The sequence below is a fragment of the Bacteroidota bacterium genome, assembly GCA_020402865.1.
In the GTDB taxonomy this organism is placed as follows: domain Bacteria; phylum Bacteroidota; class Bacteroidia; order Palsa-965; family Palsa-965.
This window is the reverse complement of the sequence record JADBYT010000017.1, coordinates 1-115343: the sequence shown is the minus strand read 5'-3', so window position 1 is coordinate 115343 and position 115343 is coordinate 1. Positions and strand designations below refer to the sequence as shown.

Sequence of the window (115343 nt, the reverse complement as noted above, 5' to 3'; positions counted from 1 at the left end):
GTCTGGCTGTATTTGGTCTTGGTTCGCTGTTTATTGTGTTCTATGCCATGTTTGTGGATGAGAACCGCAATCCCGACGATCTCAAACGTGCGATTGAAGTACTCACCGGTTTCTCGCTCGGCGCGGAGTCAATTGCCCTTTTTGCCCGTGTAGGCGGTGGTATTTACACCAAAGCGGCCGACGTGGGTGCTGACCTTGTAGGTAAAGTAGAAGCTGGTATTCCGGAAGACGATGTACGCAACCCTGCCACCATTGCCGATAACGTAGGTGATAACGTAGGTGACGTAGCCGGTATGGGTGCCGACCTTTTCGGTTCGTATGTGGCAACCATTCTTGCCACGATGGTACTTGGTCAGGAAATTAAAGTGGAAGACAATTTCAATGGTCTTTCGCCCATTCTCGTACCGATGCTGATTGCCGGTCTTGGTCTTGTATTTTCTATTATCGGTACGCTGTTTGTGCGTATCAGCTCAGAAACTGCCAGTGTACAGAAAGCCCTTAACATGGGCAACTGGTCGTCTATTATTCTTACCATCATTGCTTCTTATTTCCTTGTTGACATGATGCTGCCGGCCGAAATGGCAATCCGCGGTTTTGCCTTCACTAAAATGGATGTATTCTGGGCAATCCTCATCGGTCTTATTGTAGGTGCATTAATGTCAATTGTAACCGAGTATTACACCGCAATGGGCAAACGTCCGGTAAACTCGATTATTCAGAAATCGGCTACCGGTCATGCCACCAACATTATCGGCGGTCTTTCAATCGGTATGGAATCAACCGTAATTCCGATTATCGTGCTTGCGGCCGGTATTATGGCTTCTTATGCGTTTGCCGGTCTGTACGGTGTGGCTATTGCCGCTGCCGGTATGATGGCTACTACTGCGATGCAGCTTGCTATTGATGCGTTTGGTCCGATTGCCGACAATGCCGGCGGTATTGCCGAAATGAGCCAGCTTCCTCCCGAAGTGCGTGAGCGTACCGATAATCTGGATGCCGTAGGTAACACCACTGCCGCTACCGGTAAAGGATTTGCCATTGCCTCTGCTGCACTTACCTCGCTTGCACTGTTTGCCGCTTTCGTAGGTGTTGCAGGTATTGACTCGATCGACATTTTCAAAGCGCCTGTACTGGCTATGCTTTTCGTGGGTGCAATGATTCCGTTTATCTTCTCGGCGCTTGCTATTGCCGCTGTGGGCCGTGCTGCTATGGACATGGTGAATGAGGTTCGCCGCCAGTTCCGCGAAATTCCGGGCATTATGGAATACAAGGCCCAGCCTGAGTATGAGAAATGCGTGGAAATTTCTACCAAAGCCTCTATCCGCGAAATGCTTGCACCCGGTGCAATTGCACTGATTGTGCCCATTCTCATCGGCTTTGGTTTCAAAGGTATGTTCGACAATGCTTCTTCGGTAGAAATGCTGGGTGGTTTGCTGGCCGGTGTAACCGTGTCTGGTGTACTCATGGGTATTTTCCAGAACAACGCCGGCGGTGCGTGGGACAATGCCAAGAAATCATTTGAGAAAGGTGTAATGATTAACGGCGAGAAATTCTTCAAGAAATCAGAGCCGCATAAAGCCTCTGTTACCGGCGACACCGTGGGCGATCCGTTCAAAGATACCTCTGGTCCTTCGATGAACATCCTCATCAAGCTCATGTCAATTGTATCGCTTGTAATTGCACCGTTCATTGCAGTTACTCCCGAAATAAAAGCGCCCGAAGGCGCTGCTGCACTTCCGGTTGTGGCTGCCCCCGGCAATTACAACTTTGTGGGCGACAGCTGCGTACTTGTGTGGACGGGTAAAAAAGCCATTGGTTCGCACACCGGCGCTATCAAACTTACCGGCGGCAACCTCGTGCTCGACTCAGCTTCCATTAGCGGTGAATTTGTAATTGACATGAAGTCGATTACCTGCACCGATATTAAAGACAGCACCTACAATGCTGATCTGGTTGGTCACCTCAAGAGCAAGGATTTCTTCGGTGCCGATGAAAATCCTACTGCAAAACTTTCACTCAAGAAAATTGCAGCTGCCGACGACAAGAACAACTATGTAATTACTGCTGATCTCACCATCAAAGGAATTACAAACGAAATCAGCTTCCCCGCTCACGTAGTGACCAATGAAAAAGGAGAGATGAGCGTAGGTGCCGATATTACTGTTGACCGCACACGCTGGGGCATCATCTACAATTCGCCCACAGCCGGCACACTCGGCGACAAGTTTATCTACGACAATTTCAACCTTGCCATCAATCTCAAAGGCAAGAAAGGTTAAGACTTTGCCCTGATATCCTGCACATTTCCGGAAAGGCGCTTACAGCAATGTAGGCGCCTTTCCTGTTTTATGGAAGTACAGGAAATCATCACGCATAAAAAAAGCGTCTGAAAATAATTCAGACGCTTTGGTATTCTGAGGCAGACAAAGCTAGAACAGACCGTTGATTTCGGCGTTGATTTTATTCATGATTTCGCCGAGATGTTCGGGATTATCCATGAATTTATTTTCATCCACATCTACAATCAGCAGCTTGCCAAGTTCGTATTGTGAAATCCAGGCTTCATAGCGTTCGTTGAGACGTTTGAGATAGTCGATGCGGATTGCATTTTCGTACTCGCGGCCGCGTTTCTGAATCTGGTTAACCAGCGTGGGGACAGAAGCACGGAGATAGATAATCAGATCGGGCGGCTGAATGAGTTCTTCCATGAGACGATACAGCGCGAAATAGTTTTCGAAATCGCGTGTTGTCATCAACCCCATTGCATGCAGGTTGGGCGCAAAAATATGCGCATCCTCGTATATGGTACGATCCTGAATTACGTTGATGCCCGACTTGCGTATATCAAGCATTTGTGCAAAGCGGCTGTTCAGAAAGTAAATCTGCAGGTTAAACGACCAGCGTTGCATGTCTTCGTAAAAATCGCTGAGGTAGGGATTTTCATCCGCGTCTTCGTAATGAGCCTGCCAACCGTATTGCTTGCTGAGCAATGTGGTGAGTGTGGTTTTTCCGGAGCCGATATTTCCAGCTATTGCAAGATGCATGTGTGTGTATTCGTATGTGAAAATTTACTGGGCTGCGCTAAAGTAACAAAAACCTGCCGCATCTGCGTAGCTTGTTGATTTCTTCCTGAAACGAAATCAGGTCATAATTTTATCCTGTTCGCCCATTTTGGTATCAATGGCATCGCGCAATCCGTTTCCGAGAAACATAAAGGCCATTACGAGCAGCATAATTGCCAATCCGGGAATGAGTGCCAGAAAATAATCACCCACCAGAATATAACCTCTGTAATCGCTGATCATAATTCCCCACGAGGGCGTAGGTCGTTGCGCACCGATGCCCAGAAAACTCAACCCGGCTTCGATGAGAATGGCGCTGGCGAAATTATGCGCTGTAATTACAATTACCGGCCCAAGCACATTGGGCAATACATGATGAATGATGATACGCATGTTGCGGAAACCCAGTGCACGTCCGGCTTCTACAAATTCCTTTTCCCGGATACTGAGTATTTGCCCACGCACTATGCGGGCCGTATCTACCCACATGGTTAAACCAACGGCAATAAACACCGGAAACATTCCTTTACCAAGCACAAGCGTAATTGCAATCACGAGCAGCAAGGTGGGAATAGACCACACCACATTGATAAACCACATGATCAGGTCATCAAGCCATCCTCTGAAAAAACCCGCAAGCGCCCCCATCAGCATACCAATGATAAACGAAATGGTTACTGAAATCAGTCCTACAAAAAGCGAAATGCGGGTTCCGATTAACACACGGCTAAGCAAATCGCGTCCATGCTGATCAGTACCCAGCCAGAACGTTTGCTGGTGAATATTGGCAAGTACTTCGTGGCGAAGTTGCGACCAGGTTCGCGTTTGCGGGGCCGCGTTACCTATTTCGTAAAACACTTCGGTTTGACGGATGGTATCGGAGTTTTGCGGACGTGATTCGTTAACGGCATAAATAACCTCAGTAAGCAGGTCGCGGTGTTCTTTTCCTCCTGAGCCGCCCTCTGCCCACTCATGCCACACAATCGCATTGTCTTCGAACGAATAATCAGAAATTGCGTGATACTGATAATCGTTTGGTTCGCCGAAAATCATTTTGCGAAAGAAACCGGTGACGTTGGGCTCATCATGTTTGCGGAAACGCAGAATCTGGCATGAGAAACCGGGCTTGCAAATACTGAGTTCGTCAATGTGTGTATCCGCATCGGGGCTCCCGTCGGGTGTAATGGTATAGCCAAGAATGGCAATAAAAATCATTGCCACAATTACCCAGAGCCCCACTAAGGCAAGTTTGTTTTTTCGCATCCTTCGCCATGCGTTGGCCATCATAGACAACGACCTCCCGCTTCCTGTTTCAGAGGAAATGGTCTGGGCGAATTCGTGTAGCGAATTATCCGGCGATGCCTGCATGCGTTTTTCCTGTCGGGTTCAGGTGGTGTATGTTCTTTCTTTCCAGCTGAATTTTTTGCGAAGTGCACCTGCGGCAATTACAGGTGTGAGAAGCTGATAAAGCGGCCACACAACTGCAAACCAGCGCAAAAGATCAGGCTTTCGGAAGAACGACTGCGATAAAGATAATAACAAAAAGTCGCCTGCAAATTTTAACGCAAGAAACCCGGCCAGCGGCACAAAAAAGTCAGGCACATACAACGCCGCCAGCGCCAGCAGCCAGGGCCAAACCGCCGCCGCCGCAAGGCTTAAGCCCAGCATACGCACTGGCCGGGAAGTATAGCTGCCATATTTGGAAGCCCAACGAATACGCTGACTAATGAACTCAGGCAATGTGGCGGCGGCGGCGGCGGGTACAATGGCTTCGGGGTTATGCAGCCAAACTACTGAAGCCGGATTACGCCTGTGTGTGCGCAACAACAGCAACACATCATCGCCCGAAGGAGTTTGATCCTGTGCATAGCCCCCCGCAGCCGCGGGCACATGGCGGTAATAGCCCAAACTGGCTCCACTGGCCGTAAACGCCACACCCTGGCTCAGCATTCCGGCCGATACACTCTGCACGGCAATGCTTTCGATGTTTTGCATGGCCGTAAGCCAGCTTTTCCCACCCTGCAACAGAATCGGACCGATGCAAAGTTCTGTTTGCCCCTGCAGGGCGGCCGAAAGGCTTGCACACCACAGGGGCGGCGGCGTGCAGTCGGCATCGGTGGTAAGTATCAATGTGCCGCCTGCTGCTGCAATACCTTTTTCAAGCGCCGCTTTTTTGCCGGCCTTTCCCGGTTCCAGATCCAGCACACGCACACCCGGTACCGAAGCCGCCAGCGCAGCGGTGTGGTCGGCAGAATGATCGTTTACCACGATTATTTCCGCTCCGCATGTTTGACGCTGAAGTGCAGCAAGGCATTGGAGAATATGCATCTCCTCGTTGCGCGCAGGTACAATAATACTTACAGACAAAGGCAATGGCGGCAATAACTTTTGCGCCGGCAACCGCCTAAAACGCCACACCGGCGGCAACAGCACAAACAGATATGCCGCAGCAAGAAGCAGTGACACAATGTAAACCGCTTCAATCATGTGCATCGTTTTTGAACAACCGGAAAGTGAGCACAGGCACAATACCCGCCAGTGCGGGAAGTCCTACGTTAATGCTCCACAACACCACCGCCGCGCTCAGTGCAGCCTCCGCATTGCCGCACATGCCGCCAATAACAGCCGCCGCCGCCGAGCCACGCACTACAATTTCGGTAAAGGCAAATGTGGGTACAAGTGTAACAATGCCATACGTAACCGCCACTGCAGCCGCCAGCATATCAACCGGAAGCGCAATACCAGCAGCGCGCAGCAGCAGCACAAACTGAAACATGTAAACCAAATAGCGCAACGCCGAGAGTGTAAGCACCGCAATAGCTGCAGACCGGCGGATTTGAGCGAATGAATGAAGGAACTGTTTGCCTTGCGGATAGTTACGCAGCACGAAATAAAGCCACACACACAGCAACGCAATGCCCAGTCCAAACCCAAACACCGGCCCCGGTTCTATGGCAGGAAGCTGCAGCTCCTTTCGGGCATAAAACATACCGGCCACGGCAGCAAGCGATGTAACCAGTAACTGGGCGGCACTTCCGGCAGCAGCCAGCCCAAGTGCAGCCACCCGTTTTTCGGGAGGAAGAATGCACACACGCGCTACACTTTCGCCCACGCGGTTGGGTGTAGCCGTGCCCACAGTAACACCAGCCAGCACAGCCTGCAGCGCCTGCCCGAAACGTACCGGCTGAAGTTGCCGCACAAGGAGTTTCCATTTCAACGCTTCAAGCCCCCAGTTCAGCGGCCACAGCAACCACACGGCCAGCCAAAGTGAAAATGATGCTCCGGCAAGCTGCGTGAAATGCTGCGTGAGCTGGTTGCTGCGCATATACAGCCACAGGTACCACACCGCAGCCGAAACTATTGCTACCTTTAGCAGCCACGAAAGCCATCGCAATAATGCCCTGCGGTGTTTCTTCACAGCGCCAAAATAAGCAAAACCACGTGTCAGCAACCACTCCTGCCAAACCACTTGTTGATAAAGTTGTGCTCGGCATCGATCCCGGTACAACCATCATGGGCTTTGGCGCCATCCGCATTACCGGCCGGCAAATGACGCTGCTTGAAATGGGGGTTATCCGTCTCGAAAAAATCGACGACCCGCACCTCAAGCTTAAACGTATTTTCGAAGAAACCCTGGCCCTGGCCGATCTTCATAAGCCTGATGAATTTGCCATTGAAGCACCATTCTTTGGTAAAAACGTACAGTCCATGCTCAAGCTCGGACGCGCACAGGGTGTGGCTATTGCTGCGGCGCTCAACCGCGATATTCCCATTTTCGAATACAGCCCCAAGAAAATAAAAATGTCCATTACCGGCAATGGCAATGCTTCGAAAGAACAGGTGGCCGCCATGCTGCAACAATTGCTGAAAATAAAAGAGCTTCCCAAATACCTTGATGCCACCGACGGACTGGCGGCTGCGGTTTGTCACTATTTTCAGAATTCGGGTGCGGGCGGTAAGGTGGAGAAGAAATTTGGGAGCTGGGAGGCGTTTTTGAGTAATAATCCGGGGAGGAAGGTGAAGTAAGAATTGATGTGATACAAGACAATTTATCTGAAACAGGAAATAGAAAATAGAAAAGAGGAAACAGGAAATACAATACTGAAATGGATATATTTTTCATTAGATTTATGCAAATTTTAGCTATTAATTTATGGAAGAATTACTCACTGAGACGGTACATATCACAAATGTTAATGATCCTGTAAGAAATTTATTATCAGAACGCTACTCAATTAGTGACATTGAATTGGCTAAAAGTTTAGACCAATTAAATAACTTTTTGAGCTTCCTAAAAGATGACCTGTATATCATCGTAGAGCATCCTTATGTAGATAAAATATACAGAGACTCTTACTACCATTATTATGCATCAAAAGGAGAGGAGTTCTCTCGTAATTGCATACGTTTATCTTTCTTTAGTAGTCCCGTTTTAGAATCAGACTTTTTCAATTCTGAAAAATCACCATTTTTAAGAGAAATTTATCTTGGTTTCTTAGTAATAAGACCAACATTTCCATTTATTATCGGAAGAAATGTTATTTCTCCTAAAGCCTTTAAGAATTCCGAATTTGCTATATGTAATGTAGCTTATAATATTACAGTTAATGGCTTAAAGATGAGTGTAAACGGGTTTCCTCACTGCTCACAAGACAGCGAAACTATCTCTTGCGCAGAAACAACTATTTGGTCTGTTCTGGAATATTTCGGAAATCGTTATCCTGAATATACACCTACGCTTCCATCAAAAATAAATAAAACTTTAAGCTCATATTCATTCCAACGACTTACACCTACGAACGGACTAACAGCAAGCCAAATTTCATATTTACTAAAAGAATTTGGCTTTGGCGTGAAAATATATTCCAGAGATGCGCATGAAGGCGACTTTATCCGATTGTTAAAAATGTATATCGAATCAGGAATACCGGTTATTGGTATGATTAGAAATAGTAAAATTGGGCATGCCCTAACAATAGTAGGCCGCGAACTGAACTACAAAAAATCTCTCGAAAATATCTCCCCAATTATTGATATTGAACAACAACAATTAAGAGTTTACGACTACTATGACTTATTCGATCAGTATGTATTCATTGACGATAATTATCCACCGTATCAATTAGCAGAATTAACTGATCCTACTTCATATTATGAAAATGAATTATGGGAAAAATGTGCAATTCATAGCATAGCAGTTCCCCTTTATCATAAAATCTATATGGTAGCAGAAGAAGCACGGATGAATGCTATTTCAATATTAAAAAAGCACGAACTTATTTCAAATAAACAGATCATTATTCGAACGTTACTTGCATCAAGCCGATCATACAAACATTACATCACGCAAAATACTCTCCTAGCGGTAGAATTCAAGAAACTTATTCTTAGCAGCTCAATGCCTAAATTTATCTGGATTGCTGAAATTATTGATAAAGAAATGGTTAATACAGGACTTTGTAGTGGTATTATGATTTTTGATGCTACTGAACCTAAAAGAATAAATATACTTGCGGCTCTGGTTGGAAATTATTATATTCGTGCAAATTTTTCAGGGTTTATAAAAACCAAAATTAATAAATCAATTACTCCATTTACAGGTTTCTACAATAATCTGTTAAGATTATGACAAAACTGAAAAGCAACTTCGAGAGAACTCTTCAAGAACTTCAGGAAAAAGGGATAATTGGAGAAATTATTCGCGAGGATAAAGATCAGATTATGAAAAGAATTGAAGAAGAAATGCATGAGTTCAGACTTGAAAACCAAAAAAGAATTCATCAGTCTGAAAAGGACATGGCTTCAATTATTCTTAATGCGTAAGCTAATGCTGAAATTTAACTGACCGGGGCTGATTCTTAACGAATCAGCCCCGACTGTTTAAAGCAATACACTAACCATTTTTACGATCATCAACTACTCCGTCCCCGCCAAAAAATCCGTAAATTCGCACGTTTGCCGGAAACAGTGTTCCGGTTTCACATTGCACTATGTCATCATCCGTTTACGATCTCTACGAACCGGTAATTGGTCTTGAAGTTCACGCCCAGTTGCTTACCCGTACCAAAGCCTATGCGGCCGACGAAGCCGCTTACGGCGCCATGCCAAACTCACTGGTGAGCCCGGTTACACTGGGTTTGCCGGGTACACTTCCCAAAGCCAACAAGCAGGTTATCGACTTTGCCATACGTCTCGGGCTGGCGCTCGAATGCGAAATACGCGAGCGGAACGAATACGCCCGCAAGAATTATTTCTATGCCGATTTGCCCAAAGGCTACCAGATTACGCAGGACAAAACACCGATCTGTACCAATGGCAAAGTGCGTATCAAAGACGACAACGGCAACGAAAAGATTATCCGCATCCAGCGCATTCACATGGAAGAAGACGCGGGCAAAAGCATGCACGATGCCGATCCGCTGGATACGCTGGTGGATCTGAACCGCGCCGGTGTACCGCTGGTGGAAATTGTTACCGAACCCGATATTGCCAGCGCCGACGAGGCCTACCGCTACCTCACCGAAATACGCCGCTTAGTGCGCTACCTCGACATTTGCGACGGCAACATGGAAGAAGGCAGCCTGCGCTGTGACGCCAACATTTCGGTACGCAAAAAAGGCGACCCGAAATTCGGCCGACGCGTGGAAGTGAAAAACATGAACTCCATCAGCAATGTGAAGCGTGCCATTGAACACGAAGTGATCAGGCAGATTGACATTATTGAAGCGGGTGGAATAATTGATCAGGACACACGCAGCTTTGAGGCATTAACCGGCACCACGTTTTCGCTGCGCAGCAAGGAAGCAGCCAACGACTACCGCTATTTTCCGGAGCCAGATTTGCTGCCGGTAATGGTTACTCAAACACACATTGCCCGCGTACAAAGCGAACTTCCGCCCCTGCCGGCTGCACTCTTCCGCAAGTACACCGCTGAACTCGGCCTCACCGCTTACGATGCAGGCGTACTTACCGATGCAAAGGAAATTGCACTTTTCTACGAAGAGGTTTTACGCCACACCGCTGCCCTGCCCGACCGCAAAGCAGCGGCCAAAGCGGCTGCCAACTGGGTAATGGGCCCGGTAAAATCATACCTCAACGAAAACGCCATACACATCAGTCAGCTCACCGTTTCGGCACAGCGGCTGGCTCAACTCATTGAGCTTATCGACAGCGGAAAGGTAAGTTTTGCCGTAGCCAACCAGCGCATTTTCCCGCTCATGGCGCAACACACCGATAAAACTCCGCTCGAACTGGCCGAAGCGCACAACCTGATTCAGGAAAGCGACGAAGGTGCGCTGCTTGAATTAGTGAAGGAAGCCGTAGCAAAATATCCCGCCAAAGTGACCGAATATAAGAACGGCAAAACCAATCTGGTAGGCATGTTTATGGGTGAGGTAATGAAACTCTCCAAAGGCAAGGCCGATCCGAAAGTAGCCAGCGAATTAGTGAAAAAAGTACTCGACGAACAACCCTGAGCCAGCTCATGCAAAAATTTCTCTATCTGACTTTAGTCATCGCTGCATTCACACTGCATGTAAACTGCGGCAGCAACGGCAGAAGCAAACCCGGCGACAGCAACATCACCGTTAACGGTGAACTCAAAAACTGCAGTGGTGACACCATCTACTTCGTGGATGTATCGTCGAAGGAATTCAAAACCATCGACTCTACCATTGCCGACGAGGAAGGCCGTTTTACGCTTTACGCAGAAATAGCACACAAAGGTTTTTACAATGTGGTGGTAGGGCGAGACGGCAGCCAGAATGCCGTGCTCATACTTGGTCCCGGCGATGAGGTGAAACTTACCGGCGATGCAAAAAACCTCGGCTATTCATGGCAGGCAGAAGGTTCGGAAGATACCAAACACTTCAAGCAGCTGAATGAATACATGATCGGGTATGAAAAAAAGCGCGAGCCCGTGTTGCGCTACCGTGATTCGTTGCTGCAGATTTATCAGTATGAAGTGAGCTTGAGCAACAATAATAAAAATCGCATCGACTCACTCGACAAGGCCATTGAACAGCCATTTACACAAGCACAGGAAAAGTTAGACGCACTGATGGATGAAGGCGTGGTATTTGTGCGCGCTTTTATTGATAAACATCCCGCCTCGTTTGCCAACATTCCCGCATTGCAACTGCTCGATCAGGCCGAAGATCTTGCCTACTTTGATAAAACGGTGGCTGCGCTCAAGGTAAAATATCCCACATCGCCCAACGTAACCATGCTCGAAGAAATGGTTACACGCATTCACAAAGCACTTGAACCACGGCCCAGTCCGTTTGCCGAAGGACAGGTGCCCGACGACATTGTATTGCAAAACACCGAAGGCAAAACCATGCGCCTTTCCGAACTTCGCGGTAAAGTGGTGCTGATTGATTTCTGGGCCTCGTGGTGCCAGCCCTGCAGGCAGGAATCGCCAAATGTAGTAGCTAACTACAAAAAGTACCACGATAAAGGCTTCGAGGTTTTCAGCGTTTCGCTCGACAAAGACAAGGAAGCCTGGAAGAAAGCCATAGCCGACGACGGGTTAATCTGGAAATGGCATGTGCTCGACAATACTCAGGATCCGGCCGGTTCGTTTGCCACAAAATATGGTGCATCCTCCATTCCCCGCGCCTTCCTGCTCAACCGCGAAGGAAAAATCATTCATACCGACGTACGGGGCAAAATGCTTGGTAACCTGCTTGAAAAAGAACTGGGCAACCAATAACTAAACATCCTGTAACATTAGATATACTGTAATCGTCACAGCACAATAATCTATCCCTCTATCGCATGAAAAAACTGCTCCTGTTGCTTTCTGCCGCTGCGCTTTCCGGTAGTCTCAACGCCCAGTCGAAGGCCTACTTCCAGCAGGATGTGGCCTACACCATCCATGTAAAACTGGACGATGAAAAACATTTTTTGTACGGCGATGAAAAGCTGGTTTACAAAAACAACTCGCCTGATGCGCTGCCGTTTATCTGGATGCACATCTGGCCCAATGCCTATAAAAATAACCAGACCGCACTTGGCAAACAGCTTACCGAAAACGGCGAGCTGAAATTTCATTACGCCAAAGACGAAGATCGGGGCTATATCGACAGTCTGAACTTTACCGTTGACGGGCAGCCGGTGAAAACCGAAGCCCATCCGCAGCACATCGACATTATAAAAATTGTGCTCAACCAGCCGTTGCAACCCGGCGGCGAAATTACCATTGCTACTCCATTCCGCGTGAAAATTCCGAGCGGCGAATTTTCCCGTCTCGGCCATATCAAACAACAGTACCAGATTACCCAGTGGTATCCCAAACCGGCAGTGTACGACCGTAACGGATGGAACGAAATTCCCTATCTTGATCAGGGTGAATTTTACTCAGAGTTCGGCAAGTTTGATGTATTTATTTCGGTTCCGAAAAATTACGTGGTAGGTGCCACCGGCGATCTTACCGATTGCCCGGATGAAGTAAAATGGCTGGATGAAAAAGCAGCAGCTACCGCCAAAAAAGATTACGACTATTCAGACATTGAATTCCCCGCCTCATCGCCCGAATTTAAAACCTTGCATTATCATCAGGAAAAAGTACACGACTTTGCGTGGTTCTGCGACAAACGCTACAATGTGCTGAAGGGTGATGTAAACATGCCCCACAGCAAACGCAAAGTAACCACCTGGGTAATGTTTACCAACGACCATGCCCGCCTCTGGAAAAACTCAATCCCGTATGTGAATGATGCGCTCAATTACTACTCACTCTGGAACGGCGATTATCCTTACAACCACTGCACTGCTGTTGACGGTGCGCTGAGCGCAGGCGGCGGAATGGAATATCCGAACATTACCGTAATTGGCGGTGTTAACAGTGCGGCCACACTCGAAACGGTAATTATGCACGAAGTAGGCCACAACTGGTTCTACGGCATACTCGGCAGCAACGAACGTGTAAACGGCTGGCTCGATGAAGGCATCAACTCAGCAAACGAGCTTCGCTACCACGAAACAAAATACCCCAACTGGTCGCTCGTAGGCGGACAAAGCGGGCCCAATGGGTTGGCTAATCTGGCCGGTCTGGAAAAACTCAAGCAGAAAGCACAGTATTATCTGCTCTTCAACATCTCAGCCAGCCAGCATACCGATCAGCCCTGCCAGTTTCATTCGGCTGATTTCACAAGCACCAACTACGGCACCATCATGTATTCCAAAACAGCCGTAGTATTCGATTACCTGCGCGGCTACCTTGGCGATACACTTTACGACAAAGCCATGAGCACCTACTTCGAACGCTGGAAATTCAAGCATCCCCAGCCCGAAGACCTGTTCTCTACGCTTGAAGAAGTAACCGGCCGCAAACTCGACTGGCTGCGTCAGCTCATCAACACCACCGATCACCTCGATTATAAAATTGTATCGGCCAAACGCAACAGCGACAACACCTGGGCCGTAACACTCCGCAACACCGGCGATATTGCCGGCCCCGTGGCACTGCATGGCATACGCATCGGCGCATTGCCCAAAACCGTGTGGTACGAAGGCTTTACCGGCGAAAAAACACTGACACTCCCTGCAGGCGATTACGACCGCATCCGCATCGACTTCGAGGAAGATATGCCCGAAATCGAACGCAAAAACAATACTTACCACACACATGGTCTGCTGCGCAAAGCAGAGCCTTTTAAACTGCAGCTTGGCGGCAGTTATGAAGATCCGGCACGCACACAACTGTTCTGGTCGCCGGTAGTTGGCCTCAATCACTACGACAAATTCATGGCCGGTGCTGCAATCTACAACCAGACTATCTTCCCGAAAAAATTCCAGTTTGCCATTATGCCCATGTACGCATTCGGCAGCAAGGATATTGTCGGGCACGGCGAAGCATTCTTCAATATCATGCCGAAGAAAGCATTCCGCCTGATCAAAGTTGGTGCAGTTGGAAATTCCTATCACATGCTCAATGTGGACGAAATGAATATTCCCGGTGCCAATGAAGATTTTAATGCACGCAAACTGCGCTTCATTAAAGTGGCCCCCGGAATTTCTTTTGAGTTTAAGAAGAAACGCCTCCGCAATCCCACTACACATACACTTTCTTTCCGATCGGTATGGGTGCGCGAAGACCGCGTAACCTACATCATGGATCCCAACACAACCTCACTGGTTATTCGTCCTTACGACCGCACCTTCTTCGAAGCAAACTACCTCATCAATAACGCCAACAAGAAAAATCCATGGAACATCCTTACCCAGTTCCAGACCGGCGACAACATGAGTAAAGTACAGGTAACAGCCAACTACAAACTCCGCTACAAGCGTAACCGCTCTATCGACTTCCGTTTCTTTGCCGGAGGCTTCCTGAGCGATGCCGCCAACAATGGCTTGTACCGTTTCCGCCTCAGCGGCTGGGGCCCGCAAGGCATCGGCAACCACGATTACCTCTACGACCATGTGTTTGCTGCACGCAACCAGCTTACCGGTTTCTTCTCGCGGCAGATGGTAAATACCGACGGTGCATTTAAAATCTACTCGCCGCTCGGTCAAACATCAAACTGGCTTACCGCACTCAATGCTGATATTCAGTTGCCCTTTAAACCGCGCGTATTCAGCTGGCTGCGTTTGTATGCCGATGCCGGTTTATACAGCATTGATGGCACCGGTGGCGAAACGGCATTCCAGTACAACGCCGGTTTACACATACAGGTTGGCATTACCGACGTGTATCTGCCCCTGCTCTACTCTGCTGATATCAAAGATTACCTCGATGTAAACGATATCAACATGCTTGAAACCGTTCGCTTCACAATTCGTTTCGACGACCTTCGTCCGGCAAAAATTCTGAGCAACGCCTTCTAACAGAATATGACTGAAACACGATCCGGTAAAATTTATTTCGCCTCCGACTTCCACCTCGGAATACCGGATCGTGTTTCCAGTCTTGAACGCGAGAAACGTATTATCCGCTGGCTCAACAGTATTGAGCATGATGCGGAACAAATTTTTCTGGTTGGCGATTTATTTGATGCCTGGTTCGAATACAAGCGTGTAGTACCCAAAGGCTTTGTTCGTCTGCTTGCGCGTATTGCCGATTTTACCGACAAAGGCATTCCCGTACACGTATTTACCGGTAACCACGATATGTGGATGTTTGGTTACCTCGAAGAAGAATGCGGCGTAAAACTCTACCGCGAGCCGCTTCATATAACACTGAAAGGGAAAACGTTTATTATCGGTCACGGCGATGGCTTAGGTCCCGGCGATCATAAATACAAATTCATCAAACGTATTTTCCGTAGCCCGTTGCTCCAATGGTGTTACGCACGCATACACCCCAACACTGGTATCGGACTTGCCGACTTCTTCTCGCGCCGGGGATATGATAAAAAAGAAGATGAACGCCAGTGGCTCGGCGATGAGAAAGAATACCTGATGCAATACTGCCGCAGCGAATTGCAAAAAGCGCACACCGACTATTTTGTATTCGGGCACCGGCATTTGCCTGTGGATAAGGAAGCAGGCCCAAACAGCCGCTACATCAATCTTGGCGACTGGCTGCGCTACAATACCTACGCCGTGTTCGACGGAAACGGGCTTGAACTGAAAACATTTGAAGGCTGAGCAAACGCTTACAGCCAGCTTCCTACTTTTTGTGTAAGATCGGCCAGACGGCTTGAGTAGCCGTACTCGTTATCGTACCAGCCAAGCACTTTTACCATATTGCCTACCACCGAAGTAAATTCAGCATCGTAAAGGCATGAGTGCGGATTGCCCACCACATCTATTGATACCAGCGGCTCTTCGGTGTATTCAAGAATACCTTTGAGTTCGCCGAGGGCCGCAGCTTTAAATGCTGCGTTTATTTCTGCAGCGGTAGGCAGTTTTTTAAGCTGGCAGGTAATATCGGTAAGCGAACCATCGGGCACGGGCACACGAATGCCGCAGCCTCCCAGACGGCCATCAAGATGCGGGAAAATTTTGGTTATGGCTTTGGCCGCTCCGGTTGAGGTGGGCACCATAGACACTGCTGCCGCACGCGCGCGACGCAAATCCTTGTGCGGTGCATCATGCAAACGCTGATCGCCGGTGTACGAATGTACGGTGGTGATGTAGCCATCGTCGATACCCCAGTTATCATCAAGCACCTTAATCATGGGTGCGGCACAGTTGGTGGTGCATGAGGCGTTTGAAATAATCACATCATCGGGCGAAAGAATTGAATCGTTTACACCCAGCACCACGGCTTTGATATCGCCATCAGGCGGAGCCGAAAGCAATACTTTTTTTGCGCCCGCATTCAAATGCAGCTGTGCCGTTTCGCGGCTGAGAAATTTGCCGGTGCATTCCAGCACAATATCCGTATTGAAAGCCCCCCAGTTCAACGCTGCGGGATCTTTATGCGAAAGTACCGGAATGCTGTGGCCATTAATTACAAGAGCATCGTCAGTTGCCGAAACTTCGCCGGCAAAACGGCGATGCACTGAATCGTATTTAAATAAGTGTGCCAGTGTACGGCTGTCGGTAATATCATTTATGGCTACCACCTCAATATCCTTACGCTCAAGCAAAATGCGGAGCGTAACGCGGCCAATGCGGCCAAATCCGTTAATGGCAACTCGAATGGGTTTCATAGGCTTTGTAATCTGTTTGTAATAGTAAAGGTAATGAGTTGGCCGGTGTATGGATGTTAAGAATGGATAAAATACAAACGGCGCTCACTTTAAAGCGAGCGCCGTTTGCGGGAACGTATTAATCAATTACTGATCAAGCTTGATGAAGCGGCCTGTACCAATGCGGTTGTTGTTTTGAGAAACCACAATCAGGTAAGTGCCACGGGCCAGATCGCCTGCGTTGAAGCGAACGGTTTGCTGACCGGCAGCAAGATTGCTCTGCTGCTCACTCATAACCACACGACCGTTGAGGTCATACAGGTCAATGGTTACATCGCCCTGCTGGGTAAGACGGAAAGCTACGCTGGCATTGTCAACCACCGGGTTCGGGAATACGCGGAGATCTTTGTTTGCAGTAGCTCCTGCACTTCCGCCGGCACCCGGTTCGTTGATGCTGGTGGGCTGCTGCCAAGAGCTGTCGTCGCGCCAGATACCACGGCCGTGTGTACCGATGTAGAAACAGCCGGCATTTTTCACATGCCAGGGATCCCAGCGCTGCTGACGAATCATGTCAACACCTACGTTTTCATTCAGACCGGTGAGCGCCCAAGCCCATGAAACAGTACCGGCAGTAATGTTTTGTGTTTCAATAATACCACGCTCGGTGCCTACCAGCACACGGTTGGGATTGTATTTATCAAACGAAATTGAATACGCGGGAGCTGCACCGAGACCGGTGCCCGGCGTAATCATGTTGCCGGTTTTGCTTACAAACGAACCAGCATTGCTTACCGCAGGATCTGTATCGGCTGTTGACGAATAATATACATACTGTGTTTGTGCATAGTTACCCAATGCCACAACCACACGACCATTATCGGCCGGATCCACATCAATAGCCGTTACGTTACGTCCGGTGAATGCGGCAATGCGGGTACATGTAACCACTGCATTGGGGTTGGTGGTGTTTCCATTCTCAATATCACCATTTGATGAATCAACCACATTATTGATGTTTGACACACGGAATACGCTTCCGGCAGCAGTACCTACGTAAAGAATATCGCCGTCGTTGCTCCAGGTCATGGTAGCAATTTCGCCGGTGAGTGAAGACGGTGTGGACAGGCGGCCTGCAATTTTCATCCACTCGGGATTTGAAGCAAACTGCAGCGGACCTTTGGTCATATACACACCACCATCAAACGACGGGTTGGAAACGGTTGTACCCACCACCAGACGGGCGTTGATCGGATCCTGAATGCGAACGGTATCATGCGGGAAAATGGCTGCATTTGATACCCACTCATACGAGCGGCCGGGAACCTGTTGGCTTGAAATATTGAGTGTTGAACCCGCATTGTAACGGACACCGTAGAATACGCGGATAACAGCGTTATTGGCAGGTGCGTTATTGAAGCGCAGCGTAATGTAACCATTCGTGCTTACAGAACCTGTACCGTCGCCGCTGAATACACCGGCATTGTTTGAGAACACCGTATCCGTTGCACCGGCTGTAACCATGATTGATCCGAGATCAAAAGAGGGTGCGGGAACTGAGGTGGGCGAAACAGCAGCAAGTGAAAGCTGGAACAACAAACTGTCTTCAACACCATTGCCGGCACCAACAAGTACCTGACGAATCGGGTTGATGAAGGTCACAGAGTCTTTGCTTTGGGGGTTGTTAAGTGTTTCCCAAAGACGAATCGGTGTTACGAAAGAGGCAAAGAAAGGATTGCCGAAACCAGGCTCATTGGTTACACGCTCGGTGTAGAAATCGGCAAAGCCGCCACCATTATTGTTAGAGCGTGAAAGCGCACCGTAATAAACAGTTGCAAAAATAGCCTGGGGGTTGAGGAATGACATCTCGGTGTGACCACCGTCGCCACCACCAATCGGTTCAGCATCCATTGCGGTGTTGCCAAGTCCGTTGATGTAAAGCGTTCCGTTATCCTGCAAACCACCTGCAGCAAGATCACGATTTTCGGAGAAGTGATCGTGTGCTACGGAGTAGAACTGGGTGGTTACGTAACCACGGTTCATCGGCTGGTAGAAGTTACCATCATCCACTGTGCGGAATACACCTCCGTCGGTACCAACGTAGAATGTGCCGGGAGTGGTGGGGTGGAAAACTACAGCATGCTTGTCGGAATGCACGTAGTAGGGATTCTGAATCACGTTCGGGAATTCGAGTGCAATACGATCCCACTGACCGGCAGGAGGATTTTGTGTGGAGGGATTGGGGGTAACGTTTTCCCAACGCCAGATTTGCACACCACCGAATACGCAGCGGTTTTTGTTGTTCGGATCAACCTCACACACGTTGTCATAATCGCCCTGACCTGTACCGAAGGGATCAAAAGCCGCTGAGCTGGCACCGGCAATGGTTGTCCAGTTCTGACCACCGTCTATGGTGAGCAGTGCACCTGCAAGCGTACCGTTTGAAGCCGCGCAGAAAGCATAAATCCAGTTCGGATCAGACGGAGCGATACCAATTTCCACACGCACAAGTGAGCCGGTTAAGAAACCTACGCTGGGTGTGGTGCCAATATTGGTAAAGGTAGCACCACCATCGGTAGAACGATGCGGACGACCAACTACACAAACAACCAGTGAGCCATCAGAACCAAAGTCCACATCCGTAGCACCAGCTGTGCCCAGTGTACCGGCAGGAGCGGTCCAGTTCTGGCCACCGTCGTTTGAAATGCGGATACCTTTATTGGTAGCGGCCACTACGCGCTGTGCGTTAGTCGGATCCACACCAATTTTATTAATAGCCGCCCACACAGAAGTGCTTGAGTTTGATGTGGCAGGCTCGGTGTTGGTAAGCAGTGTCCAGGTTGCACCACGGTCGGTTGACTTATACATGCCACCGCCGAGGAAACCACCAGCACCTGAACCGGATACGTTGAACTGATTCTGTCCGTAAAGACCTTCACCGGTTCCTACGTAAATGGCGCCATCAGAGCCTTGTGCAATGCTGGCCACGTTAAGATTTACTTCAGGAAGGCTGAAGAAACCTGGATTGCGCGACCAGTTGTTGCCACCATCGGTTGATTCCCAGAGACCGCCGCTCACACCACCGGCAAACATGTGCTGGTAGTTGTTGGCAGCGTCCTGATTGTCGATAAGCAGCGCACGGGTACGGCCACCAATATTATCGGGACCAAGGTTGGTCCAGTTTGCAGAAGTAACAGAAGTGGCGCTGTTGTTGCGTTGCGCATTCAACGACTGTGAAGAGAGGCGGTTAATTCGCAGCATCTCCGCCACATCGAGGTTTCCGTTTGCATCTTTCAAACGGTCGAAGCGCCACTGAGCAGCACCGGCGGCTCCATGCGATTCGAGATCATGTTCGCTTTTGAGTTTTACCGAAGCCGAAGGACGGTACTTGGCACCGTTTCCATCGATCAGGGTAAAGGAGGCAAACAGTGCCAGACCTGCCGCAGCAAGGCCGGTTCCGGCAACCATGAGTCTGTTTCGTTTCATTGACTTTTGATTAATTTTTGTTCCCTTTTTTTTCTTTGGTCAGATAGATTTACAGCAAGTTTCCAAAAGTATGTTTTTTCACCTGCTTTACCAAACCGTTCTACTAATTGCCTGCTAACATAGGCCATAATTAAACACGGGGATGTGTCCGGGGGATGCAAGAACGAACGCGAACAAACTGATTTACAGCACTTAAAAGAAGTAATGTAAATCAGATTAAAGATGCTTTTCTGCGTGGTACGACGAACGTACCAGCGGGCCGCTTTCTACATACCGGAAGCCTTTTTCGAGGGCCGCCTGCTTGTAGAAGGCAAATGTATCGGGATGAACAAATTCCTGCACGGGGAGATGTTTTTTGGTGGGCTGCAGGTATTGGCCGATTGTAATGATTTCAACACCCACACGGCGCAGATCATCGAGTGTTTCGAGTACTTCTTCGCGTGTTTCGCCAAGCCCTACCATAATGCCCGATTTGGTGCGGCATCCGCCTTCATGCAGTATGCGCAATACTTCGAGACTGCGGTCGTAACGGGCCTGAATGCGCACCTGACGGGTAAGGCGGCGCACCGTTTCCATGTTGTGTGAAACGATTTCAGGCATCACGTCGATGAGGCGCTGAATATTTTCGCGCTCACCTTTGAAATCAGGGATAAGTGTTTCAATGGTGGTATCCGGGCTGGCTTTACGGATTGCCGTAATGGTGCGTGCCCAGATTATTGAACCCCCATCCTTGAGTTCGTCGCGGTCAACCGAAGTGATTACACAATGTTTCACGCCCATCAGCTTCACTGATTCGGCCACACGTTCAGGCTCGCCCTCATCAACCGGCAGCGGACGGCCGGTTGCCACGGCACAAAATCCGCACGAACGGGTACAGATGTTGCCAAGAATCATAAACGTGGCTGTGCCTGCTCCCCAGCATTCGCCCATATTCGGGCAATTGCCGCTTTCGCAGATCGTGTGCAGTTTATGTTTGTCAACCAGCGAGCGCACCTTGAGGTAATTCTCTCCGGTGGGCAGTTTCACGCGAAGCCATTCAGGCTTTTTCATACGTGGTTCGGCGGTTGTTTCCAATGTTGTTGTACTCATACTTCAGCGCTTGTCAGGTCTTCAAATCCATTTTCGCCCGTAAGAAAGCGATAAATAAACCGTGAGCAGTACAGGTTTGTTTTGCTCGTTGGCCATTACAGGCATTTTTTTGGGGTATGCATCAATACATATTCCGGTTTCCAGCGATCGTACCTTTTCCTGTCCCCGCTGTTCGTCGGCCGGCACACGGTTATAAAAATCAAAGTTCAGGCCCAACCTGCCGTATGCGCCGGGTACAATGCTTAGTTCGCCAAGTCCGCGCGCAAACGGAGCCCTGCCGATGATGTTATCGGTAAAATGCTCGGCCGGGTCATAACGTTCGGTTACCGACTGGTAATTTACCTGATTGGGCACATCGCGTGCAATAATGAGGTACACGGGCTTGAGCAAACCCAAACTCACACCGCCAAATGCGACAAAACTTACTTCTACACCGCGCTGCCGGGGTTTGGTATAAATGACTTTCTGATAACCAATGCCAGGGCGCAGCATAAAAAGGCTGTTCAGTTTACCGTAAAAATAGCCTTTGCTGTTGTCGAAGCCCGGGTTTTCCACTTTCACTTCTTTCGGGTGGCGGAAATTGGCCAGCTGGATTTCAAAATAAGCTTTTGAATAGCCGGTCAGGAATTTACCACGCTGATACTGTACACCAAAACCGTTTGAATGCACAAGTACACCGCCGCTTTCCTGAAACCGGTAAAGTGCGCCGATTTCATCATAGATATTGGCATTGGTTGTAACCACCTGCTGTTCGGCAGGTACCTGTGCCTGCATCACGCATGCACAAAAAAGGAAGACGGTTACAAACAGCAGACGCATAAATAAGGTGTACTTTTGCCTGATAACAAAAATACAAAGAAAGTAGCAGCGCCGTGCTTTTATTATGCAACCGGTAAACACAAACGCATAAATGGCAGCCTGTTAGGATATACAACACAATTATGGCTACATCATCTATTACATACAACGGCAACCTGCGCACCACTGCCGTTCACGCACTTTCGGGCAACACCATCATTACGGATGCGCCACCGGATAACAATGGCCGTGGCGAAGCCTTCTCTCCTACTGATCTGCTGGCTACCTCACTGGGCAATTGCATGCTCACCATTATGGGCATTCTGGCCAACCGCATTGAAGTAAATATAGACGGGACAAAAGCCGAAATTGTAAAAGTAATGGCATCTGACCCGCGCCGGGTGGCTGAGGTACACGTAACCTTTACCATGCCCGAGCGCAACTACAGCAGTAAGGAAAAACAAATGCTGGTGAATGCCGCACATACCTGCCCGGTGGCGCTGAGTTTGCACCCCGACATAAAGCAGGTGGTAAATTTTGTGTGGGCTTCCTGAGCGGAAAACGCTGCGGCTTACACAGCTTTAAGTGCTTCTTCAAGTGCTTCTGCCGTAATGGCATTGTGTGAGGCATGCCACACGCAGCGGCCGTTGCTGATGAGCAGGGCCTGAGGCGATTCATGCTCCACATTAAAATTTTCGGCAATTTGTGCCGAAATGGGGCGATGGTTCAGCAAATCGAGGTAATAAACCGGTAAGGATTCCAGACTGGAATTCCATTGGCGCTGAAGGCGGGTCCAGGCCATTACGCTTATTGAGCAGCGCGTACTGTGCTTAAAAATAAGCACGGGCTTATCAGAAATAGCCAGACTGCTTAGCTGTGCAGGATCATGAAGTGCAATCTGCCACATTACAGAAAAATTATGCAGCCGGTGGCAAAGTGATTACCACCGGCTGTAATTTATTGATTAATAGCGCGAACGGCTTTTTGAGGGAGATGTGCTGCTTTTGTACGCGTCGCACTTTTCTTTTGACTTGCAGGAAACCATAGATACGCTGCCAAGAAGAGCGAGTGCGAGGATGAGGGTGAACTGTTTCATTTTTGTAGGTCTCGTTTTTTGATTTTGCACTTTTTACGGCAAATAACATGCAAAGTTAGGTTTTGACGGCCCCGTAAAAAGATTTTTTATTAACAATATGAAAACGTTACATTTGCTACTTCATTGTACAGGAACCTTCATTATTCATCTTATCATACTCATCTATTAACCATTTAGATTACGCTGCACAATTATGAGCAACACTGCTGCGCAGACCGCATCACCTCAGATTGGTGAAAGTTGGAAAGAAATGCTGTTTGAGGAGTTTCACCAACAGTATTTTCAGGATTTAAAACAGTTTCTCACTGATGAGAAACAAAATAATGTGGTTTATCCTCCCGGGCCGCTTATTTTCAGCGCATTCAACCAAACACCCTTTGAAGAAGTTAAAGTGGTTATTCTGGGGCAGGATCCTTATCATGGACCCGGACAGGCCAACGGGCTTTGCTTTTCGGTGTCAAATGGGATCAAGCATCCGCCTTCACTGGTGAATATTTTTAAAGAAATGCAGAAAGACCTGAATGTGCCTTACCCGAAAACAGGCGATCTGTCGGGCTGGGCCAAACAGGGTGTACTGCTTTTAAATACTACGCTTACCGTGCGTGCCCACTCACCGGCTTCGCATCAGGGGCAGGGCTGGGAGTTTTTTACCGATGCTGTAATCCGCGCCCTTTCCGAGCACCGCGAAGGCATTGTGTTTATCCTCTGGGGCCGCCACGCGCAAAACAAAAAACCGCTTATCGACATGACCAAGCACCATGTGCTTGAAGCGGCTCACCCTTCGCCTTACTCGGCCAACGGGTTTTTCGGCTGCCGTCATTTCTCCAAAACCAATTACCTGCTGCTTAATCAGAGCAAAATGCCCATTAACTGGGTGGCGCTGTAATTGTACGTTTTTAATTCATAAAAGCCGTATTCCATGCAGGAATGCGGCTTTTTTGTTTGCACTAACACTTAAATATATTGCTGGAAAATTAAAAATAAGTTGTCATTGTTTATTGGGATTTAATTTTGAATGCTTAGTTTAGTTGTAACCATAAACCCTGCACAATGTCTAAAACAGATGAAACCTATTTTGATAGGATTTTTAACCGATTAAAAAACAACAAACTTTTTGCCTGGACAATGATACTTGGAATAATTTCAGGTACTTGCTGGGCTGTTTTACCCAAATCTCTTAAAGACAGAATAAATACCCAAATAGAAAATTTTGAGTTTACGAATACAAGCACGCAAAAGAAAAATTTACTTCAACAGGTAAAAAGCTATTATGTGGCGGTCATGCAACAGCGAATAAATAGCTCTGATTTTTTTGCACCTCAGGTTAATCAATTTATTTCGGTTACCAATCCCACCAACCAACAACTACAATCTTTATTTAGCCAGAGTTATCTCGAATTTATTACTCCTCAAATTACTGTTCACGATTCCACTTTTACAGTTGCAGAAGGTGCCAATAACGAGCAAATAACCGATTATTGGATTAATTTTCAGTGTTTCCGAAAGTCGAAACTTCGCTACCAAACCTGTAATGTGCATGTTGAAATGCTGTTGGACAAAGCGGGTAAAATAACGTCCTACAAAGAACTTGAAGTAAAAGATCTTGCATACTTTAACAAAGAAACCCATTTTACCGGCAACGTGGGAAAGCTTGTGGCTGAGTTTAATCTCACTGTTGATTATCAGATAAAACAGGTAAGCGGAACGTATTATTATCCCTCACGTAAAAGTGTTGTGTATTCGCTTACAGGTACAGTGGAAAATGAAGAAATGCTTCTTACCGAATACACAAACGGTGAAAAATCGGCTGTATGTAAATTAACTACTTCCGACAATTACTGTTATACAGGAACCATGCAAAACACGAATGGTAAAGTTTTTGCGATGAAAATATGCAGGGAATTTTCTTCGCCTGCTGCACTAAGAACACAAACAGCTTCGGCAGCTTATTGATTTCATGCAGCCTTTAACAACTAAAAAACGGCCGAACTTTAACAGTATAGGCCGTTTTTAAGCAGAGGGGAAGGAAAAATTACTCGTGCATTAAGCGAGATACCAGTTGATCGCCTGCGGGTGTTTGCAAAATAAGTAAGTAGGCACCGGCGGGTAATGTGTGCAAATCGAGTACGGTGCGGCGGAGCTGACCGGCAACCATTGTGGTTTGTGTGCGCTGCACACACTGGCCGGTAAGTGTAACGAGGCTGATTTGCAAGGCCTCGTCGCGCAGGCCGGTGTATTCAATGGTGCAGCTTTCGGCAGCAGGATTGGGATATACATTTACCAGCCCGGCATTGAGCGCGGCAGGCAATGCGGTGGAAAGCCAGGTGAGGGTGTTTGAATTAACCGGGCAATTATTGCCATATGTGGTTTGCACATAATACTGTCCGTTTTGTGTGGGCGTGTAATTCTGTGCTGTGGCACCGGCAAGGGGCTGGCCGTTCAGGTACCACTGGTAAGTAGTGGCCGATGTAGATGAAAGCTGATTGCCGTTTTGGGTAATCACGGGCGTTGGCATGGGGCAACTCATCTGGCCGGTAAGGCGGCCCGACTGTGCCAGCGAATCAGAAAAACGTGTCCACGCCTGGCAGTCGTCTTTGAGGTAATAAGCCAGCCAGAGAATGGCCATGTCCTGCGTGGCATCCTGTTGCTGAATGCGGCTGATGGTAGGATTGGGCGTGCAGGTGCCTTCGCCGAACGAGCAGTTGAAATTGCTTTCGGCAAAATAGCAGTGTCCGCCGCCATCAATTTGTACAAAAGCTTTGCAGGCAGAAGCCAGTGAATCGTACATCGGCACCTGATGCTGAACCGGAGGTGCCACACAATCAAACTCACCGGCAAATACGAGCGAAGGCACGGTAACCTGCGCGGCAGCCGTAATTGAAGAAGGATTGGTATTGGCCGCTGCCAGTGTAATCATTGTAGTGATTGACGTATTGCCCGCCGCAGCCAGAAACGAACTTCCGCCACCCATAGAATGGCCCATGATGGCCGAACGGCTGTTTACATGTCCGTAAAAAAGCGACGAGGTATTTGTGGCCGATTCACTCTGGAGCTTGGCGGTGAGAAAAGCCAGATCGGCTCCAAACTCGGCATGATTGGGGTTAATATTGCCCTCCGTGCGCGGGAAAGCCACAATGTAGCCTTCGGGCACCAGCGCCTCCCAGATGTTCTGATAGGCGCTCCAAACCATTACAAAACCATGCCCGAACACAATTACCGGATACGTACCTGCCGAAACAGGCACATCATCGCCGGCGGTGGCCGCAGGATAATATATTTCGGTCTGGATAGCCCGGTTTGAGCGGAGCGGATCCGAATATGTGATCTGCGTATGGCCGATGGCGCCGTTCATAATGACGGGAAAAGCCGAAAAACAGAGTATTAATTTGATGGTTTTGAACATGGCTGAAATGTTGGTGTGCAAAAATGATGGGGTAAGTCGTTGAAAAAAAATCTCTCATTCCTCAAAAATCAGACAATAACACTTATTTTCGGGGAGGAGATAAAGCTATGCTGAGCATACAGAAAGTGATTGTGCTTCTTGACGAATTCCATTTACAGGAATTTCGCAAATACCTTGAAGAAAGCAAGGCCGAGCTGCCCCTGCGTCTTGTTGACTCGGCCGTGCAGATTGGCTGGGAAGAAAAAGACTCTGATGAACTTTGTAAAGCTATCTACAAAAAGGCCGATACGCAGTCGAAAAAGAAATTTTTTCAGTTAGCCCATCATACCTTTAAACTTACGGGCTACCTCAGCCGCAACTACCCTACTTATCTTGCACACAACGTATCGTCCATTGAGCGTTATGTGAATCAGGGCAAGCTCCGCGAAGCCAATAAACTGGCAGAGATACTGCTCGATGTAGCTGAAAAAATTGAAGACTTTGCCACTGCCCGTGCCGTACTTCAGTTTTTTGCGCAGCAGGTATATATCCGCGAAAAGAAAACCGAAGCCATCCGTTACCTCGAACGTAATGCCGAAGTAATTGATGCCGAAATGGCACTCAATGATATTTATCTCTACATGCGGCGCAATCTGCATTTTAAAGATAAATCAAACCTCGGGCCTTCTGAATCAGACAAACACATTGCTCATTTTGCCCGGTATCACAACCACTGGTCGTTTGCGGTGCGTATCATGAGCCGTTATGCGGCCTGCTATACACTTCACTTTTTTAACGACGAGCGTTATTACGAAAAGCACCAGCTTGATGAGTTAAACAACCTTTCTGATGAACTGGAAAAATCGCCTTATGTGATTTTCTCTTTTTCTGATGATGTGGAAATGAATATTGATTATCTGAAGCTGAAATCCATGATGAGCATTATGGATGCGGACTCGCTTCAGAAAGAAGCTGCCGTGCTGCTTAAAAAACGCGAAACCCCGCGTTTCTGGCGCAACTACCTCAACACGGCACAAATTGCATTCCTCAGCATTCAGGGCAGTGCACTGGTGAGCCGCTACGGGTTTGGCTACCGGAAAGGCTGGAACGAATCGCTGCCGCAGGATATCAAAGATCAGCTTGCCTTTTACCGCAAAACAGCCGAAGATATTCTCGCCAATGTAAACTGGGATGAAGAGAGCCTTCATGTTCGTTACATTAACTCGGTTGTAATTTATTGCTGCTTCCTGCTCATGGGCACACGCGAAGATATTCGCAAGGTAATTGACACGATTGAAAATATGCTGTTCAATTATCAGCAGGTAGCCTTTCACCGCATGTACGATCAGATTTTTGCGACACTCATTATGGCCTACTTCATGTTCGAAGATTACATCAAAGTACAGGAGTGCTATAAACGCTACGAAAAACTCACCGCCAACAGTACAAAACTGCAGGAAAACGATATTACCATTAAAGCCTACTACTATGTGGCACAATGGCTGCAGTCGGGCCGCAAGCAGTATAAAGACAAGCTTGAAGGACTCATAACCCGTACCGAAGGAGTGCCCAACCTTGAAACCACAAGGTATCTGCTTAACGACCTGAAAGCATATTACAAGATTTAAGCGGCTACCTTTCTCCGAACTCTCAAAGTTCGGCAAGGGCAATCATTACCCGTTCAAGTTTCTTTTTCATTTCGGTGGCTGTGCAGGTGTAGTTATTTGCCAGCAATGAGAAGCACACCAGTTTGCCGCTTCGTGTGGTTACATAACCTGCATAGCCTCGTGCACGGGTAATATAGCCGCTTTTGGCAGCAAGGTTGTTTTCGGCGGCAGAGCCTTTACAGAGGCTTGCCAGCGAGCCGCTTTTTCCGGCCACCGGCAACGAGTTCCGGAAAGCGTCGTACTGCTTTTTCGGCCAGCGCGAAATGATGCGCAATGCCTGTGCCTGCTGCATGGCCGTAACTGCATTGGAGCGCGAGAGGCCGCTGCCGTCGGTCATAAACATGCCTTTTGTATCAACGCCCTGCTGTTTCCAGAACTGCACCACTTGTGCGGCACCATCTTCGGTGCTGCCTTTTTTTGTTTTGATGTAACTGATGGTGCGCAGCAGTTGCTCGGCATAGAGGTTATCACTTTTGAGGTTGGTGCGATTTACAATTTCGTTGAGGTATGGCGAAAACGTGGTGAGTATTTTTGTACGATCTTCATTCTGCACCCGGTTTATCAGGTATGGTGTGCCGGCTACCTGTATTCCCTGCGTCTGCAATGTGCGTGTAAATTCTACCGCGCACTGTAGTGCCGGATTGGGCAGCGCGGCTTCCACTTCAAAGTCTTTGGTATTGGCAGGAATGCGGCCACGTATGCTGTGCAGATTTCCGTAGGGCGCGCCATATACATACGCATCGTCTTTGGTGCCGCCTGTTTTGAGGTCGCACAAAATGTTCAGACCATCGGGCACAGGTATGGTGTGTGTGAGACTCACAGTGCTGGCAGTGGAGGTAAAAAACAAGGAGTAACTGTTATCGTGCCAGCACAGTGCCGATGACGGTGCACCATAGTATTGTCCCATATCGCCCCAGGTCCAGCCATCGGGCAACGGATTATCACCAAATGCCGATACGTTGGCCACCACGGCTCCTGTAATCTGTCGAACGCCTTTTTTGTAGAGTGCCGCAGCCCAGCGCTGAAGCTGTGTACTGTCGCCATCTTTTCGGAAATGCTTTGAGTCGAGTGTCGGATCGCCGCTGCCTGTTATATATAAACTGCCGTTTATTGTGCCACTAACCGTATCAAACGTACCGGTGTATTCAAGCACGGTTTCGTAGCGGTAGTTGGCGCCGAGTATACTGATTGCAGCGGCAGTAGTAAAGATTTTAAGCGTGCTTGCCGGCGTGTGAACTTTGGCGGCGTTTACATCGGCCAGCACATTGCCGCTGTCGGCCGTAATGGCGCAGAGTGTCCACGAACCGGTGCTCAGGTCAGCATCGGTGTTCAGCGCATTGATTTCGGTTTGCAGCTTTGCGGCGGGCGGGGCAAAAAACAGAAGCATAGCCACCACTGGCAAAAGCAACAAAAGTTTAAGCGGTGTGTGCTTCATAAATCTTATCTATAGCCGCAGCCAGTGCATGGTCGCGCGGGGTGATGCTGTTGCCCTGATCATGTGTGCAAAGTGTAATTTCTACCTTATTCCACACATTGCGCCACTCGGGATGATGCTGCTGCGCTTCCGCTTCAGCAGCTACGCTTGTCATAAATGCAAATGCTCCGTTAAAATCACGAAACAGAAAGGTGCGCGAAAGTCCGCCTGGGGTAATGCTCCACATGCTGCAAATGTAGCGAGACAAAGCCAGTAATAACAACTGTGGGAAAGCGGTGAACCGGAAAATTATTTCTTCCAGTTAATCTTAAACTCGGTGCGCCGGTTGGCAGCGTGCTCTTCTTCTGCACACTCCGTTCCGTCGGCACATTTGTTCAGTAAACGGGTTTCTCCGTAACCAACTGCTTTAAGGCGTTTCTTATCAATGCCGCCTGCCACCAGATAATCGGCCACAGACTGAGCACGTTTCTGAGAGAGTTTAAGGTTGTAATTATCATCTGCCCGGGAATCAGTATGCGAATTAATTTCAATAATTACCTGCGGATTGGCTTTCATTACCTGAATAATTTTATTGAGTACCGGTTCGGCATCAGGCAAAATTTTCCAGTCATTCAGATCATAATAAATATTTTCGATAATCATCAGACTATCTTTCGATTCACGGGCTTTGGCAATAATAACATCCAGCCAGGGATCATCCACATACACTTTCCCAAGCGTGGTACGGTCGTTGGGCAGAATTTTAAATTCAAATTTTCCGTTATAAGCCAGTTCTTTTACAATATTACCATTATTGTCTTTCACATACATTTTACCCACATTCACTACATAGTTATCCTCCACATTCTCAATCCGCACCATGTATGATTTATCATTAGGCAGGTTGGTAAATTTAAAATTACCGTTCGCATCAGTAGTTACAGTTTGCAGAATGTTTCCGTTTTCATCCACCACTACCACTCTGGCGTTGGCCACCGGTTTGGCAAGTGAATCGCCGCTGGCAAGAGAACCTTGCAAATCAATTCGTAATTCATCTTCATCAACCTGCATGGCTTTTATTGTGCTGCGGTCGTTTTTGAGCAGCTGATAGTTGTAGCTTCCGGTACTGTCGGCCACAAGTGTGGCTATTTGTTTGCCTGCTTTATCTGTAAGAATCACTTTTGTATTGGGCGCAAGCACCAATTCATCCGCTGCATCAATGGCTACAATAAACGACTTATCGGGCGGAATGCGTGTAAATGCAAAACCACCCAGTGCATTGGTGGTAGTGGTTTGTACCACATTGCCGTTTTCATCAATCAGTTTTACGCGGGCATTGGCAACGGCAGCAGGCTGACTCCCATCTGTAACAAGGCTTCCGGCAATGGTAATGTATTCATCATCGGCAAGCAGTTCGGGTTCAGAGCCTGGCTTTACAGGGAGATTCTGGAAGGTATATTTTCCTCCTACCTGATCGTACACCGTTACGCGCATGGCCTTGTTGTTCTCGTCGGTGAGGTAATATTTTGAGCGGCTGCTGATACCGGGATCATCTTCAAGCAGGCGCACGAGATAAGATTTATCGGCATCAATATTACTGAACACAAATGCCCCCTTTGCATCGGTTGTTGCCTGTTTCAGCACATTTCCATCCGTATCGAGCAGCTGCACGCGTGTGTCGGGCATGCCGTCGGTAAGTTCTTTTGAAGCAAGAATTCGTCCGCGTATAACAGTTGTTTTCTTGAGTACTTTGAAACTGTAAATATCATCTTTACCCTTGCCCCCGCTTCGGTCAGAAGCAAAATAACCGGTCTTTCCGTCGGCATCAAAAATAATCGAAAAGTCATCGGTACTGCTGTTCATCGGCGCCCCCTGATTGGAGGGTTCCTGCCAGATACCATCAACCATTTTTGTGGCGAAAATATCAAGTCCGCCCAAACCGGGATGCCCGGAAGAGCTGAAAAAAAGCGTACCATCATTTCGCTGGTAGGGAAACACTTCGTCGGCCAGTGTATTCACAACCGGGCCGGGATTAATCGGTTTGCTCCATGAGTCACCATCGCGGCGGCAAAACCAGATGTCCATACCGCCAATGCTGCCGGGCATGTCGGAAGCAAAGAAAAGCGTTTGCCCGTCGGCCGAAAGTGAAGGGTGTGCGCAGGAATAGAGATCACTATTCCACAAAAACGGTTCCGGGTTCGACCAGCCGAAAAACTGGTTGTTTGTGAAATAAATTTTATTCCGGTTCACAAATTTTTTCGAGCGGAGTTTTACGGTTCGGCCCACACGGTTGAACGCCATGAGCTTTCCGTCGGCCGTAAGTGAAGCGGGGCCATTGTGATTATCGGGGCAAATGCGTCGGGGAAGTTTTTCGGGCACACCGTAATTTACCGAATCACCGCTGCGCGAAAACTTCAGCGAATAAATTGCAAAGTAGGCAGCATCTGTAGCGGAGGCATTTTCGGCATTGAGCAGATCTTTCTCGCCACGGTCAGACACGATGAGCATTCCCCTGCCGCCCCATGCCACACCGAAATCAGAGTACGGCGTGTTTAACTGCGGCACAGCTTTCACTTCATAAAGCCGTGTTTCTTCCATCCATACCTTCAACTGACTCAATGCTTTTACTTCGGCCTTACCGCGTTCATCATCGGGTTTGATGGATGTAAAGCGTTCGAACTGTTTGCGGGCTTCTTCGGGCTTGCCATTCATTTTCAGCACGGAGCCGTACCAGAAATAAAGCATCGGATTGGGTGCCGGGTTTATTTCGAGTGTGCGTGCGTACCAGTATTCGGCTTTAGGATAGTTGCGTACAATGCGGTAGCAGTTGGCCACATTTTCCATTGCCTGCGGATCAGCCTGTTTACGTAAACCACGCTCATAGGCATTTATCGCACGCACATACTCGCCCGAAGCCAGCAAGCGATTGGCGCGCTTAAACTGCGCATGCAGCATGCCCGCCGGCAAAACCAGCAACAACACGAAAAGCAAACGCAATGAAAATAACTTCATATCGCAAACTAGAAATAACGTGGGGAAAGTGTTTCGGATTTAAACAGGTCGAGATTAAATCCTACCATAAGTTCATGTGAGCCCGACTGTGCCGAACGCAAACGCCCCAATGCAAAATCATACGAATAACCGATCCGAAGAAACTGCCCCGCATTGTATTGCACAAGCCCTACAATACTTTGTGAAGAGCGAAGCGAAGCACCCACCCAGATCATTTTCCTGAGTTCAAAATTCAAATTAATATCAACCGCCGTAAGCGTGGTGCCCGGGTAATTGCGGATCATTACCGATGGACTGAAAAGCACATTGTCGGAAATTACAAATGCGCGGCCAATGGTAAAAAATAAATGTCTTCTAAGCGTAGAAGCATACGTCACCGAATCGTTTGCAGCCACTACCGAATAGGATGGCCTGTTGAGGTGTGTGGATGAGAAGCCCCAGTAAAAACGTTTGTTGTTGAAGAACACGCCAAACTTAAAATCAGGAATTGTGCGTTTATCACTGCTGAGTGTGGCAAACACATCATTCTCATCACGATACTCAATCTGATTCCAGTTTACACGGTAGCTGATAATGCCTGCACCAAGCCCGAACCCAAGTTTACCTTTCCCCATGCGTATGCGGTAGGCATAACTGAGATAAGCAGCGGTGCTTCGCTTGGGCCCAATCTGATCTGTATTTATTTCGAGTCCCCAGCCCACTTTGCCTTTTCGTGTGGGGGCACTTATTGCAAGCACATTGGTTGACGGTGCACCGGGAAAACCAACCCATTGTCTGCGCATCAGCAAAGCCGCGTTCATCATTTCACGGCTGCCGGCCCATGCCGGATTAATGGCCAGCGGGTTAAACATGTACTGACTGAACAACGGATCCTGCTGAGCAAAAAGCTCGGCAGGCACGGCGCTTACTAACAGTATGAAGAATGTAATTATTCTTTTCATGTATGGTTTGGTCAGCGTGTAAGTTCAATCCAGCCTTTAAATGACTTACCGTTAACTTCCACAAGATAGAAATAAGTTGCGGGTGGTAAAACACTTCCCGATGCATCATTCCCTTCCCAGCGCCTGTCGGCGTTGTTGTAGTTTGCGGTTTCGAACACTTTCTCGCCCCAGCGGTTGAAGATGGTGACGTTATTTTCGGGGTACTGATCGATAAATTCAATTGCCCAGAAATCATTCTTCCCGTCGCCGTTGGGCGTAATGCCTGAATAAAAAACCAATTCACAAGGTCCCGGCAAAGCGTCAACCACTGCCGAATCAGTATATACAAGCCCAATGACATCAGTAATTGTGACATAGTATGTGGCGGGAGCAAGTGATAAAATCTGTTGGGTAGTTGCTCCGTTTGACCACGCATAAGTGTAAGGCGGGTTTCCGCCCTGCGGCACGGCACGGGCACTTCCATTGTTAATCCCTGCACAGGATGTATTTGTAGAAGCTACGGAGCCGCTCAGCGCCACAAGACTTCCTGTTGGCTGCTGAAAGCCTTGCGTAAGGATATATCCGGAGGCCGAAGAAGTGGAAATAATTACCTCACCGGAAGAGGCCGAAAGAGAATAGTTCCCGGATGTACTCCATGCACCTGTGCTACCAATAAGTTGCGGACTCAGCATATACTGCGCCTGTACCGAACCGTGAAGGATCAGCAAAAAAAATACACATACATATGCGGCAGCCTTCATGCTATTCTAACCGGTAAACAGTATAATCTATAAACGAACTCACAAAACGCAAATTGGTATTCTGCCGGTAGGTATTAAAACGCAAAAAATAGCTGTATTGCGAATTGTTAACAACTTCGTTTAAGGCCATTGTAGCCTGCACCACCGATGAATTGTTAATCCCAGAAGGCAACGATGTGGCAAAGGCTGTAGGTGTTCCGTTAGTATGTGCCACTTTGTAAAGTGTGACCGATAAATCAAGCGAGGCGTCACTGTCCACAAAGGAAGTTGTGATGGAATTAAGCTTGGCACTATCGGGCAAGTGCAGCGGGAAAATAATATATCCCACAGTGGATGCAGAACCGTTAACTATGTAGGCGTAGGTAAATGGGGTAAACACCGTAGCAATATCATAAACGGTAGGAGCCGCACTTTGGGCATCAGCTACAGAAATGCTGTATTTTCTGTTGAGTCCGTTCATAGCGGCATTTGTTATTGTGCCCACCGGGCCTGTTGCTCCTGTGGCACCGGTTGCGCCGGTTAAACCAATGCCTGTGGGGCCGGTGGCACCGGTGGCACCATTAGCTCCTGTAGCGCCGGCGGGGCCGGTTGCGCCGGTTAAACCAATGCCTGTGGGGCCGGTGGCACCATTAGCGCCTGTAGCGCCGGCGGGGCCGGTGGCACCGGTTAAACCAATGCCTGTGGGGCCGGTGGCACCGGTTGCGCCATTAGCTCCTGTAGCTCCGGCGGGGCCGGTGGCACCGGTTAAACCAATGCCTGTGGGGCCCGTAGCGCCGGCGGGACCTGTTGCGCCGGATGGCCCGGCGGGACCCGCAGCACCGGTTGCTCCGGCAGGACCCGTAGCGCCGGAAGGGCCGGTAGCGCCTGAGGGGCCTGCTACTCCTGTACTTCCAGTTACTCCTGTAGGACCGGCAGGGCCGGTAAGTCCGATTGATCCGGTAGCGCCTGATGGGCCTGCAATACCGGTAGCGCCGGTGGGACCAGCAGGGCCTGTATCACCAGAAGGGCCGGTGGCACCAGTAGCGCCTGCAATACCTGTGGGGCCTGTGGGGCCGGGGTCACCCTGAAGGCCGGAGGGACCTGTATCGCCGGAAGGGCCGGTGGCGCCGGCAATACCCGTGGGACCAACAGGGCCCGGATCGCCTGAGGGGCCGGTAGGACCTGTATCGCCGGAAGGGCCGGTGGCGCCGGTAGCGCCGGCAAGTCCCGTGGGACCAGTGGGGCCTGGATCGCCTGAGGGGCCTGTAGCTCCTGTTGCTCCGGCCACACCCGTTGGGCCAGTGGGCCCCGGGTCGCCTGAGGGGCCGGTTGGACCTGCAGGGCCGGTGGCGCCGGTAACACCTGCAGGGCCGGTTTGACCTGTGGGGCCGGCCGGACCATTTTGTGCATAGAGGGCATAAGGCACAGACTGAATGACGGTAGTGCCCATATTGAGCCAGCCCTGACTTTGTACATTTATTTCAACCTGCAGGGTGAAGTTCGGATTTGCCCCCCACGGAATGGCCGAGAAAGCCAGCGTGGATGAGGCTGTGGGCGTACCACTGCCTACCACCGCATTGATTAAACCAAATGAATTGGTGGTGATTGAAAGATGTTCTTCCTGATAAAAAAAACTGAGTGCAGGGTCAGTAAGTGTAAAACGTACAGCTACAGGCTGGCTTACCAGCACCTGTCCGTTTGCATCGCGCGCCACAGCCTGGTAATTGAATCCCTGCGGTGCCTGAGCATAAAGTGTGCCTGCCATAAACAGCATAGCAAACAGTACACAAGATTTTTGTATGATCTTTTTCAAGGGGCCAATGTTTGGTTCACAGTTGAATTATCCAGATTAGCAGGGGGTCATCTGTTTAATTCAATCCAGCCTTTTTTAATGATGGTGCTTTTACGAATGATATAAAAATAAGTTCCTTCGGGAAGCAGCTGACCGGAGCTGTCGGTTCCTTTCCAGACGTTTGTGGTGTTGTCGTATTGCGAATTTTGCCAGATAAGCATGCCCCAACGGTTGTAAATCTCCACCTCAACTCCTTGAATACCAGTAATCCCATCAATCACCCAGGTGTCGTTTTTTCCATCGCCATTAGGTGTTATACCAGAATATGTTTCCACTTCATTTTGATTCACACCACCTCCATTTCCCGAACTACAGCCAGCAGTATCAGCCGTTATCAGAAACCCTTCACTGGTACTGCAAGTACCTGAAGCGTCAGTTACAGTAACCGACACAGCGGTATTTCCCGGAAATTGCGGGGCAATGTAAAATACAGATGCATCGGAGGCGGCACCGATGGCAGGCACCGGACTCCACAACACCGAACCGGCTGAGGGGGTAGCAGTAACCACGGCATTTATTGTATCGCCCGGGCATACTTCCACGTCTGCATTAACCTGAAGCGTGGGCGCCTCATACACATTTACATTGAAAAATGCAGCAAGGCCGATACATCCCCCTTGTGTAACATAGGCCACACCATACGTTGTGCTTCCTGAGGTGTTTACCGGGGGAATAAATGACGGTGCATAGGTAACGTTGGTAAAGGTGGAATTAGCCCAGCCTACCTGCAGGTTTCCGGCCGGCTGCACGGAAAGCTGGGGGGCGGGATCGCCCAGACAAAGGTTTTGCGGCGACGTAAACTGAAGCGGCGGAATACCCGGCTGCTGCACAACAACCACCGTGTCTGACTTGCTGGTTGAACAGCCTGTGCTGGCATCCGTGTAGGTATAAAGTACAGGAACCGAATACGGAAATGCCGTGCCGTTGAGCGAAAGTACACCTGTACTGCTGTTGATACTCACACCGGCCACGGTATTGACCAAACTGAATACGCCGCCGGATGTGGTGGTGGTATCAGGTGCAAGCGTGGTGGTGGATGAACATATATCGCTGTTGCTGTAACTCAGCACAATGGCCGGGGGCGAAAGGCTGGTAATAAATATCGAATCGGTAATGGTGCAGAGGTTGGTAATGTCGGTTACTGTGCAGGTGATCCAGCCATTGGGCAAATTCACCGCTGAATCGACCTGACTTACTATGGTGGAGCCAATTGTCCAAGAGTATGTGAAAGTGGCGTTTCCGGTTACCTGCACATGCGCCACACCAGCCCCTGATGTACATCCGGCTGAGGTCTGGCTTAAACTCATTTGCAATGTGGAAGGCAGAAAAATGCTTACAAAACTTGTGCACGTGGGATTGCCGGCCTGGTATTGAATTGTGCGGATGATATAATGACCATTCGAAAGATTGGTGAAAATATGTTGCCCCGCAACCGAAAATGCAGAATCATATGCCGTGGTAAGCAGATTATCAAAAAGCATAAACGCTACCGAATCTTTACCCAAATCCAACGCGTTGTTCAATGTAATTTGTCCGCTGTTGGGGGTGGCACAATTTACCTGTGTAAAAAATGCTTCAGGCGCTTTGCAGCATTGGTTGTGCAGATCAATTACATGTTGCAGTCCGTCATCGCACTCATTGGTTTGGTTTCCGGTTCCAAAAACTTCATCGCTGTAAATTTTTATAGTGGCGGAAAGATCATTCTGATTACAGTTACTGTTAACCTGTACCTGCCAGCAGGCTCTGAGATCGACAAAAGGAGAAATGCTGTTGTCGCCGGCGTTGTCTGTGGGGTCATTATTGCCGTCGGGATCAAAATAATAGCCGGGTAATGTTACCGCAGGTGCTGTAAACCAGCTCCAGCCTGCTCCCGGCGATTGCATGGGCTGAAGTGAGCCCGCATCCCAGTCGCCACCAAGCTGAGCCGGCCCTATGTAGTGTGGATAATTGGTTGCCGAATAATCCCACTCGGTGAGAGTGGCACACATTTTTACTTTTTGGCTAAGCCCGTAAATACCATAGACAGGTGCAGGAAATAAATTCACATTGGCACGTCGTACACAATCCTCACATTCTCTTTCGGCTTCAAGCTGCAAAACAAACGAACCGGTATCATCCCATTGCTGCCCGCCTATTTCAATATAATATTCATCGCCCGAAGTGGTAAGCAAATTTTCGGCATGCTGCCCGTTGTCAATACGAATACAATTGAGCGGGATAAGCTGATAGGGTGAATGATTAAGGCCGTTTGTCTTCCATACACGGATGTAGCAACTGTCGAAACCGGGTGAAGTAAGCGACTGAAAGCTGAGGTGTGTGTAGTTGGAAACTGCGTTGAATTTATACCATACATCAGGACTTCCGCCGGAGTAACAGCCAAAAGATGCGTAATAGTTTGAATTGTAGGTAGCAAAAGCAGTGGTGCCGTTTACCGATACCATTGTGCCGTCTCCTCCAACCGGGCAAGGCAGCGGAGCGGGCAGCGCGCCAAAGTCAGCGGCGTTAGCGGCATCGTCGTTTGCCGGAGGCGGGCCAAGTACAGCCTGAGCAGGTAAATAACCCGAAAAGCCCGATAAAATCAGAAAAACAAGACTGAATCGCAGGAGGTAGGAGTGCATGTGCTGAACTGATTATCCGAAAGATAATAAAAAACAGATAATCTGTTACTGAATCCGGAACCCGATTACCAGCACATCATCCACCTGTTCCAGATTTCCACGCCAGTTTTCGAGGGTCTCATCAAGCATTTTGCGCTGTACTTCCATTGATTTCTGGTGGATGGAAGTGAGAAAACTGCGGAATTGACCTACCATAAATTTCTTGCCTTTGGGACCGCCAAACTGATCGGCATATCCATCGGAAGAAAGGTAAATCATATCGCCTTTTTCAAGCTGGATGGTTGTATTTGAAAAGCTGTGCGGCCCGCCGTATTCAGTATAACCAATAGCCACTTTATCGGCCTTGAACTCCTTTAACTCCCCATTACGGAAGAGATAAAGCGGGTTGTTGGCTCCGGCCATTTCCATTGTACGTGTTTCAGGGTCGATAATGCAGATGGTCATGTCCATCCCGTCACGCACGGCCGAATCATCGACCTGCTGGTTAATGGTTTTTGCGGCCAGTTTATTTAGTTGATCAAGTACCTGACCAGCCGTTTGCACTTCTTTGAGGCGGATTACCTGATTGAGCATATTGTGCGCCACAATACTCATAAAAGCACCCGGCACACCGTGGCCTGTACAGTCGATGGCGGCCACAATAATTTTACCGTTTTTCTCGTGCAGCCAGTAAAAATCGCCGCTAACAATGTCTTTGGGCTTGAACAGGATAAACGACTCTGGCAGCAGGCGGTTTACAGTTACCGGAGCGGGCAAAATAGCATCCTGCAAACGTTTGGCGTAACGGATACTGTCGGTAACGTGTTTGTAAAGGATTTCGAGTTTACGGTTCTGTACTTCGATTTCTTCTTTCTGCCGCACAACCTCTTCGGTGCGTTCAATTACTTTGGCTTCGAGTACACGTTCGTTCTCCCGCAAATCAGCACGCATTCGCAGCAGGGCATAACCAAGGGTATCTTCTTCAGAAAGCGGCTGGTAATGCGAGTTAAAGTTGCCCGAACCTACTTCGTGCGCAAACTCAGTGGTACTTTTGAGCGACGATACAAGGCTGTTGAGGGCCATTGACATATCGCCGATTTCATCGTGGCGGTTTTTTATCGGTTCCTGAGGCAGCACACCACGGGCCATTTTAGAAAGTATGTTGCGCAGTGAATTTACAGGCCGCGTAATACTTCGCGTGGTAAACATGGCAATGATAATACCGCCGGCGGGCAACACAATAAGCAGAAGCAGTACTACAAACTGCAAAAGCTGAAATGAATCAATAATTTCCTTTCGTTTTTGTGAGGCGGCTTTGTACTGGGCTTCAATAAGCCTGTCGAGCTTAATGGTAATACGACGCGTGTACTGCTGCACATCCTCATCATCATCAAGCACCATTGGCTCAATAAAAAACATAATATTCGCATCACTGTAATCCGACGGCTGGCTCAAACTGCTCATTACTTTGCGGTGCGCATCCCAAAGGCTGCGGCAATCCACAAAAATTGAATCAATTAACAGCCTGTCCGACTCACTCCAGTTAACCGAAAGCGCATCCAGCTCTTTTTCCAGTTTAGGATAATCGGTATTGATAAGGATACGCAAACGCTCTTTATCATACGAAAACAACTCAACCTTAATCCAGCTGGTAATGTAGTTGCGCGAGCGGGCCACCAGCAAACGCATTTCCTGAAGCGCGTCAATAGACGGGGTGTAGATATTGGCCACCTCATCGTTGTTCTTGCGGCTCTTGCTTATGGTCATAAGCGTAAGCGCGAAGGCCACGAGTGTCAAAAAAATTAACACACCGAAGCCCAGGCTGATCTTTCTGCTTATTGTAAAACGAAATGCCATGAGGTTTGACTACAAAGTTGCAGTATTTTTTTGAATGACGAATCGTCAAACCTGCTTTAAATGCTGCCAAACCAAATTACTACATAAATTTAATTGTGACAACCCGGCAGAGGTGTTTTAACAACAAAGCCGCTTTCCTTGCTGAAAAGCGGCTTAATTTTTTGTGCGTATGCTTTATTTTCCTCCTCCCTGAGGCTTCTGCTGCTGTTCACGCTCCAGCTCCAGTCGCAACTGATCGAAGAATTTCGACTTTTCGAAATCATTCATGGAGTAATAAATTCCCGACAATACGATCAGTGTTTCCACGCGTTTCGGATTAATTTCATAAGCTTTCTCGGCATGGGGAAGCGCCTTTTGGAACCACATGAGTGCTTCGTCCTGCTTCTGCTCCGCTTCCGGAATGGAGGCATCAAGCGGAATGCTGAGGATAATATCCACTCCTTTATTCCAATACAACAAGCTGAGGCGGTAATGTGCCGCATAATTGTTGGGATCAAGCACCAGAATTTTATTCAGCAGTTCTTCGGCCAGTTTAAAGAATGGGTCAGCCTTCTCGTTTCCACGGTTTCGGGTGTAAATATCCTCGTAAAGTGTTTCCAGCGCCAGATAAAACTCGATATCCGTTTGCGTAAGATTGGTTTTCGGATCGGCCTGAAGCGTAATGATGCGGTATTTATCGTAGCACTTGCGCGCCTTATCCACATTGGCCGAATCAAGCCGGTCGGCGGCGCTGTTGTAGTAACGGCTGGCAATAAACAGCAGTGTCCGGCGAATATTTACCTGCTGGGCCGAATCTGTGGAATATTTCTGAGCCTGCTTTAATACGGCAAAAGACGAATCGAGATACCAGCTAAGCGGTTCGGTGGGACTGTATTTTTTGTAGAGTTCCTTGTAAATCTGCCCTTTCACAAAGTAGCCAAGTGCATCAGAAGCGGTTCCGGGCTGCGCGAAATGTTTGTTAATCTGTACAAGCGCACTGTCGGGGTTTCCCTGTTGCATGAGCAGCTGGGCGGCGTTTATATGCACCGGGCTCTGCGCGTACACTCCTGCCGCTCCCGGCAAAAATGCCGCAAACAGTAAGATGATACGTATGTATAAAAGCGTCTTCATGCTTTATTCTACAGGTATGCCCAGCTGGACAAGGGTTGTACTTACTTTCAGGTTGTATTTCTCGGCGTTGGCCTTGTTGAGTTCGAATTTTTGTTTGTTCTGTACTACTACGAAATTAATGGCTGAGCCCAGGCGTGCATAGCCGGGCTTTTCGGTAACCAGCAAAACATTCTTCCCTTTAATTTTCGTGAGGATTTCGGAGAGAGGAGTCGGATTATCGCCGCATACAAAAAGAATATGAGAATTGCCTATGGCATCTAAACTGGTAGTATTACGTATTTCTATCTTTTGGGTTCCAACTGTTTTTGTTTTTGCAAGATTATTTAACTCTGCCACCAAAGGAGTATTGGAACCAAATACGTTAATTACGAAGTTGCCGCTGGCTGCCGTTTCGGGCCATTCAATGTAGCGGGTGAAATTGTACATGAACACCGCTTTAATACGGGCATTGGTGTCGCCGCGCGATACGGTTTGCATCCCCATAAGCACGGGAAGGCATAAAACCAGTATTGACAGCAGCAAACGATTCATGGAGCGGTGAAAGACAAAAAGCAGGCCAAACTGATTACCGGCCGGGGTCAAAAATAACGATTTAAGTATATCCCGCAAGCCCTTCCCGTTTTCAACACCACGCCGCTCACAAATTACCGCGCTTTACATCCGGCACGGGCTTTGCCACAGGTAAATTTGAGTATGAACCGGCTTTGTGTGTTGCTTTTTGCCTTGCTGCTTGTGGCCGCCTGCCGCCATGGCCGCGATGGTGCCTCTTCTGAATCAGCTGCCGATAAAGCACTGAAACAGAAGTATGCCGAAAAGCTGCAGGTACCCGCCGCATCCGTGACCAATCTGGTACTTTACCGCTTTGTCGATGACTGGTACGGCGTACCCTACCAATATGGCGGCAAAACAAAAGCCGGGGTCGATTGCTCGGGATTTTCGGCAGCCCTGTATCAGGCGGTGTACAAGAAAACCATTAGCGGCTCGGCAGCCACACTCTGGAGTAAATGCGAAAGCGTGGGCGAAAAAAACCTTCAGGAAGGCGATCTGGTTTTCTTTAAAATAGGCGGCGATAAGGTTTCGCACGTAGGCGTGTATCTCCAGAACCGGCGCTTTGTGCATGCATCCACCAAAAAAGGCGTCATCATCAGTTCGCTCGATGAGGCGTATTATACCAAATACTTTTTTAAAGGCGGGCGGTTGAAGTAGGTATTTACGAAGCTGATTTAACTTTTTTCCTGTACAGCCAATATTCGATTGCAATAAATAAAAGTGCTGTACCGTAAGAAGGGACGTAAAATTCAAACGGTTGTTCGAAATCCTTAAACAGCTTGTAGTGAAACACTGTAAGCGCAATCATCCAGACAACATAAAAAAGAATGTTATTATTTTTCTTTTTGAATAAAGCAATATATCCGGAAATAACAAACGAGGCTGTAAACAGAAATATCAGGTAAATCAATACATATACACCTATGAGTCCTCCTGTGTGACCACCACCGGATCTGAACATTACGACAAGAAGATAATTGAGAATTATTGCACACAATGGCAACAAAAAAGCTCTCCACCAAAAGTTCATCGCAAAAAAATTGAGCACCTTTTTACAAAGATGCTCAATTCTTATGTTGTGTCGTTTACAAATTATCGCGGACGAATCAGATGCACAAAGCCGGTGAGGTTTTTGGCGGTGCCCTGCAAATCAACCGCATCAATTACATAATAATATACACCGTCTGAGGCTTCCTTCCCGTTCATGGAGCGCCCGTCCCACGATCCGGTTAAGCCATCCCACTCATACATTTTCATGCCCCAGCGGTCGTAAATAGTGCATTTGATGCTGGCCATGAGTTGCCAGGTCGGTAAAAACACATCGTTGTTTCCATCGCCGTTGGGTGTAAATACGTTGGGCGCCCAGATAGAACCTTCGCCGAGTACGCGCACGCATTGCACTACTGTATCCAGACAACCATTTGCATCAGTCACAATAAGCTGTACGCAGATGTTGCCGGTGTCGGTTAACGTGTAGCAGGCCGATGAAGTTACAAACGTGGCTGAATCCACCTGCCACAGCCAGGCTGCGCCGGCAGGTGTCTGATCGTTAAAGCAAAGCTGACCGGGATAGCTGGCCGTGGGTGAAGGCGATAAAGCAAACTGGCCGATGGGTGCCGGATAGTTGGTTACCGTTACCGTATCAGTGCCCGCACTGCAGCCGGTGCCGTCTGTTACAGTTACTGTGTAGGTGCCGGCTGCAAGGTTGTTAATGGTTTGCGTAGTCTGCCCGCCCGGCTGCCAGAGGTACGAATAAGGTGGATTGCCGCTGGTGGGCGTGGTAGTGGCCGACATGGTGCCGCCCGGACAGGCCGATGTACCGGTAGTTTGCAGCGACAATGTGCCCGGCGGTTGCGGCACACATACATTGCAATTAGCCGTTTGATAATAGATGCCGGTCATTACAACGTTGTAGCAATCGCCGGTGGAAGCAACGGTAAAAATAGACTGCGTTTGCGAAGGCCAGAACGGCGAGGTAGGCCCGTCGAAGAAATCCCACCAGTCTTCAGTGTAAGTTACCAGCGGGCCATTATTAAACAGGTATGCACTGCCCACGTTCTGCAAATCGCCAATGGCCATAAATGCACGCTCGTTGGCTACCGATGTATCACATACATTGAGATTGAAAATGGTATCAGATGCGTTGCTGCCGATTTGCACAATGGCTCCGTCTTTAATCACCATGTGCCCTTCCCAGGTAGCAGACGGATCACGGTAAATAATCATAAATGTAAATCCGTCCACATCATCAGTGCTGCCTGTGGGAAAACCGCTGAACACATAGTTGCCGTTTCCGGCAATGGCCGAAGCCGGAATATCGGCACGGTAAGAATGTGTGCCGGGATATCCCCAGCATTTATCCTGCCCGGAGCCAATCAGCGTCATCGGGAATGTTCCTGTATTACCAGCCGGATTGGTAATGTTGATATTAATGGCCACACCTGTACCCGATGCATTAGCCCACACAAATGCCCGCTCAATTACAGCACATGAGGGCATGCCGCTTATGGCTACTGTGATAGGTTGCACCGGCCCCGGAGGAGACACCCGCTGGCTGACTTTTTCGGAAGCGGTTACATAATTTAAGCCGCAGGTATCACGCCGGTAAATTTCGCCCAGCACACCTGATCCGTTCTGAACCTGCACACAATTCAAACAGGCTCCGCCCGACATGCCTCCAGACACCGGCCCTACGGACTGCTGTGCAGAAAGTGAAAGAGAAAAAAGGAAAGCAGGGAGTGCAAGAATGCCTAGTAACTGTGTTTTCATGAGCATATAGGATGCGTGTATAATGTTGTAGCGTTCGGAAAGATACAAAAGAACCCGAACAGCTTGTACTGTCCGGGTTCAAAAAAGAAATTGAACTTCTGATCTAAAGTTTAGAAATGTTTATCGGATCAATTGCACATATCCGCTTCGCTCTTCAACCTTGTTGTTGAAATCAGTTACCTCTGCTGTGTAATAATAAACTCCGTCAACAACCTGCTGCCCGCTGCTGGTGCGTCCGTCCCAGCCACCGTTGGCGGCATCCCACTCTCCTACTTTCACGCCCCAGCGATCAAAAATGTAGCAGCGCACATTTTTTATTCCGGTGCCGGTAATGGTAAATACATCGTTATTCCCATCGGCGTTGGGTGTAAATACGTTGGGAATTGTGAATACTGCTTCTGATACTACACGCAGGCAATACTGTGTTGTATCATCACAACCACTTGATGTGCTTACAACAAGATCAGCGCAATAGTTCCCGGTATCGGTTACTGTAAAACACGGCGCTTCGAGCGATGAGTTGGAATTGTTGAAATTCCAGTTCCAGGTGCCAGCTCCCGGTGTATTGTCGTCGAAACAAATTTGCAACGGCGTAGAGGGCGTAAGTACCAGCACCGGATCTGCAGGTGTAACGGTGTACACAGCCACGGGCTCGGCTGCAACTGTAATCATGTTTACAATAGTATCGGAACCAATGCAGCCGTTGTTGTCGGTGCAGGTATAAATAACGGTGTAGCTGCCGGTTTGTGTGTAACAGTTTACCGGGCCGCTGGCGGTTGAAGTATTCCCATCGCCAAAATCCCAGTTCGAGCTGATGCAGTTTGCTGTGGTTTGTCCGCTAAACGTTACGCACAAAGGTGCACAGCCTGAAACCGTATTGGCTGAAATAGTTACAGCAGGTGCTGGCGCAACCGTAATGGTTACAGAGGCTGTTTGCGCCGGTGTGCCGCAGGCGTCAGTAAGTGTTACGGTGTACACAGTGGTGGCTGTGGGTTGTACGGTTATGGAAGCCGTGTTCTGGTTGCCCGGCTGCCAGTTGTAAGAATAGGTTCCGTCGCCACCAAGTCCACTTGCCGTAAGCGTTGCCGAAGCTCCGCTGCAAATGGTGCTGTTGCCGGTTACCGACAGGTTGAGCGGCGGATTCACCGTAACTGTAATGGTTTGCTGCGCCGATGCACAACCGGTAGAATCAGTAACACTTACTGAATACGTGGTGGTTACACCCGGAGAAACACTGTGCGGACCAGCCCCGTTGAGGCTGTTGCTCCACGTGTAGGTATAAGGCCCGCTGCCACCCGAAGGGGTTGCTGAAATGGTAGCCGTTTGACCAATGCAAATTGTTTGTGCTCCGGCCACGGCCAGCGTTACCGGACTGCTTACGTTTACAGTAACCGTATCGGTTCCCTGACAGCCGTTTGCATCCGTTACCTGCACCACATACGTAGTGGTTGCGGCCGGTGTAGCCACAGGGTTGGCAATGTTCGGGTTATTCAATCCGGCCGAAGGTGTCCAGGTATAACTCACGCCGCCCGATGTAGAAAGCTGTGTGCTGCCTCCCGAACAAATAGTTACATCATTACCAGCCGAAACGGTGAGCACGGTGGTGAGTGTAACGGTTACACTGTCGGTATTGCTGCAGCCGTTGGCATCGGTGCCGGTAACGGCGTAGGTAGTGGTTACAGCGGGTGTAGCCGTGGGCGAAGCCGAAGTGGTGCTCGACAAACCGGCCGCGGGTGTCCACACATACGTTTGTGCTCCTGAAGCGTTAAGCTGGGTTGAACTATTGGCACAAATAGTGACATCGTTACCTGCCTGTACGTTGGGCAATGCATTTACAATAACCTGCACAGTATCGGTATCGGTACAGTTGGCGGCATTGGTTACCTGCACCACATAGCTTGTAGTGGTAGCAGGCGATACGTTTTGTACAGCGCCGGAAGCATTTACAAGTGCACCGCCGTTCCACACATACGTGCCGCCGCCACCGCCGCTAAGGGTAGTTTGTGCGCCTGCACAAATGGTTACATCATTACCAGCCGCAGCTGCCGGATTGGCATTAACTGTTACACGCACAGTATCATTAGCCGTGCAACCGTTGCCCAGTGATACGGTAACCACATAATCAGTAGTGGCCGAAGGTATGACGGTTTGCGAAGCACCGGACGCATTTACCAGCGAACCGCCGTTCCATATATAGGTTCCGCCGCCGCTGGCATTGAGCGTAGCCTGACTGCCTTCGCACACACTTTGGTCGGTGCCGGCTGCAGCAACAGGAGCCGCATTTACGGTTACCGTAATTTCATCGGTATCGGTACAACCGTTTGAGCCGGTAACGGTAACGGTATAGGTAGTTGTTGTTGCGGGTGTAACCGTTTGCGAAGCTCCGGACGCATTGACCAGCGCGCCGCCATTCCACACATACGTGCCGCCGCCGGTGGCAACAAGGTTAGTATCATTGCCCACACAAATGGTAATGTCGTTGCCGGCATTGGCTACCGGGGCAGGATTTACAATAACCGTTACCTGATCGTTTGCGGTGCAACCGTTTGCGCCGGTAACAGTAACGGTATAAGTTGTGCTGGTGGCGGGCGTTACAGACTGAGATGCGCCGGAGGCATTAACCAGCGTGCCGCCATTCCATACATACGTGCCGCCGCCGGTGGCGGTAATAGTCGTGCTGGTTCCCTCGCAAATTGAAGTGTTTGCCCCGGCATCGGCATTCGGCACAGGGTTCACCGTAACGGTAACCTGGTCGTTGGCTGTACAGCCGTTGAGCGTTACGGCCACAGTGTAGGTGGTGGTAACGGTGGGGCTTACTGTTTGCGAAGCACCGGCAGCATTTACCAGCGTGCCGCCGTTCCATACATACGTGCCGCCGCCGGTGGCGGTAAGTGTGGTGCTGCCTCCGTTGCAAATGCTGGTGTTCAAACCGGCATCAGCTGGCGGCGACGGGTTAACGGTAACGGTAACCGGAATGCGGTAAGTGCCCGGACAAGTGCCTACCCAGTAGGTGGTGGTGGCGGTAAGCACGGGAGTGGTAAATGAGCTGCCGGTAAATATCGGATTTCCGCCGGCAGAAGCCGTGTACCAGAGTATGGACTGCGGCGAAGGCGGTGTACCGTTTACGGTAGCGGTAAGCGTGGCCGTTTGTCCGGAACAGATGCTTGTGCCGGTAGCTGCCAGACTGAAATTGGTGATGGATGCGTTTGTAGTGCCCAGACCGCCGCGCATGGCGCCGTTGGGCGGAAATTCGCTTAGCGCGCCTGAGTTTGTGGTGCCGTTGTTGCCGCCATTTGCCGTGCGGGTAATGGCACCGGTAGAAATGGCAATGTGTCCGCCGCCGCCGCCGCCGCCGGGGCCTTCGGCTTCATTAATGGCGCCCACACCTCCGGGGTAAAAGGCACCGGCAGACATAACCTGGTTGCCACCTGTTCCGCCGTTGGCGGTGGCTGTAACGCCGGTAAGTGTGCCCACGGTATTGATTATGATGGTGCCGCCAGCTCCGCCCCCGCCGGCCGCATCGCGTCCGGCATACGAATTGAATGGTGCTGCACCTTGCGAGTTTGCGCCGTTATTTCCGTTTGACACTACTGTACCGGTACCGCTCAGGTTGCCGTAACACATAATGTAAATGAGTCCGCCCCCATCGCCACCGGCACCGCCCTGGCTTTGGTTCTGATCGCCGGCACCGCCGCCACCGCCCAGAAAGAGGCGGCCGGTTGAGTAATTAAGCGGTCTTCCGCCCAAACCAGCCGACTGCCAGCGGCGGCCATCGCCGCCCCAGCCTACGGGAGCTGCACTGTAGTTGCTTGGCCCTGCGGTAAGGGCATTTGAATTCTGGTCGGAAAAGCAATAGCCGCCACGCCCGCCACCGGCAGAGTTTGCGGTGGTGAGTGTAGTAAGGTAGTTGAGGCCATATTGCGGATCGAGGTTCCAGGCTGCGGTGTAGGCTGCATTGGGATCGGCTATGCCCATGCCGCGCCAGTTTGCGGTTACTCCGCCGTTTGCGCCGCCGCCACCGCCGCCATTGTGGCCGCATCCGCCGCCGCCGCCATTGGCAGCTGCTCCACGGCCATAACGGCCACCCATGGGATCATAATCAGCCTGATAGCCTGCTATGCCTTCGCCTTTTTCGGCTCCGTAGGTAGGATCAGTGGAACCCATATTGTCCACACCAAAGGCTGTAACGTTTTCGAGCAGTGCGCCGCCACGGAAGCCGCGGCCGGTAGCATCAATAGTACCATTGAGGGTAATATTGCCCTGTGTTTCCACAGCCACAATGCCGCCCACGGCTCCGTTCCAGTCGTCGGCAGTAATACCCGCGCCGGCGTTTACGGTGAGTGTGGTCCAGCGCGGCACACGCACCACCTGTGCGCGGTTGGTGCCGCCAGTGGAATAGGAATACTGCAATCCGCAGTCGAGTTCAATACTTGTGGCCGAGGGCACTGATTTTACCTGCGCAAATTCATAACGCCCGCAGTTGTTGTAGTTGAGCACCTGCCCCCACGACGTATCTACCGGGTTGGCAATGGTGCCATTGAGGGTGCCGTTTAACGAAATGCCCTGAATCTGAATAATCATAATCAGATCGCCGGGGGCAAGGTTGGCGGTAAAGCGGCCATTGCCGTTAAGCGTGCTGTTGGTTACGGAAATAAAGGTGGCATTGGCGGCCACGCTGGCTGTAAGCGGCGTGTATTCATTGACCACCGTGTTGGCCGCCGTAATGGTGCGGGGGCCGTGCACACCTTGCTGGGCAAGCAAAGGAGAAAAAGCAAAACAAGAAAAAAGGGCAATTGCGGAAATCCTGCAAATGAGCTTCATCACGAGATTGTTCGGTTTGGTTGAGAACGTTCACAAGATAAGCAAAAACCCGTTGTTTAGGTGTTTGTAAGCGGAAGTTGGTAGTATGTAAAAAATCAGTTACCGGGAGGTATGTATTGATATGCCGGTTGAACCCTTATTGCGGCAAATGCGTGCAGGGCAAGCGGAGTAGGCGGCGGCTTCGACAGGCTCAGCCACCGCGACAGGCTCAGCCACCGCGACAGGCTCAGCCACCGCGACAGGGTCATCCAACGCGACAGAATCAGTAACCGCGAAAGGATCAGCTACCTGTAACAAGCGCAAGTGCTGGCGGCAGGCCGCGTTGAGCAGGATAATTGCTCTTTTTTTGGAACACAGGTGGTTTGAATTTATAGCCCAGACCGAACGTAAAGCCCGCACCTGCGGCTATGCAATTTTACGTTTGAGCCGGGCGGACTTGCAGTGAGGGCTGGAGCCGAACGGTATTTTATTGCTCCATCCGTTTCGCTCCCCCTCTATTTTCGGGAAAACACACTTTACACTGTTTCGCCGAACGGATTGCGGGGCACCCACGACGAGGGTTTGAGGTAGTCGATAAACGGGCGGATAATCTGGTTTGAAAACCCGTTGCGGTGACGGATGCAACAGGTTAACTCATAGGCCTGTGCGCCCACGGTTGATTTAATTTCGGGTGCTGTGCGGCCGAGGAAAATTTGCCGGGCACCGGCATCAATACCTTCACGCACAAAATCGTAGAGTAAACGCTGATAGAGGTGCAGCTCGTTATTCACCGCATAATCAAGTCCGATAAAATGTGCTTCGAGCGCGGGTTTTTGCCCCTGAGCGCCGGGCAGCAGAAAAGAGGTGCGGAACGCCACCGGTTTGCCGTGCAGGCGGTACACGTGAATTCGGAAAAAGTCGGGGAATGCGGTTTTCATTTGCACAAAATAACCGGCTGTGAGTTTGGTAAGCCTAAAGCGTGCGCGGCTGTTTACCTGTGTGTACAGCGCATAGAGCTGATCTATTTCGGCCGTAAGGTTTGTGCTGTTCAGTTCTTCCACTTGCAGTGCCGCTGTTTTTGACAACACACTGCGGGTGCGGGTGCGGTACTTTTTGACCATAGCGCCCATGTAGTCGTCGAAATTTTTCCACTCACTGCGCAGCGGCACAATCATTTCGGGCTCTACACTGAATTTATGGTAGCGGTAACGGCTCAGGTGGCGCAGGTCTTTGGCGGCACCGTGCTGGTAATAGTCTTTCACAAGCACTGCCGAAATTTTTACCGGACTGGTAAATGTTTTTGTAATGTGTTTTACGGTTTCTGCCAGCGCGGTAAATGCAAGCGGCTTGTCTGTGTCGTTTTGAAAAGCAATGCCGTATTCGCCGCTCACAAAATTGTTGCCCGAAATGAGCAGGCGCAGTCCATTTTCCTCGCGACAACGGCGCAGCCATTCGCTCCAGTTGCTTCCAATGCCCGGCAGGGGTTTGGCCACAGCCAGCGGCGCCAGAATACCGGCCATGTGATCGGCGCTGAGGTGCACTACCTGAAAATACAACGCCGTAAAAGGCACATCGTCTTTGTAAATGAGCGCATAAATGAACGAAAGTCCGGGCGAGGCCGTTTCTTCCGTAACCTGCAAAAACGAACGGGTCAGAAAAAACTGGTCGGGCTTTATCAGGCTGTCCCAGTGCGACGCCGGTACACGCGCTATGTGCAAAAACAAATCAGCCCTGAGACCCGATGGCAGGGGCGCTGTATAAGTGTCTGTATCAGAATCGGGCGCTGTGCGTTTCATTCTCACCGCATCTAATGTACGCACAACAAATCCTTGCGCAGCAAGCACAAGTCCTGTAACCGGACATTTCTGCGCCGCGTAACCCGAAGAAGCTGATAGTTTCTGAAACATAATTAAATGCCCGTAAAGCCCGGCTGTTTGCTAAACAGTCGGAACCGGTGCATGGTTTATTGTATTTGCACAAAAATAGTTTGGTTCAGCTATGTTCGGTAAAATGGCTGCCAAGTACTTCGTGCGCATCGAGCAGTGCAAACAGGCGCTGATCCATATAACCAAACTCATCGGGAATATGAAGTACCGTAATTTTCGCCAGCCATTTTTGTCCGGTATATTCTTCAATGCGGCTGTAGTGGCGGGGTTCCATCACGTAAATACGATCAGCCCACTGCAGCATTGCTTCGGTGGCAGGTGTGCCGTTGGCGGCCGATGTAAGTTTATGGTTGAGGCCTGCGCTGCGAACGATGCAGTGGGTACAGCGTTTTTCAATCCAGGCGGCTACCGCCGGCGAGCGGCTGTGGTTGGCTGTGCAGAGGACAAGGATGTTCATGGGATAAATCTGTACCTCGGTCAATTTTGACTTTTTTATATGCTGTGTTAAAGTTAGTTGTTTTGGGCGTGGCGTTTTTTGGGGGGGAAGGCTTCAATCAATGCATCGTAGTTTGCCAAATGAAAGAAAGGATATTTTGAAGCGAACCTTTAGGTGCAATAAAATTCCGTCCGCTCCCGCTTTACGCTGCAACTCCTCGGGTGTTTTGTACAATACTAAAGCATAGTTTCCCCTGCGGGGTTTACTCCCGCAATTTCTGCGGGAGTAATCGGGGCTGGTGATTCAGGTGGTTTGGTGTTTCAAAAGAAAATTCCCCACAAAACTATATACTATATTTTCAATAGATCCTATCTATATTTTTCAAATATTTCGAGGGCAGCAGGATAATATTTCTGTGCATATTCTAATGGAGTCACGTCATTATAATTTTTTCGATAAATATCAGCACCACTTTTTAGTAATAACTCCAATATATTTACACAATTTTCTATGTCTGAATCGCCATAATCGATCGTATTCATAGCATTTTCAAGGGCTTCGATAAGAGGTAATGGGAATCCCGGTTTAGTGAAATTAACATCAGCTCCATTATTAAGAATGACATCCACAACAATAGGATTATTTGTACCTATTGCACTACTTAACGCATTTGTATTTAGCTTCTCATCGACAAAGCTAAATTCATCAGGCGTTATTTTTTCCAATATATCATTTATCAAATTAATATCTTCAACAAAAATAGCTTCTTTTAATTTATTAAAATTTATATTTTCCATTATAGCGGATTGTAATATGGTTTAACATAGACTAGTTCGATTTCAATATTCGGCCTTAATTTAGAAAATTGTTTTACTACATCATTACACGAACCACATAAATTTCTTTCTGAGATTAACCTAATTTTCCCTTTTGAGTCTGGATTTGTTCTGCTAAGAAGGTTTTCCAAACCTTTTGCTTCCGAATCATAGGCTCTTCTATCTAACGCATCAGGGCTTTGCAATTTATCTGACTTTGTTGGTTGAGTAGTTAATTTTTGATCCTCAAAAGGTATGGCATCAACAGTACCTTCAATTTGTTTTTCCCCACTGACGCTTACAAGATCTATATTATTACCATCTATCTCACCTTCAAATTTAGCTATATTCTTTTTCTTTGAAACATTATATAATTTTCTATCATTATTAATTTTATCTACCTCCTCCTCATTTGCTTCTCTAGCGCCACTTTCATTAGGCTTTTCAGGTTTCTTATCTTCCTCCCCGTCCGTATAACCATCCTTAACCGGAGGGTTCATCCAAATATCATAAACCCCATCCCCCTTCGCCTCCGCCTTAAACGGCGGCACACCCTTCATCGCACTCAACGGAGCCAACTCCGCCAACAAACCAGCCACCGGCGTATCAATCTTATCATTCGCCTCCGTAATCACCTTCGCCATAAACAACGCCCGGCGCTTATTCGCACTATCCGGCCCGTCAGGCACATCCTTATCCGCATCCTCCTTCAGCTTCTTCTTCTGCGCATCATCCACATCACCCTCACGCTTCTCAAAATTATCATCCGCCTTCTGCTCATCCGCTGTACGATCTGTTTTCTGCTTGTTGTCTTCAGTCTCATTCTTATCATTCTTCACCTTCTCATTCTTCTTATTAGTCCCCGTCTTCTTATCCTCCACATTCTCCCGCACCGGATCTCGCCGCAAATCACGATCAGACTTATTCTCCGTCAACTCATCCGTTTGCCGCGACAAATACTTCCGCAAACTTGCATACAAACTCTTCCAGGTGTCCTTCTTAAACATAGCCGCCACCGTGCGCGGCGCCCACGTCAGTTTGCGCATAAAGCTTTTCTTCATCTCCAAAAACATCCGCTTACCAAACGTCTTCGGATATTTCTGAATCATCTCCAGCATCTGCTTCGCACCGCTCACCTGACCTTTACCGCCTATTATTGCAAGTATCGCTATCGATGTATTACCCGCATCCTGCTTCAACTCAGCCGTGTTCTGGAACAACACCTCAGCCGTTTTAGCCGTGTGCATCTCGTAGGCATTCTTTATACCGGAAAGTACGCTAAGCGCGGCCGTTACCACGCCCACCCAGAAAGTAACCGTACCCATAGTGGCTGTGGCGCTCCAAAGCCAGCCTGCCAAACCAATCATCGCTCCTCCGGTAAAGAATGTGCCTATTGATGCCGCTATACTCAACACAAAAAGCAAACCAGTTATCACCCCGCAAATCGTAAGCAGCTGCACGCCCACCGCCGAGCCCTTTTTCAAAATCATGCCCACCGGATCCTTCTCAAAACCACCCCAGTCGCTCAACTCCGTCCATATCGCTTTCACCGAACCCGATACCGTATTGAAAAACTCCACCGGATTCACCATCGCCAGCGCAAAATTGCCCACATCGGCCCAGGTGATGTTGGTGATTGATTTCCAGATGGCATCTAAGCCCTGCGTAAGCGAACTCCAGAACAAACCAATCTTGTCAACCTTACTCAGGTTGTCGGTTACACGTTGCAGCGGCTTCTTCAGCGCATTTGTGCGGTTCGTATTGTGTGCATCTATTTGTGTAAGGCGTTTTTCTTCGGCCTTGAGCATGAGTTGCTCCTGATTGGCTGCTACCCACGCATCGTAGTTTGCCATAAACGCCTCCAATGCGGTTTGCAATTCCACACGCTGGGTCGGACTCAGGCTGTCCACAAACGCATTGCGCTCGTCTTCGCTTTCCAGTTTTACATAGTTAAAAAGTAAACCATCCGTACCGCCCTGATTGAGCAGCGAGGCTTCAAATGCCTGAGCTTCCTCATTCAGCAAATTCTCGCGCGAGGAAACTTTGGCCATATTCTTATAGTAAAAGTATTGTGCCCGCTGCGTCTCGTTTTCAATATCAAACGAGGTTTTCATCAGATCCATGCCCTCTTTGGTGAGCTTTTGTTCATCTTTTTTGCTCTTCTCCAATTTGGCACGCACCTCTTTCACATTCTTCTTCGCCTGCTGGTTGCGGTTCTTTTCTTCATTCAGCTTTTGCTTCGACTGCTGCAACTTCTGCTGCGTGTCCTGTATTTGTTTTGCCGAATCAGCATTTTTCTTTTTGGCAGCTTCTGCTTCAGCTTTCAGGCGTTTGGCGGTATCACCGCCTCCGCTTATACCATCGGCCATGGTGGCGCTTCCTGAACTGAGTTCTTCATACTTTTCACTCAGCATGCCCGAATCTTCATCTTCAGGATCTTCGTGTTTCTTCGACCCGCCAAGCATATCAGCCGATTCATGACGCATATCTTCGGCTTCGTCTTTGTTTTCGTTGTATGTATTGATATGTACGCCAACTTCTCCCGCTACTTTTTGCTCACGATTTTTCGATTCTTTGAGCGGCGCATCCATCGTTTTCAGATTCTTCTCACGCTGGTTTGTATTGGTTTCAGCCGTGGTTAAGCTCTTATCCGATGCCGCTATTTTGCCTTCCAGTTTCTTCACATCCTGTTCAACACTCAGGCGCTGCTTGGTCTGCTCTTTCGCATGATCAACAGCCGCTTTACCCTGATCGCGGAATTGCTGGGCGGTAATGGTTAAACCGGTAAGGTTGTTATTCGTAAATTCATCGCCTTCTATCACTTCACCGGCTTCATCCTGTGCATCCTTCATTTCAAGTTCTGCCACCGGTGGCGGATTTTCATAATCTTCCTTCACACCTTCCGGACCCGGATCAGTATCTTCTGCATTTTCTACACCCTCCGGTTTCTTTTCCGTTTCCTTCGGCTTACTATTTTCTGAAACAGGTTTTACTTCTGGTGTTTTATTCTCCTTTTCAACTTCTTTTTTCGATGCTTCAACCTGCTCTTTTGTTTCTTCTTTCTGCTCCTGCTCTTTCTTTACCTCTGCATTATTTTCATCGGGTAAAAATTCTTTCTCGTGTGCTTCGTGCTTTTCAGCCGCTACTTTAATGCTCTCTTTCTCCTTCCTCCTCTTCTCCTCCTCCGTCTCCTCCGCCTTCGGCTGCACCACACCCGCAACCGGCTGCTCCACCGCATTCTTCGTCGCATCCAGCGGCGTTACCTGTCCGTTCTCCTTCTGCGCCTCTGTGCGCTGCTCAGGTGTTAAGGGCTTTTCCTCTTTCACTTCCTGCAACGGCGAAGCCGTTGCCAAAGCTGCTGTTTGCTGAGCCTGCGAAGAATTCACGTTCTGCTCCGTCGCTTTAAATTCCGACAACGGCGAAGCCGTTAAACGCTGAGCCTGCGAAGAATCATTCTTCTCCCCGCTTAAATTTCCACCAACACCCTCACTTTGCTTCTCACGCTGCAAACCCGCTTCCTCCTGCATCCGCATACGCGTATTATGCACACCCGCACGCTGATGAAAATAAAAACCGCCATGCGCAAACGCCCAATGCATCTCCTGGTTCGTCAGCTTCTTGCCCTGCTGCATGCGCTGCTGCACACGCTGCACCAACTGCTGCGGAATCTTTCCGGCAGGTGTAAATTCTTCACCGCCCAACTCCTGTTCATTCAACTCTGGCTGATACTGCGGCTGAAAACTACCGGGCAACGGCTGCGACAAAGGCTCAAACTTGGGATGCATAACTACAGACTAAATACACGAACTGAGCTGACTGAAAATTCATTCGTAAAAACGCCGGCCGGAAGCCCTTTTCCCGTTCGAAGCAAGTGCTCCGCTGCTTCCGGCCGTGCGTTTTTGTTTGGGGTTATTCTTTTTTACTGCACCGGATTATTCTGATTCACCTGCAGATTATTCAACGGAAGCGGAAACTTCTCCGTCACCGAAATCACCACACGCGCACGGTTTGAACGCGCTTTGGTTACCTGCGCACCATCAACCGTTTCAAACACATAATCAAAATAATCGCTGATGATGAGTTGCGCGGGGGCCGTGTAGCGGAATACTTCCTCGCCGTTTACGGTGGTTATTTGTACCGTGCCGCCCATAGCCGTGGCAAACGTGTTGCGCGTGGCCTGGCCCTGACTGTTGATGCCGTACACACGCAGCGCATACGTCTCGTCATAGTTCACCGAGCGGCGAACACTGATGTTGATCGGCTGTGTGGCCTGATTCGCACCCGGAAGCACAGGAACCGCGTAGGCATTATCCGCAAAGGCAAAGTCGCCGGGGCGGAAATCGTTGAACTGCGTCATGGCATACGTGGGCAGCAGCAGGTCGGCATCAGAAGGCGTGGGAATGTCCTCGCAGAAGCAGTCGCAGTTTACGCTGTATGGCAGGCAGAAATCGGCAATGGTCTGGTTGGCGGTAATGGTTACCAGACTTACGCTTGGTGAGTTGGTGTTGCTCGACTGGCGCAGCTGCGGATCAAACACATTGTTGTTGTTGTTCTGCACATTCTGGCTCAGCAACGATACATCCTGACCGGCATACACCACCACAAACGTACCGCCCGGCTGCACACCTGCCTTGTGATCAATGCCGGGGTGACGCGCCACAAAATTGCTCAGCAGCGTAGGATCGTTGGCCATTACATAGCTTACGCGGTACAGATAGTTGTAATACACCCGCTCAAGGGCGCGGTACGTCTGATCGCTGATGATGCTGTTTAAAAACCAAAGCTGCTCACTCACCCACTGACCAAAACTGAAGTAAAACTCCTGCGGCAAACGGGCGGAAAGGGTGTGCGTTACTTCATCGAGCAACAGCATGAGGTTGGCTTTGGCATTCACGGCCTGCGCCACAAGTGCCTGATACGAGAGCTGAAAGCTGGTATCAACCGTTACGGGTGTGTTGGGTGCAGCAATAAGTACATTTTCACCCACAGCAGAGGGACGATAACCAAAATCGAAATCGCTGAGCAGTTCGGTGAATACCGATGTATTGAGCAGGTTGTTGAGGTAACGGATCATTCCCACACCCGATCCGAGCACCGTGCGCAAGTCGTTGATTACTGTGCCAATGCTGCGCGGGGCAACCAATGCAGGTGAAGGCAGCGAAGCGATTACATAATCCACAGCGGCACTGCTGCTCGTGAGCACATCATTCTGACTGGAAGGAACAGATATGTTTGTGAAGTTGGCGGGTGCCGGTGAAACGGTTCGCAGGGCACTGTTGTTTTGTGTAACACTTGCATTGTCGAGCGCCGAACTGATGGACTGAACACCAAACGATACCGAAGCGCGGTTTGAGGTGCTGGTGGTTTCGAGGAACAACTGATCAAAGAAATCGCCGCCGCTTTGTGCATAATTAAGCAGATTTGTAGCGCGTGAAATCCAGTGTGTAAATTTCGCCAGCATTTCCGCACGCAAACTGCGGTACTGCACATCCAGATCGTTGTAACGGCAAAGACTCTTTGCTTCGGCTGTGCTGAGATACCCCTGCAAACGCACGGCAACCACATTGAACGGAAGGTTAAAAGAGGTGCGAATTGTTTCAATATCCGAAACCACCTGCGAGTATGATTTTTTGAGATAGCCTTCTACGCGCAGGAAATTATACGGATCAAGATCAAAATTGAGCGGCTTGGTAATGTAAGTGCCATTGCCCGGCGATGCGCTGTAATTGTTGTAACTCAGCACCGGATAATCTGTACCCGAGCCAATACCGCGGCGGAGATTTTCGTAATTCCAGTGCGATTCGAGCGTTACACCCTGTGTGGAAGATACAGGCACTGCATCATTGATGTAGTAATACGGAATGGCACGCGCAGTAAGGTTGCTTTGCTTCTCCACACTCGGCGTAACGAGAATAGTTTCGTTTCCGCGCGGGTTGTGGATAAGGTTGGCGTTAAACGCATCCATGAGCAGAATCATACGTTTGTGCAGCACAATTAAACGCTGCTCAAGCTCATGCTGGCCGGGCGAAGTTTGCGATGCAATGAAATTGGTACGGTAATCCATTACCGAATACGCACCATCATTTTCGGCATAACCCAGTACAAGGTGTTTCGGAAAATAACCGGTAGCCACGCAGCAGCGCGACATCAGATCGGCAGAGGCTTCGCGGAATTCATTGTAGGCCAACAGCAGATCTTTCATAAAATCATAGAAATACTGCGCTCCCATGTAATTCGGACCGGTAACATTGGTGTTGGTAATGATATTGTCCCACACCGTTTTGTAAGCGGCAATACTGCCTGCAGTTACCGGATTGCTTCCGTACACCGGCTGAAGAACAGGCTGAAATACGTTGTACGAATCGCGGATAAGATCAAAAATACTGGGCGAATTTCCGGTAGTATCATACACACTGCGCAAGGCGTTGATGTACTTTTCCTGAAACCTGAAATAATTACTTACTTCCGGCCCGGTTGCACTGAACAACGGACGAAGCATGCGCACATCGGGCATGGCAAAACGCGCCGGATAGGTTACGTTATCGGCCAGCATTTCAGCCTGAATAATGTTGGCTACATCCGCTTCATTGGCAAGCAATGCACGAAGTGTAAATACACGATCCATACCCAGATCATCACATGCGCGGCCAAGACACGAACGCAAATCCACATCGCTGCATTCGAGATACAGCAATACCACTTTGCGGCCACCGTTGTTCGGACCAGTGCCATCCACAAAAGCCTGCGAAAGCAGTGATGTGCCACTCACCGTTGAACTGGCTTCATACATCTCCCACAAATCAACCTGTGCAAGTGAAGCGTTGGTAAATGGCGAATAACTTACACCTGCCGGAAGTGTATAGGGTTTGTATTTGGTAAATGATTTAGCAGTAATCGAAATCAGAAAACCTTCGGTAGTTACGCCTTTACCTTCTGTGATGTTTACCACCACATCACTGCCTGCCGGCGAAACCGATTGTTCGAGGCCGCATACAATACCAACCCCGATCAGCCGGGTACGTGTAATTCGTGTTTGCTCGTCGAGATAACCAGCCAGAAGATTGAGCTGTGCGCTGGTAAGTACCTGGTTGTTTTCAAAAACAGGATACCGTGAAAGAAGATTGTTACTCATGGTTGATCGGAATTAAAGCGTGCCTAAGTTGGAGTTATTAAGAATGATGGAGTTTTGAAGTGTATCGTCGGTATCGCAATCGTGCAGTGTGCCTGCAGGATAGCCCGAACGTATTTTTTTGAGAACGGTAACCAGACCGATCTGAGCATCTGTTTTTTCGGCCACTGTGGCAATGGGCGAATTGATAACCCGCAACCACCATTTCCAGGCTGTTTCAAACAAAGCCATATCCTCGTACCCCACCCAGCAGATGTTGAGCACAATATGTGCAGGTGCTTCGGTACGAAGCAAACGCTCGTAATAATTACGGAAGGCAATATTGGTGAAACGCCCTTGCCACACCGGAAGAATTACCGATGCCACAAATGAATACGGATCAGTGTAACGGCATTCTTCACAGTCAGCCGTGGTGTTGATGTCGAGAAATGCATCACGCACAAGTTTGATGCGGTTGAGAAACTGAATCTCAAACTCACCGCCCGCCGTTTGCGTTTGTGTGGTGGCAATGGTATAACGACCGTTGTTCGTAAGCGGCATTGATAACTCCACCACTGCTTCAGGAAGCAGCGTGAATGATGCCGGCAAACCCGTTCCGCTGAACTTCATTACGTTTGCAGGCGTGGCATTGGCATCATTAAGTGCAGTAACCGGTTTTGTAATCCAGAACTGCAACGAACCCAGCGGAGCCACATCAACCAGCGATTCATTGACGGTAATTTCCGTGTTCCCTGCATTTACAGTTACCGAAGCAACCGTATAAAATGCATCGTTCACTGCCGAACCGGTAATGCGTATTCTTGAGCCGGAAACCAGCACCGAAAGAAAATTACCGGCCACCGTAAAACGACGTGCAGCCTGATCGGCATCAGTTACCGCAAGATCAGCACACACTGAAATTTGTCCCAGACTGCCGTTTGAAGGTGGTTGCAGCAAACCATTACCCGAAAGCGACTCGGTAGTGGTATAGCGATTTTTCGGACGCACCAGAATATGTTCCACCAGGTGCATACCTTCGTGCGAGAAAAAACTGTCTGTCACTTCAGCAGTCATCCGCTCAATTACTTTTGCCCATTGCGGCATTTCAACCACTATGGCATTAATGGCAGGATCAAAACCCACAACTGGTGCGGTGAAATAAAGTTCGCCCGCAAGACCCGAAGTAAGTGTGGCCGAGGCAAGAAGCTCATTCAGATACACGCGGCAGTCGGTGGCACTGAGACGCAATACACGGTTAACGGAATAAGTTCCCGCATTGGCCGATGGAAAGGCCACTGGTGCTGTAATGACAAACTTATCGCCGCTGCCAAACAGAATTGAATCCGCACCGGTAAGCTCCACATAATTTTCGGTGAGCGAAATGGCTGTGATTGCAAAGCTGAAGGCGCTTTCAAATCGGCCATCCACATACGAATCATTCAACAGCGGATTGGGTGGCACCGTGGTAACCGGTGCGGCAATAGTAAACAATCGCGAGTCGGAACCCGGTGCCGTAGTTACCCGAAACGCATCCGAAGCCTGAAGCATCAGGTAATTGCCGTCATTATGCAAGGAATCAGAAATACTGAATTTGAGCCGCGACTGAATGCCTGCCAGATAGCTGCTAAGGATGTCGGTATTCACTACCGTTCCCACTTTTACACCGCAAAGATCAAACAGCGCCACCCCTTCATCGGTTTGATCATATTGATAATTAGCCGGATTTTTTGCCAGACGCAGCAGCCAGAAAAGTGTCCGGTCGATGAGATTGGGCGTGGGCGTATCGTTCAGATCAAGCTTTAAGAAAGGCACCAGTCCCGACATAAGTACATTTCCTTCTCCATCGGTAAGGGTGTACTGAATATCCCATGCCGGCTGACATTCGGCCGGAACCGTGGTGTTGGCAATGGCCGAAACGTTAATGAAATAACGATCGAAGTTGATGGAGAAATTGCGGCGGTTAGCACCGATGTTGTTCATGTACTCTGCATTGATATGCGCAAAGAGTGTATTCACAAACAACAGCCTGATCTGCTCCATGGCGTAGGCGTAAGTTCCGGAAGTGAAACCGGCGCCCGGCACAGGCAGGGCAAGTGCCGCATCAACAAGCGCAAGCACCTGCTCACCTTCACACACGGCAATGCTGTATGTGCCAAGCGGGTTGTAATGGTCGCTGTCGGTTACAATGAGTGATGCACTATCAACTAATTTGTAGTTTGAAAGTACAATCGCTGAGGTGATCAGCTTTTCCATCCGCAGCACCGCCTCGTTGCGGGTAGCCGTATTAAGTACAGCCGGCGATTCGAGCAGCAATAGGGTGGCGTTGAAAATACGCACACCAAAGCCGCCCGAAACAGCGCCTACAATTTTATAGTCGCTGCTGAAATACATGTCTTCAGGCGCCCACGCGTCGATGCCGGCCAGCAACGAGGTGCGTTGCTCAAAGCCTGCGGCATTGGCGGTGTGATAATACAAATTGCTGTCGGCGTAGTTGAATGCGTTGAAACGTTCGCTGCTGAGTTTCGGATAGGCATTAATGAAATCAAACTTATCCTCAATAAGTTCATCGGCGGCACGGGCACCGTCAATACGATACATCAGCAAGGCATAATCGCTGAACGATTCGGCAAAGCGGGCCATGAGGTGATCGGCAATGCGGTTGCGGCGTTCTTCAAACTGTGCGCGGCTTTCGGTAAAACGCTGAAGATCGAGCGCATGCTGTGCCTGTGCAGTGGGCGTACCTCCGTCGAAATAAAGTTCGGCTGCATTCGGCACCAGATTAATGAGCGGCTGGCTGTAAAGCGTTTTATTGATTGTGAAATCGCCCGAAGCTGTCCGTGTATTATCGTGCGAGAAAAACTGCCAGAGATTGGCTACCTGCGCCAGATAATTCGCCAGCAGCTGATCGAAAAACAGCAAGAACTCTTTAAGCTGTTTGGCCTGCAGCTTACGCACATCGCTTGCCGTACCGGGCAATCCTGCTTCGCCGATACCATACAACCGCGGAAAATCATTTTGTATGGTTACATACTCGCCCGCGTTGGCCCATGTACCCTGCGGCACAGGCAAATCAAGCGGTGTATTCCACAAACGGCGCGGACGATCAGACACATTCAAATTATCGAGAAGCTGCTCCACATCTTCCAGACGCGCCTTGTAGGGCAGCTGGTTTTTGTAAAATGTAAATTGCGACGATGGCACACTCAGGCGCGGTACATAGAAACGATCAAAAGCCAGTTCAAGACACCAGCGTACAATCTGCTGCGGAATCTGATCGTCGTTATCAAGCGGAATATTTGCCATCTGTAAATTGCGAACAGCAATCACACCCGGCACATCCATAATAATATTAATAAGGTCAGATGCGCGAAGTACTTTACGCAATTCCGCTTTATCCAGTTCGGCATTATCAATAAACCCCGAACTCAGCAGCGGCCCTTCAAAAATCTGGTCGGTGGTGTAACCACGTTCATACATTTCGGCCAGTGAGTGAAAATACAGTGTGGGCGAAATGAATTGCTGAATTTGGTAACAAAGCTGTGCCTGAATAGCTTCCACATCGGCACCGGCTTCAATGTCCACATCGGCACAAAGTGCCACTTCTTCTACTTTCAGCGCACGAATCGCCAGAAAATCCTCGCAGAGATTCCGGTTGGTCATCAGACGGCTTCGAGCAGCGTCCACCAGTTTATGTATAGCTGTTATCTTTCGCTGATACTCAAACAGCATCGACGACGGAGTGACCGAATCATAAATATAGAACTCCAGCATATCGCACACCGCATTGCGTGTAGCCGAAGGAAACGGGTTTGTGGGATTGGATGTATCGGTAACCGAAAGCACCACATCGCCAGCCGCATTGAGCCCGGAAAAGCTCACCTCATACGGCGAAGGCACACGCGAAAAACTCATGCGCGCATTACCCATGCGCGAACGTATTGACGCCACGCTGTTCCAGTCGATGCCGGGTGTATCCCAGCGTGGAAACTCCGCTTCAATGCTCACCGTCATGCCTTGAAGCACACCCGAATTCACAACCTGTGCCGGAGCCGAAGGTGCTGCAATATTGAGTGAAGCAGGCAACGTAATGACACGCGAAATGGTATTGGCATTCAGATCGCCAAGCACTTCGTTATCGTCAAATTCAAGAAGTACATCGTACAAAGCCATTGGTACAAGTCGTGCAGCATTTGCCGAAGGCGGCTCATACGTGAGTGTTTGCGCAACAGCATCGGCATACCAGGCCTGCTCACAGTTACGTGCTTTCAGCAGCCATGCATTGCGAATGCCCACCACAGTTGATGTGTTTGACGTGACCTGCACATCAGTAGTCACATCCATCAGCAGTTTACGGTAATCGCGAAGGGTTACCGGCGCATTGGGCATAATCTCTGCCGCTGTGAAAAAATTCTTTATATCGTTCACCGCAGGCGGGGCTGCCAGCAAATCGCGAATATCAAAATTGGTACGATAGCCCAGGTCGGTAATGGCATAACTCAATACTTCGAGAATGGTCACGCCCGGATCATGCGCGTTGTAATCGGTCCAGATTTTACCCGAAAGCCGCTGCAGATGCGCAAGCCCTTTACCGCGCAACAAGTCGTAATTCATACTGTCGAGCGGTGGCGACGATGCGGAAATGGTGATCGGTTCTGACATAATAAAAGAGAATAAGCAGTAAATAAATGTGCGTGTAACAGAAATTTGAGCTTATGCCTGAGGCATGAGTAAACCAAGTGTAACCAGACGCGCTTCGAGATCGGCAATGCGTGCAACCATATTGGCGATATACGCATTGAGCTCGGGATTACCAGTATCCACAGGCTCAGGAGCAGCGGCCGTGAGTTTGGGCGCGGCATAGAGTTTTACCGGACGGCCGGTCTGCCCGGGATTCAGCAGATGCAATGCCACCTGTCCGCCATTACTTGTTTCTTTGGCATACACCTGTACGGCTGTATTTTTTGCTTCAGCAGGTGCAGTGCCTTCCGTAGAAATGGCAAGTACATTACTTCCGCCAGCCCCGATGTGTGTGCCCGTGCCGAGGTGCGTGCCAATCACTACGTTGCCGTCGAAAATAGCGGCTGCACGGTTTTCGGGGCGTGGCACAGTGCCATCATACGTGCGCACCCAGAGACCGATGTCTCGGCTGGCGCTGCTTGTATTGGCAACTGCAGCCGGCATATTCAGCGCCAGACCAAAACGAGATGTGGTAATATTGGCCTGTGCATGTGTACGGTTGTGATTGATTACTGCGGCGGCAATGGCTGCTGATGCTTCTGTACCTGTAGTGTAAACACTGAATGAACCCAATGCCTGTGCAGCCTGCGGACCATTGCCCACAATAACGTTTACATTTCCTGTATCCGGATCGCCTGCAAAACGAATTTTGGTTTCAACGGCATCTACAGTCTGCCAGTAATTCTGCGCAGCTGTCGTGGTGTTGAACGTAACCCATTCGCTGCCGTTGTGACCTTCGAAAAGATTATTGCGGAAACGGAATGTACCGGGGCGATCAGTGCCGGTCTCGTCGAGGTCTTCATGCAAACGAATGGAGCCTTTCAATTCGAGACGGCTGTTGGCTGTTGCCGCCACGCCCATGGCTGTGCGCCCATTGGCAGCAATGATAATCTTTTGGCTTTCCGTGCCCTGTGCATGCACTTCAATATCGCCGCCGAGCGGCTGCAAATTGAGCTTTGCACCGGTTGTAGTACCGTTTGCCGTTACACGCACCTGAATGGCCGACGGATCGAGCGCAAGGTTTTGCGTGGTATTACCCACCAGCACTGCACCTGACACATTGTCGAGCGCCACCGGCACACCGGGATGCTGCGGGTTGGCTTCCACCGAAAATTTCACCATCGGTAAAGAAGTACCAATACCCACATTTCCGTTTTCACGAATTGTGAAACGCTCGTTCTGCGCACCCTGAGTGTTTACACTGTTAATCGAAAAACGTTCGTTCAGTGTATCGGTATCGCTCGAAGTATGCGCAAGCATCCACGAATTATTACACTCCGCATTTTTAATCCGGATGGAAATACTGCCGTTCAGTTCAGAGGCCGTAACGCTTAGCACGCTTTGCGGTGTTTGTGTGCCAATACCCACAAAACCACGCTCATCAATGTGCATACGCGGAACCATTCCGCTGGTTTCCTCACGGGCAATGGTGAGGCCTGTGGCGGTTACGCCCGTTGACTGATTCACCAGAAAACGCCAATGATTAGTGTCGGTTACTGCCGATTTAAGCGTAAGTGCAATACCTCCCGGCTGTGCCTTAACACTCAGCGGTGTATCAGGCGTGCCATCATTAATCCCAACCCGCGTGTTGGTAATATTGCCATCAACAATTACAGGCGAAATGGTAAGCTTATCGTCTGTCTTGCTCAGCGTATCATCAATCAGTGCTGCAAATTGTTCCTGATTCGGAATTTTACCATTCAGGAAATAGTTCTTCAGTTCATTACGTTTGGTTGCCATGATATAAGCGGGTTATGATTATTGAACGTTAAAATTGTTTTCGATTGACCAGTATCCGATTCCTTCCGAACCGCTCTGACCAACAATGAAATCGGTATTGATGATATCGGCGCCAATGCCATCGCGGGTTTGTAAATCTTCGTCGCCGCAATGTGCCATCGTTGTTCCGGATTCGGGGAAGGGATTACGCACATCGTTTTCGGGGCAATCGCAGGTTTCCTCTTCAAGCACATTGATCAGGTGCAGGGCTGCCGAAGTAAGCACGGATGCTGCGCGTGTGGGTTCGGCAGTTTCAATATCGCGCAGTATTACCGGTGTGCTGCCGGGAATAATCTGCTCCATGCTCATGCAGGAGATATAATCAACATAGGGCAGCTCATCAATCATGTCAATAACCGCCGATTTATGAATACGGCCGCCGAAATTGATTTCGGCATTACCATTGAGCCACGGTGCAAAGAAATTGCGGATGTCATTCTGCAACTGATCGCTGTAATAGCTGATATCGAAGCCGGCACGGAATTTCACATCAAACGCAAGGCGTACTTCTTCAAAATAGGGATTGCGCACATGGATCTCGGCCAGCGGCGGCATAATGCTGCGCAGATAGCTTTTCACATTTTCAAGTGTGAGCAGCGGCAAACGCGGCTGCAGCGGGTTCACTGCATTTTTGTTGCGCAAATCGGCCACAAGCACCATTCCTACATGGCCGGGTGCAAGTTCGGTGTAAATAGCCGGCGTTTGCGTGGTGGCCGGTTCCATGCGTGTGTGGTTAATGGCTTTCGCGCGAAACACCTGCGGAAAAGCTTCGAGTACAAGATGCTCGTAATCCCAAAGCGTAATTGCACGCTGCTTGTGGCGCAAACGTTCGCTCACACGTATGCGGAATGCTTCGGCTGTTTCGGCGGCATGACCGCCGAATGAAGCGTAAGGCTGTTCTACCGTACGCAAACCATCGTCATCATTCAGCAAACTTTTTATGGTTTGCGCAGGCAATGCCTTTTCAAGATGCGCCGGATCATTATCGCGGTTGCTGAATGTGGCGGAAACTGCCTGCGCTTTCACATCAATCAGATCACATAGCGAAGCTGAGTTTTGAGCAGCTGAAATACGTATCCATCCCAAACCTTCGGTAAAAAGAGTATTATCGGTATTCATTGCACGTGGCAACGAAAGTGTGACAATGCCGGAGTCAAGCAGGTTGTTGGTGGTATTACCAAGAATTTGTGCCGGTGTAAATTTCACCCAGCGGTTGTGTGAGAGATAATGAAAGGTAAGCGGCTCCAGCATCACGTCAGGATCGGCGCTGCCTTCTGATACCTTGAACAGCAACGTAAGCACCTGCGGCGATTTCAAATTGCGCAAACCAATGAAGAGATTGCCTTCGTGACCGTAATACGGCATGGCATCCACGCCGGCTACATTACCACTACGCTCCTGCGGGGCTACGCCAAAGGGTTCCACATGATAAAATACCGAAGCCTGCGTAGCATTTGCCTGGGTTGTAAAATCAACCGAATCGCTTGCGGTGTAATCCATCTGTATCGACTTGATGAGCGGCGTATAGGGTTCGCGCGGCATCGACTTGTCGGTTACAGTACTCGTTGCAGGTAAGGTCGCTAAGTACAGTGCGCGCTCGGCATAAATCATCTGAAAGTCATTATGCCCGAAATCCTTTCCTTTAAGCGTGAGCCGCAAAAAACCACGGCGCGTAAGCGAAGTATATTCTTCCACACTTCGCGTATCACTGTCGAATGGCAGCGAAGGCAGCGTATTATCAAAATTGAACCGGCGCGTGGTTAATTCACCGGCAAAAAGATCCATACTGTCGGCAATGTTGCGCCATGAACGATCGATGAGCAGATCGGCCTGCACTTTAAACGAATCGTTGTTGCGGTACTGCGAATTGATGGGGGAATAATGACTGTAGTAATCCGCAAAATTATCGGGCCGGCCATGCCAAACCAGACTAAGGTTAAGCTGGCTGATATGCTTACTCATTACTTCAGGGCTTCCCACATAAAAGGTAGAACCGATTTGCGGGCGGCTGCCGAATGGGGCAAAAGGTTTATCAGGTGTAAGTGTGGCTTCATCGCTTTGCAGAATGAGGTTACGCACACCACTTACGTTAACGCGCAAATCGGCACGGTAAAGTGTTTTTCCGTTCAGGTAAGAGAAGAACAGCGGATAGCCCGGCGAGTTTTGCCGGAAAGTAAGTTTCACCACCGGCTCCGAAGTACGGAAAGGCTGGCTGAGTACTTCTTCGTTGTAACCGGTAACCGCTTTTACGCCTTCCGGCAAATACACCGTGATAATTAGTTTTTGTTGCGTCTGATTATACACCACATTGGTCACCAATGCCTGCAGCCATTCTTTTTCGCCGCTGAATTTTACATCAAGAGCATTGATGAGCAGTTGCTGTGTGCTTTGTATCTGCGCATCAGGATCCTGCTGCGGTGCAAGCACAAGGCTGCTCAGCGTGGTATCGGTAGCCGCCGTAACAGGTATATTCACTTGCGGAGCCGTAGGGCGCGACATAACCTGCAAAAGCTCGGGGCGCGTGGCCGCTACGGGTGTGGGGGTAATTACCGGGAAGTGCGTGGGTGAACCAAGTAACTGAGAAACGATTGAAGGATTGCCGATGTAGGTTTGATTCAAGCTCAGGGTAATGGTTACGCGGCGTCTGCCTTCGGCCATCCATAATACAGGTGAGGCGAATGCGAAACCCAGTTCGCCAAACGGCCGGTAATCGGCAGGTGTGAAAATGGTAGCGGCTGTGGGACGGCCGAATGTTTTCCATCGTTTCTCTTCTGTATCAAACTCCGCACCCTGTCCGTTTGCCGAATCAGCCACGGGCGAAGCATATAACTGATTGGGCAGCGCATTGGGCAAACCGGTGGTGTTGAAACGGTCGATGAAAACCGATTTCAGTTCGGCTACTTCGGCCTGATTGAACACCACATCATTGTTGGTTGTATAAACCAGATCGTTGCCCAGCGCATCTTTTTTCGCATCGGCTTCGGCCGATTTACGCACCAGCAGCTGCGCCGTTTCGCCAGCAAGTTTGAATACCAGAAAAACCTGATCGGCGGCGGCGGGCTTTTCGTTGAGCTGAAGCACATCGCGATAGTAAAAATCGAGATGGCGTTCGGTGAATCCGTTCAGATCGTTTTGCGCCACACTGAACAATTCGAGAAAAGCCGAGAACAAAGCAAAATGCGGAGCTGTACGCTGATCATCGCTAAGCGACTGATCGAAAAAGCTCACCCAGTTTGCGGAAGGCACCTGACTGAGCGGCAGGTTTACATCGTGAAAACGGATTTCGGTGGCAAACTGCTTGGTAAAGTCAAGCAGTTCATCCATGCTGCGCTCGTCCACACCGATATAATCGGGAAGTAACTCGCGGAGCTTTCGCTGCGGCTGGCTTGTTCCGTTGCGCAGCAGGGTGTTTTTGGTGTTGCAGTCGGTACTCATTGCGCTACGTTTGTGCCTTCGTTCAGATAAAAGGGATAAATAATATTGGAACGTGTGTTGGTAGATGAAATAGTATAATTCACAGTAATCTCTACACGCCCTTCATTGGGTTCTGTATAAATTTCGATCGCATCGAAACTGATTCGGGGTTCGTATTTAACAATCGCCTGCCGGATGATTTCGGTGAGCAGAGTTTGAAAGCCCGACTCAAGCGGATCAAAAATGTTGTTCTCCAGGTTGCAACCGAAATCGGCACGCAATACACGTTCGCCAAGCGCAGTACCCAGCAGAATGAGTAAACTCTGTTTAATGTCTTCGGCACCTTTTACCATTTCGGCTGTGCCTGATGTTGACTGGAAAGTAACCGGAAAAGCCCAGCCCTGACCCAGAAAGCCGGCTGTTTCAAGTTGTTCTCTGATTTGCTGTTCGTCCATAATAAAATACCTCCGAATGATTGAATTATCCACCAATGTTTACTGTAAACTCTCCGGTTACAATTTGCGCACCGCAGGCACACACCGCATTTACACGGAGTGCCGGTTTGTTGCCAATGAACACCGTTGCGCTTCCCACGGTAAATGGTGTGGAAGAAGGATGCGGCGGATTGGTTACAATCGGACAAACGTGTGTATCCATAAGTACAGCGGCAGGTTTCTTACCGATGAGTACGGTAGCATCACCCGGGCCGGTAACTGTACCGCCGTGAGAAGTTGTATCGCCAATGCGGGCTGCTGCAGGCATCTTGTTTCGTATTACAGGGTTAATTAATATTTACAACTCCGCCTTTGATAACAGTTTGTCCCGGGCTTTTCAGCTCGGCCGTACTGCTGCCTTCGGCGGCATATTTTGTTTTTGCTTTCTGCTCAATGTTGGTGGCTTCGGCTTTGATATTGCCTTTTGCTTTCACAATGAAATCCTTACTGCTTTCCATTGTGATGCCGTTTTTATCCATCACAATTTTGTTGCCGTGCTGATCTTTCAGCGTAATGCTTTTCTGATCATCACTGATTTCAATACTGTTTTTGCCAGGCGTGGAAACGGTTACGGTTTTCTTTTCATCGTCGAAAAGCAATTTGATTTTGCTTTTTGTGACAATGCCTTTCAGTTTGTTTTGCGCATCGCTGTGGCTGAAATCGGCCGGCGGATTGAGTTTACTGCTGTGCAGCATGCCGAGTACAACAGGATCGCGGGGATCATCGTTTATGAATCCCACAATCACTTCGTCGTTTACTTCGGGGCGGAAAATCATTCCGCGGCCGTTTCCTGCATCGGCGCGTGCAATACGTGCCCAGATGCCTTCGCCGCTGCTGCTGATTACCGGAATGCGAAGCTGCACACGGTATTCGCCTTCAGGATCGTTTTCAATTTTGGTTACAATGCCCGTGAGCAAACCATTTACTGATGGAAGCAAACCCGCCGAGGGTTTGTCGTTTATCGTGGCATAACGCACGGCAAATGCTTCCTGCGAATAGCCAAACGAAATATCCGTAACCCAGGTGCTGCCGGCCGTAAAACTATGCACCACACCCGACACAAAAGCCGGGCCGTTGAAACGTTTGCCCAGACCCTGCAGCAGAATAAAATCGCCGGTTTCAATGGCTGATGTGCCATAAATCCGCACACGCCCGCAAACTTTCGCCAGCCGACTGCGCATGAGTTTGGCATTGGCCCAGGCCTGCAATTCGAGTTTGCCGCGCTTACCGGTATGCTGCAACTTCAGCTCTGAGCCAAATACATCAGCAAGCGCCGTGGCTGAAAGATTACCTTGTTCGGCAGCGGGTACTGCGCGGGCATCTTTTTCCTGCACATTCTGCTCGGCAGTGCTCCATGCCTTCGCACTCACACTTTTATACTGATCGCGCGCATCCATGTCGGCTTCAAAATCCACAATGTTATCGCCGTAAGCCAGAGTGAGTTTAGGCAGTGCAGCATTGAGCCACCTGGGAGCACCTGCGCTCAGCTTTCCGTTTTGCGCAAACACTAACCAGCCATTGGCCTCAGCCCGCGAAAGCATAAAATCCCAGTCGCTGCAATAGTACTGCACCATTTCCTTGTGTACCAGTGCGGATGCATCCACCGAAGCTATTTTCAGCCCTGAGGCTTTTGCCAGATCTGTAATGATCTGTGTATCACTCGCAGCTGTAAACACTTTGTTTTTACGAACCAGAGTTGTTTTCACCGCCTGATCGCGCAGCTCGAGCACCAGTGTGGAATTCCCTTTAAGCGGCGCTTTAATGCTGTGCTTAATTATTATGCCTTCAAAAACGGTTTGTTCACGTTGGGCATAGCCCAATTTGATCGTTATTTTTTTACCTGGAACAAATTCGTTGGTTGCACTCAGTTCAAAATTCTGACTTGCTGCACTACCATCATGCAACACAAGCGTAGCCTGCGGAATACGATTTACCTGATTACTGGTAAATACAGAAACAATACCGTATTTAAGTGTAATATCTTTTGATCCCAATAATACCCTCATTGAGGGTAAATGAAGATTCTCATGTCCGGGTATTTTGCGACTGGCATTCATCTTACAAATCCTCCTTCTTTATGGGCGGAAATACGAGTACCTGTCCGGGAGAAAGTTTCCTGTAATTTCTGAGTCCGTTGATACGGGCTATTTCGAGGTACAACGACTCATCGTCGTACATTTTTTGCGCGAGGAGCGGAAGGGTGTCGCCCGCTTTTACTGTATATGTTTTAGTAACATCCGGAGAATTAAAGATGTCCTTCAGTTTCATTCTTTCAGTAGGATCATCTTCTAAAACAGTTACATCCACTTCTGCTCTGATCGGTCTGCCAACCCGATCAAATAACTTATAGTTAATGGTCATCGAAGTAACTCTTCCCATAAACCGGTTCACTCCCCAAATAATCAGCACATGACCTCCCGTGTGTGTACCGTTGTCCGTGTCAAATACAGTTTTTTTAAACTGTTCAATCAGTATATCCACACCATTGGCGGCACCGGCCAACGCCGAAGAAATAGTTTTTCCGGCAATACCGGCGGATGGTGATGCACCTGTTGCATCAAAAAAGAGTTTAAATGAAAGTTCATCATTCAGGAGTTTTATCTGTTCAGATTCAGTTTTATTCCCAGGCCCTGATTGATCTTTGTTACTTACCTCTTTCTTTAATTTTCTCGTGAATGATTCCGGGTTGTACATTACTGTGAAAACCGGCGATTTAATTTTATCAGACAAATCGAATGGTGAACCAGTAACCGGCACAGATTCAATAAATGACTTAACATCAAAAGCACTCTTCAATCCGGAAATACTACTCTTTAAATCCAGACGAATAAATGTCATCTTCGCCAGCTTGCGCGACATTGCATCAGTAAAAGGAAGGTTAGCCATCGTTTATCGTTCTTTAGAGTCTGACATCATTCTTTTTAATTGTTCAACTGCTTCGGCAATCAAGCCTGCCTGATCAGCCTGAACTACAACAGCATTTGGTGAAGTGCTCAACTCCTCGTTGTTCACCACTGCCTTTACAATCAATTCGCGTATTTCAACCGGCATAGAATAAGGGATTTATAGAGTTTGCTGAATAAATTGGATTCCCGAGGATTAGAATTTATTTCCGGTTGCATTACCCCGTTGGAAAAACTGATAATTAAGTTCCAGCGTTTCAATTACAATTTTGTTATCCTGTGCATTGAAATCGGATGTGCTTATTTTTGACGGGTAAGCATTTACCACATACCAGTACTCTAATGGCTGATGCTGCTCATCGAGCAACGTAACCAACAAATCAACCGGACTAAACTGATAACGCTCCACCGCTTTTTTTACCCAGTCCACAAATGCAGAGCCCGACACCATACCTCTTACAATTGTAATCGGCGAATAGGTTACCCGGCCGGGAAACTTGTGTACAAACGTGTTTTCCCCGCCTTCCTTAATTGTCTCGGCTGTTTCAATAGTCGCAGAAAGCCCTTTTACTTCCTGAGCATGAATAAAAGAGACATTGCCGTCTGAAATTTGCTGATTGGCAAAACTGATTTTAAAATGAAAACCAACCGGAGGATACGAGGTAGCCATGTGAATGAGTATTTACAAGAGATTTTTTTTGATCGGATAAACACGCGGGCTGCGCTGCAAGTACCGCAGCCCGGCGTGTTTTCGGGAGAGCTTATGCTACGATAAGGTTGATGCCTTCGTGGCAGAGTTCCACACTTTCCACGGCAAATTCGTTGCCGGTTGATTTGAGCGAGGGACCTTCAACCTTGCACGGCCAGGCATCTTTAATCTGCCAGGTCATAACGGGCTGGTGCGTTTCGTCGAGCAGACTGATGGTGAGATCACGACGCTCAATTTTGTTGAGCTGCACGGTTTTGAGCCAGGTCATCAGTTCGCCGTCGCCTTTAAACATGCCGCGTTTGAGGGTGATGTTGTTCACTTTCTGCATGCCCGGCATCTTGGTTACGATGTAATCAGGGCTGTGACCTTCGCGGTATTCAATGGCCTGCACTTCTTTGGTGAGACCAGACACTTCGGTAAAACCGACACGGCTTCCGCCCCACTCTACGCTGAAGTGGAACACGGCAATCGGATATTCTTTTTCGTTAGCCATAATTAATGGATATTTTAAGAAGGGTGGTTACTTGATTGAATTGGTTTGGATTACGCCTCCTGGAGTTTGTGAGAGAATTCCAGATAGATAAACTCAGCCGGACGTGAAGCGGCAATACCGATTTTCACAATCATCTTGCCTTCGAGAATATCCTGCGCGGTCATGGTTTCGCCCAAACCTACAGCCACAAAAAATGCCTGCTCAGGTGTAGCGCCTACCAGCGCACCGTCTCGCCAGAGATTGGTGAGGAAATTGGTAATGGTGGTACGCACGCGTGTCCATGTATTGCGGTCGTTAGGCTCAAACACCGAAAACTCGGTTGCTTTTTTGATGCTCTCCTCGGCAAAGTTGAACAGGCGACGCACGTTTACATAGCGCCACTCATTGTCGTTACCGGCCAGTGTACGGGCGCCCCACACCAAAGTGCCTTTACCGGTAAACGAGCGGATAGCATTGATGGATTTGCCAGTAGTGGCATCCACATTCATCAAACCCTGATCGGCATCGGTCACAAAAAGCGTGGGCGCAATTACATTGGCAAGCGATACGTTGGCCGGCGCTTTCCACACCCCGCGGTCGCGGTCAACCGAAGCGTAAATGCCTGCAATGGCGCCGGAAGGCGGAAGTGTAACGCTAAGTTGGGCAATTGCAGTCTTCGCTTTGGCATACTGATCGAGATTGGTGCTGGAACCGGCAGCCGAAAGATCATCCAGCGAATTTGCGGTTCCCTGCCAGCCTGTACCGGTGAGTGTAACACCTGTTTCATCATATGAATAATTCAACGATGTTTTCAGATCAGGGCCGTAAGCTGCACCATATTTGAGATTTGATGTGCCAACTGCTGTGCGATAAGCAGTAAGGTCAGTATTACCGAAATCAGCACCTACATAATCAGCAATCACAAAACGATCCTGAAGGGTATTGCATTGCGCAAGTGCGCTAATTACGATTGGCCCATAAGTAGCTGCAGCAAGATTAGCCGCGTCAGGAAATACCAGCAATGTGGGTTCATCAATTTTTGAGATGACATTAAATCCGGCTGTAGCGCCGGTATAATCTGTGGCATCAATCGTGTCGGTATAGCTGCCTACCGAAACAATCCAGCAGGGGCCTCCGCCATTGGCAAAGTACATCTGCAGACTGTAGTACATGTTGTGTTTCAGGTTAGCTGTAACGGTTGACAAAGAAGCTGTCATTACACCGGAAACAAGATTAACGGTGATTCCATATTTCTTTGCGCCGCCAAATGTGGCTTCATATTCAAGAAGCGACGATACACGCACAGCCTGATTAAGCGGACCTTTTTCAGTATAACCGATAAAAGCCGGCACAGCCGTTGCCACCGGCGCCACCGAGGGCGGAAGTGTTGCAATTTCCCGGATATATACGCCGGGAGTTGTGTTGTTTGACATACTATTTTAGTTTATTTGGTTACTGATGAATTGAATTAGCCTTGCTGCAATACATGCGAGAATTGGAGTTCGATAAATTCTGCCGGGCGTGAGGCAGCCATGCCAATTTTTACTACAAGGCGGCCGTCGAGCAAATCCTGCTCGGTCATGGTTTCGCCAAGTCCCACACGCACGTAGAAAGCCTGATCGGGTGTTGCGCCTACCAAACCACCATCGCGCCAGAGGTTGGTGAGGAAATTGCCAATCATGGTGCGCACACGATTCCAGGTTTGCCTGTCGTTTGGCTCAAACACCACCTGCTCTATGGCTTTTTTAATGCTCTCTTCGGCATAACAGAACAACCGGCGCACATTTACATAACGCCACTCGGTATCGTTGCCGGCAAGCGTACGTGCGCCCCACACCAGATTGCCCTTGCCCGAGAACTGGCGGATCACGTTGATTGATTTACCCGAAACCGCATCCACATTCAGTCCGCTCTGATCAGCATCATTCAGCATCACTGCGGGCTGAATTACGGCGTTGAGCGATACATTGGCCGGCGCTTTCCACACACCGCGGTCGCGGTCAACAGAAGCATAAACTGCGGCAATAGCGGCCGAGGGAGAAAGCGTAATTGTTTGTTTGTTCAATGCTGCAATAACCGAACGATAGAGTGCAGGATTTGCAGCAAGTGTAACAGGCGCCGGATTTGTAGTTAACGTATTTACCTGAGTGGCAAGCAAACCAGTTCCCGTTACATTAACTGATACTCCGTTTCCAACAGCTGTGATTACGAAAAGGAAATCATTGGGAGAAGGTGCTGAGTAATCATCAACCACAATAATTTTATCAAGCAGAGAAGCCCTGTTACGGATAAGTGTCGTAAGTGCATCATAGGCAACTGTGGCATTGGTAACTGCAAAATCAGTAACAGCAGTAAAAACCTCAGTAACAGTGCCAACAGTTATTGTTAATGCAGTTGTATTGGTTGCCGTATTAATTGTAGCAGGAATCTCTACTTTATGCGAATTACCTGTGCCTTTATTTATTAAATCAAGACGACTGTATTCGGGAACCAATATTGCGGGCACACCCGTTACTTTAACCGACAGATCAGTATAACGATAATTAAAACCAGTATTCAGCGGCGGATAATAAGCAGCTCCATACTTGAGATTGGTAAGCGACAATCCTCGAAACGCTGATGCAGAAGTTGTTGCATTTGTATCGTGCTTCACATCCAGAATCGCAAAACGGTCCTGCAATGCGGAAGCCTGATTAAGCATTTCAATGTAGCTGTTTGCCGGCGAAGTGGAAGATGTACCATACTCGGGAGCTGCAAGAAGTGTGACTTCATCAATTTGACGAAAAGCCGCAAGCGCAGCTACAATTTCTGTAGAAACCAGGGTTTGAATACTCTTGTCATAATCACCGGCTGATGATATCCAGCAAGGCCCACCACCATTAGCAAAATACAACTGCATATGGTAATACAAACAGTACTCTGAATTTCCGTTTACTGTTGTAACGACAAGTGACGTTGAGTTTACGTTAAAATCCTCAACAAACGCACCGCCAAAAATCTGCTCAAATTCAAGCATCGACGTAATGCGGGTAGGCGTATTCAAAGGGCCTTTCTCCGTATAGCCCGCAAAGCCCGGAACTGCCGTAGAAACCGGCGCCACCGATGGCGGAAGCGTGCTTACTTCCCGGATATACACGCCGGGTGTGGTTTGATTAATTGCCATATTGTGATAGAATTAGTTACGTTGAAATGAGTGAGGTTACAGGGGTATTCAGGGTTATTTGAGTTTCAGAGAAAAATTGATCATACAGGAATCATCAGCCGGTCGAGGTAGTAGAAAATTTCTTTTACATCGGGATTGGATGACGGGCGTGAGTGATCGGGTTGTGGAAGTGAATTGATGAGTTGAGTACTGGTGGGGTTTTTATAGCTGTTCAATGTGAAACGGTATTGCCTTTCTTCGCGCAAAGGAATATTTTGTGCCGATTGAAAGACTATCGGGTTAATACCTCCGATAGTAATTGACGAAACCGGGCGTGAATTGTTAAGCGCAGCAAACACAATGGAAGGAGCACCAACCGTTAGTTCAGTCACATCAATAGTAGGTTTATTGCCTTCATCGAAATAACTGCTTTCGATAAAGCGGGGAAGTATGTAAAACTTCCAGGGCAGTTGTTTGGCCAGAAACTCGTAATCAAACACCGCATTGTTGGTGTATAAGGGCGCCGGTGTGCCCAGCGGATAACAGATAGAAATCATCGCAAGCACTTCACCTGCCTGAATATCATCGCCCACAAAATAGCGGCGACTGGTTACCGCGCTGGTCGAATCTGTAAAACGTACTTCGTAATAACCGGCCGGCTGTTCCGACAAATCAATCAATACCTGACGTGAAGCGGCAATGCCAGAGGTGATGGTTTGTGTTTGAACCAGTGTGCCGGTTATGTCGAACACTTCTACCGTATTACTGCCTCCGGTTAACGAAAACAATTCACTGAAACGCGGTGAACGGTAACCATCCGTAAATTCAACCGAAAGCGACACTTGTGATGACGGCGGATTGGCCGTGTATTTCAACAATACGGGGTTCTCGGGCGAATAAGTGGTCGTTCCAAGATCCATATCGGTTACATTCAGAAATTCAGTGGTGTCGTTCAGTTTCAGTTTGAAGTTGAAGATCTGTTTCCCTTTCAACTCCACCGAAGGTGTGCCGGATGTGGCCGATGTGGAACGATACATTACCATAGCGCCTTTGCCTGTGTTGCGAAACACCATACGTCCGCGTGCAAGCAATTCTTCGCACGAAGCAGTTGGCTCAATGCTTACGCGCGAGTTTACGGCAAACTCATCGGTAAAATACTCGTGCCGGAGTTGTATGCTGAATGCTTTATGATAGGTGAGAATGCTCATAACTAACGCTGATTAAGAGATAGATCAATGGTTCCGATAGGCGTTTGCACGCCATTCACACGTTTTTCCTGATAAGTAAGCATACGCACCCGGTAAAGCACCGAAGGCATATACTTGGCACCCACCACCGACCAGAAATTATATTGCTGCTCGAAACTGAACGAATACAACTCCACAATCAGTTTTTTTACCGATGCATCCAGCGTGGGCGAATTATCAGTAGTAAATACATTGCGCCCCTGAAAAAAGCCGATTACATACGAAAGCTGTTTCAGCCCTTCTTCATATTCCGGCGCCACGGTATTGCTGCCTCCGCTCGATCCGATGAAATTGGCCGAAATAAGTACATACAAATTCAAACGCAGCTCAGGATTGAAATACTCTACATCGCCGTTAAGCGCCCGGCCCGATGTACGCTGGTCTTTCATTACACGTTCTTCTTCTACGTTGATCAGTGAAATACCCAGCGTGTTAGACGGAATTACCACCTTCCCGTCGGCATCGGCTACGTTCGAAAGTTTTATCTGAGGAGGTTGCGACAACGTGGTGGCCTGTACGCCGAGGTAGTCGTTCAACTCATCCGTAAGAAATTTCATGGCTTGATTAATCATCTCAAAAACTGAATTATCATTTATTGCTTAAAAGAATCGTAGAAAAAGTGTGGCTCCGTGAATTGCCAGCGTGCCTGTACCTGTGGGTTTGCGGCCAATTATGGAAATAAGTGTATTGGCATTATTGCTGATTACAAACTCTTCGGTGAGATTGGTCCGGGTTACGGGAGTAACTACACTCAGCGATGTAAGCGTTTGCGAAACAAACGTGGCGGGCGTAACTGCGGTATCAAGTGAAAGTGCAAAATCGCCGGTAGTAGAGGCCGCTAAGCGATAGGCAAATCGTACACGAATTCCCACAGAGGTTGCCTCCGGATACATATCCGCATGATCGCCAAGAACAAACACACCGAAACGCGCCCAGCTTGTAGTGGTAACCGATGTGCCTGCGCCGGTGGTCATAAATGGAATCATCACTCTGTTCCTCGCCTTTTCGTCCACATACCTTTTTGTAGCCGGATGAAAATCGGCAGAAGGTGTAAACGCTGTGGTATTGTTGAAAGCGATGTAATCTGCCGGCTTTTTTCCTGAGTCAGATAAAGTGCCGACGGAAGTGAGAAGCGGAATATTACCGCTCACTGCTCCGGTCACTTTAGGCAAGAGCAAACCTCCTACTTCATCAAACAACCCCTGCACATTGGTTGCCGATAACGGAGACATTGCAGTGGCCGGAATATCAGAAGCGGTAGCAGATGACAGCATAAAACTGCCAGCGTTTACACCCGAATCCTGCACCTGATTACCACCCATGCCTGAAATGAAATTACCACTGGTGGCTGTGCCTCCGCTCAAACGCGGAACAAGGTTTAAGCTCAAACCGCTGTCAACCGGCCGCTGCTGAACATCAAACGAAACCACATTGCCTGTAGTGCCCGAAAATGCATCCGTTTTGCCGGCAAGCTGTGTGGTTGTCCACGTCAGTAATTGTGCAAGTGCAGCCTGCACATTGGTTTCGGTAATTACACCCGTAGGCGTAAAAACTACCTGCGCCGCAGTGAGCGATGCCCCCGAATCAGTGTTATCAACCTTCTGCCACTGACTACCGTTGTAAATAATCCAGTCGCCCACCTGCCAGTCGCTGATGCCGTTTATGGAAGTGCTGCCCGAAACCGTAACCACATAATACTGGCCTTTTACACCGGTATTGCTTGTGAGCGAAGGCGTGTTTGTTTGCGCATTCCACGTACCCATGTATGTTACCGCTCCGGCCGACATTACCGGCTGCCAGTGAGCTGGCTGAAAATTGCCGGTGGTTTCTGTGGTACACACAAACAAACTATTGTCGAATAAAGTCGTATCACCTGGAATGTATGAGCGCGTTGCATCATACACACGCAAACCAATCCGATGCCTGTCGTCATACAGGTGCATCATCGAATCAATTAAACTTGCAAACTGCGCCGAAGTAGGACGATCGCCCGATTCGAAGAAGGTTTTTAAGAGGTCTTTTGATAAAAGGGGCATGACGAAATTGCTTTTTACTTGATACTTAATATCGGCTATCAAAAAAACAAAGTTGGAAGCCGGGGTTACTCAGTACATACTGACAATGCAAATTTGGCTTCGGGAAAAGCGAAAGTCAAGAGGAATTTTCTCAAAAATTTACAGACCTTTTGGCACTTTTAAAAACGTCTTTTTGCTCATTATAAGCATTTTAAGTATTTTAAAAACGGCAAAAATTTACAGATAATAAATTCGTTGATACCGTAGTTATTTGTTTACGCTTTTTTCCAAATTAACAAAAAGTAAGAATTTATGCGTTTTCAAACGACTGCAACCGAAAATTATGTTCTATTTAATATTTATATTGTTATCAACGATAACCAAAAATATACCATATATATATTAAATAAAAAAGCGACCCCAAAAGGTCGCTTTTTTATTCTTCATTATCGTAATTTACACCTTCACTACTCCGCCGCTCCAGAAAAAGTTCCCTTTTGCATCCACATACCATTTGTTGTTATTGTTAATGGAATCGCCGGTTACTTCGGCGGTGGCAGTGAGGAGCGTGCCTGCGGCTACAGTTTGCACAATGGGCGAACGTGTTCCCGGTTTGTCTTTCCGGATATTGAGTTTTACGGTGGCTTTAAGTGAAACGGGCCATTGGCTTACAGGCTCGGGGGCGGGAAGCTCAGCACCGGTACATTCCTTGTACTCTTCCACCACATCGCGCAGCAGCTGTTCATAGGTACGGCGGCTTTGAGCGAGTCCGCTCACCGGATCGGTTTTGCGTTTCGGGTCAAGAAAGAAATGTCCGGTGATGCATTTTGACGGATCAAGATTAAACTTCCAGCAAATGTAGGCCAGCACCCACACGTAGCGGTTGTAAGCCTCATCGGCATTTATTGTGCCGCCATAACAATACTCCACACCAATAGCCGAATCATTGGCATTTACACCATAGAGCTGATTATCGGTTGTTACATTATAGTGTACGTGCCAGGCTTTTTCCGGCGTGCCTGTGAGTGCAGGCACGCATTCAATAATCTCCTTGTCATCGACAAATATGTGCGCCGAAGCACTCATGTCGTTTTTGGAGTTTTGATAGTACCGCACATTCTGCGCGGCAGTGGAGCGTGGGTTGCCCGTATCGTGCGCTACAATGAATACCACTTTGTTGATCAGTCGGCCTGAGCGGCGTTTGCTGGGCGCATCAATGTAGCGGGCAATAATGGGATATTTTTGTGTGAATGAAGTGCTCATTGCTTACGGGGTTTTATCAGCCTGCGGCCGGTTCGTCGTCATTTACATTCACATCCTGCGGATTGGCCGGTGCAGCCGGATTGGCAGGTGTGGCTTTTCCTTTGGGTTCCTGCGTTTTGAAGGCTACATAAGTACCGGAACTGATGCCCATGAGAATAAGCATATTTTCGCTCACATTGGGCATGGAGAAATGCAGCCACGACTCGCGCACAAAATAAAACCCGATGAGAATAGTCCAGATTACCATCTGCATGCGGTGGATGGAAGGCACACCGGCAGAATCAGTAATAATATCCCGCCAGAAACTTCCGGTGGTTGGCTGAGGCTTCAACTCATTCGCATAACCTACTGCATTGGAAAGTGCAGTGGTGCCTACGCTGATACCCAGAAGTACAAGGGAAGATGCACTCAAATCGGGCAATGCACCGGTGATGCACCAGATATAGGTTTCGCAAAGAATAATGATCACAGTCCAGAATGCCAGCTGCACTTTGGCCAGACTGTACATGCCTTCGGTGAGTTTGCCAGTCTCGTCAACCGCAGAGGTGCGGAACAACTGCGATTTACGGAAGCGGAACAAAAGAACAATCATCGCTACTGCCACTATACCAAAGGCGATCAATCCGATTTTGTAAATGATGATAAACGTAAAGCCGGTACTGTCGGTATTCCGAACAGGAAGCGCCGGAAGCACCGGTGTACCGATACTAAGTTTTACATCACGGGTAATTTTGTAATCAATAATTTGCTGGATGATATCCCAGGCTATCTGGTTGGTGGATGAATCACCTCGTTCAAGATAAAACGTAAAAATTGAATCGTTGTTGAAGAACAGCGGACGCACTTCGGGCAGGGGCATGCCGTTAATGACAAGACACAGATCTTTTCGCCATTTCGGGTCGCGCAGCCATTCGGCACGTTGATTTAATCGGACAGACACGAACGATTGTAATCCACCCTGTTTCCTTTCTGCCGGACTCAGACGCGAACCTGTGTTAAACACTTCAATCACTTCTGTATTTTTTGAAGAATCCAGCCATACGGATGTAAGTAACGTTCCGGCATCAAGACCAGGGGCAATATAGTTGCCAAGACGATTGATGCTTTGCGTTGTTTTTTGAAGTTGCGAGATAATCGGATTCAGCTTTGCATTTACAGAAGAATCAGACTGCTGAAGAATTGCGTTCTTCAACGAATCGGGATTAACCGGAGGCGTAGTTGTGTTTTGTGCCTGCAAAATTGTTCCCGCCAAAAACAGGCACAACAAGAAAAGAAGTCTGGTTTGCATATGTATAAGGGTTGATTGGCACCAAAGTACAATGACAAACTCCTGATCTGCAAATTTTATTATCCGGGAAAAATACCCGGGGTATATTTTTTACACTATTTGCAAGGCTTTCACAGCTGGAGAGTTATTAACAGATTTAGTTTACAATCAATTTCTGCTAATAATTATTGGCTGCGAAAAGCGAATTCCATTTATATGTGCATTTATGATATAACAACCGGGATCAAGTTTCTCGGTTGAAACGACAACAGAACCAGTTGCATTCACCTGCTCAGTTAAACAAATTCGGCCGGCAAAATCAGAGATCGTAATTTGTGTAATAGGTTCGATGTATTCTGGAAACACAACAGTAATATTATCAGATGCGGGATTAGGGAAGAATATAAATTCTTTATGAAAATCTGTATTACTAATACCTATCGGAAGTGAATAATTCACCTCAGCCACATTAGTATAAATTGGTGGATTAAAATCGAAATAAATTGCTGAATAGTTTGGGATCATTGTGCCTCCGGGAAAAACCGACGAAGGTTTAATTTTAAACTGAAACCAGCCTTGTGATCCGGAATAATTAGTAGCACTATCTACAAGATTAATATCTTTAAATAAAACACTTAATCTACGACCTGTCAATGTCCATGTATAATTATGACTGGCCGAAATAAATTCAAATGTGGATGAATCCAACATAGCACTGAGCTCATCTACAACTGAAATATTTAATGCGGGTGCCGTTCCGTTATTCTGAAAATGTACAGTATATAGTAAATAATCAAAATAGCCCGGTTGAACTACAGAAGGAAAAACCTCCTTCATATTTGGATCATACGAATTAACCACCGGGTATTCGAAGTAAAATATGTTGTTGGATGGATTAGCATCTATGCCGGTACCCGAAATAATTACTGAAAAATAAATAGTATCTCCAATCTGTGCGGTTTGATCAGTTTGAAAGATAAGTCCTATCGCATTTTGAGTGTCAAAAAATGCAAAATCAGAGATGTTATATGTGAGTGAGTTTCCGGAAACTACTGGTATCAGACAACCTGGAATATTACCTTGGTAACTTACTGCCCCAGTAAAATTTATAATTATCTGACCTGAATTTCCTGCACCACACGAAGCACCGTAAAGTTGAGAAAGATCACCTGCCACAAACCTGACTTCATGATTCAAAGACGGAAATACCAAGCCTGTTCTTATTCCAGTCTTTATGCCCGGATCATAACTCCCATTACAGAAAAGCTGAAAATTTTCGTTTTGGATTATTGGCGTTGATGTTGTAAGTGATAAATTCCGGGTTAAGCCGCCGGGACATGAATTAAAAAAGGATAATCCTGTTGTATCAACAGAGAGTTCATACGCACCAATCGGTACCGTAAAAATAAAATTCCCAATTGTTGACGACGATGTTTGAGCGATCTGGGTCCCAGCAGAGTTGTACAGAGTTAATGGAATTCCGTTTAATAATGAATCATTGTTATCCCCAATACAATCATTATTTATATCTAAAATAGTGGAGCCATAAATAGCACTCACTGTTGGACAATTATTCACATTCATAGGTAAACAAAGTGGAATTGAGAATAATGAAGGTTCGCCAACCATCCAACTTGTGTAATTAGGTAAACAAACTACTGGATTGGGAAGCAATCGGCCTGTTTCAAAACCTACACGATCCGGTAACTGAGGCAAACAACCAAGTTGATTATTACTGCAATCCAAGTAGTACAAATTTTGTGGGAAAGAGTCAATCTGTGTAATTAAATTATTGGAGCAATCTAATTTAATTAAACTCTGAGGAAGTGAGCTGAGCGATGTAATTTGATTGTTAGAAACAAGAAGATGTTGAATACCATTAGGCAATACAGGTAACTGTTGTATGAAATTATTTGAAGCATCCAGCACTACAACATTTGGTGGCAGTGCAGGCAAGCTGGTTAACCCACATCCACTACAAGAAAGCCCTTGTAAAGCAATCGATAATGAAGGCAGTACATTAATTGGATTACGAGAACAATCAAACCCATATACAGGTGGTGGAAGAGCTGGGATAGAGGTTAATTGATTATCAGAACATATAAAACTTGTTAAAGTTGGTGGCAGTGGAGGCAGACTAGTAAGTTGATTATCACTTACATTCAATCCGATTAATGATGTAAATGTCGACGGAATTGATGTTAATGAATTAGCAACAACCCGAAGTATCCCAAGGGTGGTGGGTAATGGCGGCAAAACAGAAAGACCACAAGTATCACAAACAAAAGTAGATAAATTAGGCGGAAATGCAGGCCAATTAATTATGTTGGCATTCCGTAATTCTAAATTTATAAGATTTGCAGGTAATGCAGGTAATGAATCAATCGGCGTATCGTATAGATATAACCCTAATAGAGAAGGAGGCAGTTCAGAAATACGCCGCAGAGAATCGTTTCGACTCAAATCCAATACAGTTAAATTATCAAAATATCTTATACCTGTAATATCCTTAATATTTGAATTATTAATAAAAATTGCCCCAGGATTTATTATCCATGGGCTTGTGGTATCCATCATATTTCCAGCCATAGCGAGTGGGAACGTACTCTGTAAAAAATTAACGAATGCCGTATCGGGGATAGGAACATACTGTGCTTTACAAATATTTACAACAATTAATGCACACGTTATTGATATTATTTTTTTCATAGTTTGAATTTTGAACATCCTCTCGCTACCGAAAGTATTGAGATTAAATAATTGAAAAAGCCCGCGTACTTTCTCAAATCACTATTAGAAACAGTAAAAGTGATTTGTTTTATCTCATAGGGTTATTTTTTGTTTAAAGATACAACTGGCTGGGAGAAAATATAACCCTGTTTTGTAAGTGGCTATTTTCACTTATTCTCTGTAAGAGGTATTGAACGGTGAGAATTTCGGTTGTCAATCAAAAACTCTGCATCTTTGCCACACATCGCAATCAAAAATAAATGACCACCGAAGCCATAGCCGAAGCCCTGAAACTTACCGCACAGCTGCAGGAACTGCACGGCGAAAATCCGTTTAAGGTAAAAGCCCTGAGCAGTGCTGCCTACACGCTTGATAAAACCAATATGGAGCTGAGCGGAAAATCGCTTGAAGAGCTGGAGGCGATTAAAGGTATCGGCAAAAGCATTGCGGCAAAAATTGTGGAGCTTCAGCACACCGGTACTACGGCCGAGCTTGCGGCACTGCTTGAGAAAACGCCGCCGGGTGTGGTGGAAATGCTCGATATTAAAGGCATAGGCCCCAAGAAAGTGGCGCAGCTCTGGCACGAACTCGGTGCCGAATCGCCGGGTGAGCTTTTGTACGCCTGCCTCGAAAACCGGCTGACTGACCTCAAGGGCTTCGGTGCCAAAACACAGGAGCAGGTAAAAAAAGCCATTGAGTTCAAGCTCAGCAGCAGGGGCAAATTTCACTACGCCTCTGCCCTGCCTGTAGCCGAAGCCGTAAAAAACACACTGCTCAGTTCAGGCATTGCCCGCGTGGAAATTACAGGTGCCGTGCGCCGCTGCGTGGAAGTGATTGACAGCATTGAACTGGTGGCGCAAACCGATGCGCCCGTGAATTACGAACTCACCACTAACACTCTTCAGCTGCCGGTTACGGTGCACATCTGTAAAGCGGAAGAATTTGCAGCCGTGCTTTTCCGCACCACTGCCGCACCCGATTTTCTGCTGCAGCTCGAACGGCAACAGCTGCACATACCGCCCGCAGCCACTACTGAAGCCGAAATCTTTACCGCGCTCAGCCTGCCCGAAATTGCCCCCGAACTCCGCGAAGGACGCGGCGAACTGGCGCTGGCGGCGGCCGGCAAACTACCCACGCTCATTACCGTAGCCGACCTGCGCGGAAACCTGCACAACCACAGCACCTACAGCGATGGCGTACACACACTGGCCGAAATGGCAAAAGCCGCTCAGCAACTCGGCTTCAGCTACTACGGCTGCTGCGACCATTCGCAATCGGCTTTCTATGCGCAAGGCCTGAAGCCCGAACGCGTGCTTGAACAGTTTGCCGAAATAGACAGCCTCAATGCACAATACAACGGAAGCTTTAAAATTTTCAAAGGCATTGAGTCCGATATTCTGCACGATGGCAGCCTCGACTACGATAATGACCTGCTGAAACAGTTCGATTTCATTGTGGCCTCGGTACACAGCGGCCTGAAAATGGATAAGGAAAAAGCCACACGCCGCCTGCTCAAAGCCATCGAAAACCCATACACCCGCATTCTCGGCCACCCCACTGGCCGCCTCCTGCTCTCGCGCGAGGGCTACCCGATAGACCACGAAATGGTAATCGACGCCTGTGCTGCAAACGGCGTAGCCATCGAACTCAATGCACATCCCTGGCGCCTCGATATCGACTGGCGCTGGATTCCGTATTGCCTCGAAAAAAATGTACTTATCAGCATCAACCCCGATGCACACGCCACAGACGGCCTGCGCGATGTGCAGTGGGGCGTGGCAGCCGCCCGCAAAGGCATGCTCTCCGCCGAACATTGCCTCAACGCTAAATCGCTCACCGAATTTGAAAACTGGCTGGCCAGAAAATAGACAGCTTTCCGAAATCGGGAAAATCAGACATTGAGACGACTAATTAAATTGCTGATTATCAATTATTTAATTTTGGGCATCAATTTGGTTTTCACTGAATACCTATGATCAGTGTTAAAACCATAACCATGGCTGGTATATTTGCAATAAGGAACCGACCCATGAAAAAACTGCCCCTCAGCAACTTACAGCGGCTATTGCCGTTGCTAATGCTATGCGCGCTCGTAAGCACCACCCGGCTTCATGCAAAAGCAAATTTATTGCCCGACACCTTACTGGGTGATGCGGAATATTATCTCGAACTGCGCGGAAAAATTATGGAGTGGAAAGGCGAACAGCGCGACGACGAAAAACAGGTACTTGATAGTGCTGTTGTACAAGTAATAAACCAGCAAAACAAGGTTTGCATCGAAGGGTTTTCAGACAGCAAGGGGCGTTTGGCGTTTAAACTTCCGCTTGGCCGCTCGTTTACCATTTCCATTTCCAAACCGGGCTATGTGAAAAAACTAATTCGCGTGGAAACGTATGTACCTGCCGAAGACCGGAAAGTATTTACGTTTACCTTTAATATTGATATTTTCGAGAAGATTGAAAAGCTGGATGTATCGGTGCTGAGCAAACCGATTTCGCGCATCCGTTACCGGCCGCTGAGCAAGGATTTTGATTACGATAAAGAATACACCGCCAAAGTAAACGGCGATTTGCAAAAGATGTATAACGAGTATTACGCCCTTCGCCGCGCCGAAGAGCGCCGCCAAACAGCCGAACGTGAGGCCGCACGCCGTGATTCATTGCGCGCTGCTGCAAAAGCAGGCAGTGATTCTGTGCCGGCCAAAAAGCAAACACCACCCCCACCTGCTGCCACTCCCCGTTTGCAAAGCATACTGCACAATCGGATGCATAACTCGCAATAGCCTGCTTCGCGCTTTTGCCGGGGCTTTATGTGTAAATTACTGCGTATTCAGTTTTCGGCTGAGTTCCCATGCCATTATTCCCGCACAAACAGAAATATTGAGCGAATGCTTGGCCCCGTGCTGAGGAATTTCGAGCGTGCCAGCGCAGCAGTTAATTACATCCTGCTGCACGCCTTCCACTTCGTTGCCAAATACAACGGCAAGTTTCTGTCCGGGCGTTACCGGCCATTGGTCCAGAGCCGTGCTTTGTGCAGTTTGCTCAGCGGCAACTACTGTCCAGCCTTCCTGTTTAAGTTGTTCCACAGCATCAGCTGTATGCTCAAAATGCCGCCAGCTCACCGTGTCGGCAGCGCCCAACGCGGTTTTCTGTAATTCGCGGTGGGGCGGTGTGGCCGTGTAGCCGCACAACACCAGTTCATGAAGCAGAAACGCATCGGCCGTACGAAACACAGAACCTGTGTTCAGCGCACTCCGCACATTATCGAGCACAAAAATCAATGGTGTTTTTCCGGCCTGACGAAATTCATCAACTGATTTTCGCCCCATCTCCCCGGTGGTGAGCTTTCTGTTCATGACTGCAAAGATGCGTCAAGTAAGGCTTACGGCAATGCAAGCTAAAAAATTTAGCCCCCGGCTGTAACTTATGGCAAAACCTCCCCGTCACATTCAAAACAAACCGACACTAACTACTTAAATAAATAAAGTCATGAAATCAGTAGTACGCCAATTGCTTCTCGCTGCCGCCTTTTTTGCTTCCGGAACTTCCGCTTTTGCGGCCTGCGATGATTCTACCAAAACATACCGTTACGACCGTTCAGACAATTATCACTTCTGGGAGGGATTGGATATAGGTATGGTGGGCTTTGCCAATCCGCAGCGCACACTCGGTCTGCCTGCCGGTTATGAGTTCCTTGAACTCGATTACGCCCGTTCGCATGTGTTTGCATTGAACATCTGGCAGCATAATTTTCACATTTACCGCAACAACGTAAATCTGGTAACCGGTTTCGGCATGGAATGGAACAGCTACGCATTCCGCAACAACGCCAGCCTTATTGCCGATACCAACCGCGTTGCAGCAACCATTGAAACACGCGACTACACCAAAAACAAACTGAAAATGTTTTATGTGAATGTGCCGCTCATGCTTGAATTTAATACAAACAACAACAATCACCACCGCTCTTTCCATGTAGCCGCCGGCGGTTTGTTCAGCTACAATGTGTTTGAAAACCGCCTGAAGCAGGAATATGAAATGGACGGACAAACGCAGGAGCGCAAAGTGAAAGATGATTTCAACATCAATCCTTTCCGCTACGGACTCACCGCCCGCATCGGTTATGGCGAATACACACTTTTTGCAAACTACGCCCTTTCTGAAGTATTCCGCGATAACGCCGGCCCTTCACTCAACCATTACAGCATTGGTTTGCATATCAACCTGTAAACAGCAAATAAATAAAAACGTCCCGGGCAGAATTGTCCGGGACGTTTTTGTTATTTGATTATTTGAATAGTTAAAATTGAAATTCAGAATCAGCTGAACTTCTTTATCGCTTCAAAAATTTCTATCGCCTGCACGGCTTCTTTCACCTCATGTACGCGTAAAATGTGTGCGCCCCCCAGCAGCGCATGCGTATTTGCAGCGGTGGTAGCGTTGAGCGCTTCTTCTTTTTTTATGCTCAGGAGTTTGGTAAGCATCGACTTGCGTGAGATGCCGGCCAGCAGCGGAAAGCCTTTTTGCACAAACTGAGGCAGTGCGGCCAGCAACTGGAAATTATGCTCAACGGTTTTGCCAAATCCGAAACCGGGGTCGAGCACTAGTTGCGTGATGCCCTGCGCTTGCAGTATAGCGATTTTTTCATCGAACCACCGGCTCACTTCGGCCACCACATTGTTGTAGTGTGGCTCGTGCTGCATGGTGGCGGGTGTGCCCTGCATGTGCATGAGAATGTAGGGCAGCCCGGTTTGTGCCACGGCCTGCATCAGCGCCGCATCCATGCCGCCGCCGGAAATATCGTTAATCATGTCGATGCCCTCAGCAGCAGCTTTCTGCACCACCGAAGCCCGGTACGTATCGGCCGAAAGCCAGATGTGCGGGAAACGCCGGCGAAGCAGGGGCAACACTTCGTAAATACGCCGCCACTCCTCGGCCTCGTCGGGTGCCTGGGAGCCGGGGCGTGTGCTTACCGCGCCGAGATCAATTATGGCCGCACCTTCGGCCACCATGCGCTCGGTCTGGGCCAGCGCCGCATCGGCCGTGGTGTAGCGCCCGCCATCGAAAAATGAGTCGGGCGTGAGGTTTAATATGCCCATCACCACCGGCTTTTGCAAAGCAAGCACCCGGCCGTTTGCGGTGAGCTTAAAGTGCGTATCTTCGGGCTTCGTCATTCCTTTATTCCGTTATGTCAAACACGTCGCAACAATACGACGCAAGTATAGCCATCTGCCGCGACATCTACGCCAAAAAGCTGCGCGATTACGGCACGGCCTGGCGGGTGTTCCGTCCGAGTTCGCTCACCGACCAGCTTTTCATCAAAGCCCGCCGCGTGCGCACCATACAGGAAAAAGGCACGCAAAAAATAGCTGACGATGTGCGGGGCGAGTTTGTGGCGCTGGTTAATTACAGCATCATGGCCCTCATTCAGCTCGAACTGGCCGCCGACACCCGCCTCGACCTGCCCGAAGCCGAAGCCAACGCCCTTTACGATAAATACGCCGCACAGGCAAAAGCCCTCATGGAAGATAAAAACCACGATTACGGCGAAGCCTGGCGCGAAATGCGAATTAGTTCGCTCACCGATCTGATTTTGGCAAAATTATTGCGGATCAAACAGATCGAAGATAACAACGGCAGCACTCTTATTTCGGAAGGTGTGGACGGAAACTACTTCGATATCATCAATTATTCTATTTTCGTACTCATCCGCTTCTCAGAAGGAACACTATGAACCTGCTCAAATCCCGCTGGTTTCGCTTAGGCGTGTCGGTATTCATCGCCGCAATTCTCTTTTTCATTTGCCCGCCCTGCTTCAACCGGATTACACTCGGTCTGGTGCTGCTTGGACTGGTGCTCATTGTAAATCTCGACATGATCTTCGGTCGTGTGCCCATTCTTACGCAGCTGGCGCGGCTGGCGGTGGGCGGGCTGTTTATTTTTTCGGGATTTATTAAGGCCAATGATCCGGTGGGCTTCAGCTACAAGCTGGAAGAATATTTTGAGGTGTTTGGCGCCGGTTTCAGCTGCGATATGAAAGTGGCGGGCGATGCCAAAGCCGGTATTCCGTGTGTGAAGGAAGAGCAGGCCGCCAATGCTGCAGCCAAAACTCCCGCGCCCGAAAGCAGTTTCAAGCCCATGTGGGAATTCTTTGCCCACCACTCGCTCCTGCTTGCCATTGTGCTTTGCGGAGCCGAAATTGTGCTGGGGCTCTTTCTGCTGCTGGGCTTTCAGGTAAGGTGGACCTTGTGGCTGCTGCTGGCCATGATTGTGTTTTTCAGCTTCCTCACCTTCTATTCGGCCTGCTGCAACAAGGTAACCAGCTGCGGCTGCTTTGGCGATGCCATTAAACTTACACCGTGGCAATCGTTCTGGAAAGACCTTATTCTGCTCATTCTCATTGCCATACTCTTCGCCGGCGAAAAGCACCTCAAACCGCTTTTCAAAAACACCATCTTCATGGCCGGTCTTATTGGTATTGGCAGCTTTCTCTCGTTTGCCTTTCCGGTTTATACCTGGCAGCACCTTCCGGTTATTGATTTCCGTCCATACAAAATAGGTACGCACATACTTACCGCCTCAAAAAATAAAAATCCGAAAGAAACCGGCTGTGTATCTGATTCCATTCATATTACCTACTATCTCAGAAATACGGTAGCCGATACCATCGGAGCATTTGAAATTTCAAACTATCCTTCTGATTCCATCTGGGAATATTACTGCCGCCACGACGAGGTACTACGCAAGGGCAATTGTGCCGCCTCTATCGGCGATTTCAACATCACCAATCCCGAAACCGGTGAGGAGATAAATAAACAGCTTTTTGATACACAGAACCGCCACTCCTACATGCTGGTGATGTATGACATTGAAAAGGCTGATCTCTCACGCATGCAGGAAGTGAATGCATTTGCAGCAGCCTGCGCGGCCAAAGGCATTCCGTTCTACGCCCTGAGTTCGGCTTCTGCCGAACAGGTAACCGCTTTCCGCCAGAAAACCGGCGCCACGTTCCCCGTGTATGCGGCTGATGGCACGGCGCTGAAAACCGTAGTGCGTTCAAATCCCGGTCTGGTGCAGGTTTACCACGGCGTAGTAGTGAACATGTGGCACATCAATGATTTTCCCGGCACCGACTATCTGAATAAGCCCTGATGCTGAAGTTCATCATAAAACGACTGTTGTATGGCATCCTCGTATTGTTCGGGGTGCTTACAGTTGTTTTTCTGATGTTTAATGTATTGCCCGGCGATCCGGCGCGGATGCAAATGGGCCAGCATACCGATTCGGCTTCGGTGGCTATTATCCGTCAGGATCTCGGACTCGATCAGCCGCTGCCCAAGCAGTACCTGATGTTTCTGAATGATATTTCATTCGTATCCGTTCATCATCCCGAAAACCGGAAAGACAGCTACTATTTGGATACCGTAAAATACGGGCAGCCGCTGCAACTCTTCAGTGTGGGCGGCGGGCGCGAGCTGGTGTTAAAAATGCCCTATCTCCGCCGCTCGTATCACGACCGGCGGCCGGTGTCGGAAATCATTCTCGAAACGCTGCCCGAAACCATTGTGCTGGCTTTTGCCGCCATGATCATTGCGTCGGTATTTGGGATTGCATTGGGTATTGTGGGCGCGCTCAATAAAAACACGTGGATTGACCGGATTATTGCGGTGTTTTCCACGTTGGGTACTGCGGGGCCATCGTTCTTTTACGCGCTCATTATTTCTTGGGTATTTGGCTATCTGCTCAAGGAAATAACCGGGCTCAAAAACGCGGGCAGCCTTTTTGATCCGGTGGATGAATCGCTGCAGCTGCAAAACCTTATTCTTCCTGCCATTACGCTTGGCATCCGTCCGCTGGCACTCATTACCCAACTTACCCGCAGCAGCCTGCTCGAAGTACTTTCGCACGATTACATCCGCACCGCACACGCCAAAGGGCTCAGCCGCACGAAAGTAATTTTCAAGCACGCCCTCAAAAATGCCATGAACCCGGTAGTCACATCCATCTCCGGCTGGCTGGCCAGCTTAATGGCAGGTGCCGCACTGGTTGAACCCATTTTCGACTGGAAAGGCATTGGCAACGAAGTGGTGCAGGCACTTATGAATTACGACTTACCCGTGGTGATGGGCAGCACACTGGTGTTTTCGATCATGTTTGTGATCCTGAATTTACTGGTGGACATCAGTTATGGATTCCTCGATCCGAGGGTGCGGGTGAGTTAACTCCTGCCTGGTCTCGGCTCCGCTCGACCTGACAGGAGCATTCTTCTTTTTTTTTTCACAGCCAGAAGCTGATCTTTTTACGTGTCCTGCTAAATCAACCATATTGCGATCCCTGAGCTTGTCGAAGGGACGCTGTTTACGTGTCCTGCTAAATCAACCATATTGCGATCCCTGAGCTTGTCGAAGGGACGCTGTTTACGTGTCCTGCTAAAACCGGATATTGTGCGATCACTGTGTTTATACAAGGGTACAGTTTACGTGCCCTGCTAAATCAACCATATTGCGATCCCTGAGCTTGTCGAAGGGACGCTGTTTACGTGTCCTGCTAAAACCGGATATTATGCGATCACTGTGTTTATAGAATGGTGCAGTTTACGTGTCCTGCTAAATCAACCATATTGCGATCCCTGAGCTTGTCGAAGGGACGCTGTTTCGTGTCCTGCTAAAACCGGATATTCTGCAATCCCTCAGCTTGTCGAAGGGACGCAAATTTCGCTTACGTCTCCTCAGAATAATAAATCTTGTAATACTTCCGCCCGTCAGCATCGGTGCCTCGCTCAATTAAATTTCGGTCGCCGTGAATGTAGATGTGGAAATTCTTATCGAGTTTAAGCACACTCTTAAACACACGCGTTTGCTTTTTCACGGCCTGTTTGGAGATGTCGAATTCTTCTTCAATGGCAATGGAATGCTCTTCGCGGTAGGTTTGATCGAAACTACGAAAGGATTCGATTACACTTTTATCCTGAAACACCTGTTCCTCGAACTGTTCCTGATTAAAACTTTCGTTTTTCTTGAAATACTCGGCCGAGCGGTTGAGCAGATCAATCTGATCGGCTTTGCTAACTTCAAAATCTTCGGCGAGCTTTTCGGTAACGTAAGTTTTGGCAATGTTGAGGAACTGTGTGGTTTGATGGTAGGCGTTGCTGACGGGTTTGAGGTTGAGGAAATCTTCTTTCCAGTATTGCGTATCGGCTGCGCGTGGAGTGGCATCGGCTACAAGTACACGATAGCCTTCGGAGGCGGCGGTGTTTAAAATGAGGCAACCTTTGTCCATACCCTTGAGTTCGAAACCGAAATCGTGGCGGATGAAGTAGTTTTTGCGCTGGTGTTTCATTTTCAGAAACGGTGTATCGGTTTCTGATTTGAAGATGCCCAGCGCGGTTACTTTTTCTTCGCCCAGCAGCACATTGGTAAAGTAGGCGATGTTCAGTTCGCCGGCTTTTACTTTGGGATGTGTGGTTTGATCGAAAAGCAGACGGGCAAGATCGTGCGAGGCTTTCAAAAACTCATCGGGATTGGCAAAAATGCGTGCGGCCACCGTGTTTACCGCATTCAGATCAAGGCTCACCGAATGATGGAAGCTGTAATACTCCTCGCTGTTGAACGGCTGCAGAAAATAGGTGAGCAGATAATCGGTAGTATCTGCATCAATTACGGTGGCAGCGTCAGACAAAGTATAGGATTCGTCGCGCTGTTTGTTGCCCACGTGGTGGGTAACAAGATGCAGCAGATCGACCTGCGTGAAATCGGGTTTATTCATTGGCGGTGAAAAGGACTGCGAAAGTACAAAGCAAAACGGCTAGAGTAAAATATGGTCGATGGCCTGAATGCGCGGCGGAAGATCGGTTTCGCCCAGCATTTCGCGCAGGTCGATTTCGATGGTGCGGCAAATGGCGGTCATGGGCACATCGTTTATGCCGTTTTCGAACGGATTCTCACTCGAATCGCCGATTACTTCCATTGTATTAAATACCCAGGCGATGAGTGTGGTAAACGGAATAACTAACCAGGTGTAGCAACCATCGAGTTTCACAAACTCGTTGAGCAAACCAAAGGGCAGCAGCGCAATAAAAATGTAAATAAATACCGAACTGAAAAACGCCCACTGCCGCGGAAACGGAAACGATTTGATACGCTCACAGGCACCCTGCTGGTTGTAAAATTCGGTAATGAGCTTCATCAGCTCCATGTGCCTGAAATTATCGATTAAGCCATCCACATGAAGCTGGCGCAACCGTGCCGACTGCATTTTAAGCAATTGTGTAGCCGGATTGGCATGTTTGGAGAGACGCCGGGCATCCTCCTCGCTCATAAACTTTTTCAGTTCGGTTTCGACATGCGTGGTGTGGAAGTCGCCGATTTTATTGAGAATATCAATTTCGGGCCGGTGCTCTTCCCACACGGTTTTGCGCCTGAGCTGGCTGCGCAATGCATTAATGTAGGCAAGGTGATTGTAAATGAGGTCGCGGTGTGCTTTGGTTACATGTTCGGGGGTACTTGTATAACCTGTTGGCGAATCCACATAATCAATAACCTGCACACCCCAGGCGCGGCTTGCGTTTACAATAGCGCCCCAGATGCGGCGGCCTTCCCACAAGCGCTCATACGACGAGTTGTTTTTGAAACCGATGTAAAACGCCACCGCCGTACCAATTAATGTAATGGGCAGAAACGGCAGCAGCAAATGATCCCAGCCCACCACGGTGTGCAGCACGTAGATGGCAGAGGAATAAAGCACGAAGGAGAGAACCGGTTTCCACGCAAAGGGAAAAATGATGCGCAGGGGAATTCGTCGGGCTGTGTACATAGCTTAATGATGTGGTTTCGGGCAATGGTTGCCGAAAGATACCAAAAGCAGCTATAAAGAAACAATTACGGGAAATACGCAAGCATGAACAGACTTAGTGTGTAAGCCTGCTCAATGAGGTTTGTTTTTTTAATCCTACATTTTTTATGAAACGCAGGTGGATTGAATTTATAGCCCGGGGCGCACGCTTTGCCATGCAATAGAAGCACCGGAACCGGCGGTATTTTAATGATTTGCAGATTCGCTCCAAATCATCATTCCACTACATATAATCCTTTTGCATTTACCGAAACCGACGGCACGATACGTTTACGTTCAAAGGCCTGATAGCCGGGCAAAAGGTTGTCCCAGAATTTATGCACCCCGGCATCGCTGTAAGTGCGCTTGAGCGCGGCTAAGTTGGTTGTGCTCATGCGCGCAGGAAAAATATGCACGGGAATTTTCTGCTGCCCGCCGTCTTTGGCTTCCACTGCCAGTACATACACCTCGCGGATTATTTCGTCGGTGAGCGGTATGCAGCCAATGGTTACGCAGTTGCCATGGATCATAATGGCTCCGCCCGGATCGGGCTTGCAGGCGAAAAATTTGTCGGATGCATTGGGGTAGCTCACACCCAGCGAAAGATGGTAGGCGCTGGCCGGATTGAAGACATTGATGTGGTAAAACCCTTCGGGCACCTGTCCGTCGCCCTGACAACGTTTTGGGCCGGGTGTGCCGGATGAGGCGCAGATTTTAAATTTATCGTAAAGCACATACTTCTGTGCCGACGAGGATCGTGCCCAAACCTCCAGTTCCTGTTCCTGCTTGAATGCGCGGATAAATATGCGGAACGAGGTACTGTCAACACCCAGCTTTGCAAGGTTCTGGCGGATAGTTTTCCAGGTAAGCTGATATGCTTTTTTAACCCGCGCACTTTTAAGCTGCCCGGCCCTGAATGTGCTGCCACTGTGTTTGGGATAGGCCTGCGTGGCAGGCATACACAGCAAGAATAAAGCAACCATGCCAGGCAGCACGAGAAAAAGTAAACCCGGTTTACGCATATGTACAAATGTAAATACTACCACATAACGCCCGAACCCGGCCAAAAGGTACAGGCATAACCACAATTAACAATTCGCCCAAGTTATCCACAGGTAGGAATAAGCCGGGTGGTTGTTCTACTTTTGAGCCGTGAAGTTTCTGGACCGCATACCTGCCATTCTGAAAAACAAATACCTGCTGGTTATTGTAGGGCTGGGCGTTTGGCTGCTTTTCTTCGACCGGAACGATATTTTCAGTCAGATAAAACGCCGCAACGAAGTAAAAAAACTCGAAGCCGAACGCGACTATTACTCCAACGAAATTAAGCGCAACCAGCAGGAAATTCAGGAACTTCGGAGCAATCCGAAAGAGCTCGAAAAATTTGCGCGCGAGCATTACCTCTTCAAGAAAGACAACGAAGACATCTTCATTATTGTAGAAGATACTGCGAAAAAAAAGTAAGCCGCTTACAACACACAAAAGGCCGGACAAGCAGAACTGTCCGGCCTTTTGTATAAATGTAAGTTTGCGTTACACGCCCTTGTACTCACCGAAAACGCCGCGCATTACATCGGCAATTTCGCCGAGTGTGGCATATTCCTCTACAGCGGTGAGGATGTGCGGCATCAGGTTTTCGTTGCCTTTTGCGGCTTCTTCGATACGGCGCAGATGCTGCTGCACGGCTTCGTTGTTGCGTTCGCTGCGCAGGGTCTCAAGCTTGGCCATTTGCTGTGTACGAATGCTGTCGTCAACCGTAAACAGGTTTTCCATGGGTGGTTCCTGCACGGTGAATTTGTTTACGCCCACAATTACTTTTTCGCCGCTTTCAATACCTGTCTGATAGGCGTATGAGGAGGCAGCGATTTCGTCCTGCATGTAGCCTTGTTCAATAGCAGCCACTGCGCCGCCCATTGCATCAATTTTGCGGATGTATTCCCAGGCTTTTGCTTCTACTTCGTTGGTTAGGCTTTCCACCATCCATGAGCCGGCCATGGGGTCAACGGTATCGGCCACGCCGCTTTCGTTGGCAATAATTTGCTGGGTGCGCAGCGCAATACGCGCGGCCTCCTCGGTGGGCAGTGCCAGTGCCTCATCAAAACCATTGGTGTGAAGCGACTGGGTGCCGCCCATTACAGCAGCCAGCGCCTGAAGTGTAACGCGCACAATATTGTTTTGGGGCTGTTGAGCGGTAAGTGTAGAGCCACCGGTTTGCGTGTGAAAACGCAGCATCATGGAGCGCGGATCTTTTGCGCCCAGCTCTTTGGTTATCTGTGCCCACATGCGGCGCGCGGCGCGGAACTTGGCTATTTCTTCAAAGAAATTGTTGTGTGCATTGAAGAAAAACGAAAGCCGGCGCGCAAATACATCAATATCCAGCCCCTTGTCGATTGCCGCCTGCAAATAAGCTTTACCATTGGCCAGTGTAAACGCAAGCTCCTGCACCGCAGTAGAACCCGCCTCGCGGATGTGATAGCCCGATATGGAAATGGTGTTCCACTTAGGCACCTCCTTGCTGCAATACTCGAAAATATCGGTAATAATACGCATCGACGGCTTGGGCGGATAAATGTAGGTGCCTCGCGCCGCATATTCCTTCAGCAAATCGTTTTGAATAGTGCCCGAAATTTTCTTTACATCAGCGCCCTGCTTTTTGGCCAGCGCAATATACATACTCAGCAAAATGGAGGCCGTAGAGTTAATCGTCATCGACGTGGTGACTTCATCAAGACGAATGCCGTTGAACAAAATCTCCATATCGCGCAGCGAATCAATTGCTACACCCGATTTACCCACTTCGCCTTCCGAAAACGCATGATCGGAATCATACCCGATTTGCGTAGGCAGATCAAACGCCACCGAAAGACCGGTAGTGCCGTTTTTAAGCAAATAATGATAACGCGCATTTGATTCTTCCGCTGTGGAAAAACCGGCATACTGGCGCATGGTCCAGAGTTTTCCGCGATACATGGTAGGCTGCACGCCACGGGTAAACGGAAACTCGCCCGGCTGTTCCTCCGCAATATCAATTTTGGAATACGTACGGGCTATTTCGATGCCCGAATCGGTAAGAAACTGCGCTTTACGCTCTTGCTCTTGCTGGGTTGATTGCATGCGGTAAAGGTCGGTAAAAATGTATAAAAATGTGCCCACACATATTCAGAGCCTGTTTAAAATTCATCCTTGGGCTTTGTTCCGGCTCATTTTCCCTCATCCTGCGTTCTGTTTTTTGTCGATCCTCACCAAGGATCGCCTGCAAAACACGCCTTGTCTGAGGAAAAATGTGCTCAAAAACAAATTTTATACAGGCTCTCAACAGTATTTGAAAAAATGAGCGCGATGGCAACAATTTACAATTACTTATATACGCTTACAAATAAATATAACTTACACTAAATGAAACATTAACAAAAAACTAACGCTAAAACATAATTGAAAACAATGACAACAAAAAAATGAACACACACATACTCACATTAAAAGCCGCGTTCATATCCGCAGGACTATCGGCCCAACTTTATACCCCATCGTCGGCAGACCTGTATATAAACGGAAGCAACTCGAACAAAATAGAACACACCGGCAGCGACTACTGGGTAAATTCAAACAATACCCGCGCCATGTATCTGATGGTGGGCGACGGTTCCTCTCCTTACTTGTATTGGGTAAAAGACACATTCAGCAATGGTTTTTTACTACCACTGGCAAACAACACAGTTATTAACACGCAAAGTCAGAAAGGTGATCCGGATGTGGTGATAAGTGCCAATGGAGTAAGGGCTATGGCTGTTTTTGTAGCCGAGGATATACAGCAAAATACACGGCTGTATGCACAACGCTATCAGCGGCCCAATGTAACAAGTACGTTCTGGTCGTATCTGGGCACACCGATATTAATTACCAGCGGCGATGCTTCAAACCCGATTTCGTGCCCCAATATGGATGCGGGCAGCAGCGGGAGGGCCGTGATTGTATTTCAGCGTGCAGATACAATTTACTGCACCACAATAAACATAGCTACCGGTGCGCTTTCGCCTGCGGCTCCTTTTGCCGAAAGTATTGGCTTTGGAGCTTTTGCAGGCTACCGCGAACCGGATGTGGCAATTTTTTCGGCGCCCATGGCCGGAACTGAAACTGTTTTTATTACCTGCACCGGCACCAACTATGCAACTGAAGAAATTCTGGTACATGAAACAACTTTAAACAACCTGGCAGCGGCAAACACAGGCGGCAACACATTTACAGGCCTTGATAACGGGCTTTGGGGTGAATTTCAGTATCCGCGTATTGCGGTGCACTGGACAACTTCGCTGGTAAATGCAAATCAGTTGTGGACGGTAACCTATCACAAAAAAGACCAGATTACCGGGGCAAATGATATTCTTGCCGTGGTAAATCATTACGGAGTGATTTCGGCACCGGTTTATGTGAACAATGTAAATCCGCAGGACAGATTAACTGTAAACCAGACTCCCTGTGTGGCCTATTCGGGAAAATACATTGTGATTTGCTGGGCTTTTGCAGACGCACAGGGCACATACGGACTTGACAACCTCGACATTCTGGTGAGGAAGTATAATCTTGACGGAGTGGTGGAAACAGCCTGGCAAAACAGTTATTCGCTGGTTAATTCAGACATTGCCGGCGGGCAATATTCGCCCAGCGTAACCGATTGCCGGATTGGCGATGCACAAAACGGAGATACGCGTTTTTGCTGGTATCAGCATGATGAAACGGCGCCCAATACACTGGCTTTCCGCAAATCAAATTTTACCCGTACAAATTTGCGCCAGACCGATGCCAATGATTCCGCAAAAACCGCCGTGCTGAGAATTTATCCGCAACCGGCTTCGGATGTGATTTACTTTCAATCAGCCCCTTCGCCGGAAGCTGCATTTGCCTTTTACAACAGCAGCGGTATGCTTGTGCGCATTGAAACGGTTACCGGAAACGATTCGGGCATTTACCAGATATGCACAGCCGATTTGCCTGCCGGTATTTACATAGCCGAAATGAGAACGGCTCTAGCCAGAGAAAAAATCAAATTCATCATCAGCAAATAAAAAAGCGCTGCCGGTTTTCGGCAACGCTTTATGAGGTGAATTGGCCGGTAAATTAAAACACCTGACCAACTTCTTTCTTTATATACTCAAGCGCCACCTGCGTGGGCATTTTATCAATTTGCTGTGAAACCTGCAGAATCATCTGGCTCAGTTCAACCCCTGTGGCGGTGTCGGGCAGTTTTGATGCGGCCACGTTTACCAGCTTGGTAATTTCTTCTTTAGCCGTTTTCACCATTTCCCAGGCATGATTCGACATGTAAATCTGCTGTGAAAGATTATGTTCGAACTCCGTACGGATTACTTTGGTAAGTTCGCTCTGGAGCAGGCGGGCACTCATGCCGCTTTTGTGTACGCGGGTAACCAGTGTATTGGGATTGATACGCTCCAGAAAAATGGCAATACGCTCGTAGGCCTGAAGGCGAACGGGTGTAACCACACTCTGGTTGGCAAGCCTGATTTCGGCCAAACGGCGTTTGGTTTCGGTTTCCAGAAAGTTGCGCACGGTAAAATAGGCAGCAGCAAATACCACCAGACATGGCAGCAGTATCTTGAAAATGTCAAACAGAATAGCAGAACTTTGATCCATATATCAGTAATGGGTAGGTTGGACGTTTCGGATGGTTTCAAAAATAGTTATTTCCCTTGTGTAATGTACACCTGAATGCAAATTCATACCATTTATAAGGAAAACGCAGCCTGATGGCATTCATTTTGAAGGAAGTGTATGAAATTTCAACAGCCGAAACGTCGTTAAAAGCAAATGAGCGAAAGAAACTTCCGTTTGCACCTTTGGACAAGCCTGCTTGCAATTGGCGGCTGGCTGCTGCTTACGCAGTGGCGTGGCCCGTCTGAAGGCTGGCGCGAGGAATTAGGCTTTTCACTCATGCCGGGAGCAAACAGCTCGCCGGTGAGCTTCAGGTGCCGGCGCATTTACGACGATCCGGCCCGCCCGGCAACCGGCTACACCATTACCCGGCTCGATTTTCTGAGCATTGCCAGCGGCATGCGCCCGCATCCGGCCAATCCGGCGCAGGAAAACCTGTTTGTGAAACACGAGGTGGAGTTTTGCGGTTATGTATCCGATACCGTAGCCGGTGGCGTGTACCTGCGATCAGGTTACCTCTGCCCGGTTGTTGATGATATCTGGAAATTGGGCTACGGCTCCTATCCCTATCATACAAAAGAAAAAATGACACCCGGATGGGCAAAATTTCCTTTGCATCCGTCGGAAGGACAGCAGCAAATTTTACGTGGCTACGGCGCCACCTACTGGACTGATCCGGTGTTCGGGAAAGAGGCGTTCCGGCTCTTGCATGATATGCAGGATGCGGAATGGGTGGGGAAATATGCGGGGAGTTGAGAGCGGTTTATCGGAATGAGCCATTTTTATGGTCAAAGCGTTTATTGACTGTTTATTTCGGCATTGATTTCCGTTAAACGGTCTATTAATTTGTCAAACGGATCAGTATTGCCATAAATCATACTCTCACTCATTACCCCGTAATCTGAGGCATAAAATTTTCTTACCGAATCGGGCGGTACAAATGATAACGTTTTCTTTTTGTGCAATGAATAATCAACACCTCCGATACGGTTAAGCAGCAACCGATGAGCAATAATTGTTTCATACAACTCATTGTCTTCAATTGCTTCTCTGTAAAAGGTTGTGCTGGCAAGGCGTGATATATCATATAAATGCCTGCTCATTCGTTGGTACTTTATTTTTTCAATTTCTTTCTTCTGAAATTCTTCATGCAGGAGAAACATTTTTTCCAATAATGTTCTTACCGGACTTACTGTTGGAATTGAAAAAGGCTTGGTTAAACCCGTAAACTGAGGGAATTCCGCACCGATAATGCTAAGCACCTCTCTGTATTCAAAAGGCTCTCTCAAAGATCGAGAACCTATTTCGAGCAGCACCCTCGGTTTAAGATAATCATCGGGCTCGATAAGAGAATCGTAAAGAATCTGTAATTGAGTAGGTTCGTTCATGCCTTCTTCCACCGGCAAAATACTGTAATCCCTTACCCCATTCTCCTGTAGTTTCTTATTTAATTCACTCTTAAAATCATTCTGTACATAAGCAGCCGTTTTATCACGGAGTTTGTTGATTTTGCGTGACGATAAATGACCATTAAATTCCTGTCCGAAAAAACTCCTTTCAATTCCGAGGTCAACATCTTCTGAAAATCGCTCAATAATATTCCAGCATTTGCTTAGCGAGGTACCTCCTTTAAACACTAGATGTGGAGCGCACGAAGTTTCAAAAACCGCTTTAAGTACAAACACTACCCATAAATCTTTCTCTACTGCGGCAGAGCGGATTCCTGATCTTACACTGGCCTGTTGAATAATTGCTTTTCTGTCTGTATCTGAAGTTTCAAACCATTGCTGCATAAAATCAGTGTTTCATTAGCTCGTTAATCAGTACTCCAATCCATCTCGGAGCAAGTTTCAAATCATGTCTAATATCTTTTTCGTATTCATGTTTTACCAACTCCTTAATTTTTGATTTCATTGTATCAGTCACATTTTTTTCTCCTGTTTCTTTCAGCGATAGTATGATGAGTAATAATGTTTCACTTCTTACATGGAGCAATTTAGGTGAAATAATCTTAAACTTAATTATTTGCTTTCCAATTTTTACGGTTCGTGGCGGTCCATCGGTAAGAAATACAACATTTAATGGCACTTGGGTTGAAAAACCCAATTTATTCAGTGCATATACTCCAGTGGGAATTATACGGGCTTTATCTCTTTTTGCTATGGCTTGTGCTACGGAAGCCGCATCCGGCAAAAGCGCACCTAAAGAGGGATGAATAAATGGTTTTAAATAAATACCATGTGCCAGCCTCACTATTTTATCTTTTTTCTCAATACGGCTCAGTGCCTTTCTAACGGAAACAGCATCAGCCAGATCATATAAATCGGAAGAAAAAAATATCTTCCCTTTTTGATACTTCTGAATTTTCCTCAAAATGGCTTTTTCTACAGACATTAAAGAATATGATTTGTCACAATTTTACGATATTTTTGTGACAAAACACATGCAAAAAATATTTTTTTTCGTAATTCAAAAAAATATAAAATATTGAATTTCATTAATTTACAAATAATTAATATACAGCAATATTTTTTAGTTGTTAATTCACCATAAAATACATGTATGCACATATAAATAATGAGAGGGCTTGTGAAATTAAACCACTTTATTACCTTTAGCCGTTCAATAAACATTCGTAATGTTCCGCACCATAGCCGACTTTGAAACTATCTGGAATAAAGAACGCGAAGCCACGCTGCGCATTTTCCGTTTGCTATCCGACAAAACCTTTCACCAGAAACCACACGATGCAGTGCGGGACCCTGCCACGCTGGCCGGCCACATTACACACACCATTGGCGAAATGCTTGCCCGCACAGGCATTCAGGTAGAAGGCTACCACGAAGAGGCCGACATTACCTGGACGGTAGCCGAACTGGTAAGCGAATACGAAAAGCAGTCGGCCTCAGCTCTACAGCAAATTAAACAGCACTGGACCGATGCTTCACTTTCCGACATGCACGACATGTACGGCGAACAATGGAGCAAGGAACATGTGCTTCAGTCGCTGGTGATGCATCAGGTACACCACCGCGGGCAGCTTACCGTGGTGATGCGCCTGCTTGAACTGCCTGTAACCGGCATTTTTGGCCCCGCCCGTGAAGAATGGGCACTTATGGGATTACCTCCCATGAACTAATTCGCCGAACTTTCGTTTTACTCCTACGAAATTTACTTCGTAAGTTTGCCCATCTATAAAAAGCGGGATTCCCGCACTTTTTCTACATGACACATCTGTCAGACCGCATCAACCGCCTTTCTGAGCCTCAAACCATTGCCATGGCCCGCAAGAGCCGCGAACTCATTGCGCAGGGCATAGACATTATCAGCCTCAGTTTGGGTGAGCCCGATTTTAAAACGCCCGATGCCATTAAAGCCGCGGCACACGCAGCTATCGAAAATGATTTCAGCTACTACACGCACGTTTCGGGCTACCTCGAACTGCGCGAAGCTGTTGCCGAAAAGTTCCGCCGCGACAATGGCCTGAACTACACTGCCGAGCAGATTGTAGTTTCTACCGGCGCCAAACAGTCAATTGCAAACGCCGTGCTCAGCCTCATCAATCCGGGCGATGAAGTAATTATTCCCATGCCTTTTTGGGTGAGCTACATCGAACTGGTGAAACTGGCCGAAGGCGTGCCCGTACTGCTGCCCACTACTATCGAAACCAATTTTAAAGTTACTCCCGAACAGGTAGCTGCTGCCATTACACCCAATACAAGGCTGTTTATGTTCAGCACGCCCTGCAACCCTTCGGGCACAGTTTATACCAAAAACGAACTCCGCGCACTGGCCGAAGTAATTGCCAAACAGCCGGAGTGCTACATCCTTTCCGACGAAATTTACGAGCATATCAATTTCGTGGGAGGCCACGAAAGCATGGCCCAGTTTGATTTTATTTACGACCGCACCATCACCATCAACGGCGTATCAAAAGGCTTTGCAATGACCGGCTGGCGTGGCGGTATTCTGGCCGGGCCGAAATGGATTGCTCAGGCCTGCGACAAAATGCAGGGCCAGTTTACATCAGCTACCAGCTCCATCACACAAAAAGCCATGCACGCTGCCATGCTCATGGATCAGGCCAGCACTCATGCCATGCGCGATGCATTTATACGCCGCCGCAACCTTGTGGTAGATGGACTCAGCCAGATTCCCGGCTTACAGGTAAACAGGCCCGACGGCGCATTTTACGTGTTCCCGAAAGTAACCGCCTTCTTTGGCAAAACCGACGGGCAAACCACCATCAACAGCGGCACCGATCTTTGCATGTATCTGCTCGGCAAAGCGCACGTGGCGGTAGTGCCCGGTGCAGCTTTTGGCGACGACAACTACATCCGCCTCTCCTACGCCACCAGCGACGAAAAACTCATTGAAGCCGTGCGCCGCATGAAAGAAGCATTGGCAAAACTGTACTAAGTTTTACTATCCGCACAAAAGAAAACCGGAGCCAGTTTACTGACTCCGGTTTTCTATTTGAATATCGTTGGCTTACTGCTTCTTCTTCATTGCATCCTTCATGGGATTTGAATCGTTGTTTTCAAAACGCCCCATGCCTTTGTTACGGAAAACATCATAGCGCGAAGGTTCGGCAGAGCCGGTGCGCGGCCAGTTGTTGTTGCCGGTATCTATATCAGCCGTTTCGCGGTAAGGATCAAGCACGATGGATTTTACCTTTTTCGTTTTCACAAAGGTTTTGGTCACCTTCAGTTCGTTTTTACGCCAGATATACACATCAATCACTTCAACCTCCGAGGTGCCGTCTTCATAATTCCACTGGATAATAATGGGCATTACCAAACCACCTTTGTTGGTGAAATGAAGCTGGTAATAATAATTACCGTCATACTTATCGCGACCGGCCGAATCGAGTGGTGATAGACCGGCATACTCATTTTTAGGCACACGTTTGGCGCTGTCGGGCGGAGCTACATAATAGTAATAGAAATCGCGCAGCGTAGTGTCTTTATCAACCAGAAACTGCATGCCCGATTCTTTGTTGCGGATGCGCGAAATGTGAATAAAATCGGGCTTGGAAGCCGGCATCAATACAGTGTCCCATTTCACCGGAATGTTTTCGGAATACTGCACGGTAAAGGCATTCACGCTGTCGAGTGAAATATCAACCGGCTGAATATCATAAAACCAGCCACGCCAGAACCAGTCGAGATCCACACCCGATGCATCTTCCATGGTGCGGAAGAAATCGGCCGGAGTTGGATGTTTGAAAGCCCAGCGGCGGCAATATTCTTTAAACGCATAGTCAAAAAGTTCGCGGCCGAGAATGGTTTCGCGCAGAATGTTGAGCGCAGCTGCAGGCTTACCATAAGCATTGTTGCCAAACTGCACGATGTTGTCGCTGTTGGTCATAATCGGCTCCAGCTGATTCGGCGGCATGCGCATGTAATCCACAATCTTATTGGCCGGTCCGCGCGAGCTGGGGAAGTTGTTATCAAACTCCTGCTCGGCGAGGAACTGCACAAACGTATTCAGTCCTTCGTCCATCCAGCTCCACTGGCGCTCATCGCTGTTCACAATCATGGGGAAGAAGTTGTGCCCCACTTCGTGAATCACCACCCCGATCATGCCATACTTGGTTCGCGCGGTGTAGGTTCCTTCGCCGTCAGCACGCCCGAAGTTGAAGCAGATCATCGGGTATTCCATACCATTATTGGCTTCCACGCTAATGGCAACCGGATAAGGATAGGGAATGGTGTGTTTGGAATATACGTTGAGGGTATGTGCTACCACTTTTGTGGAGTAACGGCTGTAAAGCGCATAAGCTTCTTTCGGGTAATAGCTCATGCACATGATGTTTCGTCCCTCAATGGGGTTTACCATTGCATCCCACACAAACTTGCGTGAACTTCCCCAGGCAAAATCGCGCACGTTTTCGGCTTTATAGCGCCAGGTTTTGGTGTTGGTTTTATCCGGATTCTTTTCGCGGGCTTTGGCTTCTTCAAGCGTAACCACTTCTACAGGAGATGTTGCGCCCTGCGCTTGTTTCCAGCGGGTTAGCTGGGCAGGCGTGAGTACATCGGCCACATTCTGGCACACCCCGGTTGACGCCACCACGTGGTCGGCAGGCACGTTCATGCTCACATCGAAATTGCCGAAAACCAATGCAAACTCCGCACGGCCGGTAAACTGCTTGTTGTTCCAGCCCTGATACTCGTTGTACACGCACATGCGCGGATACCATTGCGCAATGGTGTACACCGTATTCCCGTCAGCCGGAAAATATTCATAACCACCGCGGCCACCCACTTTGAGGCGTGCGGGAATTTTGTAGTTCCATTTTACGCGGAACACATATTTCTGGTTGGGCTTGAGCGGCACAGGCAAATCAATCCGCATCATGGTTTGATTGATGGTGTAGGGAAGCGTTTTTCCGGCCTTATCGGTTACGGCAAGAATATTTACCCCAAGTCCTTCAAGCTGTTTACTTCGCTCCAGCCCGTCGAGTTCGCCGGTGGTTACAGGCTGCGAAACAGAATTCCCGTCGATATTGCCCAGCGGCGCATTGGGTTTGTGCTCGTTTTCATCAAGCTGGAGCCAGAGGTAACGTAATACATCGGGCGAATTGTTCCAGTACGTAATTACTTCCTCGCCATGCAAACGGTTGTCTTTTTCGTCGAGGCGGGCGTTGATTACATAATCCGCCCGCTGCTGCCAGTATTCGTGACCGGGAGCGCCAGAGCCTGTGCGTACAGAACCGGCATCGGGTAAAATCGTACCCAGCTGCTCGAATTTGTTGCCGTGGTTTGAGGTCGGATTATTGGAAATATTTTGTGCCTGAATGGCAGGCACCGCTAAACACAGCAGAGCGGCTGTGATGGCGAGGAATGTGTTGTAGCGCATTTTTATTGACTGGTCAGTAAAGCATTGAGCCGTTCAAGCATCATTATAAAAGCGATGCCAAACACGGCCGAGGAAATGAAAAACGTTTTATCGGCCGGCTGAATCCGGATCAAGGCTGACAAAAATAACGAAACCATTATAACACAGGCTACAATAATCAGCTGACCGGCTTCCAAACCCAGATTAAAGGCAAATAATGGCCCGGCAATGGCAGAAGCATCCCCCAGCATAGAGAGCAGCAGGTAGGAAAAACCCATTCCGTGAATACAGCCGAAAAGCAAGGCCAGCAGGTATATGCCCCTGCTCCGTTTGACATTGGGCCGCCGCATCCGAACCAGATTTACCACTGCGGTAATGAGAATGGTGACCGGAATTAAAAATTCGGTAATGCCGCTGCGCAGGGTAAAAATATTGAGCGCGCTAAGCGCCAGAGTAAGGCTATGCCCTATTGTGAATGCGGTGATAAGCAAAAGAATTTTACGCCATTCGGTATGTGAATAGCCTGCACATAGTACCAGCAAAAAAAGAATGTGGTCGTAGCCGTTCCAGTCGGCAATATGTTCGAGTCCGGTGGTAAACCAGAGTGTAAAATCGTTCATTTCAGGTAACTTTGCGGCATGCAAAATAACCGTTTTTCTGTTCGTCTGCTGCTTATGCTCATAATTCCGGCTGTGGTGTTGTGTTGCACTTCGTTCAAGGCAAAGCACCCGTACTACATCAGTGTAACGGAAATTCGTTTTAACACCGCCAAACAAAACGTTAATACATCCTGCCGCATGTTTACCGACGATCTGCAGCAGGCGCTTTTTAAACTTTACAACAAGCGCATCAACCTGCAGCAAAACGATACGGCTGCCCTGCCCCTGCTTCAGCGCTACATCAGTGAGCGTCTGCAAATCAGCATCGACGGACACCTCATAAAATTCAAGGTAATTGGCTACGAAATTGAAGAAGAAGCCACCTGGTGCTACCTCGAACACAGCCATTACTACAAACCGGGCAAAATAACCGTAAACAACAAACTGCTTTTCGATTTTTTACCCGAGCAAACGAACTTTATTCACTGTTACAATGACGAGGATCGGAAAAGCACCAAACTGGTAAACCCGAATTCGCTTGCGGTGATTGAATTTTAGACCCGCTTTTATTCACCCGGAAATAGCTACTTTCGCACCATAATTTTACCCGCTATGGCCAAGCATACCGAAAAGGAAATACGCAGCATTTTCGACACCATCCGCAAACAGCGTGTACTGATTATTGGTGATGTGATGATTGACAATTATGTGTGGGGAAAAGTAACACGTATTTCGCCCGAAGCACCGGTGCCGGTGGTTTCAGTTTCGCACAAGGAACAGCGCCTCGGCGGCGCGGCAAACGTGGCGCTTAACGTGCAGGCCATGGGTGCTACGCCTATTCTTTGTTCGGTAATTGGTGTGGACGGCGACGGGCAGCGGTTTCTTGAACTCATGCAAAAACACCGGCTTGCCCCCAAAGGCATTCTCAAAAGCCGCGAACGCATTACCACAGTAAAAACGCGCATCATCGGCAACTCACACCACCTGCTGCGCATGGACGAGGAAATTGAACACGATATTACTGCGCACGAAACAAATCTTTTTCTTCAGCGTATTTCCTACCTGCTCGATCAGCAAAAAATTGATGTAATCATATTTGAAGATTACGACAAAGGCCTTATTACAGAGTCACTCATCCGCGAAGTAGTGAGCCGCGCGCGCAAGCTGAAAGTGCCGGTAGTGGTGGATCCCAAGAAAAAGCATTTTATGCACTATCAGGGTGCCACACTGTTTAAGCCCAACCTGAAAGAACTCAAGGAAGGGCTTAAAATTGATTTCGACCACAGCAGCGAGCGCGAACTCTCGAAAGCGGTTGACATGCTCAAAACCAAGCTCAAAACCGAGCTTGCCCTCATTACACTTTCCGAGCATGGCATTTTTGTACACGGCCGCAAAGTAAAAAAACGAATCCCTGCACACCTGCGCAATATTTCCGATGTATCGGGCGCAGGCGATACCGTAGTGTGCGTTGCCGCCCTTTGCCTTGCCGCCGGCCTCCGCCCCGAACTCATTGCCGAAATCTCAAATATTGCCGGCGGATTAGTGTGCGAAAGTGTAGGCGTGGTGCCGGTTGACCGGGATGCGCTGATTGAGGAATGTGTGGAATTGCTGGCCGAGAAAAAAGCGGCGCCTGCTGCCCGCAAATCAGCCAGGTAAAACAACTTCTGTTGAAAATTTAGCCTCGGAGTTATGACTCAGATCGCGTAAACTCGCAGCGTCTGAACCATAACCCATGAACACATTCATCGAATTTCTGAAAGAATACAAAGAGGTAATTACCCTTGCGGGTGCTGTAATTGCATTTGTCTGGGGCGTTTTCCAGTACCGCAGCACACAACGCTGGAAAAGTGCCGAATTTGCATTGAGCGAATTGCATAAATTCAACGAAAGTGCAAATACCAAACTTGTACAAAAACTGCTCGACTTTTCGGCCATACGGCTCACACTGGCTACGGAAGCTGACTCAATCGAAGCCACCATTACCGAAAAACGCCTCATCTGGAATCTTCGCCCGCATACGGTTGAAGGCAATCTTTCGCCAACTGATCTGGCTGTGCGCAACGCATTCGACACCTGGTTCCTCGAACTCGAAAAGTTTGAATACCTCATCCGCATCGGCCTCATAGATAAAGACGTAACATATCCTTACCTAGCCTACTGGCTTGATTTGCTCGGACGAAAGCGCAAAGGCCGTAAAGACGAAGAAACCGTAAAAGCAATGCACAATTACATTCACTTTTACGGTATAAAAGGTGTGGCCCGGCTCATGCGCCGTTACGGATATATCTCGCTCTACGATCCTTCGGTAAACTACGTTGAACCCGAAGAGGAAGCCGACAGCAAAGATTAATAACCATTGGCCGAAAGCCACTGGCTGATATTGCTTTCCACGCGGCTGCTTACCTGCGAAAGATCAGCCCGCTCGAATTTGTGGCCTGTCACTTTTTCGTACAACTCAATGTAACGTTCGGTTACAAGATTCACAAACGCATCATCCATTTCGGGCACCTGTTGTCCGTCTTTGCCCATGAAATTGCGCTCGATGAGCCACTGACGCACAAACTCTTTCGAAAGCTGCTTTTGTGCTTCGCCTTTTTGCTGCCGTTCTTCATACCCGTCAGCATAAAAATAGCGCGATGAATCGGGCGTATGAATTTCGTCCATCAGGTAAATGGTTCCGTTGCTGTTGCCGAATTCATACTTCGTATCCACCAGAATCAATCCCTGTTCTGCAGCCAGTTCGGTGCCGCGTTTGTAAAGTGCACGGGTGTACGCTTCGAGCTGCACATATTCGGCTTCGGGAACGATACCGCGTGCAATAATTTCCTCGCGCGAAATATCTTCATCGTGCCCCACCGAAGCCTTTGTGGTAGGTGTAATAATCGGTTCGGGAAACGGATCACTCTCGCGCAGGCCGTCGGGCATGGTTACTCCGCAAATGATGCGTTTGCCCGCACTGTACTCGCGCCAGGCATGGCCTGAGAGATAGCCTCGGATGACCATTTCCACTTTATAAGGCGTGCAGCGGCGGCCAATAGTTACCACCGGATCGGGCACTGCCAGCACCCAGTTGGGCACAATATCGGCCGTGGCCTGCAAAAAGTGTGCTGCCACCTGATTCAGCACCTGCCCTTTGTACGGAATGCCGCGCGGCAGCACCACATCAAACGCCGAAATACGATCACTTACTACCATCACCAGCAAATCGTCGCCAATGCTGTACACATCGCGTACTTTGCCTTTGTAATAGTTGGTTTGACGGGGAAATGAAAACCGGGTTGCTGTGAGTGCGTTCATGCTTTTTTATCGGTGGATTGTGGTTTGTGGTTGTCGTAAATTTCGATAATGCGTTTCACAAGTTTGTGGCGAATTACATCGCGGTTGTCGAGCATCACGAAATCAATGCCTTCGTTGCCCGGCAGTATTTTCATGGCCTGCAGCAAGCCTGATGGCTGATTGCGCGGCAAGTCTATTTGTGTCACATCGCCCGTAATTACAAACTTGGCTGTGGGCCCCATGCGGGTGAGAAACATTTTAAGCTGACTTTCGGTAGCGTTCTGCGCTTCATCGAGAATGACAAACGCATTATCAAGCGTGCGGCCGCGCATAAATGCAAGCGGCGCAATCTGGATGATGTTGTTCTCGATGTAATTCTTCAGCTTATCACCTGGAATCATTTCGTAAAGCGCATCGTACAGCGGCTGCAGATACGGATCGAGTTTTTCTTTCAGGTCGCCGGGCAAAAAACCGAGATTTTCACCCGCTTCCACTGCCGGGCGGGTAAGCACAATTTTGCGCACTTCGCGGTTGCGTAATGCACGCACGGCCAATGCCACGGCGGTGTATGTTTTACCGGTTCCGGCCGGACCGATGGCAAACACCATGTCGTTTTTCTCGCAGCTTTCCACCAGCCTTACCTGACCGGGCGTGCGTGCTTTTACCACAAGGCCCTGATTACCGAACACAAGTACATCGTTCGGCTGCTCGTTGCCTGTTTGTGAACCGGGGGCAGAACCGCGATGACCGTTGCCGCCATTGCCGTTGCCGGTGAGAATATGTTCCATATTCGACTCCGTAAGTGAGCCGTAACGATTGAAATGACTGATGAAGGCTGCAATAGTATCTTCAAAACGTGCAATTTCATCACCATCGCCGATGATGCGGATGGTATCGCCGCGCGCAATCAGCTTAAGTTTTGGGAAATAATTACGTAGTCGTTCAATTTTTGCATCGTTTACACCGTAGATCACAATAGGATCAACTGCGGTGATTTCAAGATTTTTTTCTGCCAAAATAGTAGGTACTAAAAATGAATGCTCAATGAATTATGGACGCGGTTTCGCTATTTTTGCCACAAAATAAACGCATTTCGGCCGATCTGCAAGCAGATTAAGCAGCAATATGAGTGTGATTACCCTCACCACCGACTTCGGACAGAAGGATCATTACGCGGGCGCCCTGCGCGGGAAGCTGCTGCGCGAATGCCCCGGAACGGTGGTGGCCGACATTACACACCTCATTCCGGCCTATGATATACAGCAGGCCGCATGGGTATTGCGCCACGCCTACAACGAGTTTCCCGATGGCAGCGTGCATCTTGTGGCTGTGGGAGCCGGTTTGAACAAACGCTTCAACCATGTGGCCGCACGCATCGGTACACACTTTTTTGTGGGCTGCGACAATGGCTTTTTCTCGCTCTTTGGCAATATCCGCCCCGATGAAGTGGTGCTGCTGGGCAGCGGCGATCAGGTTCCGGGCACATTCATTGCGCGCGACATTTATGCTCCCGCTGCCGCACGCCTGATAAAAGGCGAAAGCCTGAGCAGTCTCGGCCAAACACTCAATGGTGTGGTGGAAAAACTACGCCGCCACCATCCGCCCGAAGCCGATGTGCTGAAAGGTACAGTGGCTTATGTGGACAGCTTCGGCAACCTCATTACCGACATTACCCGCGCCGAATTTGAAACCACCGGCCGCAACCGCCGCTTCGCCCTCGAACTCATCGGCGATGAAATAACCCAGCTTCACAAAGCATACGCCGATGTGCCCGAAGGCGAAAAGCTGGCCCTGTTCAACTCCTCCGGCGTACTCGAAATTGCCATCAACCAGGGCAAAGCCGCCTCGCTGCTCAACCTGCGGCTGAACGACGTGGTGCGCATAGTTTTTGAAGACTGAAACGTATGATTACACGCATTGTGCAGATGACCTTCG

Annotated in this window: 86 protein-coding genes and 1 pseudogene (1 of these 87 running past the window's edge); 28 read left to right on the top strand and 59 right to left on the bottom strand. The window is 48.6% G+C overall.

The genetic code is table 11. The features are described 5' to 3' along the window. Positions 1-2279 carry the 3' portion of a sodium-translocating pyrophosphatase gene (locus IM638_13010; protein MCA6363952.1) on the top strand. Its footprint begins 439 nt before the window's first position, so 2279 of the gene's 2718 nt are visible here — the last part of the coding sequence; its start codon lies off the left edge, out of view; its stop codon occupies positions 2277-2279. A 150-nt stretch (positions 2280-2429) separates the two neighbouring features. On the opposite strand, the gene IM638_13005 is transcribed toward IM638_13010, so the two are convergent. From IM638_13005 to IM638_12990, 4 genes are all read right to left on the bottom strand, one after another. Continuing rightward, the gene (locus IM638_13005) at positions 2430-3044 is read right to left on the bottom strand and encodes a deoxynucleoside kinase (GenBank protein ID MCA6363951.1); all 615 of its coding nucleotides are present in this window, start codon (positions 3042-3044) and stop codon (positions 2430-2432) included. Positions 3045-3140: 96 nt separating this feature from the next. Further along, a complete protein-coding gene (locus IM638_13000) occupies positions 3141-4430 on the bottom strand; it encodes an ABC transporter permease (GenBank protein MCA6363950.1) in 1290 nt (429 codons plus the stop codon). Between the two features lie 18 nt (positions 4431-4448). Next, positions 4449-5549 (bottom strand): glycosyltransferase, encoded by a 1101-nt coding sequence (locus tag IM638_12995; GenBank protein ID MCA6363949.1) that lies wholly within the window; start codon positions 5547-5549, stop codon positions 4449-4451. Continuing rightward, complete coding sequence (locus tag IM638_12990; protein MCA6363948.1) at positions 5542-6480, bottom strand: flippase-like domain-containing protein; 939 nt, start codon at positions 6478-6480, stop codon at positions 5542-5544. The genes IM638_12995 and IM638_12990 overlap by 8 nt, the downstream gene beginning before the upstream one ends. Between IM638_12990 and ruvC the strand changes: the two genes are divergently transcribed. The 7 genes from ruvC to IM638_12955 all read left to right on the top strand — a co-directional run bounded on the left by ruvC (position 6459) and on the right by IM638_12955 (position 15656). After that, the gene (gene ruvC, locus IM638_12985) at positions 6459-7088 is read left to right on the top strand and encodes a crossover junction endodeoxyribonuclease RuvC (GenBank protein ID MCA6363947.1); all 630 of its coding nucleotides are present in this window, start codon (positions 6459-6461) and stop codon (positions 7086-7088) included. The two genes, IM638_12990 and ruvC, sit on opposite strands and share 22 nt — an antisense overlap. Before the next feature lie 127 nt (positions 7089-7215). Next, positions 7216-8691 (top strand): hypothetical protein, encoded by a 1476-nt coding sequence (locus IM638_12980; GenBank protein MCA6363946.1) that lies wholly within the window; start codon positions 7216-7218, stop codon positions 8689-8691. After that, positions 8688-8885, top strand: a complete 198-nt coding sequence (locus tag IM638_12975) for a hypothetical protein (GenBank protein MCA6363945.1) — start codon at positions 8688-8690, stop codon at positions 8883-8885. The genes IM638_12980 and IM638_12975 overlap by 4 nt, the downstream gene beginning before the upstream one ends. A 167-nt stretch (positions 8886-9052) precedes the next feature. Continuing rightward, a complete protein-coding gene (gene gatB, locus IM638_12970; protein ID MCA6363944.1) occupies positions 9053-10537 on the top strand; it encodes an Asp-tRNA(Asn)/Glu-tRNA(Gln) amidotransferase subunit GatB in 1485 nt (494 codons plus the stop codon). Positions 10538-10545: 8 nt separating this feature from the next. Further along, on the top strand, positions 10546-11775 hold the full coding sequence (locus tag IM638_12965) for an AhpC/TSA family protein (protein MCA6363943.1): 1230 nt from the start codon (positions 10546-10548) through the stop codon (positions 11773-11775). 65 nt (positions 11776-11840) lie between these two features. Beyond that, entirely contained in the window at positions 11841-14894 is a 3054-nt protein-coding gene (locus IM638_12960; protein MCA6363942.1) for a M1 family metallopeptidase, read from the top strand. Between the two features lie 6 nt (positions 14895-14900). Next, on the top strand, positions 14901-15656 hold the full coding sequence (locus tag IM638_12955; GenBank protein ID MCA6363941.1) for a UDP-2,3-diacylglucosamine diphosphatase: 756 nt from the start codon (positions 14901-14903) through the stop codon (positions 15654-15656). Positions 15657-15664: 8 nt separating this feature from the next. Here IM638_12955 and gap read toward each other — a convergent pair whose 3' ends face one another. The 4 genes from gap to IM638_12935 form a co-directional block, all read right to left on the bottom strand. Next, positions 15665-16666: a type I glyceraldehyde-3-phosphate dehydrogenase gene (gene gap, locus IM638_12950; GenBank protein MCA6363940.1), complete on the bottom strand. Its 1002-nt coding sequence runs from the start codon at positions 16664-16666 to the stop codon at positions 15665-15667. 126 nt (positions 16667-16792) lie between these two features. Beyond that, complete coding sequence (locus IM638_12945) at positions 16793-20128, bottom strand: T9SS type A sorting domain-containing protein (GenBank protein MCA6363939.1); 3336 nt, start codon at positions 20126-20128, stop codon at positions 16793-16795. Between the two features lie 216 nt (positions 20129-20344). After that, positions 20345-21217, bottom strand: coding sequence for a lipoyl synthase (lipA, locus tag IM638_12940; protein MCA6363938.1), 873 nt, complete (start codon positions 21215-21217; stop codon positions 20345-20347). Between the two features lie 21 nt (positions 21218-21238). Further along, on the bottom strand, positions 21239-22036 hold the full coding sequence (locus IM638_12935) for a hypothetical protein (protein ID MCA6363937.1): 798 nt from the start codon (positions 22034-22036) through the stop codon (positions 21239-21241). Between the two features lie 122 nt (positions 22037-22158). Between IM638_12935 and IM638_12930 the strand changes: the two genes are divergently transcribed. After that, positions 22159-22569 carry an OsmC family protein gene (locus IM638_12930; protein ID MCA6363936.1) on the top strand — a complete coding sequence of 137 codons (411 nt, stop codon included), beginning with the start codon at positions 22159-22161 and terminating at the stop codon, positions 22567-22569. 17 nt (positions 22570-22586) lie between these two features. Here the strand turns inward: IM638_12930 and ytxJ are convergent, their stop codons facing one another. Together ytxJ and IM638_12920 are read right to left on the bottom strand one after the other, a co-directional pair. Continuing rightward, complete coding sequence (gene ytxJ, locus IM638_12925; protein MCA6363935.1) at positions 22587-22922, bottom strand: bacillithiol system redox-active protein YtxJ; 336 nt, start codon at positions 22920-22922, stop codon at positions 22587-22589. A 10-nt stretch (positions 22923-22932) separates the two neighbouring features. After that, positions 22933-23160 carry a hypothetical protein gene (locus tag IM638_12920; protein MCA6363934.1) on the bottom strand — a complete coding sequence of 76 codons (228 nt, stop codon included), beginning with the start codon at positions 23158-23160 and terminating at the stop codon, positions 22933-22935. Between the two features lie 144 nt (positions 23161-23304). On the opposite strand from IM638_12920, the gene ung reads away from it, so the two are divergent. Both ung and IM638_12910 read left to right on the top strand, forming a co-directional pair. After that, positions 23305-23997, top strand: coding sequence for a uracil-DNA glycosylase (gene ung / locus IM638_12915; GenBank protein ID MCA6363933.1), 693 nt, complete (start codon positions 23305-23307; stop codon positions 23995-23997). A gap of 164 nt (positions 23998-24161) precedes the next feature. Then, on the top strand, positions 24162-25064 hold the full coding sequence (locus tag IM638_12910; protein MCA6363932.1) for a hypothetical protein: 903 nt from the start codon (positions 24162-24164) through the stop codon (positions 25062-25064). 79 nt (positions 25065-25143) lie between these two features. On the opposite strand, the gene IM638_12905 is transcribed toward IM638_12910, so the two are convergent. Beyond that, entirely contained in the window at positions 25144-26514 is a 1371-nt protein-coding gene (locus IM638_12905; protein MCA6363931.1) for a T9SS type A sorting domain-containing protein, read from the bottom strand. 107 nt (positions 26515-26621) lie between these two features. Between IM638_12905 and IM638_12900 the strand changes: the two genes are divergently transcribed. Next, on the top strand, positions 26622-28121 hold the full coding sequence (locus IM638_12900) for a hypothetical protein (protein ID MCA6363930.1): 1500 nt from the start codon (positions 26622-26624) through the stop codon (positions 28119-28121). 22 nt (positions 28122-28143) lie between these two features. Here IM638_12900 and dacB read toward each other — a convergent pair whose 3' ends face one another. The 10 genes from dacB to IM638_12850 form a co-directional block, all read right to left on the bottom strand. Then, positions 28144-29595 carry a D-alanyl-D-alanine carboxypeptidase/D-alanyl-D-alanine-endopeptidase gene (gene dacB, locus IM638_12895; protein MCA6363929.1) on the bottom strand — a complete coding sequence of 484 codons (1452 nt, stop codon included), beginning with the start codon at positions 29593-29595 and terminating at the stop codon, positions 28144-28146. Next, positions 29576-29821 carry a 4a-hydroxytetrahydrobiopterin dehydratase gene (locus IM638_12890; GenBank protein ID MCA6363928.1) on the bottom strand — a complete coding sequence of 82 codons (246 nt, stop codon included), beginning with the start codon at positions 29819-29821 and terminating at the stop codon, positions 29576-29578. The genes dacB and IM638_12890 overlap by 20 nt, the downstream gene beginning before the upstream one ends. A 62-nt stretch (positions 29822-29883) precedes the next feature. Beyond that, positions 29884-32586, bottom strand: coding sequence for a carboxypeptidase regulatory-like domain-containing protein (locus IM638_12885; GenBank protein MCA6363927.1), 2703 nt, complete (start codon positions 32584-32586; stop codon positions 29884-29886). An 8-nt stretch (positions 32587-32594) separates the two neighbouring features. Beyond that, positions 32595-33527 carry a type IX secretion system membrane protein PorP/SprF gene (locus IM638_12880; protein ID MCA6363926.1) on the bottom strand — a complete coding sequence of 311 codons (933 nt, stop codon included), beginning with the start codon at positions 33525-33527 and terminating at the stop codon, positions 32595-32597. A gap of 11 nt (positions 33528-33538) precedes the next feature. Then, entirely contained in the window at positions 33539-34267 is a 729-nt protein-coding gene (locus tag IM638_12875) for a gliding motility-associated C-terminal domain-containing protein (GenBank protein MCA6363925.1), read from the bottom strand. Position 34268: 1 nt separating this feature from the next. Further along, positions 34269-35696 (bottom strand): collagen-like protein, encoded by a 1428-nt coding sequence (locus tag IM638_12870; GenBank protein ID MCA6363924.1) that lies wholly within the window; start codon positions 35694-35696, stop codon positions 34269-34271. Between the two features lie 410 nt (positions 35697-36106). Then, the gene (locus IM638_12865; GenBank protein MCA6363923.1) at positions 36107-38716 is read right to left on the bottom strand and encodes a gliding motility-associated C-terminal domain-containing protein; all 2610 of its coding nucleotides are present in this window, start codon (positions 38714-38716) and stop codon (positions 36107-36109) included. 45 nt (positions 38717-38761) lie between these two features. Beyond that, positions 38762-40552, bottom strand: a complete 1791-nt coding sequence (locus tag IM638_12860; GenBank protein ID MCA6363922.1) for a SpoIIE family protein phosphatase — start codon at positions 40550-40552, stop codon at positions 38762-38764. Between the two features lie 174 nt (positions 40553-40726). Next, complete coding sequence (locus tag IM638_12855; protein ID MCA6363921.1) at positions 40727-41662, bottom strand: hypothetical protein; 936 nt, start codon at positions 41660-41662, stop codon at positions 40727-40729. Between the two features lie 3 nt (positions 41663-41665). Then, the gene (locus IM638_12850) at positions 41666-42244 is read right to left on the bottom strand and encodes a YfiR family protein (protein ID MCA6363920.1); all 579 of its coding nucleotides are present in this window, start codon (positions 42242-42244) and stop codon (positions 41666-41668) included. 111 nt (positions 42245-42355) lie between these two features. Here IM638_12850 and IM638_12845 point away from each other — a divergent pair, with 111 nt between their 5' ends. Next, positions 42356-42868: a C40 family peptidase gene (locus IM638_12845; GenBank protein ID MCA6363919.1), complete on the top strand. Its 513-nt coding sequence runs from the start codon at positions 42356-42358 to the stop codon at positions 42866-42868. Positions 42869-43303: 435 nt separating this feature from the next. Here IM638_12845 and IM638_12840 read toward each other — a convergent pair whose 3' ends face one another. The 25 genes from IM638_12840 to IM638_12720 form a co-directional block, all read right to left on the bottom strand. After that, on the bottom strand, positions 43304-44980 hold the full coding sequence (locus IM638_12840; protein ID MCA6363918.1) for a gliding motility-associated C-terminal domain-containing protein: 1677 nt from the start codon (positions 44978-44980) through the stop codon (positions 43304-43306). Between the two features lie 120 nt (positions 44981-45100). Continuing rightward, positions 45101-49804, bottom strand: a complete 4704-nt coding sequence (locus IM638_12835) for a gliding motility-associated C-terminal domain-containing protein (protein ID MCA6363917.1) — start codon at positions 49802-49804, stop codon at positions 45101-45103. 512 nt (positions 49805-50316) lie between these two features. Further along, positions 50317-51687, bottom strand: coding sequence for a GNAT family N-acetyltransferase (locus IM638_12830; protein ID MCA6363916.1), 1371 nt, complete (start codon positions 51685-51687; stop codon positions 50317-50319). An 85-nt stretch (positions 51688-51772) separates the two neighbouring features. After that, positions 51773-52123 carry a hypothetical protein gene (locus IM638_12825; protein ID MCA6363915.1) on the bottom strand — a complete coding sequence of 117 codons (351 nt, stop codon included), beginning with the start codon at positions 52121-52123 and terminating at the stop codon, positions 51773-51775. 347 nt (positions 52124-52470) lie between these two features. Beyond that, positions 52471-52899, bottom strand: coding sequence for a hypothetical protein (locus IM638_12820; protein ID MCA6363914.1), 429 nt, complete (start codon positions 52897-52899; stop codon positions 52471-52473). Next, the gene (locus IM638_12815; protein MCA6363913.1) at positions 52899-56633 is read right to left on the bottom strand and encodes a hypothetical protein; all 3735 of its coding nucleotides are present in this window, start codon (positions 56631-56633) and stop codon (positions 52899-52901) included. Before IM638_12815 ends, IM638_12820 begins: the two co-directional genes overlap by 1 nt. A 203-nt stretch (positions 56634-56836) precedes the next feature. Next, complete coding sequence (locus tag IM638_12810) at positions 56837-60049, bottom strand: hypothetical protein (protein MCA6363912.1); 3213 nt, start codon at positions 60047-60049, stop codon at positions 56837-56839. A 12-nt stretch (positions 60050-60061) separates the two neighbouring features. Next, a complete protein-coding gene (locus tag IM638_12805; GenBank protein MCA6363911.1) occupies positions 60062-64684 on the bottom strand; it encodes a hypothetical protein in 4623 nt (1540 codons plus the stop codon). A gap of 51 nt (positions 64685-64735) precedes the next feature. Beyond that, a complete protein-coding gene (locus IM638_12800) occupies positions 64736-66502 on the bottom strand; it encodes a hypothetical protein (GenBank protein MCA6363910.1) in 1767 nt (588 codons plus the stop codon). A gap of 18 nt (positions 66503-66520) precedes the next feature. After that, positions 66521-69976, bottom strand: coding sequence for a baseplate J/gp47 family protein (locus IM638_12795; GenBank protein MCA6363909.1), 3456 nt, complete (start codon positions 69974-69976; stop codon positions 66521-66523). Next, the gene (locus IM638_12790) at positions 69973-70410 is read right to left on the bottom strand and encodes a GPW/gp25 family protein (GenBank protein ID MCA6363908.1); all 438 of its coding nucleotides are present in this window, start codon (positions 70408-70410) and stop codon (positions 69973-69975) included. Before IM638_12790 ends, IM638_12795 begins: the two co-directional genes overlap by 4 nt. Before the next feature lie 25 nt (positions 70411-70435). After that, the gene (locus tag IM638_12785; GenBank protein MCA6363907.1) at positions 70436-70717 is read right to left on the bottom strand and encodes a PAAR domain-containing protein; all 282 of its coding nucleotides are present in this window, start codon (positions 70715-70717) and stop codon (positions 70436-70438) included. A gap of 19 nt (positions 70718-70736) precedes the next feature. Continuing rightward, positions 70737-72455, bottom strand: a complete 1719-nt coding sequence (gene vgrG / locus IM638_12780) for a type VI secretion system tip protein VgrG (protein MCA6363906.1) — start codon at positions 72453-72455, stop codon at positions 70737-70739. 52 nt (positions 72456-72507) lie between these two features. Beyond that, positions 72508-73335 carry a LysM peptidoglycan-binding domain-containing protein gene (locus tag IM638_12775; protein ID MCA6363905.1) on the bottom strand — a complete coding sequence of 276 codons (828 nt, stop codon included), beginning with the start codon at positions 73333-73335 and terminating at the stop codon, positions 72508-72510. Positions 73336-73338: 3 nt separating this feature from the next. Then, positions 73339-73500, bottom strand: a complete 162-nt coding sequence (locus tag IM638_12770) for a hypothetical protein (GenBank protein ID MCA6363904.1) — start codon at positions 73498-73500, stop codon at positions 73339-73341. A 48-nt stretch (positions 73501-73548) separates the two neighbouring features. Beyond that, positions 73549-74022 (bottom strand): phage tail protein, encoded by a 474-nt coding sequence (locus IM638_12765; GenBank protein MCA6363903.1) that lies wholly within the window; start codon positions 74020-74022, stop codon positions 73549-73551. A 91-nt stretch (positions 74023-74113) separates the two neighbouring features. Beyond that, entirely contained in the window at positions 74114-74554 is a 441-nt protein-coding gene (locus IM638_12760) for a phage tail protein (GenBank protein ID MCA6363902.1), read from the bottom strand. Positions 74555-74604: 50 nt separating this feature from the next. After that, a complete protein-coding gene (locus tag IM638_12755; GenBank protein ID MCA6363901.1) occupies positions 74605-75966 on the bottom strand; it encodes a phage tail sheath family protein in 1362 nt (453 codons plus the stop codon). A 35-nt stretch (positions 75967-76001) separates the two neighbouring features. Then, positions 76002-77432, bottom strand: coding sequence for a phage tail sheath family protein (locus IM638_12750; GenBank protein ID MCA6363900.1), 1431 nt, complete (start codon positions 77430-77432; stop codon positions 76002-76004). A 344-nt stretch (positions 77433-77776) separates the two neighbouring features. Then, positions 77777-78883: a T9SS type A sorting domain-containing protein gene (locus IM638_12745; protein ID MCA6363899.1), complete on the bottom strand. Its 1107-nt coding sequence runs from the start codon at positions 78881-78883 to the stop codon at positions 77777-77779. Positions 78884-78885: 2 nt separating this feature from the next. Beyond that, positions 78886-79479: a DUF4255 domain-containing protein gene (locus IM638_12740; protein MCA6363898.1), complete on the bottom strand. Its 594-nt coding sequence runs from the start codon at positions 79477-79479 to the stop codon at positions 78886-78888. A 42-nt stretch (positions 79480-79521) separates the two neighbouring features. Continuing rightward, positions 79522-80958, bottom strand: coding sequence for a hypothetical protein (locus tag IM638_12735; protein MCA6363897.1), 1437 nt, complete (start codon positions 80956-80958; stop codon positions 79522-79524). A gap of 435 nt (positions 80959-81393) precedes the next feature. Further along, positions 81394-82200, bottom strand: a complete 807-nt coding sequence (locus IM638_12730; GenBank protein ID MCA6363896.1) for an N-acetylmuramoyl-L-alanine amidase — start codon at positions 82198-82200, stop codon at positions 81394-81396. Between the two features lie 16 nt (positions 82201-82216). After that, entirely contained in the window at positions 82217-83488 is a 1272-nt protein-coding gene (locus IM638_12725) for a hypothetical protein (protein MCA6363895.1), read from the bottom strand. Between the two features lie 147 nt (positions 83489-83635). Continuing rightward, the gene (locus IM638_12720; protein MCA6363894.1) at positions 83636-86176 is read right to left on the bottom strand and encodes a T9SS type A sorting domain-containing protein; all 2541 of its coding nucleotides are present in this window, start codon (positions 86174-86176) and stop codon (positions 83636-83638) included. Positions 86177-86457: 281 nt separating this feature from the next. Between IM638_12720 and IM638_12715 the strand changes: the two genes are divergently transcribed. After that, positions 86458-88065 (top strand): PHP domain-containing protein, encoded by a 1608-nt coding sequence (locus tag IM638_12715; GenBank protein ID MCA6363893.1) that lies wholly within the window; start codon positions 86458-86460, stop codon positions 88063-88065. Between the two features lie 161 nt (positions 88066-88226). Then, positions 88227-88979 (top strand): carboxypeptidase regulatory-like domain-containing protein, encoded by a 753-nt coding sequence (locus tag IM638_12710; GenBank protein MCA6363892.1) that lies wholly within the window; start codon positions 88227-88229, stop codon positions 88977-88979. Positions 88980-89015: 36 nt separating this feature from the next. Here IM638_12710 and IM638_12705 read toward each other — a convergent pair whose 3' ends face one another. Then, positions 89016-89552, bottom strand: a complete 537-nt coding sequence (locus IM638_12705) for an RNA methyltransferase (protein ID MCA6363891.1) — start codon at positions 89550-89552, stop codon at positions 89016-89018. A 133-nt stretch (positions 89553-89685) separates the two neighbouring features. Between IM638_12705 and IM638_12700 the strand changes: the two genes are divergently transcribed. Further along, positions 89686-90426, top strand: coding sequence for an outer membrane beta-barrel protein (locus IM638_12700; GenBank protein ID MCA6363890.1), 741 nt, complete (start codon positions 89686-89688; stop codon positions 90424-90426). An 89-nt stretch (positions 90427-90515) separates the two neighbouring features. On the opposite strand, the gene folP is transcribed toward IM638_12700, so the two are convergent. Continuing rightward, positions 90516-91370 carry a dihydropteroate synthase gene (gene folP, locus IM638_12695; protein MCA6363889.1) on the bottom strand — a complete coding sequence of 285 codons (855 nt, stop codon included), beginning with the start codon at positions 91368-91370 and terminating at the stop codon, positions 90516-90518. A 14-nt stretch (positions 91371-91384) separates the two neighbouring features. Here folP and IM638_12690 point away from each other — a divergent pair, with 14 nt between their 5' ends. From IM638_12690 to IM638_12680, 3 genes and pseudogenes are all read left to right on the top strand, one after another. Next, positions 91385-91930 carry a DUF1599 domain-containing protein gene (locus tag IM638_12690; protein MCA6363888.1) on the top strand — a complete coding sequence of 182 codons (546 nt, stop codon included), beginning with the start codon at positions 91385-91387 and terminating at the stop codon, positions 91928-91930. A 140-nt stretch (positions 91931-92070) separates the two neighbouring features. Continuing rightward, positions 92071-92208: pseudogene (locus tag IM638_12685) on the top strand (DoxX family protein). A 1139-nt stretch (positions 92209-93347) separates the two neighbouring features. Then, positions 93348-94418, top strand: a complete 1071-nt coding sequence (locus tag IM638_12680) for an ABC transporter permease (GenBank protein ID MCA6363887.1) — start codon at positions 93348-93350, stop codon at positions 94416-94418. Positions 94419-94914: 496 nt separating this feature from the next. Here the strand turns inward: IM638_12680 and IM638_12675 are convergent, their stop codons facing one another. The 3 genes from IM638_12675 to IM638_12665 all read right to left on the bottom strand — a co-directional run bounded on the left by IM638_12675 (position 94915) and on the right by IM638_12665 (position 97985). After that, a complete protein-coding gene (locus IM638_12675) occupies positions 94915-95961 on the bottom strand; it encodes a nucleoid-associated protein (protein MCA6363886.1) in 1047 nt (348 codons plus the stop codon). A 39-nt stretch (positions 95962-96000) separates the two neighbouring features. Continuing rightward, on the bottom strand, positions 96001-97008 hold the full coding sequence (locus tag IM638_12670) for a hypothetical protein (GenBank protein ID MCA6363885.1): 1008 nt from the start codon (positions 97006-97008) through the stop codon (positions 96001-96003). Positions 97009-97262: 254 nt separating this feature from the next. Beyond that, positions 97263-97985, bottom strand: coding sequence for a hypothetical protein (locus IM638_12665; protein MCA6363884.1), 723 nt, complete (start codon positions 97983-97985; stop codon positions 97263-97265). 202 nt (positions 97986-98187) lie between these two features. Between IM638_12665 and IM638_12660 the strand changes: the two genes are divergently transcribed. Further along, positions 98188-98490 carry a septum formation initiator family protein gene (locus tag IM638_12660; GenBank protein ID MCA6363883.1) on the top strand — a complete coding sequence of 101 codons (303 nt, stop codon included), beginning with the start codon at positions 98188-98190 and terminating at the stop codon, positions 98488-98490. A gap of 69 nt (positions 98491-98559) precedes the next feature. Here IM638_12660 and IM638_12655 read toward each other — a convergent pair whose 3' ends face one another. Then, on the bottom strand, positions 98560-100140 hold the full coding sequence (locus IM638_12655) for a methylmalonyl-CoA mutase (GenBank protein MCA6363882.1): 1581 nt from the start codon (positions 100138-100140) through the stop codon (positions 98560-98562). A 341-nt stretch (positions 100141-100481) separates the two neighbouring features. Here IM638_12655 and IM638_12650 point away from each other — a divergent pair, with 341 nt between their 5' ends. Then, positions 100482-102089, top strand: coding sequence for a T9SS type A sorting domain-containing protein (locus tag IM638_12650; GenBank protein MCA6363881.1), 1608 nt, complete (start codon positions 100482-100484; stop codon positions 102087-102089). A gap of 52 nt (positions 102090-102141) precedes the next feature. Here IM638_12650 and IM638_12645 read toward each other — a convergent pair whose 3' ends face one another. Continuing rightward, the gene (locus tag IM638_12645; protein MCA6363880.1) at positions 102142-102675 is read right to left on the bottom strand and encodes a hypothetical protein; all 534 of its coding nucleotides are present in this window, start codon (positions 102673-102675) and stop codon (positions 102142-102144) included. A gap of 174 nt (positions 102676-102849) precedes the next feature. Here IM638_12645 and IM638_12640 point away from each other — a divergent pair, with 174 nt between their 5' ends. Next, entirely contained in the window at positions 102850-103449 is a 600-nt protein-coding gene (locus IM638_12640; protein ID MCA6363879.1) for a hypothetical protein, read from the top strand. Positions 103450-103490: 41 nt separating this feature from the next. Here the strand turns inward: IM638_12640 and IM638_12635 are convergent, their stop codons facing one another. Beyond that, a complete protein-coding gene (locus tag IM638_12635) occupies positions 103491-104486 on the bottom strand; it encodes a nucleotidyl transferase AbiEii/AbiGii toxin family protein (protein MCA6363878.1) in 996 nt (331 codons plus the stop codon). Between the two features lie 4 nt (positions 104487-104490). Beyond that, positions 104491-105087 carry a hypothetical protein gene (locus IM638_12630; GenBank protein MCA6363877.1) on the bottom strand — a complete coding sequence of 199 codons (597 nt, stop codon included), beginning with the start codon at positions 105085-105087 and terminating at the stop codon, positions 104491-104493. Positions 105088-105331: 244 nt separating this feature from the next. Between IM638_12630 and IM638_12625 the strand changes: the two genes are divergently transcribed. Both IM638_12625 and IM638_12620 read left to right on the top strand, forming a co-directional pair. After that, positions 105332-105832 (top strand): DinB family protein, encoded by a 501-nt coding sequence (locus tag IM638_12625; GenBank protein MCA6363876.1) that lies wholly within the window; start codon positions 105332-105334, stop codon positions 105830-105832. Positions 105833-105918: 86 nt separating this feature from the next. Further along, entirely contained in the window at positions 105919-107112 is a 1194-nt protein-coding gene (locus IM638_12620; protein ID MCA6363875.1) for a pyridoxal phosphate-dependent aminotransferase, read from the top strand. Between the two features lie 72 nt (positions 107113-107184). Here the strand turns inward: IM638_12620 and IM638_12615 are convergent, their stop codons facing one another. Both IM638_12615 and IM638_12610 read right to left on the bottom strand, forming a co-directional pair. Next, positions 107185-109554: a M1 family metallopeptidase gene (locus IM638_12615; GenBank protein ID MCA6363874.1), complete on the bottom strand. Its 2370-nt coding sequence runs from the start codon at positions 109552-109554 to the stop codon at positions 107185-107187. 2 nt (positions 109555-109556) lie between these two features. Continuing rightward, the gene (locus tag IM638_12610) at positions 109557-110153 is read right to left on the bottom strand and encodes a HupE/UreJ family protein (protein MCA6363873.1); all 597 of its coding nucleotides are present in this window, start codon (positions 110151-110153) and stop codon (positions 109557-109559) included. An 18-nt stretch (positions 110154-110171) separates the two neighbouring features. Between IM638_12610 and IM638_12605 the strand changes: the two genes are divergently transcribed. From IM638_12605 to IM638_12595, 3 genes are all read left to right on the top strand, one after another. Then, entirely contained in the window at positions 110172-110690 is a 519-nt protein-coding gene (locus tag IM638_12605) for a hypothetical protein (GenBank protein ID MCA6363872.1), read from the top strand. Positions 110691-110744: 54 nt separating this feature from the next. Further along, a complete protein-coding gene (locus IM638_12600; GenBank protein ID MCA6363871.1) occupies positions 110745-111788 on the top strand; it encodes a D-glycero-beta-D-manno-heptose-7-phosphate kinase in 1044 nt (347 codons plus the stop codon). Positions 111789-111864: 76 nt separating this feature from the next. Beyond that, positions 111865-112482: a hypothetical protein gene (locus tag IM638_12595; protein MCA6363870.1), complete on the top strand. Its 618-nt coding sequence runs from the start codon at positions 111865-111867 to the stop codon at positions 112480-112482. Here the strand turns inward: IM638_12595 and IM638_12590 are convergent. Further along, positions 112479-113429, bottom strand: coding sequence for a phosphoribosylaminoimidazolesuccinocarboxamide synthase (locus IM638_12590; protein MCA6363869.1), 951 nt, complete (start codon positions 113427-113429; stop codon positions 112479-112481). The two genes, IM638_12595 and IM638_12590, sit on opposite strands and share 4 nt — an antisense overlap. Then, positions 113426-114424: a PhoH family protein gene (locus IM638_12585; GenBank protein MCA6363868.1), complete on the bottom strand. Its 999-nt coding sequence runs from the start codon at positions 114422-114424 to the stop codon at positions 113426-113428. Before IM638_12585 ends, IM638_12590 begins: the two co-directional genes overlap by 4 nt. A gap of 109 nt (positions 114425-114533) precedes the next feature. Between IM638_12585 and IM638_12580 the strand changes: the two genes are divergently transcribed. Continuing rightward, a complete protein-coding gene (locus tag IM638_12580) occupies positions 114534-115307 on the top strand; it encodes an SAM-dependent chlorinase/fluorinase (protein ID MCA6363867.1) in 774 nt (257 codons plus the stop codon). Positions 115308-115343 lie beyond the last annotated feature (36 nt).

Bases quoted from the DNA above. Each gene is read 5' to 3' on its own strand.
- IM638_13005 (MCA6363951.1), bottom strand. From the start codon at position 3,044: ATGCATCTTGCAATAGCTGGAAATATCGGCTCCGGAAAAACCACACTC.
- IM638_13000 (MCA6363950.1), bottom strand. From the start codon at position 4,430: ATGCAGGCATCGCCGGATAATTCGCTACACGAATTCGCCCAGACCATT.
- IM638_12995 (MCA6363949.1), bottom strand. From the start codon at position 5,549: ATGATTGAAGCGGTTTACATTGTGTCACTGCTTCTTGCTGCGGCATAT.
- ruvC (MCA6363947.1), top strand. From the start codon at position 6,459: ATGCCCTGCGGTGTTTCTTCACAGCGCCAAAATAAGCAAAACCACGTG.
- IM638_12980 (MCA6363946.1), top strand. From the start codon at position 7,216: ATGGAAGAATTACTCACTGAGACGGTACATATCACAAATGTTAATGAT.
- IM638_12975 (MCA6363945.1), top strand. From the start codon at position 8,688: ATGACAAAACTGAAAAGCAACTTCGAGAGAACTCTTCAAGAACTTCAG.
- gatB (MCA6363944.1), top strand. From the start codon at position 9,053: ATGTCATCATCCGTTTACGATCTCTACGAACCGGTAATTGGTCTTGAA.
- IM638_12965 (MCA6363943.1), top strand. From the start codon at position 10,546: ATGCAAAAATTTCTCTATCTGACTTTAGTCATCGCTGCATTCACACTG.
- IM638_12960 (MCA6363942.1), top strand. From the start codon at position 11,841: ATGAAAAAACTGCTCCTGTTGCTTTCTGCCGCTGCGCTTTCCGGTAGT.
- IM638_12955 (MCA6363941.1), top strand. From the start codon at position 14,901: ATGACTGAAACACGATCCGGTAAAATTTATTTCGCCTCCGACTTCCAC.
- gap (MCA6363940.1), bottom strand. From the start codon at position 16,666: ATGAAACCCATTCGAGTTGCCATTAACGGATTTGGCCGCATTGGCCGC.
- IM638_12945 (MCA6363939.1), bottom strand. From the start codon at position 20,128: ATGAAACGAAACAGACTCATGGTTGCCGGAACCGGCCTTGCTGCGGCA.
- lipA (MCA6363938.1), bottom strand. From the start codon at position 21,217: ATGAGTACAACAACATTGGAAACAACCGCCGAACCACGTATGAAAAAG.
- IM638_12935 (MCA6363937.1), bottom strand. From the start codon at position 22,036: ATGCGTCTGCTGTTTGTAACCGTCTTCCTTTTTTGTGCATGCGTGATG.
- IM638_12930 (MCA6363936.1), top strand. From the start codon at position 22,159: ATGGCTACATCATCTATTACATACAACGGCAACCTGCGCACCACTGCC.
- ytxJ (MCA6363935.1), bottom strand. From the start codon at position 22,922: ATGTGGCAGATTGCACTTCATGATCCTGCACAGCTAAGCAGTCTGGCT.
- IM638_12920 (MCA6363934.1), bottom strand. From the start codon at position 23,160: ATGTTATTTGCCGTAAAAAGTGCAAAATCAAAAAACGAGACCTACAAA.
- ung (MCA6363933.1), top strand. From the start codon at position 23,305: ATGAGCAACACTGCTGCGCAGACCGCATCACCTCAGATTGGTGAAAGT.
- IM638_12910 (MCA6363932.1), top strand. From the start codon at position 24,162: ATGTCTAAAACAGATGAAACCTATTTTGATAGGATTTTTAACCGATTA.
- IM638_12905 (MCA6363931.1), bottom strand. From the start codon at position 26,514: ATGTTCAAAACCATCAAATTAATACTCTGTTTTTCGGCTTTTCCCGTC.
- IM638_12900 (MCA6363930.1), top strand. From the start codon at position 26,622: ATGCTGAGCATACAGAAAGTGATTGTGCTTCTTGACGAATTCCATTTA.
- dacB (MCA6363929.1), bottom strand. From the start codon at position 29,595: ATGAAGCACACACCGCTTAAACTTTTGTTGCTTTTGCCAGTGGTGGCT.
- IM638_12890 (MCA6363928.1), bottom strand. From the start codon at position 29,821: ATGTGGAGCATTACCCCAGGCGGACTTTCGCGCACCTTTCTGTTTCGT.
- IM638_12885 (MCA6363927.1), bottom strand. From the start codon at position 32,586: ATGAAGTTATTTTCATTGCGTTTGCTTTTCGTGTTGTTGCTGGTTTTG.
- IM638_12880 (MCA6363926.1), bottom strand. From the start codon at position 33,527: ATGAAAAGAATAATTACATTCTTCATACTGTTAGTAAGCGCCGTGCCT.
- IM638_12875 (MCA6363925.1), bottom strand. From the start codon at position 34,267: ATGAAGGCTGCCGCATATGTATGTGTATTTTTTTTGCTGATCCTTCAC.
- IM638_12870 (MCA6363924.1), bottom strand. From the start codon at position 35,696: ATGGGCACTACCGTCATTCAGTCTGTGCCTTATGCCCTCTATGCACAA.
- IM638_12865 (MCA6363923.1), bottom strand. From the start codon at position 38,716: ATGCACTCCTACCTCCTGCGATTCAGTCTTGTTTTTCTGATTTTATCG.
- IM638_12860 (MCA6363922.1), bottom strand. From the start codon at position 40,552: ATGGCATTTCGTTTTACAATAAGCAGAAAGATCAGCCTGGGCTTCGGT.
- IM638_12855 (MCA6363921.1), bottom strand. From the start codon at position 41,662: ATGAAGACGCTTTTATACATACGTATCATCTTACTGTTTGCGGCATTT.
- IM638_12845 (MCA6363919.1), top strand. From the start codon at position 42,356: ATGAACCGGCTTTGTGTGTTGCTTTTTGCCTTGCTGCTTGTGGCCGCC.
- IM638_12840 (MCA6363918.1), bottom strand. From the start codon at position 44,980: ATGAAAACACAGTTACTAGGCATTCTTGCACTCCCTGCTTTCCTTTTT.
- IM638_12830 (MCA6363916.1), bottom strand. From the start codon at position 51,687: ATGTTTCAGAAACTATCAGCTTCTTCGGGTTACGCGGCGCAGAAATGT.
- IM638_12825 (MCA6363915.1), bottom strand. From the start codon at position 52,123: ATGAACATCCTTGTCCTCTGCACAGCCAACCACAGCCGCTCGCCGGCG.
- IM638_12820 (MCA6363914.1), bottom strand. From the start codon at position 52,899: ATGGAAAATATAAATTTTAATAAATTAAAAGAAGCTATTTTTGTTGAA.
- IM638_12810 (MCA6363912.1), bottom strand. From the start codon at position 60,049: ATGAGTAACAATCTTCTTTCACGGTATCCTGTTTTTGAAAACAACCAG.
- IM638_12805 (MCA6363911.1), bottom strand. From the start codon at position 64,684: ATGTCAGAACCGATCACCATTTCCGCATCGTCGCCACCGCTCGACAGT.
- IM638_12800 (MCA6363910.1), bottom strand. From the start codon at position 66,502: ATGGCAACCAAACGTAATGAACTGAAGAACTATTTCCTGAATGGTAAA.
- IM638_12795 (MCA6363909.1), bottom strand. From the start codon at position 69,976: ATGAGTACCGACTGCAACACCAAAAACACCCTGCTGCGCAACGGAACA.
- IM638_12790 (MCA6363908.1), bottom strand. From the start codon at position 70,410: ATGGACGAACAGCAAATCAGAGAACAACTTGAAACAGCCGGCTTTCTG.
- IM638_12785 (MCA6363907.1), bottom strand. From the start codon at position 70,717: ATGCCTGCAGCAGCCCGCATTGGCGATACAACTTCTCACGGCGGTACA.
- vgrG (MCA6363906.1), bottom strand. From the start codon at position 72,455: ATGAGGGTATTATTGGGATCAAAAGATATTACACTTAAATACGGTATT.
- IM638_12775 (MCA6363905.1), bottom strand. From the start codon at position 73,335: ATGGCTAACCTTCCTTTTACTGATGCAATGTCGCGCAAGCTGGCGAAG.
- IM638_12770 (MCA6363904.1), bottom strand. From the start codon at position 73,500: ATGCCGGTTGAAATACGCGAATTGATTGTAAAGGCAGTGGTGAACAAC.
- IM638_12765 (MCA6363903.1), bottom strand. From the start codon at position 74,022: ATGGCTACCTCGTATCCTCCGGTTGGTTTTCATTTTAAAATCAGTTTT.
- IM638_12760 (MCA6363902.1), bottom strand. From the start codon at position 74,554: ATGGCTAACGAAAAAGAATATCCGATTGCCGTGTTCCACTTCAGCGTA.
- IM638_12755 (MCA6363901.1), bottom strand. From the start codon at position 75,966: ATGTCAAACAACACAACTCCCGGCGTATATATCCGGGAAATTGCAACA.
- IM638_12750 (MCA6363900.1), bottom strand. From the start codon at position 77,432: ATGCAGTTGTATTTTGCTAATGGTGGTGGGCCTTGCTGGATATCATCA.
- IM638_12745 (MCA6363899.1), bottom strand. From the start codon at position 78,883: ATGAGCATTCTCACCTATCATAAAGCATTCAGCATACAACTCCGGCAC.
- IM638_12740 (MCA6363898.1), bottom strand. From the start codon at position 79,479: ATGAAATTTCTTACGGATGAGTTGAACGACTACCTCGGCGTACAGGCC.
- IM638_12735 (MCA6363897.1), bottom strand. From the start codon at position 80,958: ATGCCCCTTTTATCAAAAGACCTCTTAAAAACCTTCTTCGAATCGGGC.
- IM638_12730 (MCA6363896.1), bottom strand. From the start codon at position 82,200: ATGAGCACTTCATTCACACAAAAATATCCCATTATTGCCCGCTACATT.
- IM638_12725 (MCA6363895.1), bottom strand. From the start codon at position 83,488: ATGCAAACCAGACTTCTTTTCTTGTTGTGCCTGTTTTTGGCGGGAACA.
- IM638_12720 (MCA6363894.1), bottom strand. From the start codon at position 86,176: ATGAAAAAAATAATATCAATAACGTGTGCATTAATTGTTGTAAATATT.
- IM638_12715 (MCA6363893.1), top strand. From the start codon at position 86,458: ATGACCACCGAAGCCATAGCCGAAGCCCTGAAACTTACCGCACAGCTG.
- IM638_12710 (MCA6363892.1), top strand. From the start codon at position 88,227: ATGAAAAAACTGCCCCTCAGCAACTTACAGCGGCTATTGCCGTTGCTA.
- IM638_12705 (MCA6363891.1), bottom strand. From the start codon at position 89,552: ATGAACAGAAAGCTCACCACCGGGGAGATGGGGCGAAAATCAGTTGAT.
- IM638_12700 (MCA6363890.1), top strand. From the start codon at position 89,686: ATGAAATCAGTAGTACGCCAATTGCTTCTCGCTGCCGCCTTTTTTGCT.
- folP (MCA6363889.1), bottom strand. From the start codon at position 91,370: ATGACGAAGCCCGAAGATACGCACTTTAAGCTCACCGCAAACGGCCGG.
- IM638_12690 (MCA6363888.1), top strand. From the start codon at position 91,385: ATGTCAAACACGTCGCAACAATACGACGCAAGTATAGCCATCTGCCGC.
- IM638_12680 (MCA6363887.1), top strand. From the start codon at position 93,348: ATGCTGAAGTTCATCATAAAACGACTGTTGTATGGCATCCTCGTATTG.
- IM638_12675 (MCA6363886.1), bottom strand. From the start codon at position 95,961: ATGAATAAACCCGATTTCACGCAGGTCGATCTGCTGCATCTTGTTACC.
- IM638_12670 (MCA6363885.1), bottom strand. From the start codon at position 97,008: ATGTACACAGCCCGACGAATTCCCCTGCGCATCATTTTTCCCTTTGCG.
- IM638_12665 (MCA6363884.1), bottom strand. From the start codon at position 97,985: ATGCCTGCCACGCAGGCCTATCCCAAACACAGTGGCAGCACATTCAGG.
- IM638_12655 (MCA6363882.1), bottom strand. From the start codon at position 100,140: ATGCAATCAACCCAGCAAGAGCAAGAGCGTAAAGCGCAGTTTCTTACC.
- IM638_12650 (MCA6363881.1), top strand. From the start codon at position 100,482: ATGAACACACACATACTCACATTAAAAGCCGCGTTCATATCCGCAGGA.
- IM638_12645 (MCA6363880.1), bottom strand. From the start codon at position 102,675: ATGGATCAAAGTTCTGCTATTCTGTTTGACATTTTCAAGATACTGCTG.
- IM638_12640 (MCA6363879.1), top strand. From the start codon at position 102,850: ATGAGCGAAAGAAACTTCCGTTTGCACCTTTGGACAAGCCTGCTTGCA.
- IM638_12635 (MCA6363878.1), bottom strand. From the start codon at position 104,486: ATGCAGCAATGGTTTGAAACTTCAGATACAGACAGAAAAGCAATTATT.
- IM638_12630 (MCA6363877.1), bottom strand. From the start codon at position 105,087: ATGTCTGTAGAAAAAGCCATTTTGAGGAAAATTCAGAAGTATCAAAAA.
- IM638_12625 (MCA6363876.1), top strand. From the start codon at position 105,332: ATGTTCCGCACCATAGCCGACTTTGAAACTATCTGGAATAAAGAACGC.
- IM638_12620 (MCA6363875.1), top strand. From the start codon at position 105,919: ATGACACATCTGTCAGACCGCATCAACCGCCTTTCTGAGCCTCAAACC.
- IM638_12615 (MCA6363874.1), bottom strand. From the start codon at position 109,554: ATGCGCTACAACACATTCCTCGCCATCACAGCCGCTCTGCTGTGTTTA.
- IM638_12610 (MCA6363873.1), bottom strand. From the start codon at position 110,153: ATGAACGATTTTACACTCTGGTTTACCACCGGACTCGAACATATTGCC.
- IM638_12605 (MCA6363872.1), top strand. From the start codon at position 110,172: ATGCAAAATAACCGTTTTTCTGTTCGTCTGCTGCTTATGCTCATAATT.
- IM638_12600 (MCA6363871.1), top strand. From the start codon at position 110,745: ATGGCCAAGCATACCGAAAAGGAAATACGCAGCATTTTCGACACCATC.
- IM638_12595 (MCA6363870.1), top strand. From the start codon at position 111,865: ATGAACACATTCATCGAATTTCTGAAAGAATACAAAGAGGTAATTACC.
- IM638_12590 (MCA6363869.1), bottom strand. From the start codon at position 113,429: ATGAACGCACTCACAGCAACCCGGTTTTCATTTCCCCGTCAAACCAAC.
- IM638_12580 (MCA6363867.1), top strand. From the start codon at position 114,534: ATGAGTGTGATTACCCTCACCACCGACTTCGGACAGAAGGATCATTAC.